This is a genomic window from Kitasatospora sp. CB01950, from assembly GCF_001905465.1.
Classification (GTDB): Bacteria; Actinomycetota; Actinomycetes; order Streptomycetales; family Streptomycetaceae; genus Kitasatospora.
Genome location: NZ_LISX01000001.1, coordinates 115,344 through 228,978, shown reverse-complemented (window position 1 = coordinate 228,978; position 113,635 = coordinate 115,344). Strand labels below are relative to the sequence as shown.

The window sequence follows — 113,635 nt, the reverse complement described above, 5'->3', positions numbered from 1 at the left end:
AGCTCCGTCGCCGTCCGCATCACGAACTGCACCTGCTCGACCGTCTCCGGGAACACCAGCACCGCCGGCGCCCCCGCCTCGCAGAACCCCGCCATGTCCCGCGCGTACGAGCCCGTGACGTCCGGATCCACCGCGACGGCGCCGTCCGGCAGGCCCGCCCGCAACCGCTCGACCAACTCACCCACGACAACCTCCACTCGTCCCGCCCGCACTCTCCTCCCCCACCCATGCCCGGGCAAGCGGCCTCCGCCCCCACTGTCGCGTTGTCGGTCCGCTCGGGCACTCTGGTGCGCATGCGCGCACCCCGTGTCCAGTGCCCCGCCTGCGGCCGCCCGGTCGCCCTGATGCCCACCCGCCGCACCGGCTACGGCGTCATCCACGACCACAAACGCGACCGCCGCTCGCTCGTCCTCTGCGACGGCAGCATGCGTCAACTCCCCCTCACCGACGCCACCCTGTGGCAGGACACACTCCCCGGCCTACCCGCCCAGGACGGGCCGCCGACGCTGTTCTGACTCAACCAGCGCCACCAACAGGCAGATTGGATGCCGAAAATCGCTATCCGATTCTGATGGTCAGTTTGTATGCTCGGATCTGCCGGCAACTGGTGCTGGCTATCCTCATGTTGGAGCAGACATGACCGAGCCTCAGCACACCCCCTGGCACCTCAAGCCGGGCGACAGCATCGAACGCAAGCAGCTCCACGCCACCTTCGGCGGACGTACGCAGGGAGGCATCGGGCCGTCCGCGAAGACCCCGAACGTCATGGTCTTCACCGACCCGATCGCAGGCGAGAAGCACGGCTACTACGACGGCTGGATGCACGACGGGTACTTCCACTACAGCGGTGAAGGCCAGTACGGCGACCAGCGGATGATCTCCGGCAACGCCAGCATCCTCCACCACAAGGCCGAAGGCCGGGCCCTACGGGTGTTCCAGGGTGCCCGTGGGCTGGTCACCTACATCGGCAAGTTCGAAATAGCTGCCGAGCAGCCGTACTACGAGGCGGACGCTCCCGAGACGAACGGCGGTCCGGTTCGGAAGGTCATCGTCTTTCGGCTTCGCCCGGTCGACGCCCAGCCTCAGGACCCGACGACACGCCTCGGGCGGTTGCTCGAAGCCACCGACAACTCCAACCCCGTCCAGAGCCTTCCGCTGGAACAGCACCTGACGGAGAAGATGTTCGTCGAGCCCAACCGCGAAGCGTACGAAGCCGAACGGAAGGAATCCAAGCTGGTCGCTGCGCTGGCCGACTACCTGCGCGCCAGGAACCTCCACGCGGAGCGCCACCAGATCCTGCCCGCCGGCGAGACCCGCCCGCTCTACACGGATGTGTATGTGGGGCCTCTGAACCTGCTTGTCGAGGCCAAGGGAAGCGTCACCCGGGAGCACATCCGGATGGCCATCGGTCAGCTCGCCGACTATTCCCGGTACTTGCCGAACCCCACCAAGGCCATTCTGGTCCCGAGCGAGCCCCGCGCCGATCTGCTCGACCTGGCTGGCAGCCAGGACTGCGTCGTGATCTGGCCGGAGGGTAAGGGCTACCACACCACGCCGAGCATCGGCCTCTGAACCCACCGGGCCGGTGCGTCAGCGCACCGGCCCGGTTTCCAGGGACGAAGCGATTCAGCCGCGCCAGCGTTCGCGGTGGCTACGCACCCGGGCAAGGTCGATGACGTGCTGCGGGTGGGTCCGCAAGGTCCCTACCTTTGCACCGTGCCTGACGATGTCCAACTCGTCCGTGAGGACTATCGCGCCACCGTCGAACATCACATGGCACGTTGGGCAAAGACAGAGCACGTTGTCTGTGGTGTCCGGCCCGTTGTACGGGTCTCCAAGCGCCTGAATGTGAGCGCCTTCGCTGTACACGCCACCAGGAAGCACCACCGCCAGGCCGCACAGCTGGCAGACGCCCCCGTGCCAGGACTTGACCTGTCGAATCACCCTGCTGTTCCGGACGGTCCGCTGGATCTCCCGCCGTACCCGAGCGGGCGAGGCCACTCCGATCGGCGCCTCAACCAACAGGCCCTGCAACGGCAACTGCGCTTCCTGCGCCGAATGTTCGGGGATATCTCCCCGCTGATCGGCCTCCAGGCGGAACTGCCAGATCCGGTGTCCGTCCGCGCCCACCGTGCTGCCGTAGCTCGTCACCCGGTAGAGGCCGTCGTAGCGGTACCCACTGCGTGGCGCGTACTGCGAGTTGCGGTGGGCGCCGCGGATCACCCGGACGAGTTGACCTTCGAGATAGCTGGTGACCAGTGCCGCGTTGCCGGGATCGTCCAGGCTCTGGTCGCTGATCTGGTTCTTCGCCCCGTCCTGCCCGCCGTGGCCGGTGTAGACGATGACATCGCCATGGTCCTGATCGTCCTTGTAACCACCGGAGACCACGATCGACTCGGCACCGTCCCGCTTGGTCCCACAGATGCCAGCCTGCGGTGGACGATGTACACCCGCTTCATGTGCCTCGCGGCGTGTTCTGAACTCCTGACCGACCTCGACGCCAGGGACCTCACCGATCATGCGCAGTGTCCGTCGCTCTCATCCATGACAGTTCGTCTCTTCACCTGCTGTTCCAGTGAGTTGGAAACGGTGGAAGGTGGCCCATGGTGTCGTACGGGCACAAAGGTTTCAAGGGAGCGGTGAAGGACCGGTGCAGACCGGGCAGAGCAACGGCCCCCGGCCGGGTGTGGGTCGGGGGCCGTTCTCAGGTGCGGAGGGTGTGGGATTTGAACCCACGGTGGCGCGAGGCCACGACAGTTTTCAAGACTGGTCCCTTAGGCCGCTCGGGCAACCCTCCTTGGCGGAGGCCAGCCTAACGGGTTGGGGCGGGGTCGGTGCACACCGTGTTGGTGGGGTGGGTCAGTTGTCGCCCTTGCGTTCGCCGAGGGTGACGGTGGTCTTGGCGGCCTTGCCGTCGCGGGTGTATTCGACCTCGACCTTTTCGCCGGGCTTGTGGGTCCAGATCTCGCTGACGAGGGTGGGGCCGCTGTCGATGGAGATGCCGCCGAGCTTGGTGATGACGTCGCCGGCCTTGAGGCCGGCCTGGTCGGCGGGGCCGCCGGGAGTGACGGCGGGGGTGTCGCGGACGGGGGCGGTGGCGATCTGGGCGCCGTCGCCGCGGTAGTCGTCGTTGCGGAGGACGCCGAGGATCGCGTAGACGGGGGTGCCGTCCTTGATCAGGGTCTGGGCGACCCACTTGGCCTGGTTGATCGGGATGGCGAAGCCGAGGCCGATGGAGCCGGCCCGGCCGGAGCCGCTGGTGTTGGACTGGATCGCCGAGTTGATGCCGATGACCGAGCCGGAGCCGTCGAGCAGCGGGCCGCCGGAGTTGCCGGGGTTGATGGAGGCGTCGGTCTGCAGGGCGTTCATGTACGAGGCCTGGGCGCCGGTCTCGTCGCCGGAGGCGACGGGGCGGTCCTTGGCGGAGATGATGCCGGTGGTGACGGTGCCTTCGAGGCCGTAGGGCGCGCCGATGGCGATGGTGGCGTCGCCGATGGCGACCTTGTCGGAGTCGCCGAGCGGCAGCGGGACGAGCTTGTCCTTGGGCGGGTTGTCGAGGCGGATGACCGCGACGTCGTAGCCGTCGGCGTGGCCGACCACGGAGGCGCTGTAGGAGGAGCCGTCGGAGAACTTGACGCTGAGCTTGCCGCCCTTGGCGGCCGGCGCGACCACGTGGTTGTTGGTCAGGATGTGGCCCTCGGTGTCGAAGACGAATCCGGTGCCGGTGCCGGACTCGCTGGAGCCCGAGGCCTTGATGGTGACGGTGGACGGCAGCGCCTTGGCGGCGATCCCGGCGACCGACTCGGGCGCCCGGTCGAGGTTCTGGTGGGTGTTGCCGACGGTGACGGTGGTGCTGTTGCGGCTGGCGCCGGCGCTGTGGCCGGAGTCCTTGCCGGAGACGGACGCGCCGATCGCGCCGCCGGCCAGGCCGGCCACCAGGGCGACCGCCGCGACCAGCGCGACCAGGCCGCCGCGCTTGCCCTTGCCGGAGCCGCCGCCCGGGGCGGACTGCGGGCCGCCCCACGGCGAGCCCGGTTCACCCGGCCCGCCGACACCGCCCGGTCCGCCGGACGGGTGGCCCCAGCCGCCGACCGGGTGACCGGCCCCGAACGGGTGCTGCGAGGAGTCGCCGGGGACGCCGGGGACGCCGGGCGCGGGCGGCCCGTTCTGGGCGAGCGTCGGCACGGTCGGGACGGTGGCGGTCGGCGCGTAGGGCGAGGCCTGCTCGGCGACGTTGCCGTACGGGTTCTGGAACGGCGGCGGGGTGTCCGCAGGAACCGGGGCGGGAGCGGCGACGCTGCCGTACGGGTTCTGGAACGACGCCGGCTGGTCCGCCGGAACCGGGGCGGCGGCCGGCGGCGCCGGGACCTTCCCCAGCTGCATGGTCCCGTCGCTCACCGGCGGAGCCGCCAGAGCCGGAGCCGCGGCGGCAGGAGCCGGGGCCGGGGCGGCCGGTGCCGCCGGCAGCACCGGCGGCGGCGCGGCGAGGTAGGCGGGAGCGGACGCGGGCGTCCCGGAGGTGGCGGCAGCCGCCTCGGTGCCGGGGCCTTCGGGGGCCTTCTCCGGCGGGGTGGTACCACTCGCGTGCTCGGTGCTCACGGACGACCTCCATCGCTGACAGAACCTTGGGCGGTGGTCGTCGCGCGGTCGGCGCGGCCACAGCCTCGGGGCACAGTTTTTCCTATGCCGGATTCGGACACCGTAAGCGGGCCCCTGAAGAAATCATGAGAAGCCTTAGGCCTCGCTGACATGGACATCAGTGGTCCCGCGATGCGGACGCCGTTCCCCCCGGCCTTGGCGTTCCCCAGCTCGGAGGCTAGCCTGTCGCTCCTGTAAACCGAAGAGAGTCGCGGGAGCTTGGACCAGCCAGGCTGAGAGTGCGCCGGAACGACCGTAGGGCATGGCGGGGACGCCGCCCGGGTCGAGGGGGCGCAGACCGCCGGAACCTGTCCGGGTAATGCCGGCGTAGGGAGTATCGGCCATGACGGCTGTTCCGTCTGCCCCAATTTCCGATCTTGAGACGGCCGCGCGGGCCGAGGCCCCGCTGACCCTCGACACGGCGCCGCCGCGCACCCTGGACTTCCGGGCGCTGTTCGCGCTGTGGGCGAACCTCGGGGTGAGCCTGATCGGCTTCACCAGCGCCGCGACGGTGCTGGGCAAGCAGGGCCACGAACTCGGCTTCACCGCGGCGGTGACGGCGATCGTCGCGGGCACCGCGATCGGCACCGCGATGCTGGCGGTGGCGGCGCTGGTGGGCGCGCGCACGGGCGCCCCGGCGATGGCGGTGCTGCGCGGCCTGTTCGGCACCAGGCTGTCGTACGTCCCGACGGTGCTGAACATCCTGCAGTGCGTCGGCTGGGGCGTGTACGAGCTGACGGTGATCGCCTGGGGCGCCCAGACGGTGGCCGGCACCGAGGGCTGGCGCTGGCTGTTCGTGCTGCTGGCGGGCGTGCTGACGACGGTGCTGACGATCTGGCCGCTGGGCGCGATCGCGGTGCTGCGCAAGTACGTGGCCGTCGCGGTCGGCGTGGCGATGGTCTACTTCACGGTGCAGTTCGCCCGGCAGGGGTTCCCGGACCCGGGCGCGGGCAACTGGGACGGTTTCCTGTCGGCGACGGACGCGGTGATCGCGGTGTCGATCTCGTTCGTCCCGCTGGCCGCCGACTACACCCGGCACGCGCGCACCTCGGCGAGCGCGTTCTGGGGGACGTTCTCCGGCTACACGGTCGCCCAGGTGTGGTGCTACGTGCTGGGCGTGGTGGCGCTGCTGCAGTCCGGCGGCGACCCGGACAAGATCCTCGACTCGTTCACCGGCGTGGCCGCGGGCTGGGCGTTCCTGCTGGTGCTGGTGCTGCGCGAGTCCGACCAGTCGTTCGCGAACGTGTACTCGACCGCGATGTCGATCCACAACCTGTGGCCGAAGGTGGACCGGCGGGTGCTGACCGGCGGCATCGGCGTGCTGGTGACGGTGCTGGCGCTGCAGATCAAGGAGTTCACCGAGTCGTACTACGCGTTCCTCGGCCTGATCGGGTCGGTGTTCGTGCCGCTGTTCGCGGTGCTCGCGGTGGACTACTTCCTCGGCGCGGGCCGGCGCGGCTGGAACCTGACCCAGGACGCCCCCGCCCGCTGGGTGATGCTGCTGCCGTGGGCGCTGGGCTTCGCGGTCTACCAGTTCCTGGCGCCGACCGCGGTGGCCGGCTGGTGGACCGACCTGTGGGCGAAGGCCCAGGAAGCGGTGCACTTCACCCCGCAGGCGTGGAGCTCGGCCTCGCTGTTCTCGTTCCTGGTGGCGGCGCTGGCGACCGGCGCGGTGGCGACCGTGGAACGCCGCCGGGCCTGACCCGCGCCGCGGAGCACCGCCGGGCCCGACCCGAGCGCCACGGACCCGACCCGAGCGCCACGGGCCTGACCCGGCGTCAACCCGGAGCTGTTCACCGGAGCGTTGCCGTGCCGGAAGCAACCCGCCGTCCGGTGCCGCGTAGGGTGGTTGACGTGAACATCCAGCACAGCAGCTCGGCTCCGCTCCCCGGGCCGATCGACCGCTCGGCAGTCAAGGTGATCGCCCACCGCGGGTCCTCCGCGGCCCTCCCGGAGCACACCGAGGAGGCGTACCGGCGGGCGCTGGAGGAGGGCGCGGACGGGCTTGAGTGCGACGTCCGGGTCACCGCCGACGGGCAGTTGGTGTGCGTCCACGACCGCACGGTGCGCCGCACCTCGAACGGGCAGGGCGTGGTGTCGACGATGACGCTGGCCCAGCTGTCCGAGCTGGACTTCGGCTCCTGGAAGCACCCGGAGCGGCCGCAGCGCAGCTCGGTGCTGACCCTGGAGCGGCTGCTGGAGCTGGTCGCGGACTCCGGGCGCCGGGTCGAGCTGGCCATCGAGACCAAGCACCCGGTGCGGTACGCGGGCCGGGTGGAGTCCGAACTGCTGCGGATGCTGGACCGGTTCGGCCTGCTGCCGGCCACGCCGGAGGAGTCGACGGTGCGGGTGATGAGCTTCTCGGAGCTGGCCCTGCACCGGGTCCGCAAGGCCGCCCCGACGCTGCCCCTGGTGTACCTGTGGGAGCGCCCGGTGCCGATACTGGGCCGGATCGAGGCGCTGCCGGGCGGCGCGTCGATCGCCGGCCCGGGCATCTCGCTGGTGCGCCGCGACCCGGACCGGATCCGGGCGCTGCGCCGGGCCGGCCACCGGGTGCACGTGTGGACGGTGGACCGCCCCGAGGACGTCGAACTCTGCCTGGAACTGGGCGTGGAGGCGCTGATCACCAACCGACCGGCCGACGTCCTGGCCCAGTTGGGCCGCTGAGGCGCAGCCGCCGGGACTCCGCACGTGCGGCCATTGACATGACGGGAAATACCGAACGGGGTATTTCCCGTTGGCCTTTCGGACAACCCGCCGGACGCGACAGAAGGTGAGACGCACCTCACCTTTTGCCCGGCTGCCGTGCGGATCTCGTTAATACCGCGATCGGATCGTCGAACGCCCGTTTCCGAGGCATTAACGGCGGGCATCCATCCCTCGGCAGAAGCTGAAGGAGGTCCGGGGGTGGCGTTGATGGTGGCGCGCGCTGTGCCAGTTCAGGCCGGGTCGACCTCATCGGCCATGGCCGTTCCGCACGGTCCGGCCAGTGTCTCGACCGCGCGGCGGAGGCTGCGCAGCGATCTCGGTGATCGCTCGATACCGGATGCGGTGATTGACGACGCGGTGTTGATCCTCTCCGAACTGCTCAGCAATTCCTGTCGTCATGCCAGACCGCTGCCGGCCGATGATCCGGCCGCGGCCGACAGTTCCGCCGGCCGCCGCCCGCGCCCCGATGAGGACGCGGAGATCGGTACGGTGCTGGTGAGTTGGCGGATGCGCGGGGACGGTCTGCTGACCCTGGAGGTGACGGACGGCGGGGCGACCACCCGGCCGGTGCCGGCCAGCCCGTCGGTGTCGGCGCACGGCGGCCGGGGGCTGAGCATCGTCGGCAAGCTGGCGAAGGACTGGGGGGTGCGGCACGCGCCAGGTCAGGTGACGGTGTGGGCGGAGCTGCCCGCGTTCGAGCAGGCGGTGGGCGGCGGCGAGCGGCGCAGCGCCTGAACGGGGGGCCGCGGGCGAAGTAGGCTGCCCGGTGCAAAGTCCGACGTCCCCGGGAGAGCCGCACCATGGCCAAGAAGGCCGCGAAGAAGCAGCCCAGCCAGTCCACCGTCGTCGAGGGCGAGATCCCGGTCGTCGGAGCGCGCGAGGCGTGCCCGTGCGGCTCGGGCCGCCGGTACAAGGCCTGCCACGGCCGTACCGCGGCGCACGCGGTCCAGGAGCTGGTGCACCGGCCGTTCGAGGGCCTGCCGGGCGAGGCGGACTGGGTGGCGCTGCGCGAGCTGGTGCCGGCCGCCACCGTGCCGCTGACGCTGGCCGCCGGAGTGGCCGAGGAGGCCGTCGGCGACGTCCCGTCGGTGACGCTGGCGACGGTGCTGCCGCTGGCCTGGCCGGCACTGCGCCGGGCGGACGGCTCGATCCTGCTGGGCCTGCAGACCCAGTCGTCCTCGGGCGACCTGAGCCGTGACCTGGCGGACGCGCTGGAGCTGGCGCTGGCCACCGAGCCGGGCACCCCGGTGCCGGCCCGCCGGACCGACCCGGGCGCCCGCCGTCTGCAGGAACTGCTGGACACCACGGCCGAGTTCACGCCCGCCGTGCACACCGGCTTCGAATTCTGGCTGGAGGACGCCGAGTCGGCGACCGGCGAGGTCGCGGCCTCGCTGGAGCGGGCCAACGCCTCGGCCATCCCGACCGAGAAGCTCACCGGCGTGGACTCCGCGTACTGGTGCGGCACCCCGGACAAGAACCACCTGCGCTGGGTGATGACCGTCCCGGAGGAGCAGCTGCTCGACGCGCTGGCCCGGCTGACCGCCGCCGGCGAGAGCTCGCTCGGCGAGGGCACCAAGCTGGTGGGCTCGTTCCGCGCGCACGGCCTGACCGTGCCGGTGTGGGACCTGCCGGTGGAGATGACCGCCGCCGAGGTGGAGAAGCCCGCCGTGGAGTTCGCCGCGAAGCTGGCCGAGGTGCTGGCCGCGCCCGCGCCGCTGACCGCCGAGGAGCGCCGCTCCCGCGCCAACCTGGTGAACCGTCAGATCACCCTCAACTAGGAGAGGGTGACCGGCGTCACATTCCCGTCCGGCCGCCGAAAGTGTCAAGGACCTTTCGGCGTGGACAAATTGGCGCGGAGCCGGATCTTTGTTACTGTTTGAACAGTCCGACCGCTGGTGCATCCCCCGTCGCCAGCGGTCGGGCCTTTTTTGTCTCCGAGTCTGCGGCACAAAGATCTTGACGATCAGTCAGCAGACCGCGCTGGCGGTGATCAGCCCGCCCAGCAGGGTGCCGACCTCGGGCAGCCAGGGCCGGCCCGGCCCCGGGCCGCGCACCCAGCGCACCGGCCCGGCGCCCGTCCGCGAGGGCGGCAGCACCAGGTAGCCGCCCGGCCCGTGGTAGCGCAACACGCCCGGCACCCAAGGCCGTTCGGACAGCAGCGCGCCGAGCTCCGGCAGCGTGTACGGCGCGGTCAGCAGCACGAACCGGCCCGGCGTGCCGAGCACCGGGCCGTACGGGACGCCGATCTCCTCCAGGTGCCGCAGCAGCCACGGGCCGGCCGGGCGGGGCAGGCTCACCGCGCACAGCGACCGGCCGGTCGCCGCCACCACCGGCGCGCCCGGGGCCCGCTGCTCCCACCAGTGGCGGACCATCCGCGGATCGGTGGTGGCCGCCTCCAGCGGCGGATCGGACGGGTGCGCGCCGGGCGTCGGGCAGAGCCGGTCCGGGCACGAGCAGGCCGATCCGCGCAGCGCCCGCGCCCCGGGCACCACCGGCCAGCCGCAGCCGACGGCGGCCTGCAACGCGGCGGTCAGGGCCAATGTCCGGCCGCGGCGGCCCGGCCACCACTGGCCCACCCGCTCGGTCAGCTGCTCTCGGCGGTGTCGGCGCATGGCGGCTCGTTCCTCTCCGCGTCGGTCGGCCTGGGCCGGGGGGTGCGGGCGGTGCGTGTGCGCGTCGAACGGGCCCACGCTGTGCCACTGGAACGAGAATCCCCCATACGTCCGGATGGACGCGGGCAGGCCGACACCGGTTCCACCGTACGAGTGAGTGCCCGGCGCCTCGGGTGGCACCTGCGGGGCCTCGCCGTACGATCCCTGGCACGTTCTGCCCGCCGCACTCCTGGACATGCCCCGATCGGCCTGTGTACAAGTGGGGGAATCGTGCCGAGTAGTGAGTAAAGACATCGTTTTCGGTCGGTCTCGGGGGTCCTGCGTGACACGTTCCGGATTGTGGGGAGTTGTGACATGACCGACGTCCAGCCGCTGGCGGCCGAGGCCCTGAGGTCCGACCCGGTGCTGCTGCCGGATCTCGGCGAGGTGCCCTCGGCGGACCTGCAGGACCGTTTGGCCGGATGGCTGTCCGATTTCACCAGCCTCCAGGAGCACCTGGAGCTGCTGGCCCGGGCCGACGGCCTGTCCGGCACCCTCGACGCGCTGCTGGACTCCGGCGCGGCGCTGCTCGGCGCCCGCCGCGGCCTGGTGGTCACCCTGCGGCCCGGCCCGGCCCGCACCCTGGCCCGGCCGGTCGGCCTCGGCCTGGACCCGGCGACGCTCGGCTCGCTGGAGACCATCCCCGCCGAGCACGGCCCGTTCGCCGACCTCCTCAGCATGCCCGGCGCCACCGACCGGCTGCTGATCTCCGACCTGGCCACCGACCCGACGGTCGGCCCCCGGTTCCGCGAGATCGCCGCCCAGCTCGGCCTCGGCGCCTGCTACGCGCTGCCGCTGGCCACCGAACGCGAGGGCGCGCTCGGCGCCGCCGTCTGGTTCTACGACGAGCCGGGCCGCCCCGACGAGCGCCGCGAGCACCTGGTGCACCGCTACTGCGAGTTCGCCGCACCGCTGCTGGCCCGCCAGCTGGAGGCCGACCGGGCGGTGCGCGCCACCGCCGCCCTGCGCCGCTCGCTGCTGCCCGACCACCTGCCCGTCCGGCCCGGCCTGCGGATCGCCGCCCGCTGCGTGCCCGCCGCCCTCGAACACGCCGCGGGCAGCGACTGGTACGACGCCGTCCCGCTGCCCGACGACACCCTGGCGCTGACCGTGGGCAGCGTGCTCGGCGGCGGCCCCGGCGCCGGACCGGGCGCGGGCGCCTGCGCGGCCGCCGCGATGGGCCGGGTGCGGGCCGCGCTGCGCGCCTACGCCGTGCTGGAGGGCGAGGACCCGGTCTCCGTGCTCGGCGACCTCGAACTGCTGCTGAAGACCACCGAGCCGACCCGCTCCGCCACCGCCGTGTACGCCACCGTCGACCCGGCCGAACGCCGGATCGCGCTGGCCGGCGCGGCGAACTGCCCGCCGGTGCTGCTCACCCGGTACGGCGCGAACTTCGTGGAGACCTCGCTGTCCGCGCCGCTCGGCATGCTCAGCTGCTGGGAGGCCCCCGGCGTGGAGCTCACCGCGGAGCGCGGCGACGTGCTGGTGCTGTACACCGAGGGCCTGGCCCGCCGCTTCGGGGCCAATCTGCACGCCGGGCAGAGCGCGCTGCGCCGGGTCGCCGCCGACGCCCCCCGGGACGTCCGGCTGGACCCGGAGCGGCTCTGCGATCACCTGCTGGCCGAGGCCGGCAGCGAAGGCCCGGGCGAGGACGACCTGGTGCTGCTGGCCGCCCGCTTCGAGTGAGGCCCGCTTCGAGTAAGGCCCGTCGCTGCTCGAAGGGGCTTTCTTCACTCGAACGGCCCTACGTACCATGGGTGCGACGTCCGCCCACGCGCCCCGCGACCCGGGGAGTACAGGGCGGTACCACGCGCAAGGAGGCGACGTAGTGACCGAGGACCGCAGCCCGTCGGTGTCCGAGAACCCCGAAGGGACCGCCGACGGCGAGGAGGACGAGCCGATCAAGAGCCGCAAGAACGGCCTGCACGGCGAGATCTCCGAGGAGCTCGCCGCGTCCATGCGCTCCGGCTGGGCCGACACCGAGCTGCACGGCCTGCAGCCCGTCGCCCAGGCCCCGTACGCGGCCGAGCGCCGCGCCAAGCTGTCCGCCGCCTTCCCCGGCGAGCGGCTGATCGTTCCCGCGGGCAACCTGCGCACCCGCTCCAACGACACCGAGTACGCGTTCCGCGCCGCCAGCGAGTACGTGCACCTGACCGGCAACCAGACCGAGGACGCGATCCTGGTCGGCGAGCCCGTCGAGGGCGGCCACGAGTTCGCGCTCTACCTGCTGCCGCGCTCCGACCGCGAGAACGGCGAGTTCTGGCTCAGCGGCCAGGGCGAGCTGTGGGTCGGCCGCCGCAACTCCCTCACCGAGTCCTCCCGGCTGTACGGCCTGCCGACCCGCGACGTCCGCAAGGCCGCCGAGGAGCTCGCCGCCGTCACCGTCCCGACCCGCCTGGTGCGCGGCTACGACGCCGGCCTGGAGGCCGCCCTCGCCGCGCAGCTCGACGCCGACAAGGACGACGAGCTGAAGGTGTTCCTGTCCACGCAGCGCCTGGTCAAGGACGCGTGGGAGATCGGCGAGATGCGCGCCGCCTGCAACGCCACCGTCAACGGCTTCACCGACGTGGTGCGCGAGCTCGGCCAGGCCGTCGCCACCTCCGAGCGCTGGATCGAGGGCACCTTCTGGCGCCGCGCCCGGGTCGAGGGCAACGACGTCGGCTACGGCACCATCGCCGCCGCCGGCCCGCACGCCACCACCCTGCACTGGGTGCGCAACGACGGCGACGTCCGCCCCGGCGAACTGCTGCTGCTGGACGCCGGCGTGGAGACCCACACCCTCTACACCGCCGACGTCACCCGCACCCTGCCGATCAACGGCGCCTTCACGCCGCTGCAGCGCAAGATCTACGACGCGGTGTACGACGCCCAGGAGGCGGGCATCGCCGCGGTCAGGCCCGGCGGGAAGTTCCGCGACTTCCACAACGCCGCACAGCGGGTGCTCGCCGAGCGCCTGCTGGAGTGGGGCCTGATCGACTCCTCGGTCTACGACGTGGAGAAGGTCCTGGAGCTCGACCTGCAGCGCCGCTGGACCCTGCACGGCACCGGCCACATGCTCGGCCTGGACGTCCACGACTGCGCGCACGCCCGCCGCGAGGAGTACGTGGACGCGGTGCTGGAGCCCGGCGTGGTGCTGACCGTCGAGCCCGGCCTGTACTTCCAGGCCGACGACCTGACCGTCCCCGAGGAGTACCGCGGCATCGGCGTCCGGATCGAGGACGACATCCTGGTCACCGCCGACGGCAACGAGAACCTCTCGGCCGCCCTGCCCCGGCAGGCCGACGAGGTCGAGGCCTGGATGGCCTCGCTGAACGGCTGACGCAGCATCACCGAAGCCCCCGTCCGGTCCGCCGGCGGGGGCTTCGGTGCGCTCAGTGCCGTCGGCCCCAGCCGGAGGCCGCGACGACGACATTCTTCTCGAAACGGGCATAACCGGACGTGAACATGGCGCTCTCCGGAAAAGGGGTGTGGTGAGGTCCGCGGAAGGCGCCGCCGCCGCCCCGCGAGTTGACTCCCCCATCCTCGCGGGCAGTCCCGGCTCAGTTCCAAAGGTTTTCCGGCACGGGCCGCTACACTCGCCGCGAACCCCCCACCGGCCGCACCTGGAGCACCACATGGCCGAGCCCGTCCCCGTCACCATCGGAAAGCGCCCGGCGCCCGTGCACACCGTCGCCGTGTACGCCTTCGCGGGCATGGCCCCGTTCGAACTCGGCGTGGTGGTCGAGGTGTTCGCCCTCGCCCGCCCCGAACTCGCCGGGCTGCTGGCCGCCCCCTGGTACGACGTCCGGGTGTGCGCGGAACGGCCCGGCCACCCGCTGGAGGCGGTCGGCGGCTTCACCCTCACCCCCCGGCACGGCCTGGAGGAACTCGCCGCCGCGGACACCGCCGTCGTCGTCGGGGTGCCCGACCCGTACGGCGAGGTCCCGCCCGCCGTGGTCGCCGCGCTGCGCACCGCGCACGCCCGCGGCGCCCGGGTGGTGTCGATCTGCTCCGGCGCCTTCGCGCTGGCCGCCGCCGGCCTGCTCGACGGCCTGCCCGCCACCACGCACTGGCGGTGGGCCGAAGAACTGCGCCGCCGCCACCCGGACGTCCGGGTCGACCCGGACGTGCTGTACGTGGACAACGGCCAGGTGCTGACCAGCGCCGGCAGCGCCGCCGGCATCGACCTGTGCCTGCACCTGGTCCGGCAGGACCACGGCGCCAAGGTCGCCAACACCGTCGCCCGCCGCTTCGTCGCCCCGCCGCACCGCGACGGCGGGCAGGCGCAGTACGTCGAGGCGACGGTACGGCCGGTGGACGAGCCCGAGGACGGGGTGGCCCGGTCGATGCGCTGGGCGCTCGACCAGCTCGCCCGGCCGCTGACCGTGCCGCTGCTGGCCCGCGCCGCCGGCATGTCCGACCGCTCGTACCTGCGGCACTTCACCGCCCGCAACGGGGTCAGCCCGATGCGGTGGGTGGCGATCCAGCGGATCGCGGCCAGCCTGCCGCTGCTGGAGTCGCCGGAAGGCAGCGTCGAGGAGATCGCCGCGGCGGTGGGCTTCGAGTCGGCGGCGACCTTCCGCCACCACTTCGGCCGCACCATGCGCACCTCCCCGACCGCCTACCGGCGCACCTTCGGACCGGCCGCCTGAGCTGCCGTCAGGACTGCTCCAGCCGGTCCGCGTTGGCGTGGATCGCGTCCCGCAGCCACCCGGCGAGGCCCGGGGCGAGCTGCTCGTAGGCGGCGGTGAACCGCTCGTCGGCGACGTACATGTCGCCGAGGCAGCGGTGCATCTGCGGAGCGCACTCGTAGAAGTGCAGGCCGATGTGCGCCCGGTGCTGCTCGGCGGCGTCCGTCGCCGCCGGGCTGTCGGGGGCCGCGCCGGCCGTGAACGCCGCCACCAGCGCCTCGTTGACGGCGTCCGTCTCCTGCTTGATCCGTTCCCAGTCCGCCTTGGTGTACTTCGAGGTCTTCTGCTGGGACTGCTTCCAGGCGTCGGTGTCGCCCCAGCGCTGCTCGGCCTCGTCCTCCCAGTTCTCCTGGTAGTCCTTGCCGAACACCTCGAACTTCTCCTCCGGGGTCAGCTGAATTCCCAACGTCCTTGCCTCCATCGCTCGTTCGACCGCCGCGGCGAGGTCCTCCAACTTCCTGATCCGGTCGCCGATCAGCTCGCGCTGCCGGCGCAGGTGCTCGGTCGGGCCGACCGAGCGGTCGTCCAGGATCGCCGCGATCTCCTCCAGCGGGAAGCCGAGTTCGCGATAGAACAGGATCTGCTGCAGCCGGTCCAACTCGGCCTCGGCGTAACGCCGGTAGCCGGCCGGGGTGCGGCCGCCGGGCGACAGCAGCCCGATCTCGTCGTAGTGGTGCAGGGTGCGCACCGTCACTCCGGCGAGCCGGGCGAGCTGCCCGACCGTGTATCCGCTCATCGCGTCCCTCCCTCCCGCTGCGCACCAGCCTCCGGCCTCACGCCGCGTGAGGGTCAAGGCCGATCCGCTACTCGGTCTCGCCGTAGCGGACCAGGTAGCCGGCGAACCGGTCGAGGTCCTCGTCGCCCCAGGAGGTGAAGCGGTCGGTGAAGGCCCGCCGCCGCTGCTCGTACGCCTCCGCCAGCAGGTGCTCGCCGGCGTCCGTCAGGTGCAGCAGCTGCCCGCGCTGGTCGTCCGGGTCGGCCTGCCGGCCCAGCAGCCCGAGCCGCTCCAGCGAGCCGACCTGGCGGCTGACGGTGGACTTGTCGAGCATGAAGTGCGCTGCCAGGTCCGCCGCCCGGCAGGAGCCGCGTTCCTTGACCAGGTCGAGCATGCTGTACGTGACCAGCGACAGCTCGGGGTGCAGCTGGGCTGCCTTGTGGCGGGCCCGGCGGGCGAACGCGGTGAGCTCGCGCTGAATGGTCTCCAGCGCGGCGTCGCGGTCGGGCATGGCGGTGGCTCCTTCGTCGTGCGGTGTTGCGACCCACGGTAGGCCCTCACCCGCACGGCGACCTGCGCGGCTACAGCAGATCGTCCAACTCGCGCAGCAGGCGGGCCTTGGCGCGGGCGCCGACCATCGAGCGGATCGGCTCGCCGGAACGGAAGACCATCAGCGTCGGCATCGACAGGACGCCGTACGCGGCCTGGGTCTCCGGGTTCCGGTCCACGTCCAGGGCGACGATCTTCAGCCTGCCCGCCTGCTCCTCGGCCACCTCGGCCAGCACCGGGGCCAGCTGGCGGCACGGCGGGCACCAGTCGGCGGTGAACTCCACCAGCACCGGGCCCTCGGCGGCCAGCACCTCGCTCGCGAAGTCCTGGTCGGTCACGGTCTGCACACTGCTCATCGGGTCTCCTCCCCTTGCCCGCGCGCGAGTTCGCAGCGCGGTTCCTCGTCCACCGCGGCCAGCGCGTCGCGGGCCGCCTCGGCCTGCACCAGCTGGGCCGCCACCTGCTCCCGGACCTCGCTCAACCGGGCCACCATGGCGTCCAGTTCGGCCAGCTTCGCCCGGTACACCTCCAGCGAGGCCGGGCAGGAGTCGCCGGCCGGGTGCCCGGCCCGCAGGCACTCCACGAACGGGCGGGTCTCCTCCAGCTCGAAGCCGAAGTCCTGCAGCACCCGGATCTGCCGCAGCAGCCGCAGGTCGTCCTCGTCGTACGCCCGGTACCCGTTGCCGCCGCGGCGCGCGGGCAGCAGCCCCCGCGACTCGTAGTACCGCAGCGCCCTCGTGGTGGTGCCGGCCCGCTCTGCCAGCTCGCCGATCCGCATGGCCACGACGCTAGACCTTCACCTCGGCGTCAACGCCACCGCCGGTCGGAAGAATTGGCCGGAAAGCACTTACCAAGATCCTCTACCCTCGCCTGATGACCGACCTGACCACGGCCCTGCTCGCGGCCTACGACGAGCACCTGCGCGGCCTCGGCCCCGCCCGCGACGGCGAGATCCAACAGGCCGACGGCCCGCTGCTGCGCAAGTCCGGCGGCTTCCGCGGCTTCGTCACCTCGCCCACCGCCGACCTCGGCCTGCGCGGCCAGGAACTCGACGAACTGATCGCCCGGCAGCGCGACTTCTTCGCCGCCCGCGGCGAAGCCGTCGAGTGGAAGACCCGCGGCCACGACCTGCCCGCCGACCTGCCGCAGCGGCTGACCGCGGCCGGGTTCGTCGCCGAGGCGCCGGAGACCGTCCTGATCGGCCTGGCCGCCGAACTCGCCACCCCGACCCCCGCGCCCGAGGGCATCACGCTGCGCCGGGTCACCGCCCGCACCGACATGCGGCGGATCGCCGCCCTGCAGAGCGAGGTGTGGGGCGAGGACTGGTCCTTCCTGGTCGGCGACCTGACCGAGAACGCCGCCGCCGATCCCGACGGCTTCCTGGTGGTCGTCGCCGAGACCGACGCCCCCGCCCCCGAGGTGGTCTCCGCCGCCTGGCTGACCCGCGCCCCCGGCACCGAGTTCGCCGGCCTGTGGGGCGGGTCCACCCTCGCCGCCTGGCGCGGGCGCGGCATCTACCGCTCACTGGTCGCGCACCGCGCCCGCTGGGCCCTGGAACACGGCATCCGCTACCTCCAGGTGGACGCCTCGCCCGACAGCACCCCGATCCTGGGCCGCCTCGGCATGCACGCCGTCACCACCACCACGCCCTACGTGTGGACCCCGCCCGCGTCCTGAAAGATTTCCCCGCAGGCGTGTAGAGGAGCCGCTCCCCGCTCCGACCACCGGACGACAGCACCCGACGAGCACGAAGGACGTGGTCCCCGTGAAGTACCTGCTGATGACGTACGGCAACCAGGAGAAGTGGGCGTCCGTCTCCGCCGAGGAGTGGCCGGAGGCGATCGCCCAGCAGGACGCGTTCAACGCCCGCTACCGGGAGACCGGCGAACTGATCGGCGCGTACGGCCTCGGCGACGCGGCCGCCAGCCGGCTGGTGCGCCGCCAGGAGGGGCTGCCCGCGGTCAGCGACGGCCCCTACCTGGAGACCAAGGAGTACATGGCGAGCTTCTACCTGCTGGACTGCGAGAGCGAGCAGCGGGCGCTGGAGATCGCCGCCGACATGCCGTGGGCGGACCGGGAGCCGGTGGAGCTGTGGCCGATCCTGCACGAGACGCCGATGGACAGCTGAGCCGCGTGGACGACCGTACGGCCACCGACCAGGACCTGCTGCGCGCCCTCGCACCGCGGGTCCTGGCGGCGCTGCTGCGCCGCCACCCCGGCGCGTTCGACAGCTGCGAGGACGCGGTGCAGGAGGCGCTGCTCGCGGCCGCCACGCAGTGGCCGCAGCAGGGCCGGCCGGAGAACCCGCGCGGCTGGCTGGTCACGGTGGCCGCCCGCCGGCTGGTGGACCTGGTGCGCGCCGACCGGGCCCGGCGCGAACGCGAGGAGCGGATGTTCCTGGCCACGCCGCAGTCGGAGCTGCTCGGCCGGGCCGCCGACGCCGACCCCGCCGCGGACCGGGACGACTCGCTGGCGCTGCTGTTCCTGTGCTGCCACCCGGCGCTGACCGCGCCCAGCCGGATCGCGTTGACCCTGCGCGCGGTCGGCGGCCTGAGCACCGCGCAGATCGCGGCGGCGTTCCTGGTGCCGGAGGCGACGATGGCGCAGCGGATCAGCCGGGCCAAGCAGACCATCCGCGGCTCGGGGCTGCGGTTCGTCCTGCCGGAGCCGGGCGAGACGGCGGAGCGGCTGCGCGAGGTGCTGCAGGTGCTGTACCTGGTGTTCAACGAGGGCTACACGGCCACCTCCGGCGAGGACCTGACGATCCCCCGGCTGTCCGACGAGGCGATCCGGCTGACCCGGCTGCTGCACCGGCTGCTGCCCGCGGACACCGAGGTGATGGGCCTGCTGGCGCTGATGCTGCTCACCGACGCCCGGCGGCCGTCCCGCACCGGCCCGGGCGGCGAGCTGGTGCCGCTGGCCGAGCAGGACCGGACGCGCTGGGACGCGGCGGCGATCGCCGAGGGCGTGGCGCTGGTGGAGCGGGCGCTGCCGCACGGCCGGGTGGGGCCGTACCAGTTGCAGGCGGCGATCGCGGCGCTGCACGACGAGGCGCCGGACGTGGCGGCCACGGACTGGCCGCAGATCCTGGCGCTGTACGACCTGCTGGTGCGGGTGGCGCCCGGTCCGATGCCGGAGCTGGGCCGGGTGGTGGCGCTCGCGGAGGTGCACGGCGCGGAGCTCGCACTGAAGGAACTCGACGCGCTGGAAAGGGCGTTGGGCCGCCACCACCGCTTCCTGGCGGTACGGGCCGAGCTGCTGGCCCGCACCGGCGCGACGGAGGCCGCGGCGGAGGCGTTCCGCCGGGCGTCCGCGCTGGCGCCGAGCCTGCCGGAGCGCCGTTTCCTCGCCGAGCGCGCCCGTCAGCCCGGTTGAGCGGCGGTGGCGATCGCGGCGTCGATCGCTCCGTACAGCTCCGAGCGCAGGCCGAGCCGGCTGGCCCGGATCTCGACGGCCTCGGCGACCGCGGGCTGCGCGTGGCGGTCCACGGACTCGCGGATGCCGTTGATCAACGGCTGTCCGGCCAGGCCGAGTTCGCCGCCGATCACGATGGCGGCGGGGTTCAGGCAGTTGACCAGGTCGGCGAGGACGCGGCCGATGGTACGGCCGGCCTCGCCGATGACGCGGGCGGCGGCGGGGGTGTCGGCGAGCTCGCCGAGCGGCGGCAGGTCGACGGCCTCGCCGGGGCGGGCGCCGGGGGCGAGGACGTGGGCGAGGCGGCGGCGGACCTCGACGATGGACGCGACGGACTCCAGGCAGCCGCGGTTGCCGCAGCGGCACCAGGTGCCGGTGTCGGGGAGCTGGATGTGGCCGATCTCGCCGGAGATGCCGCTCGCGCCCCGGTAGATCCGGCCGTCGAGCAGCAGGCCCGCGCCGATGCCGGTGGAGGCCTTGACGTAGATCAGGTCGTTGACGACGCGCCCGCCGCTGTGGGCGCGTTCGCCGCGGGCGCCCATCTCGGCGTCGTTGCCGACGGTGACGGGGCGGCCGAAGAGCCGGCCGAGTTCGGCGGCCGGGTCCATGCCGATCCACTGGGAGAGGGTGGAGGGGGCGCGGACCACGTTGGTGCGGGTGTCGAGGGCGCCGGGGATGCCGGCGGCGACGGCGGTGATCGCGTCCAGGGTGTGGCCGGCGTCGGCGAGCGCCCGGTCGGCGAGGGCGCGGGCGGCGTCCAGGACTTCGCGGGGGTGGTTGTCCACGTCGAGGCCGGCGGTGGCCTCGCCGAGCACCGCGCCGGTGGTGTCGGCGACGGCGGCGGTGACGTGGGTGTGCCCGAAGTCGAGGGCGAGGACCAGGGCGTGGGCCCGGCGCAGGGTGACGGCGGCGGCGCGGCGGCCGCGTCCCGAGGTGGCGACGGCGGTGGTCTCGTCGGCCAGGCCCTCGCCGATCAGGTCGGTGACGGCGCTGCTGACGGCGGACCGGGAGAGCCCGGTGAGCCGGCTGATCTCGGCGCGGCTGAGGGTGCCGTGTTCGCCGAGGACGGCGAGCAGGGCGGCGCGGGTGCGCAGGCGGCGGGCCGAGGGTGCCGGGTGGGCGGGGGCGGTCATGCGCGGAACGGTAGCGGACAGCGACCGGACATACACCGTTGAACGGATTATTTGATTGGGGACTTGTCCTCTTGACGGAGGAATTGGCCTATACCTATGGTCGGAGACAGCTCCCTGTCGCCCAGGAGAGCAGCATCTCGCACGCCGGGAGAGGAAGGCCCATGGACATCGCCCGGAGCCGCCACCGCTGGTGCGTCGAGATCCCGCACGCCAACGAACTCCGCGCCGGCAGCCAGCTGTTCATCGTGGACGCCCCCGCCGAGGACGACGCCCGGCGCACCGCCATCGAACGCGCCGAGTCCGTCGACGCCCGCCGCCACCGCCGCGGCGCCGCCCTGGACCTCGCCCGGGCCACCGTCGTCCACCTCGCCCTGCTGCACACGCACTGATCCCCCGCCCGGGGCACCGCCCCGGCACGAACTCCGCGCCCGGTGTGACTTCACCCGGGCGCATTTGTATGCTTCGCTGAACCTCTACAGCACTGTAGAAGTTCGGACCGGCATCCCGCCGACCCCGACGGCGAAGGGTGCGTCATGTCTGCACGCAGGGCGGAGGCCCGCTCCACCGGATCCGGGCGCGGCCGCAAGGTCCGCCGGATCGCGCTGTGGACCACCGCGGGCGTCGCCGCACTCGCCGTCACCGCCGGCGGCCTGGTCTACTACCGGCTCAACGGCAACCTGAGCACCTTCGACAGCGCCGGCATCGCCAAGGACCGCCCCGACGCCGCCAGCGCCGACGCCCAGGGACGCGTCCCGATCAACCTGCTGCTGATCGGCTCCGACTCCCGCTCCGGCAGCAACAAGGACCTCGGCGGCGGCCAGGAGGGCGGCGCCCGCTCGGACACCGCGATCCTGCTGCACGTCTACGCCGACCACAAGCACGCGGTCGGCGTCTCCATCCCGCGCGACTCCCTGGTGGCCATCCCGTCCTGCCTGCTGCCGAACAAGAACTGGACCAAAGCGCAGACCAGCGCCATGTTCAACAGCGCCTTCTCGGTCGGCGACACCGAACAGGGCAACCCCGCCTGCACCCAGAACACCGTGGAGAAGCTCACCGGGCTGCGCATCGACCACACCATGGTGATCAACTTCCAGGGCTTCGCCGACATGACCAGCGCCGTCGGCGGCGTCGACGTCTGCCTGCCCAAGGCCGTCTACGAGGGCGACCTCGACCCGAACCTCGGCCACCGCGGCAAGCTCCTGTTCAACCAGGGCCACCAGAAGATCTCCGGCCAGGCCGCCCTCGACTACGTCCGGATCCGGCACGGCCTCGGCGACGGCTCCGACATCGGCCGCACCAAGCGCCAACAGGCCTTCCTCTCCTCGCTGATCAAGCAGGTCAAGTCGGAGGGCATGAACCCCGTCGCACTGCTGCCGCTGGCCGACGCCGCCACCAAGTCGCTCACCGTCGACGAGGGCCTCGGCTCGGCGCAGAAACTCGTCGACTTCGCGATGTCCCTCAAGGACATCGACCTGCACGACATCAAGTTCCTCACCGTGCCCTGGCGTTACCAGGGCGAACGGGTCGCCCTGGTGCACCCCGACGCCGACCAGCTGTGGGCGGCGCTCAAGGCCGACCGCACCCTCGACGGGCAGGACGCCTCCGCCGGCCCCTCGCCCGCCGACAGCCCCAGCCCCAGCCCGACCGCCGCGCCGACCAAGGTCGACGGGGCCGGCATCCGGGTCGCCGTCTACAACGGCACCTCCACCACCGGGCTCAGCACCAAGGCCGCCGAGGCACTGGAGGGCTCCGGCTTCACCGTCACCGGCCGGGCCAACGCCGCCTCCCGCACCCACACCACCACCCTCGTCGAGTACGGGCCCGGCGAGAAGGCCCAGGCCGAGAAGGTCGCCGAGCTGTTCCCCGGCGCCTCCCTGCAACCCGGCACCCACGCCGGCCTCTCCGTCACCCTCGGATCGGACTACGCGGCCGGCGGCGGCACCACCGCCGCCCCGCCGCTGCCCACCGGCCCGCTTCCCACCAGCGTCAGCCAGGCCCGCTCTGCCGACGACGACGCCTGCTCCGACCTCACCTTCGGCTGACACCGCGGCCGACCGGCACCCGACCACCACAGGGGACAGCAGCGATGGACCCGCTCTCCGGACACGGCCCCACCCAGCAGGACCGCGCCGACTTCGAGTACGCCCTCGGCCGGGCCCTCGCCGACCCCGCCGTGCGCGCCGCACTGGCCGGCGACCGCGCCCAGGACGCCCGGCTGCGGGCCCTCGCCCGGCAGCGCACCGCCGAGATCCTGGCCACCGCCGAACCCGAGTACCTGACGTACCGCCGGCTCCGCGACGCCGCACCCGACGCACCCGGCACCGCCCCCGAGCCCGGCGAACGGCTCTCCGGCTGGTTCGGCGCGCTCGCGCTGGTGGTGCCGATCGTCACCGGCAGCGCCGCCGCCGTGTTCTTCCTGCTCGCCGCCCTCATCGGCCTGTCCGGCCCGCACGCCGCCTCCGCCGACGTGCTGCGCACCGTCGCCTGGAGCACCGTCGCCGCCGCCGTCGCGAGCGCCGTGATCGGCCTGCTCGGCCTGCTGTTCAGCGCCGCCCGCCAGCGCGCCGTGCCCCCCGAGGACCCGCACCGCACCGAGGAGCTGTCCGACGCCCGCACCGCCTGGCGCACCGCCCTGCTGCACCGCGGCCTGGTGCCCTTCCTGCTGGCCGGGCTGCGCCCCGCCGACTGAGCGATATCGGGCCGATATCGGGGTGATGACGTGCCCTTCTATCGTCGGTCGGGCAGGCGGCCCCGGAGCGCGGGCCGCCCCGGGCACGGGGAGGGCGACGCCATGGAGTTCCGGATTCTCGGTCCGGTCCACCTGCTGGCCGACGGCCGGGAGGACACACTCAGCGGCACCAAGCAGCGGACGATGTTCGCCGCACTGGTCCTGGCCGAGGGCCGGGTGGTGTCGGACGAGCACCTCGGGCGGATGCTCTGGGACGACCGCCCGCCCGGCACGGCCGCCGCGCAGATCCACACCTACGCCTCGCGGATCCGGCGACGGGTCGGCCCCGACGTCCCGCTGGTGCGGATCCGGTCCGGCTACCGACTGCTCGCCCCGCACGTGCCCTGCGACCTCACCGCCTTCGGCGACCTCTCCGACCACGGCTTCCGGGCGCTGCGCGCACAGCGCTTCGAGGACGCCGCCGAACACCTGCGGGCCGCCCTGGAGTGCTGGAACGGCGAGGCACTGGCCGATGTGACGGACCACCTGGCCGCCACCGAACGCCCGCGCCTGGAGGAGACCCGACTCGCGGCCCTGGAGGCCCGCATCGAGGCCGACCTGATCACCGGCCGACACCGCCGGCTGATCTCCGAACTGACCGGCCTGGTCGCCCGCCACCCGATGCGCGAACGCTTCCGGGCGCTGCTCATGACGGCGCTGTTCCGCTCCGAACGGCAGGCCGAGGCAGTGTCGCTCTACCTGGCCGGGCGACGCCTGCTCGTCGACGAACTCGGCGTCGAACCCGGGAAGTTGCTGGCCCGGACGTACCAGGAGATCCTGAACGGCGAGGTGCGGACCGTCATGCCACACCGGCCTGCGCACTGACCTCCGGGCCGGTGCAGAAGGTGAGCAGCCGGGCCCCCGCGCCGAACGCCACGGCGAGCAACTCCTCGGCCGGATAAGGGTCGAGGACCGGCGGCGGCTCCAGCAGCAGCCGGTGCAGGCGGACCAGCAGCGCCCGCAGCGCCGTGCGCAGCCACAGCGGCCCGACCGCCACGCCGGCCGACCAGAGCGCGAGGCAGGCCGCCGCGGCGTACAACGTCTCGTAGGCGGCGGCCAGTTCACAGCCCGTCGGACTGCCCTCCGGCTCGGTCGGCAGCTCGGCCATCCGCCGGTGCAGCTCGTCGCCCGCCGCCAGCAAGGACTTCGCCAGGCTCTGCACCTCCGCCCCGGCGGCCTCCAGCGCCGGACCGCCGACCAGCCCGGGCAGCGCCTGGACGGGGCTGCACCCGCCCCGGGGCCGCGCCTCCGACCCGGACCCGGACCCGGCCCCGCCCTTGTCCACATCCTCGTCCTCGTCCTCGTCCTCGTTCGCGACGGGCAGCGGGGCGCCCAGCCGAAGGGCCTCGGCCAGGCCCGGACCGTCCACCGCCTCGGACGCGAACCCGTGGACCAGCCACGGGAATTGGGCGACCACCGTGCCGCGCAGCCGCTCCGCCCCGGCCGCCCGGACGGCCGCCGGGCGGGCCAGCGCGGACGTCGCCTCGACGACCAGCGCCGGCACCAGCGCCGACACCACCGGCAGGGTGAGCTCCGCCTCGGCGGGCAGCACGTGCGCACTGCGGGCCGCCAGCCGGGTGGCCGCCTCGGCGGCCCCGATCAGCGCCGCGGCCCGGCCCAGCGCGTGCGCGTCGGCCGCCCCGACCGGGCCGTCGCGCAGCGCCTCCCGCAGAGCCCGCTCACCGGCGTCCAGGTTCCACGCCCAGCCCACCACGTGCAGCGCCAACGGGCCCGCGCCGGCAGCGGCCGGGTCGTGGTTCACCAGCGCCCGCAGGGTGCTCGCGGTACGGGCCGCGAACGGCGTGAGAGCGTCGGCGGGGTGCGGCTCGGCACCACTGGTCATCGCCGGCTCCTTCGGGCAGCGGGGCAGCTGCCCCCACCCTGCCCCGGCGGTCTATACACCGCCGATACCGCCGCGCCGACCGGCCCTCACAGCACCGCCAACTCCTGTTCCACCAGCCCGAGATCGCGATCCGCGCCACTGGCCCGGAACAACCCGGCGGCCCACTCCAGCCGCTCCCGGGCCTCCTCGACCCGGCCCAGCGCGACGGCGGCCCGCCCGAGCGCCGCACCCACCCGGCCCTCGACCACGACGGTCCCGGTCCGGCCGGCCAGCTCCAGGGCGCCCAGCAGCTCGGCATGCGCCTCGCCCGCCCGTCCGCGCCGCAGCATCGTCTCGCCCAGGCCGAGCCGGGCATGGACGGAGCCCAACAGGTCGCGCCTGGCCGTCACCACCCGGAGCACCACCTGGAGTGCGCGCTCCGCCTCCTCGAACCGTTCCAGCGCCAACAGGGCCCGGGCGTACCGGAAGTGGACCTGCGCGGTGACCCCGGTCTCCCCGATCCGCCGGGCGACCGCCACCGCCTGCTCGGCGTACCCCAGCGCCGCCCCGGGCCGCCCGAGGTCCAGCTCACCCTGCGCCAGGAAGCCGAGCACGTGCGCCTCGCAGGACAGGTCGCCCACCGCCCGGAACAGCCCGACGGCCTCGGTGAGCCGCGCCCGCGCCGAGACCAGATCACCCTGGACGCGGTCCAGCACGGCCAGCGATCGCACCGCCAGGGCCCGCCCGTGCTCCTCCCCGATCTGCTCGAACAGGGCCTGCGCCCGGAGCAGCGGTTCGGCGGCCGAGAGGTGCCGGATGCCGATCCAGCGTTCGCCCAGCGACTCCAGCACCGCGGCCTCGCCACGCAGATTCCCGGCCGCCCGGGTCGCGGCCAGCGCGCGGTCGCAGCAGAACTGCCAGTCGTCCAGGTACTCCCTGGTCTCGAACAGCACGACGGTGCAGCTCAGCAGGTCCCAGGCCAGCTCGTCCCGCCCCAGCCGGGCGGCCTGGTCGATCGCCGCGATCAGCGACAGCCGCTCCGCCTCGAACCACTCCAGCGGATCCGCCGTCAACTCCTCCAGCAGCTGCGCGTCCAGCTCCAGCCGCGGGGTGGAGCCGTGGATCAGCGCGAAGTCGCCGCCGTACTCCGCCCGGTGGGCGTGCTCGGCGACGGTCAGCCAGCCGCGCAGCGCCCGGTCCAGGCTCCGCGCCCGCTCGTCCTCGCTCTCCTCCGCCCGGAGCCGCTCGCGGGCGAACAGGCCCAGCAGGTTATGCATTCGGAAGCGCAGCTGGCCGGTGCCGTCGGTGCCGGTGACCTCCAGCAGCTGGACGTCCACCAGGTGCTCCAGCAGCCGTTCCGCCTCGAACGGGTGGACGTCGAGCAGTGCGGCGGCCGTCCAGACCGTCACGTCGGGCGCCTCGAGCAGCGCGAGGCGGCGGTACAGCCGGGCCGCGTCCGGCGCCAACTGCCGGTAGCTGACCGCGAATCCGGCCCGGACCTGGGCCTCGCCCCGGCTCAGCTCGTCCAGTCGGCGGCGCTCGTCGGCCAGCCGGGCCACCAGGTGACGCACGCTCCAGTGCGGCTTCGACGCCAGCCGGGCGGCGGCGATCCGCAGCGCCAGCGGCAGCCGGTCGCACAGCTCGGCCAGCCGTTCGGCCTGCTCCGGGTCGGCCGCGATCCGGTCCTCGGGGACGATCCGGCCCAGCAGCTCGACCGCCTCCGCCGGTGGCAGCACGCCGAGTTGGACGCGCACCGCGCCGTAGCGGAGCATCAGCTGTTCCATCGGCTCGCGGCCGGTGACGACCACGCAGCACTGCCCGGTGCCGGGCAGCAGCGGGCCGATCTGCGCCGCCGAACGGGCGTTGTCCAGCACCACCAGGACCCGGCGACCGGCCAGCAGGCTGCGGTACAGCTCGGTGCGTTCGCCGGTGTCGGCGGGGATCTGCTCGCTCGGTACGCCGAGGGCGCGCAGGAAGCGGCTCAGCACGTCGGCGGCCGTGGTCGGCTCGCGGGTCTCGTCGTGGCCGCACAGGTCGACGTACAGCCGGCCGTCCGGGAAGCGGGCGGCGACCCGGTGCGCCCAGTGCACGGCGAGGCCGGTCTTGCCGACGCCCGCGACGCCGGTGATCAGGCCGATGCCGGGCGGCTGCTCCTCCGAGCGGCCCTCGGCCAGCCGGTCGAGCGTCGCGGTCTCGGCGGCCCGGCCAGTGAAGGCCGGCACGTTCGGCGGCAGGAAGGACGGCGTCGGCTGTGCGACGGCGAGCGGAGTCGGGGCCGGTTGCGGGGCCGGTGCGGGTGCGGGTGCGGGTGCCGGTTGCGCGCCGTCGTCGGGCCGGCCGAGCGCGGGGTCGTCGCGCAGGATCGCGTCGTGCAGACGGCCCAGGTCGGGGCCGGGCTCCAGACCGAGTTCCTCGACGGACCGCCGGCGGCCCTCGCGGAAGGTCTCCAGTGCCTCCGCCCGCCGCCCGGCCCGGTACTGGGCCCGCATCAGAACGTGCCGGGCACGCTCGCGCAGCGGGTGCTCGCGGACCACCGGCGTCAGTCCCCCGATCACCTCCAACTGCCGTCCGAGGGCGAGGTCGATCTCGGCGAGCGCCTCCAGGCAGGACACCCGCGTCTCCTCCAGGCGGCCCGCCTCGTCCTCGACCTGCCGCCCGGCGACGCCCTCCGCCACCGACCCGCGCCACAGGCCGAGCGCACGCGCGTACAGCACGCCGGCCTCGGCGGTGCGCCGGCCGGCGGCCGCCTGCTCGGCCTGCCGGACCAGTTCCTGGAAGACCAGCAGGTCGATCCGGTGGCCGGCCGAGTTGAGCTGGTACCCGGGGTGGACGGTGGAGATCAGGGCGTCGCCGCAGCCCTGCGCGCGGAAGACCTTGCGCAGGCCCGCGACGCAGATCGCCACCTGGGTGCGGGCGGTGGCCGGCGGGTCCCCCTGCCAGACCGCCTCGACCATCGCGTCCACCGACACCACGGTGTCCGGGGACAGCAACAGCAGGGCCAGGATGGCGCGTTGGCGCGGACCTCCGACGGCCGTGCGCCGGCCGTCCGTGACGACGGACAGCGGGCCCAGCAGGCCGAATTCGATCCGCGCGGCCACCCGATCCCCCCGTTCGCCGGACGTCCCTCCCCGATGCGTGCGCCCCGCGCGGGAGGAAGTTGCACGCCTCTTCCCGCAGTCGATCACAGTACCGGCGCTCCTCGGGCCGTTACGACCGGCTGCTCGCCAGGTCCGGCGGGCGGATCCGCAGCCCCGCCGAGGCCGGGAGCAGCGCCGCGACCAGCGCGAGCACCAGGCCCAGGCCGGTGGAGTCCGGCCGGCGCACCCCACGGCCGGTGGAGTCCGGCCGGCGCACCCACGGCAGGCGGAACGCCGCGGACTGCGCGGTGCGGGCTGCGCGGTGCGGACTGCGCGGTGTCGAGGATCCGGTTCCGACCGGGTCGTGCGCGAGCGTGCCGGGCAGATCGTGATCGATTGGGCTATCGGCCGTCTACACGCGCCCTATATCGGGTCGGGGACCGCCCGATCGGGGACCGCCCGGTCGGGGACGCGGGTCAGCCTACGGATCGGGCGGGCCAGCAGCAGCGCGGCGGCGCAGAGGACGGAGACGGCGAGGCCGGCCAGCAGCACGGGCGTGGTGCCGAAGGCATGGGTGGCGGGCCCGGCCAGCGCGGAGCCGATCGGATAGAGGCCCACGGACCCGGCCACCTCGTAGGCGTGAACCCGGTTGAGGACCTCGCCGGGCACCTGGGTCTGCACGCTGGTCGCCCACATGACGCCCCAGACGCCGATGCCCGCACCGACGCAGACCTGGGCGGCGGCGAGCAGCCAGACCGGCGCGTCGAGGGCCAGCGCCAGCGGATAGAGCGGGTAGGCGAACATCGCGACGGCGCCCGCCGCCAGCGGACGGGCCGGCTTCCAGCGGATCGCGATCAGGCCGCCCACCACCGTCCCCGCCCCGAGCGCGCAGTTGACCAGGCCGAACGCCGTCGCGCCGTACCGCGGGACGATCAGCCCGGCGGCCAGGGAGAGTTGCGGGCCCCAGGCGAGGACCGCGTAGAACATCCAGATCAGGATCACGCCCCACAGCCAGCTCCGGGCCCGGAACTCCCGCCAGCCGACCACCAGGTTGCGCCACAGCCCGTCCCCGGCCGGCGGCGCGGGCACCTTGCCGAGGCGCAGCGCGAACAGGCAGCTCGCGCTGGTCGCGTAGGCGAGCGCGGAGATCGCCATCACCCAGCCCGTCGAGCCGAACCCGACCAGCACACCGGCCAGCGCGGGCCCACCCAGACCGGTGATCGCCTCGGACATCCGCAGCACCCCGTTGGCGCCCTGCACGTCCCGGGCGATCAGCGGCACGGTCGACGAAGCGCCGGGCTGGAACAGGGCGTTGGCGGTGCCGGCCACCACCAGCAGCGCGTACAGCTGCCACAGGTGGTCGATGCCGTGCAGGAAGAGCACGGCGAGCAGGACGTGCGCGGCGAGGTTGGCCAGATCCGCGACGATCATCATCCGGCGGGCCGTGAACCGGTCGGCGAGCACCCCGCCGAACAGCACCAGCCCGGCGAACGGGCCGACCAGGAACGCCATCGCGTACCCGGCGGTGTCCAGGCCGCGGCCGCTGCCGACCAGACCGGCCGAGACGGCGACCGGCAGCATCGCCCAGCTGAGCAGGCCCGCGCTGCGGGCGGTGAACCAGTAGCGGAAGTTGCGGGACCAGATCGCCGGCTCGGCGGCGGCGACGGCCCGGGCGGCGGGTGCCCGGGCGGGGGCGGGAGTGTCGGTGGCGGTTGCGGGCGTGTCGGTGGCGGTTGCGGGCGTGTCGGTGTCGGTGTCGGCGAGGCAGTCGGACACGGGCGGTTCAGTCCTTCAAGTCCGTTGGGACAGCGGCGAGTTGTGCACGGAGGGCGGCGTTCTCGGCCTCCAGCCGGGCGAGGCGCTCCTGGACCGGTGCGAGGGCGTGGTCGAGTTCGGCCGCGGTGAAGCGCGGGGTGATGTGGTTGGGGCAGTTCCAGGCGAACGCCTCCACCCGGACGGTGACGACCTGTTCGACCCGGCCGTCGGTGCGCGGCGACGCGAGGCGCGCGACCAGCTCCGGGTGCCGGTCGGCGGGGACGGCGGTGGCCCGGCCGAACAGCTTGAGCCGGGCCTGCCGGGCCTGGTCGAGGAAGAACAGCGACACCCGGTCGTCGGCCCGCAGGTTGCCGGTGGTCAGGTACTGCCGGTTGCCGCGGACGTCCAGGTAGCCGAGGGTGTGCCCGTCCAGCACGTGCACGAAGCCGGGCGGGCCGCCCCGGTACTGCAGGTAGGGCCAGCCGTTCTCGTTGACCGTGCCGACCAGGAACCCGTCGAGCCCGCGGATGAACGCGGCGGCGCTGTCGGTGAGCGGCTCCGGCTCCGCGGCGGATTCCCGCACTCGGCGGCCGGCCGCGGCGGCGCTGCCGAACTCCTGCTGGACGCGGCGCACCGACGGCGTGGATGCCAGCAGGTCGTAGCGGCTCATGCGGCGGAGTCCGGGCGTGAAGGCAGCAGCGGCACGGTGTCACCTCGGGGTGTCGGCGCGGTCGGTGCGCCCACCGTACGGAGGCGGACTGTACGCCGCCCTGCAGCCGGGCCAGAGGCTCCCGCACCCACGCCGACCTGCCGATACGGCCTCTCGGCGGCCCGAACCGGCAGTACGGCGGAAGGACCGGAACTGCCGCTCAGCGCAGCCGGGTGACCCCCATCGCCCGGGACAGCCGCAGCGCCTCCCGCCAGTGCCCGACCGCGAGGCCCGGCGCGCCGAGTGCGGACTGTGCGCGGCCGAGCGCCAGCAGGGCCCGCGCCTCGCCCGGCAGGTGGCCGGTCTCGCGGTGCACGGCGAGTGCCTCGCGGCCGCTGTCGAGTGCCGCCCGCGGCTGGTCCAGCCTGGTCCGGACGCAGGTCAGAGCGGTCAGCGCGTTGCCTTCGAGCATGCGGAAACCGGCCGAACGGGTGAGTCGGAGAGCGCTTTCCACGTGCTGGAGGGCGGCCTCGGGGTCGGTGTCGGCGCGGGTGGTGGCCAGGCCGATCAGCGCGACGGCCTGCGGATGGCGGTCGTCGGCGGCCTCGGCCAGCCGCAGCGCCTCCCGGTACCCGGCGACCGCGTCGGCCCGCCGGTGTCCGCGCTCCTGTGCGGCGGCCAGCGCGAGCCGGGCGTTCGCCTCCAGGGCGGGGTGCCGCACGGCGCGGGCGGCGGTGAGTGCGGCCCGGGCGAGCAGCCGGCCGGCGGCGGGGTCCCCGAGGTCGGTGCGCGCGCCGGACAGGACGGTCAGCGCCACCGCCTCGCTGAACGTGTTGCCGGTGCTGCGGTGCACGGGCAGCGTCGCGTCGAGCAGCCGGACGGCGTCGGCGGGGCGGCCCAGGGCCCGGCGGACGGCGGCCAGGTTGGTGCGGGCGACGGCCTCCTCGGTGACGGCACCGCGCTCGCGGTGCAGCCGGGCGGCCCGGGTGAAGTGCTCGGCGGCCTGCTGGAGCCGGCCGAGCTTCCCGCAGATCAGCCCCAGGACGGTCAGGTCGTCCGGATGCCCGACCCCGGCCGGGGTGAACTGCGGTACGGCGCGCGGGCGTTCGGCCAGTCGGCGGGCGGCGGCGGGGAACCCGGTCGCGCAGGCCTGCCGGACGACGGCGGCCACGTCCCCGTCCGGCTCGGCCTCCGCCAGGTACCAGTCGTACAGCCGCTGCCGCGCGGCGTCCGCCTCCTGAGGCTCATTCAACTCCCGGGCGTGGGCGCGCAGCAGGCCGGGGAGCGCGTACCGGCCGGCGGGGTGCTCGCGCAGCAGGTGCGCGTCGGCGAGGGTGCGCAGCAGCGCGGCGGCCCCGGCAGGGTCGGTGTCGGCGAGCGCGGCGGCCCCGTCCGCGGTGGTGTCCGGTCCGGGGAGCAGCCCGAGCAGCCGGTACAGCCGCCGCGCGGGCTCGGGCAGCGCCCGGTACGAGAGGTCGAACGCGGCCCGGACGGTCTCCCAGGCGTCGCCCTCGATGTGCGGCAGCGCGTCGCCGGCCGACCCGACGCAGTACTCGGCGAGCGTGCCGTCGCGGGCGACCAACTCGGCCCCGACGGCGCGGACGGCCAGCGGCAGGCCGCCGCACAGCTCGACCAGGCGGCGGGCGGCGTCCGGTTCGGCGGCGGTCCGGCACCCGCCGACGACGCTGCCGAGCAGCTCGCACGCCTCCTCCGGGCCGAGCGGGTCCAGGGTGACGCGGCGGGCCCCGTCCCCGGCGACCAGCCCGGTCAGCCGGTCCCGGCCGGTGACCACGACGGCGCTGCCGCGCGCGCCCGGCAGCAGCGGCCGGACCTGCTCCGGATCGCGGGCGTTGTCCAGCACGATCAGCGCGCGCCGGTCGGCGAGCAGTGTCCGGTAGAGCGCGGCGGCCTCGTCCGGGTCGGCGGGCAGCCGGTCGGGCGGGGTGCCGAGGGCGCGCAGGAACCGGGCGAGCACCTCGGCGGGCCGCAGCGCGGGCCGCACGGAGTGGCCGCGCAGGTCGACGTACAGCTGCCCGTCGGGGAAGTGCTCGCGGCGGGTGTGCGCCCAGTGCACGGCGAGCGCGGTCTTGCCGACGCCCGGCGGGCCGACCACCGTCACCAGCCGTGGCCGTGGGCCGGGGGCGATCAGCGTGTCGAGGGCCCGGAGTTCGGCGCGGCGGCCCAGCAGCGGGCCGGCCTCGGCGGGCAGCTGCTTGGGGCTCTCCGTCCTTACCGGAGGCGGGAGTTGGCGTCGCAGCACGCGCAGCTGGGCGTCCTCGACCTCCGGGCCCGGGGCGATGCCGAGCTCCTCGTCGAGGCGTTCGCGCAGACGGTGGAACACGTCGAGGGCAGCGGCCTGTTCGCCGTCGCCGGCCAGCGCCAGGATCAGCCGGGCGTGCAGCCCTTCGTGCAGCGGCTCGGCGTGCGCCAGCTCCCACAGTTGCGGGACGGCGTCGGCGGGCCGGTGCAGCAGCAGCGCGGTGTCGGCGTACAGCAGGGCGGCGCGGATCCGCCGCTCACCCGCCGCGACGGCGGCCGGGTGGCGGCGCAGCGCCGGATCGCCGTCGGCCAGCACCGGGCCGCGCCACCAGCGCAGCGCCCGGGCCAACGTCTCGTGCAGGGCGCCCGGGTCGGGCGCGTGGTGGGTGCAGACAGTACGGGCCAGCAGGGCGTCGAAGCGCCCGAGGTCGGTGTCCTGCGGCCCGGCCGCCAGCCGGTAGCCGACCGGGGTACGGACGACGGCGTCGCCGCCGAGCAGGCGGCGGGCCTGGCTCACGTACGTGTGGACCAGACTCTGCTGCGACTCCGGCGGCCCGTCCGGCCACAGCGTGTCGACGATCTCCCGCAGGGTGGCGGGCTCGGGATGCTTGAGCGCCAGCAGGCCGAGCAGCCTCCGCAGCATCGGGCCGGTGACGGGGACGGACCCGCCGCCGCGCCGCAGCTCCAGCGGCCCGAGGAGCAGCAGGAGCGGCCCGGAATCCGCCGACTCGCCCGCCGGCTCGGCGAGTTCGGCCAACTCCTGCGGGGTCAGCGCGAGCGCCTCGGCCAGCTGCCGGAGGGTGCCCGGCCGGGGCTGCCGCACCCGGCCCTGTTCGAGGTCGCGCAGCGCCCGGGCACTCAGCCCGGCCCGCTCGGCAACGGCCAGCTGGCTGAGCCCGGCCCGACGGCGCAGCGCCCGCAGGCGGGGGCCGAACGGCGTCCCGGCGTCCGGTGTCGCCACTGCCACGGCTTCCCCCTCCTCCGACCCGAGGCACAGTGTGGCCGGGCCGTCCGCGCCGGGCAAGGGAGCCCGACGCGGGGGCGGGCGGGCCGGTCAGCCGGTCGGCCGGTCAGCCGAGCGAGGAACTGGCTCCACCGCCCGGGCTTCCCGGCGGGCGCCTCCCGCGGCTGCTGGAACAGATCGTCCGGCGCGGTCACGGCGATGTGCAGCGCCAGGCCCTTCCCCGGCCGACCGACATCCCATCAGGACGAGTCGGGTAGAACTTCACGCGCAGTACGGTAGCTCTCACACTGCCCTCGTACTGCACGGGCGTCGAAACACCAGGAGCCGCGACCATGGCCACCCCCGTCGTCAAGGCGCTCCCCGAACCGCCCGGCCTGCTCCACCTTCCCGCCCTGCTCGGCCTTCCCGACCTGCTCGACCTCGTCGCCGCCCGGACCCCGCAGCCATGACCGACGCGCCCGTGATCCGCAGTGACGTCCCCGGCTCGTTCCCCTGGGCCGTGTTCCACGAGCGCCACCCGAAGCTCGTCCGGCAACTCCTCGACGCCCTGCCGTACGGCCCCGCGGAGCGCGCCGGAATCGAACGGCTGCTGGCCGAGAGCACCACCGGCGTCCTCGAACCGCTGCCGGAGCACGCCCACGACCACGCCCAGTGGCTGGAGTGGGGACGAGGCCTGTGGGGCCGGCCCTGGGGCGAGGCGCCGTTCCTGTGGGCGGAGAGCTACTTCTACCGCCGACTCCTGGAAGCCACCGGCTACTTCCGCCCCGGCACCTGGCAGGGCATCGACCCCTTCGCCCCGTTCAAGAACGCCGAACTGGCCGGGCCGGCCGTGGACGAGGAACTGGCCGCCCTCAGCGCACTCGACGCCCTGCCGGGCCCCCGCCGCTCCGCCGCCCTGCTGTCCTCCGCCCTGTGGGGCAACCGCGCCGACCTGAGCTTCCAACTCACCGCCGGACGCCCGACCGCCCCGTCCGACCTGGTCGCCGACGACAGCGCCCTCCTGTGGTCCGCCCTGGAACACACCCCCGGCGGCCGGGTCTGCCTGGTCGCCGACAACGCCGCCCGGGAACTGCTCCCCGACCTGGTGCTGATCGACCACCTCCTGCACACCGGCCTGGCGTCCCAGGTCGTCCTCTACGTGAAACCGCAGCCGTACTACGTCTCCGACGCCACGACGGCCGACACCCTCGCCGCCCTCGAACGCCTCCGCACCGCCCCCACGGACGCCGCCGCGACGATCGGCCGCCGACTCTGGCAGGCCATGACCGACGACACCCTCGCCGTCCGCACCCACCCCTTCTTCTGCGCCCCGCTCCCGTTCCGCGACCTGCCCACCGACCTCCGCACCGAGCTCACCGGCGCCACCATGACGATCCTCAAGGGCGACCTCAACTACCGCCGCCTGGTGGACGACCGCCTCCACCCACCCACCACCCCCTTCCCCGAAACGGTCACCCACTTCCCGTCCCCCGTCGCCACCCTGCGCACCCTGAAGTCGGACGTCCTCGTCGGCATCGGCGCCACCACCCTGACCCGGCTGGACAGTTCAGGCCGCACCTGGCGGACCGACGGCCGCCACGCCCTGATCCAGTGCCGCCCGACCGCCGCCCCGGCCCGAGGAAATCCCGCGAAATGACAGAAAGCCCCAGGTCATTGACCTGGGGCTTTCCTTGTGGAGCGGGCGACGAGAATCGAACTCGCGCTCTAAGCTTGGGAAGCTCATGTTCTACCATTAAACTACGCCCGCATATGACGAACCGTCAGGAACGGATCGATCAAGCACCACTGTACCCCATGCGACAGGGTGGTCGTGCCGGGTTTCGGGTGGCGGCGAGCCTGGTGGGTGGTGTCCGGTTGGTCCCCTAATGTGGCGCTGTCGGCGGAACTGTGGGAAGGGGACCGATGGAGCAGCGCACCCTGGTTCGTTGTGCGGAGGGGCATCTGTTCGGTACGGCGGCGTTTCCGATGCAGCAGTTGCAGGCGGGGCGGTTGGGGCCGGGGCGGCTGTTGCGGTGCCCGCGGTGCGGGCGGTTGCGGAATTCGGTGCCGGCGGACGTGTCGGAGCTCTCGGCGTCCCAACTGGGGCGCTCCGCGCGGCGGTAGGCGGTCCGGCAGGGGGTCCGGCGGCGATCGGAGCAGGTCCGCCGGGCGGATGCTTTTGGGCGGCCCGCCCCGTGGCACGTACCCTCGGTGGCGTGCTGCTCTCTGACAACGACATCCGTAGCGAGATCGACAAGGGGCGGGTCGCGATCGACCCGTTCGACCCGTCGATGGTCCAGCCGTCGAGCATCGACGTCCGCCTCGACCGGTTCTTCCGGGTCTTCGAGAATCACCGCTACCCGCACATCGACCCCTCCGAGGAGCAGCCGGACCTGACCCGGCTGGTCGAGCCGGACGGCGATGACGCGTTCGTCCTGCACCCGGGCGAGTTCGTGCTGGCGTCCACCTACGAGGTGATCACGCTGCCGAACGACGTGGCCTCGCGCCTGGAGGGCAAGTCCAGCCTGGGCCGGCTCGGCCTGCTGACGCACTCGACCGCGGGCTTCATCGACCCGGGTTTCAGCGGCCACGTGACGCTGGAGCTGTCGAACGTGGCGACGCTGCCGATCAAGCTGTACCCGGGGATGAAGATCGGCCAGCTGTGCCTGTTCCGGCTCTCCTCGCCGGCCGAGCACCCGTACGGCTCGGCGCGCTACGGCTCGCGGTACCAGGGCCAGCGCGGCCCGACGCCGTCCCGCTCGTTCCAGAACTTCCACCGCACCGAGGTCTGAGCCTCGTCGGCAGAGCAGTCGGACCAGGAGAAGGGCCGGCCCCGCAGTCGCGGGGCCGGCCCTTCTCGTACCAGGTCAGGCGCGCTTGGGGCTGGTCCGGGCGACCAGCTCGGTGCCGTCCGCGGAGAGCGTCAACTCCGTTCGCAGCTCGGCGAGTTCGCCGAGGTGGTGGAGGTGGGTGCCGCCGCAGGGGATCTCTGCGGCGCCGTCCGGGAGGTCGGCGTGCCAGCGGCGGCGGGCGGTGAGCTCGGGGCCGGGGACGTCGATCCGGACGGCCGCGTCGGCGGCGACCCAGGCGGCCAGCCGGGCGTTGACGTCCTCGGTGAGGGCGGGCAGCGCGTCGGCGAGGGCGGGGAGCTCCTCGGTGGCGTCGACGGTGAAGCCCTTCTTCTTCAGCGACTTGCCGATCCGGTAGGTGTCGGTGCTGGCCTCGGTGTCCATCGCCGAGGTGTCCATGGCGAGGCTGTCGAAGTCCGGGTGGCCGAAGGCGTCGGAGCGGCCCGGGTCCTTGCGCCAGCGCGGCGCGAGCGCGGCGTTCAGGGCGAGCGCCAGCAGGTGGCAGCCGGTGTGCGCGGCGGACAGCAGCGCGCGGCGCTCGGCGTCCACGGCGAGTTCGGCGGTGCGGCCGACGGCCTCCGGGCCGAGCGCGCCGGCCGGCAGCACGTGCAGCACCAGCCAGGACCACTCCTCGTCGCCGCGCCGGACCGGGATGTCGGCGCCGGCCGCGAACTCGCCGGCCGGGCCGTGGCCGCCGGTGAGGCAGTCGACGACGGGGTGCGCGGTGCCGTCGACGGTGAGGGTGCCGAGGTCGGCGGGCTGGTCGGGCCAGGTGTGGTCGACCGGGTGGAACGGGGTGGCCTCGGTGACCACGGCGGTGCGCCCGTCCGGCAGGGTGTGCACGGCGAGGATCGGCGAGGCGCCGGTCACCGCCCCGGCCGGGAAGCTGACGTGGGTGGTGGGCAGGCTCATGCGCGGGCTCCGGACGGGATCTGAGGGTGGGCCGAACACCCCACCCTACAAAAATCCCACCATCCGGACGGCCGCGGTCCCGGGCCGGTCGGGCCTCAGCCCAGCGTGGGCAGCTTGATCAGCACCAGCAGCGCGATCAGCTGCACCGCCGCCGCCCCGGCCGCCTTGCCCCAGGGCAGGTCGTGGATCCGCCGCACCAGGATGGTCAGCAGCGCCGCGCAGCCCACCCAGGTCGCCCAGCCGACCGCCTGCACCACCATGTTGCGCTCGGGCAGGAACAGCGCCAGCAGCAGCCGCGGCGCGTCGGTGGTCCAGCTGACCAGCACGGACAGGCCGACCGTCGACTGCCACGGGCCGTCGCCGCCGACCTGCCGGGCCAGCGCGTAGGTGACGGCGCTCAGGATGCCGCCGGCCACGGTGAAGCCGACCGCGGCGCCGCCGATCGCCCACAGCGCGACCGCGAAGGTGGAGTGCACCACCTGGTCGTAGGTGCTGTCGAGGGCGAACACCGCGAGCGCGCCGTACAGCAGCGACACCGTCAGCGCGGGCAGCCACACCTGGTGGTCGCGCATCCGGTCGAAGGTGGCGCTCGGACGGCGGTAGATCCCGGCGAGCAGCTCCCGCCAGGGCAGTCGCGGCCCGCCGAGGTGCGGCGCGGCCTGCCCGCCGGCCCGGTACACGGCGACGTTGTCCTCGACCGGGTAGCCGCCCTGGTCGTACTGCTGCTGCCCGTACGGCTCGCCGTACCCCGCGTCGTACGGCTCGTACGGTCCGTCGTACGGCTGCTCGCCGACCGCGAAGGCCCTGGTGTGACCGGGCTGGTCGCCCCCGTAGCCGTCGCCGGGGTACCCGGGGGTCGGGGCGGTGAAGTACTCGGGGCCGCCGGTGGGCGCGCCGCGGTACGGGTCGCCCTGCGGGGTGCCCGGTTGGGGTTCCGTCCAGCCGTGCCGGGGGTCGGCGCCCCGTCCGTCGTCGTGTCGATTGCCAGCCACGGCACGACGGTACCCGCAAGGGCTGACCCGCCGTCGGGTGATCATGACGGCGGGGCCGGATTGCAGCCGTCCTGTGACGCGGCCCGCCCGGCACCGCAGGGAGAGCACGGAGCGACCGCCCGGCACCGCCGAAAGCACAAGCGCGGCCGCGCAGCAGGCGTCCGGAACGCCCTGCGCGGCCGCGCGGGAGAGGGTGGGTCAGCCGACGACGCGGCTGCCGGGCGCGTGCACCGCGGCGGCGTTGCTCAGGCCGGCCTCGCAGCCGCCGGGGCCGGCGGACAGGCGCACGGCGCCGATCGGCAGGCGGGTGCCGCAGGCGATCCGCAGGCCGTTGGAGAGCTCGTTCTCGGCCTCCAGGGTGGCGCCGTCGCCGATCACCACGCCGTCCAGCGAGCAGCGCTCACCGATCTCGGCGAAGGCGCCGACGATGGAGTCCTTGACGTACGCGCCGGCCTTGATCCGGGCGCCCTGGAGCACCACGCTGCCCTCGACGATGGCGCCGGCGGCGATCTCGGCGCCTGCGGAGACCACGGTGCCGGAGCTCAGCACGGCGGCCGGGTCGACCTGCGAGCCGGCCAGCAGCAGGGCCTCGCCGGTCGGGCCGGGGACGGCCGGGGAGTCGACCTTGCCGAGCACCAGGTCGGCGGAGCCGCGGACGAACGCGGCCGGGGTGCCGAGGTCCAGCCAGTACGAGGTGTCGACGACGCCGCGCAGCAGCGCGCCGGTGGCGAGCAGCTCGGGGAAGGTCTCGCGCTCGACGGAGACCTCGCGGCCGGTCGGGATGCGGTCGATCACCGAACGGGTGAAGACGTAGCAGCCGGCGTTGATCTGGTCGGTGACGATCTGCTCGGGGGTCTCGGGCTTCTCCAGGAAGGCGAGCACCCGGCCGTCCTCGTCGGTCGGGACCAGACCGAAGGCGCGCGGGTCGGCCACCCGGGTGAGGTGCAGGGTGACGTCGGCGCCGGAGGCGGTGTGCGCGTCGCGCAGGCCGGCGATGTCCAGGCCGGACAGGATGTCGCCGTTGAAGATCAGCACCGGCTCGTCGGGGCCGCAGGTCAGGCCGGCCGCGGCGTTGCGGATGGCGCCGCCGGTGCCCAGCGGCTCGTCCTCGGTGAGGTAGACCAGTTCGAGGCCGTACGGGCTGCCGTCCTTGAAGTGGTCGACGAAGACGTCGGCCAGGTAGGAGGTGGCGAGCACCACGCGGGTGACACCGGCGGCGGCAGCGCGGGCCAGCTGGTGGGCGATGAACGGGACACCGGCCACGGGCAGCATGGGCTTCGGCGTGTGCGTGGTCAACGGGCGCAGCCGCGTGCCCTTGCCGCCGACCAACATGATCGCCTCGGTCATGTCCTATCTCCCCTGGTCAGATTCCGGCGGCCCGGCTCGACAGGGTCCGGTGCGCTCGCTCGGTGACTGTGTCGGGCCAGCATCAGGTGGCCTTCGACGGAACCGGCTATTTCCCGGTCCCGCCGCATACTCTATTTGCTCGAACAGCGTGTCAAACCCACTGCCCCCGTCGGGCAGGTGTGCGGGCGGGCTGTTGCCCGGACAGGCCCTAGGGCAACAACCAGGAGCGTTTGGCGGCCGTTCCGGCGTCGGCGCCGCCGGATCCGTTCAGTCGGGCGACGGCGGTGGCGGGCAGGGCCTGGTCCCAGACCTGCACGGTGGAGATGGCGCCGTCCCAGAAGTCGCTCCAGGTGTTCTTGTAGCGCACCCGGCCGAGCTGGAGGCCTCCGGTGGTCTGCCAGACGCCCTTGACCGCGGTGGTCTGCTGGAGCACGCCGTTGACGTACAGCGTGATCTTCTTGCTGTCCGCGTCGTAGACGCCGGTGAGCATCGTCCACCGGCCGGTCGTGGCGGCGCCCGCGGCGGTGGAGAAGGCCTGGTAGGTGGTGCTGTCCTGGGCTCCGGCCGCGGTCTGCACCTTGAACACCCACTGGTTGTGGGTGCCCCAGTCGTCGCGGCCCAGGTAGAAGGAGTAGTAGCTGTCGTTGCCCTGGGTGACGACGGCCCGGCCGCCGGTCGGGGCGTTGTTGCGGACCACCGCGGAGACGGTGAAGGACCGCGAGGTGTCGACCACGGGGCTGCCGCTGTCCGCCCAGCCGTCGCTGTTGCCGTGCAGGGTCAAGGTGGGCCCGCTGTGGCCGGCGGTGGTGTCGACCGCGGCGGCGCCGCCGAGGTCCATCCCGGGCAGCGTCGCGGCGTTCGCCCTGCCGCCGGCGCTCGGCTTGGCGGTGCTGCGGGCGGACGCCGAGCCGGAGGGCTGCGCGGAGCCGGACGCCGAGGCCGAGGCCGAGGCGGACGCGGAGGCCGACTCGGACGGGCCCGGGCTCGGCTCCCCGGTGGGCGCGTCGGGGGCGGGGCCGTCGGGCTGCGCGGTGGGCACGGGCACGGCCGTCGTGCCGGACGGATCCGACGGGCCGGACAGCGCGACGGCGGTGGCGACGGCGCCGCCGATCAGGGCCACCCCGAGCGCTCCGGCACCGATCCGCAGCCGCAGCCGGCGACGCCGGTGCTCGCGCTCGTTGGCCTCGGCGAGCGCCGCCCAGTCGGGGGCCGCACTGGTCACCGCAGGCAGTTGGTACGGCCCGCCGCCGAAGCCGCCGGGCCCCGGTATTCCCCCGTCAGCAGTCATGCGGCAGATGCTAGGTCATCGGTGATCACCCGAAAACGCCCGGACCCCGGAGCCGCAACGGGCGTCCGGGGTCCGGGTGACGGGGCAGGTCAGGCCTCGACCGGCTCCGCCTCCGCGGTGGGCAGGGACTTGACCGACTCCAGCAGCAGCTGGGCAACGTCCACGACCTTCAGGTGCTCCTTGGCGGCGCCCTCGTTCTTCTTGCCGTTGACCGAGTCGGAGAGCATCACCAGGCAGAACGGGCAGGCGGTGGAGACGATGTCCGGGTTGAGGGACAGCGCCTCGTCCACGCGCTCGGTGTTGATCCGCTTGCCGATCCGCTCCTCCATCCACATCCGCGCGCCGCCGGCGCCGCAGCAGAAGCCGCGCTCCTTGTGGCGGTGCATCTCCTCGTTGCGCAGGCCGGGCACCTTGCCGATGATCTCGCGCGGCGGGGTGTAGACCTTGTTGTGCCGACCGAGGTAGCACGGGTCGTGGTAGGTGATCAGGCCTTCCACCGGGTTGACCGGCAGCAGCTTGCCCTCGTCGATCAGGTGCTGCAGCAGCTGGGTGTGGTGGATGACCTCGAAGTGCCCGCCGAGCTGCGGGTACTCGTTGGCGATGGTGTTGAAGCAGTGCGGGCAGGTGGCGACGATCCGCTTGGTCGGCGCGTCCTCCAGTGCGGCGTTCAGGGTCTCGACGTTCTGCGCGCCGAGCATCTGGAACAGGAACTCGTTGCCGAGGCGGCGCGGGGAGTCACCGGTACAGGTCTCCTCCTTGCCGAGGATCGCGAACTTGACGCCCGCGGTGTGCAGCAGCTCGGCGAAGGCCTTGGTGGTCTTCTTCGCCCGGTCCTCCAGGGCGCCGGCGCAGCCGACCCAGTACAGGTACTCGACCTCGGCGGGGTCGATGTCCTCGCCGATCACCGGCACCTCGATGCCGGTCTCCTTCTTCAGCTCCTTGACCCAGTCCAGGCGCGCCTTGGTGGCCAGGCCCCACGGGTTGCCCTTGTTCTCCAGGTTCTTGAGCATCGTCCCGGCCTCGGTCGGGAAGCTGCTCTCGATCATCACCTGGTAGCGGCGCATGTCGACGATGTGGTCGATGTGCTCGATGTCGACCGGGCACTGCTCGACGCAGGCGCCGCAGGTGGTGCAGGACCACAGCACGTCCGGGTCGATGATGCCGCCCTCTTCGGCGGTGCCGATCAGCGGGCGCTCGGCCTCGGCCAGGGCCGCGGCGGGGACGTCCTTCAGCTGCTCGCTGGTGGCCTGCTCCTCGCCTTCCATGTCCTTGCCGCCACCGGCGAGCAGGTACGGGGCCTTGGCGTAGGCGTGCTCGCGCAGGCTCATGATCAGCAGCTTGGGCGACAGCGGCTTGCCGGTGTTCCAGGCGGGGCACTGCGACTGGCAGCGGCCGCACTCGGTGCAGGTCGAGAAGTCGAGGATGCCCTTCCAGGAGAAGTGCTCGACCTGCGAGACGCCGAACACCGCGTCGTCGGCCGGGTCCTCGAAGTCGATCGGGGCACCGCTGCTGGTCATCGGGCGCAGTGCGCCCAGCGCGGTGCCGCCGTCCTCCTCGCGCTTGAAGTAGATGTTGAAGAAGCCCAGGAAGCGGTGCCAGGCGACGCCCATCGACGGGTTGATGCCGATGGTGATGGCCCACGCGAAGGAGATGCAGATCTTCAGCATCGCGAAGACGTAGATCAGGTTGACCAGGGTGCCGTGGGCGGTGCCCTCGAACGCGGCGACGATCGGGTACGAGATCAGGTACGTCGGGTCGTAGGAGGTGACGCCCTCCAGGGCGCCCTCCAGGCCGCGCAGCATCATGATGCAGATGCCGATGCCGAGGATCGTGTACTCGACGTAGAACGCCTGCCAGGCGATCGAGCCGGCGAACCGGGACTTGCGGCCGGCCCGGGAGGGCAGGCTGAGCAGCCGGATCACGATCAGCACGGCGATGCCCAGGGTGGTCAGGGTGCCGATCAGCTCGACGAAGACGTTCCAGACCAGCCAGTGCCCGATGATCGGCAGCGCGAACTCGGCGTCGAAGAGCTGACCGAACGCGTTGACCAGGGTGAGGATCAGCGAGAAGAAGCCCACCGCGACGAACCAGTGGGCGACGCCGACCACGCCCCAGCGGTTCATCCGGGTGTGGCCGAGGAACTCCTTGGCCACGGTGGCCACGCGCTGCGCGGGCTGCCCGAATCGGGTGCTGTCGGCAGAGCCGGTGCGCACCACCTTGTAGATGTACAACGCCGCCCGGGCGGCGAGCGCGGTGCCGATCACAAAGGTGACCAGCGAGATGACGATCGCTGCTAGCTGCATCGGCTCTCCGTCTCCAGCGGCTGTGGTCCGAATCCTGCCCAGAGTGTACTGGTGGGTAACTTTCCGGGTCGACGCGCCGGACATTACCGGTCGTTAACACTCACTCAGAAGATGTTCAAGGTATGGCGGCAGTCACTATGCCCGTACTCACCCGTCCGGAGCAGCCCCGAGCCCTGCTCGGAGGGGTTCGCGACATAAGCGCTCAGTAAAGTTGAGCGACAGCGACTCAAAGCTGTTGACGCTTCTCGATTCCTCATGCATCCTTGAGCCCGTACTGCTCAACTTCTCCCCGGAGGTATTCACGATGGCACGCGCGGTCGGCATCGACCTCGGTACGACGAACTCCGTCGTCAGTGTTCTTGAGGGCGGTGAGCCCACGGTCATCACCAACGCCGAGGGCGCTCGGACCACGCCGTCCGTCGTCGCTTTCGCCAAGAACGGCGAGGTGCTCGTCGGCGAGGTCGCCAAGCGCCAGGCGGTCACCAACGTCGACCGGACCATCCGTTCGGTGAAGCGCCACATGGGCACCGACTGGAAGATCGGCATCGACGGCAAGGACTTCACGCCGCAGCAGATCTCCGCCTTCGTCCTGCAGAAGCTCAAGCGGGACGCCGAGTCCTACCTGGGCGAGACGGTCACCGACGCCGTCATCACCGTCCCGGCGTACTTCAACGACTCCGAGCGGCAGGCCACCAAGGAGGCCGGCGAGATCGCGGGCCTGAACGTCCTGCGCATCGTCAACGAGCCGACCGCCGCCGCCCTGGCCTACGGCCTGGACAAGGACGACCAGACCATCCTGGTCTTCGACCTCGGTGGCGGTACCTTCGACGTCTCCCTGCTGGAGATCGGCGACGGCGTGGTCGAGGTCAAGGCCACCAACGGTGACAACCACCTCGGCGGCGACGACTGGGACCAGCGCGTCGTCGACCACCTGGTGAAGGTCTTCCAAGCCGGCCACGGCGTCGACCTGTCCAAGGACAAGATGGCCGTCCAGCGTCTGCGCGAGGCCTCCGAGAAGGCCAAGATCGAGCTGTCCTCCTCCTCGGAGACCTCGATCAACCTGCCCTACATCACGGCCTCCGCCGAGGGCCCGCTGCACCTGGACGAGAAGCTCAGCCGCTCCCAGTTCCAGCAGCTCACCTCTGACCTGCTGGACCGCTGCAAGGTCCCGTTCCACAACGTCATCAAGGACGCCGGCATCCAGCTGTCCGAGATCGACCACGTGGTCCTGGTCGGCGGCTCGACCCGTATGCCGGCCGTCGCCGAGCTCGTAAAGGAGCTGACCGGCGGCAAGGACGCCAACAAGGGCGTCAACCCGGACGAGGTCGTCGCCATCGGCGCGTCCCTGCAGGCCGGTGTGCTGAAGGGCGAGGTCAAGGACGTCCTGCTGCTCGACGTCACCCCGCTGTCCCTGGGCATTGAGACCAAGGGCGGCATCATGACGAAGCTGATCGAGCGCAACACCACGATCCCGACCAAGCGCTCCGAGATCTTCACCACCGCCGAGGACAACCAGCCCTCCGTGCAGATCCAGGTCTACCAGGGCGAGCGCGAGATCGCGGCGTACAACAAGAAGCTCGGTATGTTCGAGCTGACCGGCCTGCCGCCGGCGCCCCGCGGCCTGCCGCAGATCGAGGTCACCTTCGACATCGACGCCAACGGCATCATGCACGTGGCCGCGAAGGACCTCGGCACCGGCAAGGAGCAGAAGATGACCGTCACCGGCGGCTCCTCGCTGCCGAAGGACGAGGTCAACCGCATGCGTGAGGAGGCGGAGCGCTACGCGGAGGAGGACACCAAGCGTCGCGAGGCCGTCGAGACCCGCAACCAGGGCGAGCAGCTCGTCTACTCGACCGAGAAGTTCATCGCCGACAACGCGGACAAGCTCCCGGCCGACGTCAAGACCGAGGTCGAGACCGCCATCGGCGAGCTCAAGGAAACCCTCAAGGGCGACGACATCGCGGCCATCCGCACCGCCACCGAGAAGGTCTCCACCACCGCCCAGAAGCTCGGCGCGGCGCTGTACGCCCAGGCCGACGGCGCGGGCGCGGCCACCGGTGCGGCCGGTGCCGGCGAAGCCCCCAAGGACGACGACGTGGTCGACGCCGAGATCGTCGACGACGAGAAGCCCAAGGGTGGTGCGGCATGACGGAGAAGCCGCAGGGCGACCAGCCCGGCGACGACTCCGCCGCCGAGGAAGCCGTGCTGAAGGCCGCCGAAGAAGCGGTCTCCGGCGCGGGCACCGACGAGCTGGCCGCCGCCAAGCGCGAGGCAGGCGAGCGCACCGCCGACCTGCAGCGCCTCCAGGCGGAGTACCAGAACTACCGCAAGCGCGTCGAGCGCGACCGGGCCACCGTCCGGGAGATCGCGGTCTCCAACATCGTGGAGTCGCTGATCCCGGTGCTGGACGACATCGGCCGCGCCCGTGAGCACGGCGAGGTGACGGGCGGCTTCAAGTCCGTCGCCGAGTCGCTGGAGACGGTCGTCGCCAAGCTCGGGCTGCAGCAGTTCGGCAAGGAGGGCGAGCCCTTCGACCCGACCATCCACGAGGCGCTGATGCACAGCTACTCGTCGGACGTCACGGAGGACACCTGCGTGCAGATCCTCCAGCCCGGATACCGGATCGGCGAGCGGATCATCCGCCCGGCGATGGTCGCGGTCGCGGAGCCCCAGCCGGGCACCCAGACCACCGGCGAACCTGACGGAGACACGGCTGACGGCTCGTCCGACAGCTGAGTAGAGTCCCCGCGCGCTGCGGAGTCGTACGTCGTCCAGTACGACGGCCGGCTCCGCAGCGCCGTATCCCGGGCTCTTCACAACAGCACGCTTCACCAACAGACTTCAGTACTACGGGAGGTGGCGGTCAAAGGCCATGAGCGCTAAGGACTACGTGGAGAAGGACTACTACAAGGTCCTCGGCGTGCCCAAGGACGCCACCGCCGCCGAGATCAAGAAGACGTACCGGAAGCTGGCACGCGAGTTCCACCCGGACGCCAACAAGGGCGACGCCAAGGCCGAGGAGCGGTTCAAGGACATCTCCGAGGCGTACGACGTCCTCTCGGACGAGAAGCGCCGCAAGGAGTACGACGAGGCACGCTCGCTGTTCGCCGGCGGCGGCTTCCGGCCCGGTGGGGCGGGCGGCGCCGGGGGCTTCGACTTCGGCGACCTGTTCAGCGGCGGCGGCGCGACGAGCGGCGGCGGACTCGGCGACGTGTTCGGCGGCCTGTTCAACCGCGGCGGCCGGCAGACCGCGCAGCCGCGCCGCGGCGCGGACGTCGAGACCGAGGTCACCCTGAACTTCGAGGAGGCCGTGGACGGCGCGACGGTGCCGCTGCGGATGACCTCCCAGGCCGCCTGCCGGGTCTGCGCCGGCACCGGCGCCAAGGCCGGCACCACCCCCCGGGTCTGCCCGACCTGCGTCGGCGCGGGCACCGTCAGCCGCGGCCAGGGCGCGTTCGCGCTCTCCGAGCCGTGCCGGGACTGCAAGGGCCGCGGCATGATCGTCGACGACCCGTGCACCGTCTGCCACGGCAGCGGCCGGGCCTCCTCGGCCCGCACCATGCAGGTCCGCATCCCGGCCGGCGTGCAGGACAGCCAGCGCATCCGGCTCAAGGGCGAGGGCGCCCAGGGCGAGCGCGGCGGCCAGCCCGGAGACCTGTACGTCACCGTGCACGTCGATACGCACCCGGTGTTCGGACGCAAGGGTGACAATCTCACCGTGACGGTGCCGGTCAGCTTCCCCGAGGCCGCGCTCGGCGGCACCATCGAGGTGCCGACCCTGAACGGCCCGGCCGTGAAGCTCAAGCTGCCCCCGGGCAGCGCCAACGGCCTGACCATGCGGGCCCGCGGCAAGGGCGCCACCCGCAAGGACGGCACCCGTGGCGACCTGCTGGTCACCGTCGAGGTCGCCGTGCCCAAAGTCGTCAGCGGCGACGCCCTGAGCGCACTGGAGCAGTATCGCGAGGCCACCGCCTCGGACGACCCGCGAGCCGCCCTGTTCAAGGCGGCGGAGGGAGCGTGAGACCCAGATGAGTGCCCATCCCGACAGCCCGCACGGCAACGACGGCCGGATCGGCGCCGGCATCGGCGAGGGCCTGCCCGGCGCCGGCCGCCCCCGCTCCGCCGGACCGCCGACGTACGTCCTCACCGAGGACACCCCGGTCTACGTGATCTCGGTCGCCGCCGAACTCTCCGGCCTGCACCCGCAGACCCTGCGCCAGTACGACCGCCTCGGCCTGGTCTGCCCCGACCGCACCGCCGGGCGCGGCCGCCGCTACTCGGCGCGGGACATCCAGCAGCTGCGCGAGGTCCAGCGGCTGTCCCAGGACGAGGGCATCAACCTGGCCGGCATCAAGCGGATCATCGAACTGGAGAACCAGGTCGCCGCCCTGCAGTCCCGGATCTCCGAACTGGTCGACGCCCTGGAGGGCGCCGCCGCCACCCTCCAGCAGCGGGAGGCCGCCGTGCACGCCTCCTACCGCCGCGACCTGGTGCCGTACCAGCAGGTCCAGCAGTCCAGCGCACTGGTGGTCTGGCGCCCCAAGCGCTGAACCCGGCATTCCGGTCTCCGGCCGCCGACATCGCCTGTTCGCAAGGGGTGTCGGCGGCTCTCCCTTTCATGAGAGAGTGCGGCGGCACAAGCGATTGGCATAACGGGTCGGTTGGAGAATAATTCCGGTTCCGGAGACCGGCTCCGGTCTAGACTCAGCCGAGCGGCCCGGGCCCGATGAGCGGCCGTCAGGCCGACGGACGAGGGGTAAGGATGAACGCGCGTGAGCTCCCGGGAGCGGCTGACCGTTCGAGCAACCTCTCGGCCGCTGCCCGTGCGCTCTATCTTCGAATAACCGAAGACCTGGACGGAACGGTCGAAGTCGAATCCGAGCATTCCGCCGCTGCGCTCGATGAACTGCTCTCTCTCGGGTTGCTGGTCCGTGACGCCGACCAGACCGGAACCCTCGTCGCCGTCGATCCTTCGCAGCTTGCATCGACCCTCAGTATCCGCTGGCAACAGCAGGCTCTCGATCTCCTGTCACGCGCCGTTTCCATTCCCTCCGAATTGACCGAACTCGCCGATGCGTTCCATTCTCCGAAGCAGAGCGGCGGGGCAATCGAGTACGTCCGCGGACAGGCCCTGATAAATCAGCGACTCCAGCAGCTCACTGCGGCCAGGATCACCGAGGCAGTTTCGATGCAGCCCGGGGGTCCACGCCCCTCGGAATATCTCGCAATCACCATGGAGACCGACCTCAAGTCGCTGCGCCAGGGCACGGCCATGCGAACGATCTACCATGCCAGCACCCGCTACCATCAGCCGACCCGCGACTACGTGGCGGCACTGTCCGCACAGGGCCAACAGTTCCGCACCCTTGACGAGCCCTATACCCGACTCATCATCATCGATCGCAAGGTGGCAATTCTTCCGTCGAGCGAAGACATCAACAACTCCGCCACTTTCATCCACGACCAATCAGTGGTGAATTTCCTCATGGAGGAAGTGTTCGAGCGGAACTGGGCACGAGCCCTGGATTTCGACGGTGAACGGACCGTCCCGCACCAGGTCGTGTCAAGACTTCGCCAGACGATCGTGGAACTGCTTCTCGCGGGCACAAATCACCGCGTCATCGCCCGCCGCCTGGGGATCAGTGAGCGAACCCTCGCAAGACATCTGGCGGAGATGCGGGAGGACTACAACGTCGACTCCCTCTTCCAGCTCGGATACGCGCTGGGAAGCGGCTCGGTCAGCTCGGCCCGCGACGAGACGGATCCCCCGGCGCACAGCGTGTGAGCCCGGCGCTCTCCCCGCTCGCACAGAGAAAACGTCCCTCGTCCGGGCATAACACTCGCAGCCGGGGCAGCTTCCGTCAGGCCCAAACAAAGTCCAGTGCAGTCACAGTGGTCACCTTTACGGCCTGCTCCGTCGCAGTTCCGTGATCCGTCGCTGCCACAGCGAACACCAGCGCTGCGGTGCCACAGGCCACCGGAAGTGCAACCTTCAGGACAATACGACGCAAGCGCGACATTGTGCTCACCCCAAATCCGTCTCGATGGAAAACCGCCAGTTGTCATCAGACTCCTGTGCGAAGGTACCGCAGGCAGTTGCACCGTGTCACCCCTGCATCACAGCGGCCGGCGGGCTGGCGGTGTCATCTCTCTGCCAGGCGTCCGAATGACACCTCTCGAACCTGGACGGAGGGTTGTTCCGCGATGGACGATCAGTTCGCTCTCGATTGGGCGGGGCAAGCTCACCACACTTGCCGATGCTCATTCAAATATGCCGATCAACGCATCAAACATCCCGCTGAGCAGCCATTGTCCGATCAGCCCGCCGACCACGTCCCTTCGGCAGGCAGTCCCCCCGGAGTCGACATGAGTGAGTCCCACCTGCAGTACCAGGCTTCTGAGGGGCGGCGTGCACGGGTCTTCCTCGCCGCTCCCCTGATGCGGCTGACCGGGCCGGCGGACAGCGTGGTGACGCTGGCCAGCCGGACCAGGCTGACCACGCTGCGGAGCACGCTGCTGCGCAGCGGGGCCGCGGTGTACAGCGCCCACCACAGCGACGCGTGGACGGTGGCCGGGAAGGCGCCGGAGCAGCGGGTGCCCTCCGACTTCCGGGCGATGCAGAACGCCGACCTGGTGTTCGCGTACGTCGGCGCCCCGCTGTCGGCCGGGGTCAGCCTGGAACTGGGCTGGGCGTCGGCGCTGCGCAAGCCGATCGTGATGCTGGTGGACGAGGCGATCACCCACAACCCGCTGATCGCCACCATCGAGCAGGTCTCCCCCGTACTGCCGCTGGTCTTCGACGACACCTGGTCGCCGGAGGCGCTGCACCACACCGTGGAGACCGCGCTGGACTGGGCCGGCATGGCGCTGTCCCTGCGCAGCGGCTTCTGGACCGCGCCGGGCGAGCAGTTCCCGCGCCCGCGCCGCGAGCCCGCCGGCCCGTACGGCTTCTGGTCCCCCGAGATCGCCACCGGCTGACGTCAGGCCCGCCCGGCGGGTTCGTCGCCGGCCCGCATCTGCCAACCCAGTTGGAACAGCGTCTCCGCGTCGTGCAGTTCGCGCAGTCGGGAGATGTGACCTGCCACGGTCCGTTCCGACAGGCCGAGGCGCGAGGCGATGGAACGCTGCGTCAGGCCCTGGGCGAGCAGCCGGCCGACCTGCTCGTGCACCGGGACGACGCTCTCGCCCTCGCGGTCGGCCGAACGCCAGCGGACCCGTTCGGCCCGCTCCCAGTCCCGTTCGAAGGCGGCGACCAGGAACGAGACCACCGCCGGATCCTCGACCACCGCGGCGCTGGAGTTGTCCGTCGAGGCCGGAACGACGGCGATCCGGCGGTCGAAGATCGTCATCCGACTGAACGGCTCGCTCAGCGTGCGGAACCGGCCGCCCCAGCCGGTGACGGCCTCCGCCCAGCGCACCGTGGCCTCGTCGAGCAGCGCGGCCGGCTCGTGGACCGTGCGCACCGCCGCGCCGCCGGTGAGGAAGCAGCGGACGCGTTCCAACGAGTCGGGCTGGAGGTCGCCGACGGACACCCCGCCCGGCTGCAGGGCGAGTACCTCCTCGGTCGCCTCGTTCTCCAACTGCCGCACCCGCTCCAGGATCCGGTCGATGCGGTCGATGTGCTGCACGACGCTGGAGCGGTCGGCGCGGCGCGGGGTGGCGTCGTAGGCGTGGGTGAGGTCCTCCAGCAGGACGGGCATCTCCTCGGCGCGCAGCAGCATCCGGGTGCCCTCGGCGCGGAGTTCGGCGCTGATCCGGTCGCCGACCAGGCGCGGGTTGACCGCCGTCAGCGACTGGTCGCCCGCGTCGTGCACCAGCAGTCCGAGTTCCAGCAGCCGCAGCACCCCCGTCGGGTCCTGTTCGACAGCCTCGCGGAAGACCACGCGTCCGCCCTGGTCCAGGATCTGCTGGTACAGCCGCCGTTCGGGCTCGGTCGGCAGCGCGGCTCCGTTCGACTCACTCACAGGTCCCACTCCTTCCGGGCCGCGCCGGGACGGCGCCCGGGCGGCCGGTTCCGATCGGTCATTCCGGCGCTCCGCGCAGCTGCCAGCCGAGCTGGAACAGGGTCTCCGCATCGTAGAGGTCTCGCAGCCGGGCGATGTGGGCGGCCACCGTCCGCTCCGACAGGCCGAGCCGGGAGGCGATGGCGCGCTGGGTGAGGCCCTGGGCGAGCAGCGCGCCGACCTCCTTGGGGACGCCGGTGCCGCGCGGACGGCCGGCCAGGGCGTGCCAGTCGATCCGGGCGGCCCGCGCCCAGTCCCGTTCGAACAGGTCGACCAGGGTGGCCAGCACGGCCGGGTCCTCGACGAACGCGGCCTGGTTGTCGTCCGGCGAGGCGCTGATGATCGCGATCCGCCGGTCGAAGATCAGCATCTTCCGGAACGGCTCGTCCAGGACCCGGATCCGCTCGCCGCCGGACGCGACCGTGGCCGCGTAGTCGACGGTGGGCGGGTCGGCGAGCGCGCCCGGCTGGTAGAGGGTGCGCATGCCGATGCCGCGGTCCAGGAAGGCCAGCGAGCGGGCCAGGGCCTGCCGCATCTGCCCGATCGGGCGGGCGCCGCCGGGCTGGGCGGCGAGCGTCTCCTCGTGCATCTCGGACTCGATCTGGAAGATCCGGTGCCGGATCTGCTGACGGTCGTTCACCCGCTCCACCGCGTGCGCCCGGTCGGGGCGGCGCGGGGCCTGGTCGTAGGCGTGCGCCAGGTCCTCCAACTGGGCCGGGGTCCGCTGCGAGCTCGCCAGCTTGCGGATCGCCGCCTCCCGCAGATCGACACTCAGCCGGTCGGCCACCGACCGCGGGTTGACGGCGCTCAGCGACTCGTCGACGACATGGTGGATCAGCAGCCCGAGCTCGACCAGCCGCAGCGTCGCGGCGGCATTCTGCTGCATCGCCTCACGGAACATCACCCGCCCGCCCTGCTCCAGCACATGGCGGTACAGCGCCCGCTCACTCTCGTCCGGGAGCCGGTCAGCCACGGGCACCGTCCCGCATCATCCGCCCCAGCTGGAACAGCGTCCGCGCGCCGTACCGCTCGCGCAGCCGCGCGAGGTGGGCAGCCACCGTCCGCTCGCCGACCCCGAGCCGGGACGCGATCGCCCGCTGGGTCAGCCCCTCCGACAGCAGCTCGGCCACCCGGCGCAGCACCTCGGGGAGTTCGGCGCCGTCCAACATCTGCCAGGGGACGCGTTCGGCACGCTCGAAGTCGCGCCGGAAGACGTCGGCCAGGTGCGCGACCACGGCCCGGTCCTCGATGAAGGCGGCGGTGCGGTTGTCCGCGGAGGAGGAGATGATCGCGACCTTGCGGTCGAAGATCATCATTCGGGCGAACGGCTCGTCCAGGACGCGCAGGCGCACGCCCCAGCCGATGGCGACGGCCGCGTAGGCGACGGTGTGGGGAGTTCGACGGGAGATCGGCTGGTAGAGGATGTCGGCCAGCACGCCGCGTTCCATGGCCTGGCGCATCCGGATGTTGCCGAGCGCTTCGGGCGGCCGGAAGCCGGGCTGGGCAACCAGCACCTGCTCTCTGAAGTCGGCCTCGAAGGCGAGCAGACGATGCTGGATCTGCTCCAGGCCGTGGACGTGAGTGATCTGCGGGTCCGGCCCGGAGCGGCGCTGGGCGGTGTCGTAGGAGTCGGCGAGGTCCTCGACGGCGAGCGCGGCCCGTTCGGCGCGGGCCAGCAGGTCGGCGGCGGCGGCACGCTGGGCCGCACTGAGCCGGGCCGAGACCGCGCGCGGGTCGACGGCGGCGACCCAGCCCTGGTCGACGTACTGGACGAGCAGGCCGAGGTCGAGGAGCCGGGCGGTCGCAGCGGGGTCCTGCTCGGTCAGTTCCCGCATCGAGACCCGGCCGGCCCGGAGGACGTCCAGGTAGAGGGCCTTCTCGACGACAGTGGGAAGCGCGGTCATGTCCGTCATCGGGTGCCGTCCCGCATCAGCCGGCCGAGCTGGAAGAGCGTCTCGGCGTCGTAGTGCTCGCGCAGCCGGGCGATGTGGGCGGCGACGGTGCGTTCGGAGCGGCCCAGGCGGCTGGCGACGGCGCGCCGGGTGAGGCCGGTGGCGAGCAACTCGGCGATACGGCAAGGGGTTTCGGGCAGCTTCCGGCCGGCCAGGTCGCGCCAGGGGACGCGGACGGCGCGGGCGAAGTCGCGTTGGAGGACGCCGACCAGGTGGTCGATCACGACGGGGTCCTCGATGAAGGCGGCGGCGCCGTTGTCGGCGGACGCCGAGATGACCGCGACCCGGCGGTCGAAGATCATCATCCGGGCGAACGGCTCGTCCAGGACCCGCACGCGCACGCCCCGGCCGGTGGCCGCGGCGCAGTGGGCGACGGTGTGCGGGGTTCGCCGGGAGACCGGCCGGTAGAGGACGTCGGCGGTGACCCCGCGGGCCAGCGCCCTGCGCATCCGGGAGTCGTCGTCCAGGAACTCCGGCGGGCGAACCCCGGGTTGGGCGGCCAGGCCCTCTTCCCGGTACTCGGCCTCGACCGCCGGCAGACGGTTCTGGATCTGCTCACGGCTGGTCAGGTAGAGGATCCCGCCGTCGGGTTCGCCGCGCCGCTGCGCGCCGTCGTAGGACTCGGCCAGCGCGTCGAAGCCCGTCGTCACCCGGTCGGCCCGGGCCGGCAGGCCGGTGGCGTGCTCCCGCAGGGTGTCACCGAGCCGCCGCCCGATCGTGCGTGGATCGACGGCCCCCACCCGGCCGCCCACCTGGTAGTGCTCCGGCCGCCCGAGCTCCAGCAACCGGGTGGCCGCCGCCGCGTCCTGCTCCACCACCTCACGCATCGAGACCCGGCCTGCCGCCGGCACGGCCAGGTAGAGCGCCTTCTCGCGTTCGGTCGGGGGAACGGCGCCCGGCTCAGTCACGGCCGCCGCCTTCCCGCATCAGCCAGCCGAGCTGGAACAGCGTCTCGGCCTCGTACTGCTCGCGCAGGCGGGCGATGTGGGCGGCGACGGTGCGTTCGGAGAGGCCCAGGCGGGTGGCGACGGCGCGCTGGGTGAGGCCGGTGGCGAGGAGGCGGGCGATCTGGTCGGCGGCGGTGCGGGTGGGAGCGGTGCCGAGCAGCAGGTCCCAGCGGACGCGTTCGGCGCGGGCCCAGTCGCGTTCGAAGCCGGCCACGATCGTCGCGACGGTGGCGGGGTCGAGGATCAGCGCGGCCCGGCTGTGGTCCTCGACGGCGGGGACGACGGCGGTGCACCGGTCGAAGACCATGGCGCGCTGGAACGGTTCGTCGAGCAGCCGGATCTCGCCGCCGGCCTCGGTGAAGGCGGCGGCGTAGCGGATCGCGGAGGGGTCGGCGAGCAGCCGGGGCCGGTACAGGGTGCGGATCCGGCAGCCGCGCCGCAGCACCGGGAGCTCCTGGTGGAACGAGGCCTCCAGGACGCCGGGGAGGAGCTCCCCGGGCTGGGCGGTGAGGGCCTCCTCCCGGCAGTCGGCGACGAGTTGGGCGATCCGCCGGCGGATCTGTTCGCGGCCGATCACCTGGACGTCGCAGCTGGCGGGTTCGATCGGCCGGGCGTGGCTCTCGTAGGCGGCGATCAGCGGGTCGAGGCGGCCGGGCAGGCGTTCGGCCCGGTTGAGCAGGCGGGCGGCCTCGGTGTTCATCTCGGTGCCGAGGGTCTCGGCCACCAGGCGCGGGTCGACGGCCAGGTAGCTGCCCCCCAGGCCGTCGGGGATCAGCAGGCCGGCGCGGAGCAGTTCGTCGAGCGCGGGCCGCTGCGGGTCGGCGATCCGGTCGACGGCGATCCGGCCGCCGGCTTCGAGGATCTCCAGGTAGAGGCACCGGGCACGGTCGTCGACCGGGGCGGGCAGGGGGGCGGGGTCAGCCACGTCCACCGCCTCTCATCAGCCAGCCGAGCTGGAACAGGGTCTGGGCGTTGTGCAGGTCCCGCAGCCGGGAGATGTGGCCGGCCACGGTGCGTTCGGAGAGGCCGAGGCGGGTGGCGACGGCACGCTGGGTGAGGCCCTGGGCGAGCAGCCGGCCGACCCGGTGGGTGACGGCGCGGGTGAGGGTGCGGCCGTCGAGGCTGTGCCAGTGGACCTGGTCGGCGCGGGCCCAGTCGCGTTCGAAGCCGGCCACCAGGTAGGCGATGGCGGCGGGGTCCTCGACGAAGGCGGCGCGGCTGTGGTCGTCGGCGGCGGGGATCACCGCGATCCGCCGGTCGATGACGATCATCCGCAGGAACGACTCGTCCAGGACGCGCAGTTGGGCGCCCTGCTCGGCCATCGCGGTGGCATGCCGGACGGCGCTGTCCTCGGTGAGCGCGACCGGCTGGTAGAGGGTGCGCATGGTGCCGCCCCGGCGGAGCATCAACTGGTCCTGGGTGTGGGCGAGTTCGAGGACGGCGGGCGGGCGCAGGCCGGGCTGGGCGCTGAGCAGTTCGAGCCGGCAGTCGGAGACCAGCTGGGCGATCCGCACCCGGATGCTCTCCTGGCCGTCCACGTAGACCGCCTGCCGGGCCCGGTCGGCGGGCCGGGGGACGGCGTCGTAGGCGCGGGCGAGCGGGTCGAGGGCGGCGGGCAGCCGGTCGGCGTCGAGCAGCAGCCGGGTGGCCTGGGCGCGCAGGTCGGCGCCGAGGCGTTCGGCGACGGCGCGCGGGCTGACCGCGACGTAGCAGTCGTCGATCCGGTTGGGCATCACCAGTCCGACCGTCACCAGCTGTTCCAGCAGCGCCCGTTGGCGTTCCGGGGCGAAGTCGGAGCCGGGCAGCGCCGGGTCGTCCAGCGGGATACGGCCGCCGGCGGCCAGGATGGCCAGGTACAGCCTGGCGGCGTCGTCCTCCGGCAGTGTGTCGTCCGGGTCGGACTTCGGGTGGTCCGCAGCCACGTCGAGCTCTCCTGCCGTCTTCCTCCGTTGCGGACGATGATCTCAGCAGGGCCGTCCGGCTCGACGGCGGGAGTCCCCGCGTACGGGCGTGTCCTCCGGGGCGGGTGCCGGGCACCCGGATCCCGGAGGACCCGCTCGTGTTACGCCAAGCGTCAAGGCGCTTTCGGCGAGGCGGAGCAGCAACGCCTCACCGATCGCGGTCCTTCCGCCATCACCACACATGGCGTCCGGACCGGTGCTCTTCCCCCCGTTGCGCAGATACGAACGCACCTGTCGCCCCCACGCGAAGAGCAAGTCGCCGACTCGGGCTGCGGCGGCCCGGGACGACTTGACGTGACTACACCCTCACAGCGCACGGAACATCGAACAAGTGGTCTCCGGCTGCAGGTTTCCGCAAGTGCAGGAACCTGCAGCAAACCGCCCGCCCACAGGACCGGAATCCTGGATTTCACCGCAATGCCCCCCTCTCCGACCAGGCATTCGTCCGATTCCGGCGGGGCGCTCGGGCGGTAGCGTCGCGAGGCACCGGAATGTCACTGGTCGATCCGAGAATTCGACAACTCTTTGCCAAATCCACCGATCCGGAATGGCCGACGCCGAATCCCCCGCTCCGATTCCCCACCCGACCGCCCCGGCTCACAGCAGCCGGCCGGCCCGCAACCCGGCGAACGTGCGCGCCGAGGCCACCGCCCAGGCCGTGCACAGCAGCAGCCAGAGCGCGACGGCGAGCGCGGTGAACCCGTCGAACCCGGTGTGCCGGGCCAGCGCCGACGTGCCGGTGACGAGCGTGCCGACCGGGAAGGTGAACGCCCACCAGGTCATGGCGAACGGCATCCCGGCGCGCAGCGCCCGCAGATTGGCGACCAGCGCCACCGCCAGCCAGAGCAGCGCGAACCCGATCACCGCGACGCCGTACACCTCGGCCAGGCCGCGGGCCACCGCCACCCCCTGCGGCCCGGTGCCGGGCAGCGCCAGCGGCAGCGCGTCCGCGAACTGGTGGACGGCGGTGGTGGACTGGCCGAGCGGGCCCAGCACCAGGAACAGCGACGGGGTGAGCACCACCGCGGGCAGCTTGCTGTGCACCAGACCGCCGAACACCACCGGCAGCAGCACCAGGGTGGCCAGCAGGCTCGCCCCGAACATCGCCACGCAGCCGTACAGCAGCGCCTGCCGGGCCGCACCCTCCGGCAGGTGGGGCACCAGCGCGGGGCCGAGTGCGGCGGCCACCATCGGGGCGACCACCGGCAGCAGCCAGGTCGGGTTGGCCTCCAGCGCGGACAACCGGTGCCTGGTGATCATCAGGTAGGGCAGCCCGGCGGCGACCGCCAGCGCGTACAGCGTCCCGGCGCTCCACAGCAGCACGTCCAGCGCCAGCCCGGCCCGGGCCCCGAGCACCGGCCCGCCGACCGCGAGCGCGCCGTAGCCGACCGCCAGCAGCGCCATCGGCGGGCAGCCGTAGAACACCGCGGCGGACGGGTCCTCCAGCAGGGTGCGGCGGGCCTGCTCGCGGTGGCGCACCAGGTGCACGCCCCGGGCCGCCAGCAGCACGACCAGCAGCAGCAGCGACAGCGTCCACACCGCCTCGGCGAGGGCGAGCCGGCCCGGCAGGTCGATCGGCAGCGCGGCGGCGCCGTTGCCGGTGATCGCGGTGCCCATCACGGCGGCGTACCAGTTGGGCCCGAGCCGGGACAGGTCGAGGGTGCTCAGGCGGGTACGCCCGGCGGTGAGTGTTGCCATACCGACCACCCTCGTCGGGCGGCCGGGACGGCGGTAGCGAGGCGTCCGCTATGAGGACATAGCCTGGGCCTATGGCTCTCTCCCCGCACGTCCCGGAACTCGGCGCCCTGGAGCTGCTGCTCGCGGTGGCCCGGCTGGGCAGCGTCGGCCGGGCCGCGGCCGAACTGGGCGTCAGTCAGCCCGCCGCCAGCGCCCGGATCAAGGGCATGGAGCGGCAGATCGGCGTCGCCCTGCTGGAGCGCTCGCCGCGCGGCTCCCGGCCCACCGAGGCGGGGCGGCTGGTGGTCGAGTGGGCCCGGCAGGTGGTCGAGGCCGCGCAGGCGCTGGACGCCGGCATCGACGCGCTGCGCGAACGCCGCGACGCCCGGCTGCGGGTGCTGGCCAGCCTGACCGTCGCCGAGTACCTGATGCCCGGCTGGCTGCTCGCCCTGAACGAGGCCAGCCCGGGCACCGCCGTCACCCTGCGCACCGCGAACTCGGCGGACGTCGCCGCCCGGGTGCTGGCCGGCGAGGCCGACCTCGGCTTCGTCGAGGGCACCTCCACCCCGCCCGGCCTGTCCGGCGCGGTGGTGGCCGCGGACCGGCTGGTGGTGGTGGTCTCCCCCGACCACCGCTGGGCCCGCCGCCGCACCCCCGTCACCGGCGCCGAACTGGCCGCCACCCCGCTGGTGCTGCGCGAGGTCGGCTCCGGCACCCGGGAGGTGCTGGAAGAAGCGCTCGCCCCGTACGGCGGGGCGGCCGCGCCCCGGTTGGAGCTGGCCTCCTCGACGGCGCTGAAGGCCGCCGCGATGACCGGCGCGGACCCGGTCTGCCTGAGCGAGCTGGCCGTCACCGAGGAACTCGCCACCCGGCGGCTGGTCGCCGTCCCGCTGACCGGCCTGGAGCTCCAGCGCCCGCTGCGCGCGGTCTGGCCGGCGGGCCAGCGCCCGGCCGGACCGGCCCGGCTGCTGCTCGGGCTGACCCGCGGGCCGACGTCCGGGCGACCGTTCGGACGACCGTCCGGGAGGCCGTCCGGGAGACCGTCCAAAAAAAGTTGAGCGGAATAGACTCAACTTAGTGCATGCTGTAGTCAGCAGGTTCGAGTTGTCCCGAAGACGAGAGGGGTTTGCCCGCAGTGGACGCCAGTAAGTTCACCAGCAAGACGCAGGAGGCCCTGTCCTCCGCCATCCGCCAGGCCGGCGCCGCGGGGAACCCCGACGTCAAGCCGGTGCACATCCTGCTGGCGCTGCTGGAGCAGCCGGAGGGCCTGGCCCGCCCGCTGCTCAAGGCCGTCGGGGCGGACGCCGCGCCGATCGCCGTCGAGGCCCGCCGGCAGGCCGCCGCGCTGCCCGCCGCCCAGGGCTCCACGGTCGCCGCCCCCCAGCTCGCCCGCGACACCCTCGCGGTGCTGGAGGAGGCCGGCAAGCGTGCCGCCGACCTCGACGACCAGTACGTCTCCACCGAGCACCTGCTGGTCGGCCTGGCCGCCGAGGGCGGCCCGGTGGCCGATCTGCTGACCAGGCACGGCGCCACCCCGAAGGCCCTGCTCGCCGCGTTCAAGGACGTCCGGGGCAGCGCCCGGGTCACCTCGCCGGACCCGGAGGGCAGCTACAAGGCCCTGGAGAAGTACGGCTCCGACCTCACCCAGGCCGCGCGGGACGGCAAGCTCGACCCGGTGATCGGCCGCGACCAGGAGATCCGCCGGGTCGTGCAGGTGCTCTCCCGCCGCACCAAGAACAACCCGGTGCTGATCGGCGAGCCCGGCGTCGGCAAGACCGCCGTGGTCGAGGGCCTGGCCCAGCGCATCGTCGCCGGAGACGTGCCGGAGTCGCTGCGCGGCAAGCGCCTGGTCGCGCTCGACCTGGCGGCGATGGTCGCCGGCGCGAAGTTCCGCGGCGAGTTCGAGGAGCGCCTGAAGGCCGTCCTGAACGACATCAAGGACTCCGACGGCCAGGTGATCACCTTCATCGACGAGCTGCACACCATGGTCGGCGCGGGCGCCGGCGGCGACTCCTCGATGGACGCGGGCAACATGCTCAAGCCGATGCTGGCCCGCGGCGAACTGCGCATGGTCGGCGCCACCACGCTGGACGAGTACCGCGAGCGGATCGAGAAGGACCCGGCCCTGGAGCGGCGCTTCCAGCAGGTGCTGGTCGGCGAGCCCACCGTCGAGGACACCATCGCGATCCTGCGCGGCCTCAAGGGCCGCTACGAGGCGCACCACAAGGTGGAGATCACCGACGCCGCGCTGGTCGCCGCCGCCACGCTGTCCAACCGGTACATCACCTCCCGCTTCCTGCCCGACAAGGCGATCGACCTGGTCGACGAGTCGGCGTCCCGACTGCGGATGGAGATCGACTCCTCCCCGGTCGAGATCGACGAACTCCAGCGCGCCGTCGACCGGTTGCGGATGGAGGAGCTGGCGCTCGACAAGGAGTCCGACCCGGCCTCGGTCGAGCGCCTCGGCCGCCTGCGCCGAGACCTCGCCGACAAGCAGGAGCAGCTGAGCACCCTCAACGCCCGCTGGGAGCAGGAGAAGAAGTCGCTGAACCGGGTCGGCGAACTCAAGGAGCGCCTCGACGACCTGCGCGGTGCCCTCGACCGCGCCCAGCGCGACGGCGACTTCGAGCGCGCCTCCAAGCTGATGTACGCCGAAATCCCGTCCGCAGAGCGCGAGTTGACGGAGGCCCAGGACCGCGCGGCGGACGAGCCGAACACCACCATGGTCAAGGAGCAGGTCGGCCCGGACGACATCGCCGACGTGGTCTCCTCCTGGACGGGCATCCCGGCCGGCCGGCTGCTGGAGGGCGAGAGCGCCAAACTCCTGCGCATGGAGGACGAGTTGGGCAGGCGCCTGATCGGCCAGCGAGAGGCCGTCCAGGCGGTGTCCGACGCGGTGCGCCGCACCCGTTCCGGCATCGCCGACCCGGACCGCCCGACCGGCTCGTTCCTGTTCCTCGGCCCGACCGGCGTCGGCAAGACCGAACTCGCCAAGGCCCTCGCCGACTTCCTGTTCGACGACGAGCGGGCGATGGTCCGGATCGACATGAGCGAGTACGGCGAGAAGCACTCCGTCTCCCGCCTGGTCGGCGCCCCGCCCGGGTACGTCGGCTACGAGGAGGGCGGCCAGCTCACCGAGGCGGTCCGCCGCCGCCCGTACAGCGTGGTGCTGCTCGACGAGGTCGAGAAGGCCCACCCCGAGGTGTTCGACGTGCTGCTCCAGGTGCTGGACGACGGCCGCCTCACCGACGGCCAGGGCCGCACGGTCGACTTCCGCAACACCATCCTGATCCTCACCTCCAACCTGGGCTCCGCCTTCCTGGTCGACCCGACCACCCCGGAGGAGCGCAAGAAGGAGCTGGTGCTGGAGACCGTCCGGCAGGCCTTCAAGCCGGAGTTCCTCAACCGGCTCGACGACATCGTGGTCTTTGACCCGCTGGGCACCGCCGAGCTCAGCCGGATCGTCGACCTCCAGATCGACGCCCTGGCCCGCCGCCTGCACGAGCGCCGACTCACCCTGGACGTCACCCCCGCCGCCCGGGACTGGCTGTCGCTGACCGGCTACGACCCGGCGTACGGCGCCCGCCCGCTGCGCCGCCTGGTGCAGTCCGCGATCGGCGACCAGCTCGCCAAGGAGATCCTCTCCGGCCGCGTCCACGACGGCGACACCGTGCTCGTCGACCGGGACGAGGCGAACGACCGGCTCAGCGTCGGCCCGAAGCCCTCGCTGGTCAAGTGACGTCCGCCGACGGGCGGAGCCTCCCTCCGAGGCTCCGCCCGCCGGCGTGTGCACACCCTGCGGGACCAGGCGGGAACACCCCGATGTCACTCTGTGCCGCAGGCCCCGAATGAGGCAGGATGGGGGCATGAGAAGGCGGCCCCCCATCGGCAGCCGACCTTGTGCACCGTGAAAGGGACATCCCCGTGAGCATCGACCCGTCGTCCATCCCGTCCTTCGGCCTGCCGCAGCCGCCGCAGGGCGGGCAGCCCGGTGGCGGTCCGGCCGGGCCGCCGCCGGTGATCGTCCCGGACCAGAACCTGGTCGCCCAGCTGCTCGACCAGATGCAGCTCAAGCACGTCGTGGACGAGGAGGGCGACCTCACCGCCCCCTGGGAGAACTTCCGCGTCTACTACATGTTCCGCGGTGAGCACAAGGAGCTGTTCGCGGTCCGCGCCTTCTACGACCGCTCCTTCCCGCTCGAGAAGAAGGGCGAGATCCTCGACCTGATCGACGAGTGGAACCGCGAGACCCTGTGGCCCAAGGTCTACACCCACACCCACGAGGACGGCGTGGTCCGCCTGATCGGCGAGTCCCAGATGATCGTCGGCAACGGCGTCAGCCTGGAGTACTTCGTCGGCACCACCGCCAACTGGACGCAGGCCGCGGTCGGCTTCGAGCAGTGGATGGTCGAGCGCCTGGGCCTGCAGGAGCAGGTCGAGGACGGCGAGGACGGCCCGGCCGACGAGGCCTGATCCTCCGCACGGACACCAGAAGGGCCCGCCCACCGGATCGGTGGGCGGGCCCTTCCGCATGGCCTAGGGCCTGTCGGGCGAGGGCGCGCGCAGCAGCAGGACGCCCTCGTCCTCCCGGACCGTCCGGAAGCCGTCCGCGCGCAGCCGGGCTATCTCCGTGGTCTCCTGCGCGCCGTTCAGCGGCCAGCCCATCGGATTGCGGGTGTCCACCACCACCCACTCCGCGGTGCGCCAGTCGTTCGGCCAGCCGAACTCGAACACCGTGCAGCGGCCGGTCAGTTGGGGCACCAGCCGGTTGCCGGCCGCCACCCGCGCGCCGGACGGTATGTCGGCCAGCACCGACTGCACCGTCCGCACGTGCGCCGAACTGCGCCAGAAACCGGCGTCGGTCGCCGACGCCATCGGGAAGAGCGGGAACAGCACCGCCGTCACCGCCACACTGCCGCACAGGAACGGCGCCGTCGCCCACCGGCCCCAGTGCGGCTTCGCGGCACGCAGCCGGATCAGCACGTCGACGAAGGCGGCGAACACGATCGGCATCAGCACCACGCTGTAGTGGTAGTTGGTGCCCCAGTACGCCGGGTTCTTGCTGAGCAGCCGCCAGGCCAGCGTCGGAACGGCCACCAGGAGCAGCGGCGAGCGCACCGCCAGCAGCAGCGTCGGCACCAGCAGGAAGAACAGCAGCCGCCCCTCGACGGTGGCCGTCAGCAGGTGCCCCGGCACCGACAACAGCCGTTCCAGCAAGCCGGGTTGGGCACCCGGCGCGCTCTCCATGTTGTCCCAGTAGTTGTAGGCGTGGCTGGGGCTCATCGCCGGCAGCAGCACCAGCAGCTCCAGCGCGGTGGCCAGCAGGCCGAACAGCGCCGTCGCCGCCCCGATCCGCCGTGCCCCGCGCCAGGCGATGCAGCCGCCGATCACGGCGACGGTGATCCCGAGGTCCTCCTTCACCAGGCAGAGCGGCGCCGCCCAGGCCGCCGCCGCCACCCAGCGCCGCTCCGCCAGCGCCACCACCGAGAAGGACAGCAGCGGCGCCGCGAACGCCACCTCGTGGAAGTCGAAGCCGATCGTCGACCCGACGCCCCAGGAGAACCCGTACCCGACCGCCACCGCGACGGCCGCCGCCGGGCCCAACTCCCGTTGCGCCCAACGGGAGATCGGCACCACCGCCAGCGCCAGCAGGGCGGCCTGCGCCAGCAGCAGCGTCTCGGCGGCCGGCCACACCAGGTAGAACGGCACCAGCGCCAGCAGGATCGGCGAGAAGTGGTCGCCGAGCAGGTTGAAGCCGTCCCCCTTCAGCGGGGTGACGGGCATCCCGACGTGGGCGTAGCCGCGCACCGCCTGCTCGAATATCCCCAGGTCGTACCCGGTGGTCAGCAGCAGGCCGTGGCGGCGCAGGCAGAACAGCGCGTAGAACACGAAGAACCCGGCGGCCAGGCCCCACGGCAGCAGCCGCGGCCAGTTGACCCCGCGCCACCCGGCCGGCGGGCCGTCGTCGCCCCCGCGCAGCCGGACGGAAGACGACGACACGACAGTTCCGGACGCCATTGCTTCACTTCCGATAGCCCCACACGGGCCCGGTTCCCCCCGGCCCGCGGATCCCCGAACGAGGATCACCCCTGTGGCCGCAGACTATGTCAGCCGCCGCGACCCGACGATCCGTTTGGACAAGGAGCGAAGCCGAGGGCCACGGCCCTCGGCTCCGCCTCGCCTCCCCGAACCGTCAACGGCGGCTCCGGCGGCGGTACCTGAGGAACAGCAGACTCCCGGCGGCGAGACCGACCGCGGACAGCCCGCCGACCACCGACGTGGGCAGGCTTTCCGGCTCGGCGGCCGACGCGGTGACCGCCTGCCCGGTGCCGCCGGGAGCCGCCGGGAAGGTGACGGTGGCGTCCGCGGCGTGCTCCACCAGGCCGCTGCGGAGCGTGAGCCGCACCGTCCACGGGCCGTCCGGCAGCCGCGGGTCCAGCGGGACGACCGCCTCCCCGCGCTCGCCCGGGGCCAGCGTGGTGCCGGTCTTCGCCGAGAACGGCCCGGCCCGCAGCCCGCCCGGCCCGTCCAGGAGCGCGAGCGCCCCGCCGACGTCCAGGGCCCGTCCGCCCGTGTTGTGGACCCGGGCGTGCAGCTCCGCCCGCCCGTCCCGGCCCCGCGCCGGGGTGACCTGCTCGATCTCGAAGTTCGACGCCGGCTCACCGCCCGGGCCGACGTCGACGTACATCCGCACGCCCACCCGGCCCAGGAGCTTCAGGTTGTGCGCACGGTCGGGGGACGGACCGGTCTGCGCCCAGATCACGCCGTACCGCTCGCCGGCCGCGGCGTCCCCGGGCACTCGGATCACGGCGCGCACCTGCGCCGACTCGTGGGCGGCCAGGTCGAGTCCCGAGGCGTCGAGCGAGGTCCAGCCGGTCAGCTCGTTCGGGGTGCGGTCCGGCGCGAACGCGAACTGCCCCTTCGTGATCCCGGCCGCCGCCGCGTAGACGTCGACGTGCATCGGCTCGGACGACCGGTTGCTGACCTCCACCCGCCGCTCGATGGTCGCGCCGGGCGCGAGGTGGTCGACGATGTACGCCTGCGCCCGGGGGTCGGCCCGGCGGTCCTCCGGGGCGTCGAGCAGCTTGATGCCGACGGTCCGCGTCCCCGGGCTCGCCTCTGCGGACGGTGCGGGCGCGGGCTCCATCGGCTCCATCGGCTCCACCGGCTCGACCGGCTCCACCGGACCGGGCACCGGCGTGGGCATCCCGTCCGCCGCCGCCGGCAGCACCCCGACCGCCTGGACGGCGGCCAGCGCCAGCAGCGGCACCACGTAGCGGCGCATCACCTTCATCGCCTCCCCTTCATCGCGTCAGGCAACGGACTGGGTCAGCGTTCCGGTGTAGAGCCCGCTGACCGCACTGGGCGGCACGTGCACGGTGACGGTCGGGTCCCAGGTCGCGGTGCTGTCGCCGACCCCCTCCGTCCCGGTGAGCACCGTCTGCGGGGAGTTGGACAGCGTCACGTTGGTCGGGGTGACGGTGATGACGCCGGTGGTGGTCACCGACCCGACCGAGTAGTCCGCGTCGGTGGCGGGAATCGTCGACGCCCCGTTCGCGAAGTCCGTCTCCGACGCGGTCACCGTCCAGGACGCCGACAGCAGCGCCCGGTCGTCGACGACGGTGCACGGCCCGATCGGCGCGCTGACGGTGGTGCCGGGCGCCCCCGAGCCGAGATCGGCGGCCACCGGCACCGACAGCGACAGGGCGCCCGAGGTGACGACGAACGTGACGGTGGTCGAGGGATCGTCCTCACCGGTGGCGAGGCCCGGCTGAACCAGGACGAGAGCGGCGGACACGGCCGCGACGGACAGGATGCGCACACGCACGATGACTCCTGAAGTAGCCCCCCAACGACGGACAAGCCGAATGACGCATCGTCAGACAATCGAGTGCGGCCCGCGCCCGCAACCCGGCCCACGACCTGCTCCGCCATCGGGACCACCGCACTGCGGCCGGATCGGATCGCTTGTCCGCGACCGGCGCCCGTCGCAGGATTGGCCGAACACAACTCGCGAGGAGCCGCAATGGGTGCAAGGCCGCTGCTGAACCGCCGACTGGCGGGCATGGGGACGACGATCTTCGCGGAGATGTCCGCCCTGGCCACCGCCACCGGCTCGATCAATCTCGGACAGGGGTTCCCGGACACCGACGGGCCGGAGGAGGTCCGGGAGGCGGCGGTGCGGGCGCTGCGGGACGGGCGCGGCAACCAGTACCCGCCCGGGCCGGGCATTCCGGAGCTGCGGGCCGCCGTCGCCGAGCACCAGCAGCGCTTCTACGGGCTGAGCTACGACCCGGACCGCGAGGTCCTCGTCACCGCGGGCGCCACCGAGGCCATCGCCGCCGCGCTGCTCGCGCTGCTGGAGCCCGGCGACGAGGTGATCGCCTTCGAGCCGTTCTACGACTCCTACGCGGCCTGCATCGCGATGGCCGGCGCGGTCCGCGTCCCGCTGACGCTCCGCCAGCCCGCGTTCCGGCCCGACCTGGACGAGCTGCGTTCGCTGATCACCCCGCGCACCCGGCTGCTGCTGATCAACACCCCGCACAACCCGACCGGCACCGTGCTGACCGCCGAGGAACTCGCCGCAATCGCCGAACTCGCCGTCGAGCACGACCTGTTGGTGATCACCGACGAGGTCTACGAGCACCTGGTGTTCACCGGCGCCCACCACCCCCTCGCTGCCCTCCCCGGGATGCGCGAGCGCACCGTCGCGATCTCCTCGGCCGGCAAGACCTTCTCGTTCACCGGCTGGAAGGTCGGCTGGGTCACCGGCTCCCCCGAGCTGGTCGCCGCCGTCCGCACCGCCAAGCAGTACCTGACGTACGTCTCGGCCGGTCCGTTCCAGTACGCGGTCGCCGAGGCACTGCGCCTGCCCGACGCGTACTACGACGACTTCCGCGCCGAACTGCGCCGCAAGCGCGACCTGTTGGCCACCGGACTGGCCGACGCCGGCTTCCGGGTGTTCGAACCGCAGGGCACGTACTTCATCACCACCGACATCACCCCGCTCGGTGAGAAGGACGGCATCGAGTTCTGCCGCGAACTCCCCGCCCGCTGCGGGGTGGTGGCGATTCCCAACGCGGTGTTCTACGACAACACCGACATCGGGCGCAGCCAGGTCCGCTTCGCCTTCTGCAAGCGGGAGTCCGTGCTGCGGGAGGCCGTCGAGCGGCTGCGCGGCCGGTAACCGTCGCAGCGGACGGGGCGCCCGGCGGCCGGAGGGACGCCGCCGGGCGTCCTGGCGTGTCAGGACGCCGGTGGCTTCGAGTGCGCTCCAGGAGTGCACGGCGCGCAAGACCGGCGTAGGGGCGCTCACCGGACAGAGTCCAACCCGGGACCGATCACACCCAGTCGGGCACAGGCCTCAGAACGGTGAATGAGTGCCAAACATGGGTAAATCCCTGACGGACCCGGAGAATTCGTGCTTCTCTGCTGCTGAATCTCCAGCCGGAATCCTTCCTTCCACGGTCGGCCGCGCCCCGGATCGGACAGTCTCGAACAGCCTCACGCACTGAGGGATGGACTCCGGCCGTTGGGGCGCGTACGGAGCTGAAACGCGGAGCCGAGCATGCTCACCACCTTGCAGACCTCCTACACGGACACCCGCGCCGGCGACCTGGCCTGGCAACTGGGCGGCGACCCCCTGCCCGCGCTGGCCGTCCGTGACCTGAAACTCGACGACGGCGCCGGCCGGACCGATGCCCTCGGCGGCACCCTGCAGCTGCGCCTGCTGGGCGCCTCCCACCAGGTCGTCCTGGCGGGAGGCGCCCAGGGCGACTGTCTGGAGACGGTGGCCTGTCTGCCCGGTCGCCGCACCCCGCTGCCCGCCCGGGTCGCCGAGCAGGTGGCCGGCTGGGAGTACGAGTTCGCCGCCCGGATCGAGGAGCTGCCGCCGCACGTGTTCGCGGCCCGTGCCCAGGAGCTGCTGGCCCTGGTCGAGGGGCACCCGCGGGCGCTCGCCGGGATCTTCCCCGGCGACCCGAGCGCCTTCACCGCCCTGGTCGCCCACTGCGGGGAGCGCCGGGTGCACTGGCGCACCTGGCACGCCTACCCGCAGGAGGGCCGCCTGGTCTGCACCCGCTCCTCGCTCTCGCTGCGCCGCACCGTGGAGGCCGTCGGCGGCCGCCCCGGGCGGGGCGGCCGGAGCGCCCATCTCGGCCCGGCCGCCCGGCACGGGGACGGCGGCCCGGAACCGCAGTCCGGGTGGTGACCACCGTCAACCGGAGACCGCCCGCAGTCCCCCGATTGGGCGCAGCCACTCACCCGGGCTCTCGCCTAGCGTTCATTTCATGATCAACCATCCGGTCGGACGGTCCGCGCAGCCCGCTCCGGACGCCCCCGCTCTCCCGCCGACGGCCGCACTCCGGCCCACCGCCCCCCGCACCGCGGGCCTCGGCGGCGCGGTCCGGGCCGGCGGCGCCATACCGCTCGCCCTGCCCGCCCGTCCGGCCCGGATCCTGGTACTGCTGGCCGCGTTCGTCTGCGCGGCCTGCGGCCTGGTGTACGAACTCGAACTGGTCGCGCTCGGCGGCTACCTGCTCGGCGACTCCGTCACCCAGACCTCCGTGGTGCTCTCCGTGATGGTCTTCGCGATGGGCATCGGCTCGCTGCTCGCCAAGGGCCTCACCCGCCGCCCCGCCACCTCCTTCGCCCTGGTCGAGTTCGCGCTGTCGCTGACCGGCGGCCTGTCCGCACTCGCCCTGTACTGCGGCTGGGCCTGGCTGCGCCAACCGCACGCCACGCTGATCGCGCTGATCGCCGCCACCGTGCTGATCGGACTGCTGATCGGCGCCGAGATCCCGCTGCTGATGACGCTGATCCAGCGGATCCGCCGGGAGCACGCCGGCCGGGCCGTCGCCGACCTGTTCGCCGCCGACTACGTGGGCGCGCTGATCGGCGGCCTGGCCTTCCCGTTCGTCCTGCTGCCCGCACTCGGGCAGGCCGCCGGCGCGCTGGTCACCGGTGCCGTGAACGCCGTCGCCGGGGCGGTGGTGGTGCTCTGGCTGTTCCGCGCCGAACCCACCCCGCGCGCCCGCCTGCTGCTGTGGACCGGCTGCGGCCTGGTGCTCGCCGCCCTCGGGCTGGCCGCCGCCTGCACCGGCGCCCTGGAGCGCGCAGCCCGGCACGCCCTGTACGGCGGGCCGATCCGGCTGGTCGCGCAGAGCCGCTACCAGGAGATCGTCCTCACCGGCGGCCCGCCCGACACCGGGTCCCGCACCCCGCTGAAGCTCTTCCTGGACGGCCGGCTCGCCGTCTGCGGCCCCGACGAGTACCGCGAGCACGAGGCACTGGTCCGTCCCGCGCTGGCCGGCGGCCCCAGCGCCCGGGTCCTGGTCCTCGGCGGCGACGGCCTGGCGCTGCGCGAGGTGCTGCGGCACCCGGCGGTACGCAACGTCCTGGTGGTCGAGCGCGACCCGGAGCTCTCCGCGCTGGCCCACCGGGACGGCGCCTACGACGCGCTGACCGAGCACGCCTGGGACGACCCCCGGGTACGGCTGGTGACCGCCGAGCCGATGGGCTGGCTGCGCAGCACCCCCGACCAGTTCGACGTGATCGTCTCCGACCTGGACGACGAGGCCGCGCACGGCAAGTACCGCTCGCGCGAGTTCTACGGCCTGGCCGCCCGGCGGCTCGGCCCGAACGGCCGGCTGGCGGTGCGCGGCGGCGCCCCGGACGGCGTGCTGTGGAGCTCCGCGGCGGGGCTGGCCGCCGCCGGGCTGGACGCCGTCCCGTACCAGGGCGTCGCCCCGGATGCCGAGGACTGCGGGCAGGCCGGGCCCGCCCCGGCGTTCCTGCTGGCCGGCCACGCCGCGCCCGCGCTGGCACTGGCCCCGGACGCGCCCGCGCCGCGCTCGTTCACCGTCGACGTGCTGCGCGGCACGGCGGCCCGGCTGTCCGCCCACCGGCCGTCGCCGCTGCCCCCGCCGCACTCGCTGATCGGCCCCTGAACCGACCGGGCGCACAGCGAACGACCGTCCGCCGTGCGCCCGTTCGCGGCACTCCCGGCCCCGCTTCGGGTGCGGGGCTCGGCACGACGGCGGCCGGTCGGTAGGCTCGCCGGTATGGAGCATGAGGTTGTCGTCCCGGTGCCCGCCGAGGTGGTCCGGGAAGCGCTGCTGGACCGCGAACTGGTGGCCCGCTGCGTACCGGGGCTGAGCGCGGTCGCGTCCACGTCCGCCCCCTCGGCGGCGGACAGCCGGCTCCGGGTCCGGATCGCGGGCTCCACCATCACCTTCGCCGGCCGGATGTCCGTGGACGACTGGCAGGACGGCGCGCTGCGCCTGCGGCTGACCGGCGAGGAGATCCGCGGCGCGGCACCCGTCACCGCCGAGCTGCGGATCACCCTGCGGGAGCAGCCGGGCGAGACCGTGATGTGCTTCACGACCGCGCTGACCGCCTCCGGCCGGCTCGCGGGCTTCGATGCACCGGCGCTGGAGACGGCCGGCCGCCGACTGATCGACCGGGCGGCGGCGGCCCTGGTCGCCGAGCTGTCCGACCCCGGCGAGGACGCCGAGGACGACCCGGCGGACGGCGCCACCGTGGTCTTCCTGGACGAGCGCGCGCAGGGCCCCGACCTGGACGACGACCTCTCCGACCTGATCGCCTTCAGCGAGGACGACCTGCCCGAGCCGGTGCCGGTGCCGCGCCCGGAGGCGGCGTTCGAGCAGGAGAGCGCCCCGGTACGGCGCAGCATCGTCGGCCGCTCCGCCGAGGAGGTGGACCACGCCCCGCCGCACGGCCGGTACGCGCCCGCCCCGCCCGCGCACAGCGCGCGGGCCCGCGCGGCCACCCGCTGGGGCGGCGTGGAGCCGGCCCTGCTGCCCGGCGGAGGCGGCGAGCGCAGCGCGCTGCCGTGGGTGATCGGCGGCGGGGTGGCGCTGCTCGGCGGCGCGGTGGTGCTGGTCAGGGCCCTGCGGCGGCGCTGAGCCGGGGGGCCCAACTAAGCTTGCTGCCCATGAGCAACGACCGCGACGCCCTGCTGGCGCAGATCAAGGACAAGGCCGTCGTGCACGGCAAGGTCACCCTCTCCTCCGGCCGCGAGGCCGACTACTACGTCGACCTGCGCCGGATCACCCTGGACGCCGAGGCGGCCCCGCTGGTCGGCAAGGTGATGCTGGACGCCGCCGCCGACCTGGAATTCGACGCGGTGGGCGGCCTGACCCTGGGCGCCGACCCGGTCGCCGCGGCGATGCTGCACGCGGCGGCTGCCCGCGGCCGCAAGCTGGACGCCTTCGTGGTCCGCAAGGCGGGCAAGGCGCACGGCCTGCAGCGCCGCATCGAGGGCCCGGACGTGAAGGGCCGCCGGGTGCTGGCGGTGGAGGACACCTCGACCACCGGCGGCTCGGTGCTGACCGCGGTGGAGGCGCTGCGCGAGGCGGGCGCCGAGGTGGTCGGCGTCGCGGTGATCGTGGAGCGCGGCGCGGCCCCGGCGATCGCCGAGACCGGCCTGCCGTACATCACCGCGTACACCCTGGACGACCTGGGTCTGTGACCCCCGGTTCCACGTGGAACAACGCGAGAGGCCCCGGCCACCTTCGGGTGGTCGGGGCCTCTCGCACTGTCTGCGGGGCGCGGGGCGCGGGGCGGAGTCGGCACGCGCGGGGCGCGCTCAGCCCTCGCGGGGCGCGCTCAGTGCTTGCGGTGGCGGCCGCCGGCGACGGTCTCCGCGGTCCGGTCCTCGGCGGTGGCGCCGCCGGCCTTCTTCTTCTTCCGCTCGCGCACCACCTCGACGATGATCGGCGAGATCGAGACCAGGATGATCAGCGCCATCGCGGGCAGCAGGTACTTGTCGATCACCGGGGCGAGCTGGTCGCCGGTGAAGTAGCCGATCAGCAGCATGGACTCGGTCCACAGCACGCCGCCGACCACGTTCCAGGCCAGGAAGGTCTTGGCGGGCATCTGCAGGGTGCCGGCCACCGGGTTGAGGAAGGTCCGCACGATCGGGATGAAGCGGGCCAGGATCACGGCCTTGGCCGGGCCGAACTTCTCGAAGTACTCCTCGGCCTTCTCCACGTACTCGGGCCGGAAGATCTTCGAGTTCGGCTTGTCGAACATCTTCGGGCCGACCTTGCGGCCGAGCAGGTGACCGAGCTGGGCTCCGGCGATCGCGCAGAGCGGCGCGCCGACCAGCAGCACCCCGATGTTCATCTGGGCGCCGTCGCCGAGCACCGCGGGGGCGGCACTGGAGGCGGCGACACCGGCCAGGATGAGCATCGAGTCACCGGGGAAGAAGAACCCGACCAGCAGGCCGGTCTCGGCGAAGATGATCGCCAGGATCCCGATGGCGCCGACGGAGGCGACGAGCGATTTGGCGTCAAGGACGTTGACGGCGAGCTGGATGTGTTCCACGCGCGCAGGATAGCCCGTACTGCTTTGCGAATGCCTTACTCGGCGGCCCGCGGACCCCGCTCCGGACGGCCCGCCCGGACGGCCGTCCCAAGTGGCGGGCCGCTGGGTGTGTCTGCGGGGCGAGTCTGGGAAGATGACCGAGGTGTCCGGCCCGCGGTCGAGCAACCACCCTCAGCTCGTACCGCATCCGTCGTGAACCACAGGCGTACCGAGCCTTCGGACAGCGTCGTCCGATCGCCCCACACCGACAGGAGCGGATTCGCATGCCCATCGCAACTCCCGAGGCCTACAACGAGATGCTCGACCGGGCCAAGGCGGGCAAGTTCGCCTACCCGGCCATCAATGTCACCTCGTCGCAGACTCTGCACGCCGCCCTGCGCGGTTTCGCCGAGGCCGAGAGCGACGGCATCATCCAGATCTCCACCGGTGGTGCGGAGTTCCTGGGTGGCCAGCACAGCAAGGACATGGTGACCGGCGCCGTCGCGCTGGCCGAGTTCGCGCACATCGTCGCGGCCAAGTACGACGTCACCGTCGCCCTGCACACCGACCACTGCCCGAAGGACAAGCTGGACGGCTACGTCCGCCCGCTGCTGGCGGTCTCCGCCGAGCGCGTCGCCCGCGGCGAGAACCCGCTGTTCCAGTCGCACATGTGGGACGGCTCGGCCGAGACCCTGGCCGACAACCTGGCCATCGCGCAGGAGCTGCTGGCCCAGGCCGCCGCCGCCAAGATCATCCTTGAGGTCGAGATCACCCCGACCGGCGGCGAGGAGGACGGCGTCACCCACGAGATCAACGACGAGCTGTACACCACCGTGAACGACGCGGTCCGCACCGCCGAGGCGCTCGGCCTGGGCGAGAAGGGCCGCTACCTGCTGGCCGCCTCGTTCGGCAACGTGCACGGCGTGTACAAGCCCGGCAACGTGGTGCTCCGCCCGGAGCTGCTCGCCGACCTGCAGGCCGAGATCGGCAAGCAGTACGGCAAGCAGGACCCGTTCGACTTCGTCTTCCACGGCGGCTCCGGCTCCACGGCGGAGGAGATCGGCATCGCGCTGGAGAACGGCGTGGTCAAGATGAACCTCGACACCGACACCCAGTACGCCTTCACCCGCCCCGTCGTGGACCACATGTTCCGCAACTACGACGGCGTGCTGAAGGTCGACGGCGAGGTCGGCAAGAAGAACACCTACGACCCGCGCACCTGGGGCAAGCTGGCCGAGGCCGGCATGGCCGCCCGCGTGCTGGAGGCCGCGCAGCAGCTGCGCTCGGCCGGCAAGCGCATGAAGTAACCGCAGCACCGACGGTGCCCCGTACCCGCCCGGGTCCGGGGCACCGTCGTTTCCGGAAGCGACGACCATCGGCCGTCCGAGTGGCAGACTGGCACACCATGGAGATGCACAAGAACCTGCTCGACGGACCGGAGCCGACCCTCCTGCCCGAGGAGGAGCAGCCTTACCGGATGCTGGCCGAGGAGTCCGCCTCCCCGACCCAGGTGGCGGCCGAGTACCCGACGTTCTGCCTGGCCTGGGCGATGCTCGCGGACGACTCCTTCGCGTCCGGCCGGACCGTCGAGTCCTACGCCTACGCCCGCACCGGCTACCACCGCGGCCTGGACCAGCTGCGCCGCAACGGCTGGCACGGACACGGCCCGGTCCCGTGGGAGCACCGCGGCAACCGCGGCTTCCTGCGCTGCCTGGCCGCGCTCGCCCGGGCCGCCGGCTCGATCGGCGAGACCGAGGAGGAGGCCCGCTGCTGGCAGTTCCTGAAGGACAGCAGCGCCGAGGCGTACGCCGAACTCAAGCAGTAGCGGCAACGCCGCACCTCGGACGGGCCGCCCCCATCGTGGGGGCGGCCCGTTCCCGTCAGTCCCGCAGGTCGAGGGCGAGCGGGCCCTCGTCGAGGCCCACCAGCAGGACGTCGCCGACCAGCGACAGCCCGCCGGCCGGGGAGCCGAGGCGGAGGTCGAGCACGCTGTCGGGCCGCTCCGGGCGCCGGACCCGGATCAGCCCGTCGGACCAGGCGGTGGCCAGCAGCAGCCCGGACGGCCCGCTGCCGAGAGCGAGCGCGGTGACGGGGCACCGGCGGCGGTCGGCGGGTTCGGGCATCGGCTCGGAGCCGGGCCCCCAGAGCCGGACGGCACCGTCCAGGCCACCGCTGGCCAGCAGCGGGACGCCGGGAGCGGCCGCGTCGGCGGCCAGCGCGGTGACCGGGCCGGTGTGCAGCTTCTCGCTCAGCACTGCGCCGCCCCGGTACCAGTGCACGCCGCCGCCGCTGTCGCCGAGGGCCGGGGCCGCGTCCGGCAGGCCGGGGGCGGCGGCCAGCACGAGCGGTTCGCCGTCGGCGGCGGCGCGCAACCGGGCCAGCGCCTCGTCCAGGGCGTACGGATCGAGGCCGGGCGCGGTCGGGTCGAGGCCGGGCGCGGTCGGGCCGGGCGCGACCAGGTCGAGACCGCCCCAGGCGTCCAGCAGGACCAGGCTGCCGCCGGGGGTGGCGGCAAGGTCGCGCAGCGGTTTCGGGCCGGGGACGGCGATCCGGCCGACGACCGTGCCGTCGGCCGGGGAGAGCGCGTGCACCGCGCCGCCCGCGTCGGCGAGCAGCCACTGGCCGCGGTACGGACCGGCGCCGGGGGCGGTGGCGGCCGCGCCGGGGTGACGGCGGACCCAGCGGGCGGCCCAGCGGCCGGGGGCGGTGCCGAGCCGGTCGGCGGCGAAAGCCGCGGCGGCGGCCACGGCCGGGTCCGTGGGGTCGGTGCCGAGCAGCCGGGCGCGGAGTTGGTGGGCCCGGACGCCGGGCTGGGGGGTGTCGATCAGCGCGGGGCCGGCGGCCTGCCAGGCGGCGTCCAGCGCGGCGGGGGCGGTGCCCGGGGCCGCGCCCTCCAGGGCGACGGTGACGGCGACCGGTTCGGCGAGCGCGTACAGCAGCGGGTCGGCGGCCAGCGGGCCGAGGTCGCCGGTGCGGGCCGCCGCCGCCCACAGGGCGGTGAGCAGCTCCGTCCCGGCGGCGGGGAGGTCGGGCCCGCCGTCAGGGCGGAGCGGGACGCGGGCCAGCAGGTCGGCGAAGGCGGGCGGCCGGGGCGGCTCGGCGCCCAGGGCCCGCCCGGGGTTCGGGTACCCGGCCGGGTCGAGGCCCTCGCGCTCGCACCAGGCGTCCCAGCGTTCGCGGTCGGTCCAGCGGGGGTCGTCCAGGTCGAGTTCGGCGGGCCCGGTGACCGCGGTGAACACGAGGTCCGAGGTGGCCTCGACCGCCAGCCGGATGTGCCGCAACTCCAGGAGCGGGTCGAGGAGTTCGGCCACCAGCCGGGCCGGGTCGAGGGCCAGGTCGAGCTCGGGGACGCAGATCACGGTGCGCCGCGGGTCGGCGGCCAGCCGGTCGAGCAGTTCCCCGGGGGTGCGGGCCGGCACGTCCAGCTGCTGCCCGAGCTGCCAGACCGCGGCCCGGACGCCGTACCCGTCGGCGGGCAGGAAGGCGTTGATCCGCCGTTCCACCGGGGTGTCGGGGGCGGTGCCGCCGGCGATCAGCCAGGCCAGCAGGTGGGTCCGGCCGCTGCCCGGCGACCCGGAGATCCGGCACAGGCGCGGCGCCCGCTGGTCCCCCAGCCAGCCGAGCAGGGCCGCTCCGGCGGCTCTGCGGCCGGCGCGCAGCGGTGGTATCCGGTGCTCGTCCATTCCCTGGCCCCGTTCCGTTCGGTTCTCGTCACTTCGGTTCCCGGCACTGTCCCGGTCGGAGCGTACCGATCGGGAATCCGTCCGGGGCAAGGGAGTTGACCGGGTCTCGGTGCAGACTGAATAGTCGTTCCGGACGACGGGGGAAGGGAAGCGCATGGGTGTCGTACTGCCGGGTGAACTCGCCTGGGTGCTCGACCTGATCGGCGTGAACTGGCCCAACGTGGACGAGGACGAGTACCGCGAGATGGCGGACGAGCTCCGTGAGCTCGCCTCCTCGCTCGCCGAGGACCGGGACGTTCTGTCCAGCGCGGTCGGCAGCCTGATGGGGATGAACCAGGGACCGGCCGCGGAGGCGTTCCAGGCGAAGTTCGACAAGGTGGTCGGCACCCATCTGCCGCAGGTGAGCAAGGCACTGGACCTGTTCGCCACCGGGCTGGACGGCGCCGCGCTGGTGATCACCGGCGCGAAGCTCGCCGCGATCGCCCAACTCGTCATCATGGCCGCCGAGTTGATCGCCGCGCAGGCAGCCGCGCCGTTCACCTTCGGGCTGTCCGAGGCGGGCGCGGTGGGCGCCACCCAGGCCACCCGGATCATCGTCAAACGCCTGCTCAAGGAGGCCGAGCAGCAGCTGCTGTCGCAGCTGATGTCGCTGGTCGAGGGCCCGGTGTTCGCCGCCCTCGGGGGCATGGCGCAGGACTTGGTGGTGCAGCTGACGATGAACGCGGTCGGCGCCCAGCACGGGATCGACCTGGGCCGCACGGCGCGGGCCGGCGAGCAGGGCTTCAAGGACGGTGTGCAGCAGTCCGTCGACCAGGTGAAGGGCTACGCCGCCGACCCGCTGGGCTCCGCCGAGCAGTTCGGCCAGAACGTGGTCACCGGCGCCGTCAACAACGGCGGCGCGGCCCCGTCCGGCAACGCCCCGCACCCGCGCGGACGCTGACCCGGAACACCGGACGTCCCGTCAGGAGCCGTACCGGATCTCGTCGAGCAGCAGCCGCCAGACGCCCTCCGGTTCGGCCATGGCGCGCGGTTCCAGGGCGGTCAGCTCGGCGGTGAGCCGTTCGACCGAGTCGCGCAGCTCCGCCGCCCCGCTGCCCTCGTCGTAGTGCGGCAGTTCGCGCTGGAAGGCCAGCAGGAAGGCGGCCAGCGAGGACAGGTCGGCGTGGTACGGGCGGTCCAGGCCGTCCTCGGCGATGTCCAGCGGGACGGCGTGGACGCCGCCGGTGGCGCCGTTCAACGCCAGCGTGCCGGTGGCGAGTTCGCCGAGGACCAGCCAGGAGCCGACGCCGGGGCCGAACAGGTCCAGGTACTCGTCCTCCGCCGAGGCCCAGTCCCCGACGTGCTCGCGCAGCGGCACCGGCCCGGTGGCCAGGTGCTCCTCCGCCTCGAACACCGCTGTGCGGCCGGCCGGCAGCCCGACGGTGGTCAGGAACTCGCGCGCGCCGGGGTCGGCCACCGCCTCCGCGATCCGCTCCGCGGGGGGCCGGACCAGCCCGTCCGGCCCGAACTCCCGCTCCATCTCCGCGCGTGTCACTGCCACCCCGGGGCCTCCCGCCGTGCGCCACGGCCCCGCCCGGCCCGGTGGTGCGGGCAGGCGCGGCTCAGCCGTAGATCTGCTGGTGTCTGCGCTTCAGGTTTATCAGATAGCGGTTGTGCTGGACGTTGCCGTCCGAGGAGGCCTGGCCGTTGTAGTCGAAGCTGTGGGTGACGTCGGTGGTCTTCGGGAAGTACTGCTTGAGCCAGGCCCCGCAGGTGCTGCCGGTCGGGCAGGGCTGGCGCTCGGTGTAGACCGCGTCGACGTTGTCCTGCAGGCCTTTGCGCAGGAAGGGCAGGCCGAGCACGATCTCGGAGTGGGAGCTGCGGGGGATGCTCTGGGCCACCACGATGACCGGGTTCCCGGTGCCGTTGTCGTAGTGGAAGGCCGCGTAGTTGGCGCTCGGGTTCTCCTCGACGCCGCCGCCGTACTGGTTGGTCGCCCGCCGGGCGCGCTGGGTGGCGCGGGCCAACTCGGAGCTGCCGGGGTCGATCTTGGTCGACGGAACCTGCGGGCGGCCCTCCTTGGGGCGCCGCTTGGGCGTGAACGGGAACTTCGTGCGGTCGTTGGGCGGGCCGACGGTGGTCAGGTTGCCCGGCCCGTTCGGGTCGGGCGACAGCAGGTCCCGGATGCCCGGTTCGTGGCCGGTGATCGGCTTCGGGGCGCTCCCGTCGCTGTGCAGCCGCTGGATCCTGCCGTCGGCGCCGAGCAGGTAGACCGGGGTGGTGTCGTGCTTGGCGACGATCCGCTGGAACTCCTGGCCGAGGCGCTCCTCGTTCTCGCGGTGGTTCTTGTTCATCTTCAGCAGGCCCTTGGAGGCCTTGTCGGCGTGGTCCGCCAGGGAGTCCAGGGCCTTCTCGATGCTCTGCAGGGCGGTGGAGGCGGCCTTGGCCACCACCTCGCCCAGACCGTCCCCGCGACCGGTCGAACTCGCCTTCGCATGGCCGTTGTTGACCTTGTGCTTCTTGGCGCTCAGCTTCGCGTGCAGCTTGTCGAACTCGGCCGCGGCCCGTTCCACGTTGTCGTAGTCGTGCGCGATGTCGTTCACATCAACCCCCGTCCCGCCCACCGCAGTTGGCACACCCGCTCGGGGTGCTCGCCGTATCATCGCACCCATCCGCCGGCCGCGACCGGTCCGGCGCCGACCGAACGCCCCGCGCATAGACTGCTGCCATGACCGCAGAACTCGCCCAGCGCCTGCTCGACCGCTTCGGCCCCGCCGGCCTCCGCCGCCCGGACGCTGCCGAGTTCGCCCGGGTGACCGTTCCCGCCGCAGCCGCCGAGCTGCTGGCCGCCACCGGTCTGCCCGTCCAGGTCGGCCCCTACTTCCGCACCTCCGCCGGGGACGCGCTCGCCCTCGGCGACCTCACGGCCGGCCAGGACCGGCCCGGCCCGCGCAACGGCGAGGAGCAGTGGGCCCGGCTCGGCACCGACCGGGGCTCCGAACTCTGCCTGGACCCGCAGGGCCGGGTCTGGTCGGTCTTCGTCGACTTCGAGGAGCCGTCCGTGCTGGTGAACACCAGCCTGGAGGCGTTCCTCTCCTCGCTCGCCGAACTCGACCGCAGCCTGGCCGCACTGGCCGCCGCCGAGCAGCCCGACCAGGTCTTCGCCGAGTTCACCGCCGTGGAGAGCCGGCTGCGCGCCACCGACCTGCGCGCCTTCGAGGACGACGAACTGTGGTGGCCCCGGGTCCTGGAGGACGTCCGGCACACCCGGGGCGTGCCGAGCTACGCCTCCTTCAAGTACCTGGACGCCAAGGGCGAGCCGCAGATCATCACGGCCGGCGGCTCGCTCGCCCTGCACGCCGAGGAGGCGCTCTGGCACCGCGCCCTGGCCCTCGGCGTCCAGCCCGAACAGGTCGTGGAGATCTACACCGAGCTTCAGGCCTGCTTCCTGCCCGGCCACTACTGCTCGGTGTGGATGGCCGACACCTTCCCGGAGGCGGCGTTCACCCACAGCTACGACTACGGCGACACCGCCGCCGAGCGCGAGGCCGGCATCCGCGAACTCGCTGAGGCGCTCACCGAACGAGGCTGACTCGGCCTCAACTTCCGTGTGCGGCAAGGGCATAGCCTGGGCCGGTGACCGCTGACCGCATATCCGGCCCGGGCGCCCGTCGGCTGCTCGCCCTGCCTGCCGCTGCGGCCGTCGCCCTCGGGGCGGCCGCCTGCTCGGACGACAGTTCCGGCGCCGGCCTCTCCTACGCCAAGGTGCGCTCCACCGCCGAGCAGATCCGCCAACAGCCGTCCACCGCCTGCCCGTTCGGCCTGGACGGGCTGGCCACCGCGCTCCAGGCCGCCGGGATCGACCGGCCCGTCACCCCGGGCGCCGAGGACGCGAAGGCGGTCGAGGGCGAGCTCGGCGACGGCACCCCGCCCTACCGGTGGCCGTCCGGCATCAGCCCGTCGCCGAGCACCGCCTCCGCGCCCGGCCTCCCGCCGCACGCCTGGGTGACCTGCACCTGGACGGCCGGCACCGCCACCGTCCGGCTCGACCTGGAGGCCGTACCGCTGAGCGACGTCGGGGTGAGCGTGCTGCTGCCGACCCTCCAGCGCACCGGGCAGCTGACCGTCGACCAGCTCGGCGCGGTGGTCACCGGCCGGCCGAAGCCCGGCGGCAAGCCGGTGCTGCTGCCCGGCGGCGGGCTCGCCGCGATCGCCCGGGTGCCGCTCAAGGGCGACGGCGACCTGGTGCTGCTGCTCTCCCAGGGCGACGCGGGCCCGGCCGACCCGGCCCTGACCGGGGAGCCGATGGCCAAGGCGCTGGAGCACCTCCAGGGCCGAATCCACGGCTGAGACCCCGTTCGAGGGAACCAACCGCGGCCATACTGCGTATGTTCACGATGCAGCACAAGCGTGCGAAACGGGCCACCGGACCGCACACCCGCAACTGTCGTCGCTCCAAGGGAAACCAGATGCCCGCAGCCCGCAGGTCACCCGGCAGGTCCGCCCGTCGCCGCGCCCGTTCGCGCCGCCGCCGGCTGGCCCTGGCGCTGGGCGGCACTGCGGCGCTGATCGTGCTCGGCGTGGCCGGATTCTCCCGGTTCGGCCCGGCCGGCGGGCAGCCGCAGGACACCGGATCCACCGCCCAGGCCCGGCCCGTCCCCCCGGTCAGCGACTCCCCCGAGCCCGCCAAGTCCGCGGAGAGCAGCGCCCCGCCGCAGACCGAGGCCCCGAAGAGCGACCCGCCCAAGAACGACACGCAGATCGTCCAGCACGGCAGCGGCAGTCTCAGCACCGCCGCCGCCACCGGCGGCACGGTGGGCACCGGCGGCACCGTGCGCCGCTACCAGGTCCAGGTCGAGGACGGCATCAACATCGATCCGAAGGCCGCCGCCGACGAGATCCACAAGGTGCTGGGCGACAAGCGCAGTTGGATCTCCGACAAGCGCAACAGCTTCAAGCTGGTCTCCTCCGGCACCTACGACTTCACCGTCATCATCGCCTCGCCCGACACCACCGACAAGCTCTGCGGCGCGGGCGGACTGGACACCAGGGGCGAGGTGAACTGCGACGTCGGCAAGCAGGTGGTGGTCAACTCCAAGCGCTGGCTGACGGGTTCGCCCCAGTTCGACGGCAGCCTGGACGACTACCGGGCGCTGATCGTCAACCACGAGGTCGGCCACCGGATCGGCCACGGCCACGAGGGCTGCCCCGGCCCGGGCAAACCCGCCCCCGCGATGATGCAGCAGATCTACGGCCTGAACGGCTGCACCGCCAACGCCTGGCCCTACGACGCCAACGGCAGCTATCTCAAGGGCCCTTCGGTGCCCTGATGACCCGGCCGCCCGTACGCCCCCGCACCTCCGTCGGACTGCCCGACGCGCCGGACGCCGCGCTCAGCCCAGCACCGGCAGGTAGCCGGACAGGTCGCTGCGCTCGCCGCTCGCGCTGAGCGTGGCGTCCAGCGCGTCGGCCCAGGCGAGGCGGCCGGTGGCCAGCCGGATCCAGCTCAGCGGGTCGGTCTCGACCACGTTCGGCGGGGTGCCGCGGGTGTGCCGGGGGCCCTCGACGGCCTGCACCACGGCGTGCGGAGGGATGCGCAACTCGACCGAACCGCCCGGCACTTGGACGGCGAAGGCGTCGGCGAGCAGCCGGGTCGCGGAGGCCAGCGCGAAGCGGTCGTGCGGGAAGGCCGCCAGGCCCAGCGCGTCCGCCAGGTCGTCGGCGTGCACCACCGTCTCCACCAGCCGGGTCACCAGGAAGTCGGCCAGCAGGATCGGGCCGAAGCGCATCAGGATGACCCGACCGGGCTCGCGGCCCTCCTCGCTGTCCAGGGCCTTCCACAACTCGCCGAACTGCCGGTCGAGTTCACCGGACACCTGGGCGGCGTCCCCGGCGAACTGCTCGGCCACCAGCTCCACCGCCGTGGAGCTGATCGCGGCCGCCGCGGTGCGGGTCCGCGACGCCCAGTACAGCGGCGTGATCGGGGCCTGCGGCGGCAGCGGGTCGTGCAGGTGCAGCGGCACCCAGCTGGCCACCATCCCGAGGTGGGCGACGAGTTCACGCACCCGCCAGCCCTCCAGTCGGGTCGGCAGGGCGAGCTGCTCGTCGTCCAACTCCCGGACGGCGGCGGCGATCGCGTCGAGCTGCCCGGTGAGCGCGGCGCGCACCTTCACCGGGTCGTAGGTTCGGGGCTTCACAGTCGGCATGCCCGCAGCGTACAAAAAGGCGGGCGGCCGGTCCGGAGAATTCCGAACCGGCCGCCCGTCGAAACGGTGCCGCGTCAGGCGAGCAGCGCCTCGATGACGCCGGTGTGGGCGTCACGCAGCTCGGCCAGGGTGACGGTGAACTGACCCTGGACCTCCAGGGCGTCGCCGTCGACCACGCCGATCCGGGCCGCGGGCAGGCCGCGGGCGCCGCACATGTCGTTGAACCGGAGCTCCTCGCTGCGCGGGACGGCCACCACGGCGCGCCCGGCGGACTCGGAGAACAGGAACACGAACGGGTCGATGCCCTCGGGCACGACGACCCGGGCGCCGTTGCCGCCCTTGAGGCAGCTCTCCACCAGGGCCTGCGCGAGGCCGCCGTCGGAGAGGTCGTGGGCGGCGTCGATCATGCCGTCGCGGGAGGCGGCGATCAGGATGTCGCCCAGCAGGCGCTCGCGCTCCAGGTCCACCTTGGGCGGCAGGCCGCCGAGGTGGTTGTGCACGACCTGCGACCAGGCGGAGCCGCCCAGCTCGTCGGCGGTGTCGCCGAGCAGGTAGAGCAGCTGGCCCTCTTCGGCGAAGCCGACCGGGGTGCGCCGGGTGACGTCGTCGATGACGCCGAGCACCGCGACCACGGGGGTCGGGTGGATGGCGACGTCGCCGGTCTGGTTGTACAGCGAGACGTTGCCGCCGGTGACCGGAGTGCCGAGCACCTGGCAGGCATCGGCCAGGCCGCGGGTGGCCTCGGCGAACTGCCACATCACGTCCGGGTCCTCGGGGGAGCCGAAGTTGAGGCAGTCGGAGACCGCGAGCGGCTTGGCGCCGCCGGCCGCGACGTTCCGGTAGGCCTCGGCCAGGGCCAGCTGGGCGCCGGTGTACGGGTCCAGCTTGGCGTAGCGGCCGTTGCCGTCGGTGGCGACCGAGACGCCGAGGTTGGTCTCCTCGTCGATCCGGATCATGCCGGAGTCCTCGGGGGTGGCGAGCACCGTGTTGCCCAGCACGTAGCGGTCGTACTGGTCGGTGATCCACGCCTTGGAGGCCTGGTTCGGCGAGCCGGCGACCTTCAGCAGCGCGTCCTTCAGCTCGGCGCCGTCGGCCGGGCGGGCGAGCCGCTCGGCGGTCGGGGCGTCGGCCTGCAGGGCGTCCTGCCAGGACGGGCGGGCGTACGGGCGCTGGTACGTCGGGCCCTCGTGGGCGACGGTGCGCGGCGGCACGTCCACGACCAGCTCACCGTGCCAGAAGATCTCCAGGCGCTCGCCGTCGGTCACCTCGCCGATGACGGTGGCGATGACGTCCCACTTCTCGCAGATCTCCAGGAAGCGGTCGACCTTGCCGGGCTCGACGATCGCGCACATGCGCTCCTGCGACTCGCTCATGAGGATTTCCTCGGGCGAGAGCGTGTGGTCGCGCAGCGGCACGGTGTCCAGCTCGATCCGCATGCCGCCGGTGCCGGCCGAGGCCAGCTCCGAGGTGGCGCAGGACAGGCCGGCGCCGCCGAGGTCCTGGATGCCCGCGACGAGGTCTTCCTTGAAGATCTCCAGGGTGCACTCGATGAGGAGCTTCTCCTGGAACGGGTCGCCGACCTGGACGGCGGGGCGCTTGGCCGGGCCGGTCGCGTCGAAGGTCTCCGAGGCGAGCACCGAGACGCCGCCGATGCCGTCGCCGCCGGTGCGGGCTCCGTACAGGATGACCTTGTTGCCGGGGCCGGAGGCCTTCGCGAGGTGGATGTCCTCGTGCTTCATCACGCCGACGCACAGCGCGTTGACCAGCGGGTTGCCCTGGTAGCAGGAGTCGAAGACGACCTCGCCGCCGATGTTCGGCAGGCCCAGGCAGTTGCCGTAGCCGCCGATGCCCGCGACGATCCCGGGCAGCACGCGCCGGGTGTCCGGGTGGTCGGCCGCACCGAAGCGCAGCGGGTCCATCACGGCGACCGGGCGGGCGCCCATCGCCAGGATGTCGCGCACGATGCCGCCGATGCCGGTGGCCGCGCCCTGGTAGGGCTCGATGTACGACGGGTGGTTGTGCGACTCGACCTTGAAGGTGACCGCGTAGCCCTGGCCGACGTCGACCACACCGGCGTTCTCGCCGATGCCGACGAGCATCGCGTCGTTCTTCGGGGCCTTGTCGCCGAACTGCTTGAGGTGGACCTTGGAGCTCTTGTACGAGCAGTGCTCCGACCACATCACCGAGTACATGGCCAGCTCGGCGCCGGTCGGACGGCGGCCCAGGATCTCGCGGATCCGGGCGTACTCGTCCTTCTTGAGGCCGAGCTCGGCCCAGGGCTGGGCGTCGTCCGGGGTCTGCTCGGCGTTCTTGACGGTGTCGAGGCTCATCAGGCGTTCACCAGCTGCTTCAGGACGGAAGTGAAGAAGCCCAGGCCCTCGGTGGTCGGACCGGTGAGCGGCTCCACGGCGTGCTCCGGGTGCGGCATCAGGCCGACGACATTGCCGGCGGCGTTGGTGATGCCGGCGATGTCGCGGTACGAACCGTTCGGGTTCACATCGAGGTACCGGGCCACGATGCGGCCCTCCGCCTCGAGTTCGTCGAGGACGTGCGCGTCGGCGACGAACCGGCCTTCGCCGTTCTTCAGCGGAACGACGATTTCCTGGCCGGCCGAGTAATCCCGGGTCCAGGCGGTGTCGGCGTTCTCGATGCGGAGCTTCTGGTCGCGGCAGATGAAGTGCAGCGAGTCGTTCCGGGTGAGCGCGCCGGGCAGCAGGTGCGATTCGCACAGCACCTGGAAGCCGTTGCAGATACCGAGGACCGGCATTCCGAGCTTCGCCTGCTCGATGATGGTGTCCATCACCGGCGAGAAGCGGGAGATGGCGCCGCAGCGCAGATAGTCGCCGTAAGAGAATCCGCCGGGCAGGACGACGGCGTCGACCTGGTGGAGATCCTTGTCACGGTGCCAGAGGGCGACCGGCTCGGCGCCGGCCAGGCGGACCGCACGCTGGGCGTCACGGTCGTCGAGCGAGCCGGGGAAAGTGACGACGCCGATGCGGGTGGTCACTTGCCCTCCTCCTCGACGCGGACGGTGAAGTCCTCGATCACGGTGTTGGCGAGGAAGGTTTCGGCAGCCTCACGGATGCGGGCGAGCGCGGCGTCGTCGACCGGCCCCTCCAGCTCCAGTTCGAAACGCTTGCCCTGGCGGACATCGGCGATCCCGGCGAATCCCAGACGGGGCAGTGCACGCTGCACCGCCTGTCCCTGCGGGTCGAGGATCTCCGGCTTGAGCATGACGTCGACTACGACGCGTGCCACTGGCACTCCCGGTGGTGATTGCGTTCAGGCGGGGGACCTTCAGCCTACCTGTGCCGGGCGGCCATCTTGCGGCCCACCAGCGGCAACGCGCGTAGACCCACGCCCCTTACGAGGCAAGGCTTCCGAGCCTCTCCGAACCCCGGTCGGCATCCCATTTCGTCGGTTTAATCCCGTCTGTAACGAGGCGGTATCGGCATCCGAGGGAACCCCGTGAATATCCGGAAAAAAGGAATCCCGAACTCTTCGATTTCAGCAGCTTCCGGGTGCAGAATAGGGCGACCGGCAGCCGAACGCGCCGCATCTCGGCGTGGGCTCCCCTGCCCGCCGACGGATGCCGTGATCCCGGCCCAACGGACCGGCGGGGCATCCGAGACCACCGTCGGCCGAATTGCCCGAGAGGATTGACACCCATGGCTCAGCGTGTAGTCGTCACGCTCTCCGACGACCTGGACGGCGGCGCCGCCGCGGAAACCGTCCACTTCGGCGTGGACGGGAAGTCGTACGAGATCGACCTGTCCGCCGACAACGCGGAAAAGCTTCGGGAGGCCCTCGCCCCGTTCGTCGCCGCGGGCCGCCGGCAGAGCCGCAGCGGAAAGTCCTTCCGCCGCACCGCGCTCACCCCGGACCCGGCCGCCGTACGCGCCTGGGCGCAGTCGAACGGCATGGAGCTGCCCGCCCGCGGGCGCATCCCGAAGCACGTCTACGAGGCGTTCTCCGAGAACAACTGACCCTGTCCGACGGCCCGTTGAGGGCCGCCGGCCCTTCCCCGGCCACGCCGCCGGGGAAGGGTGGGGCGAGCACGGCGATTGATGTTGTAGAGTATTTCTCGTCGCCGCAAACGGGGGAACACCCGAGCGGGGCGGCCGGTGCCCAGGCACCGTGCGGACGTGGCTCAGTTGGTAGAGCATCACCTTGCCAAGGTGAGGGTCGCGAGTTCGAATCTCGTCGTCCGCTCGCAGTTAGCACGACAAGCTGTACAACTCAATATCATGCGGACGTGGCTCAGTTGGTAGAGCATCACCTTGCCAAGGTGAGGGTCGCGAGTTCGAATCTCGTCGTCCGCTCCAGTTTCGAAGGCCCCCTCGATCGAGGGGGCCTTCGGCGTTCCCGGGCACACTTCCGCGGCACCCGATGACATTTGTCACCGCCGACCCGTGGAACTCCACCGGCACCCGGTGACGGCCCGCACTACTGGACGGCCCGGCCCGGCGGAAGGCTGGAGCCATGACCGACACCAGCCGTCCCCGCCCCGCCGTCGAGGCCCGCGGCCTGCACCGCCGCTACGGACCGTCCGGTGCCGCCGGCTTCGAGGCCGTCCGCGGCCTGGACCTCACCGTCGCCCCCGGTGAGCTGTTCGCGCTGCTCGGCACCAACGGCGCCGGCAAGACCTCCACCATGGAGGTGCTGGAGGGCCTGGCCGCGCCGACCGCCGGCGAGGTCCGGGTGCTCGGTCTGGACCCCGCCCGCGACCGGGCCGCGCTCCGGCCCCGGATCGGCATCATGCTCCAGGAGGGCGGCTTCCCCGGCGAACTGACCGTCGCCGAGACCGGCCGCTGCTGGTCCGGGCTGACCACCGACAGCCGCACCGTGGACGAGGCGCTCGACCTGGTCGGCCTGCTCCCCCGCCGCTCGGTGCGCGTCAAGCAGCTGTCCGGCGGCGAACGCCGCCGCCTCGACCTGGCGATGGCCCTGCTCGGCCGCCCCGAGGTGCTGTTCCTGGACGAGCCCTCCACCGGCCTGGACCCGGAGGCCCGCGCCTCCGTGTGGCGGCTGATCCGGGAGCTGCGCGCGGCCGGCACCACCGTGCTGCTCACCACGCACTACCTGGAAGAGGCCGAGGAACTCGCCGACCGGCTGGCCATCATGCACGGCGGCCGGGTGGTGGCCGGCGGCACCGTCGACGAGGTGCTGGCCGACCACCCCGCCCGGATCGGCTTCGAACTGCCCGAGCGCTCCGGCCCGCACGCCGCGCTCGATCTGCCGTCCCTGCCCGGCGCCGAGCCGACCATCGACGGCCGCCGGATCACGCTGCGCACCACCGACCTCCAGGGCACCCTGACCGAACTCCTCGGCTGGGCCGCCCGCCACCGGGTCCCGCTGGGACGGCTGGACGCCCGCAGCGCCTCGCTCGAAGAGGCCTTCCTCGCCATCGCCGCGTCCGACGCGGCCACCACGCCGCAGATCGGACGTGCCGCATGACCGCCGCGACCACCCCCGCCGGACGCCTGCTCGCCCTCGGCCGCGCCGAGGCCACCCTGCTGCGCCGCAACCGCACCGCGATGTTCATGGCCCTGGCGCTGCCGCTGGTGCTGGTCGGCACGCTCCGCTCGGTCCTGAACGCCGCCGCCGAACACACCCCCGGCCTGGACGTGAACGCCAACATGGTGGTCGGCGCGATGGGCGTGGTGCTGCTGATCGTCGTCTACTGCAACCTGACCTCGGCCTACACCGCCCGGCGCAGCGACCTGGTGCTGAAGCGGCTGCGCACCGGCGAGGCCACCGACACCGAGATCCTGCTCGGCACCGCCGTCCCGTCGATCGGGCTGGCGCTCACCCAGTGCCTGCTGCTGGGCGTCGGCGGCGCCCTGCTGCTCGACCTGCCCGCCCCGATGAACCCGCTGCTGCTGCTGGCCGGGCTGGCGCTCACGGCGGCCCTGCTGACCGCGCTGGCCGCGGTGTCCAGCGCCGTCACCAAGACCGTGGAGACCGCCGGCATCACCACGCTGCCGCTGCTGCTGGTGGCGCAGCTCGGCTCCGGCCTGATGGTCCCGCTGGAGTCGCTGCCGGACTCGGTGGCGAACGTCTGCCGCCTGCTGCCGACCACCCCGGCCCTGCAACTGCTGCGGATCGGCTGGTTCGGCACCGACGGCTCCGGCCCCGCCGAGAACTTCGCCGGGACATGGGGCCAGGCCGCGACCCCGCTGCTGCTGGCCGTGGCGTGGACGGCCGTGGCGGCCTGGGCGGCCCGCCGCTGGTTCCGCTGGGAGCCGCGCCGATAGATTCGGCCGAGTCGTCGAAGATCCGGGAACGAGGAATCACGCCGTGCGGTTGAGCAGGCCACGACCGATCCGCCACTGGCGGGCGATGTCCAAGCCGCAGCGCATCGAGCTGTACGTGCGGTGGTCGCTGTACCTCGTGGCGGTGGCGCAGCCGCTGCTGGCGCTCGGCTCGGTGGCCGCCGCCGCGGGGGTGGACGAACTGCCCGCCGGCTTCCGGCTGGTGGTGCTCGGCATGGTGCCGGCGGGGGCGCTGAACATCGTCCTGTTCCGCACCGGACTGGCCGCGTACCTCGGCCGCCGCCCGCACCCGTACGGCTGGGCGGCGCTGTCCGCGGCGGTGTCGGCCGGCCTGGCGCTGGCGGCCCTGCTGATGGGCTCCCCGGGAGTGCCGGACGCCTCGGCCGCCTCGGCCGCTCCCGGCGTGATGGCCACCATGGCGGCGACCTGCTGGACCACCGCCGCGGCGGTCGCCCTGCCGACCCGCCGGACGCTGCTGGGCGGGGTCGCCCTGGTCGCCGTGCTGACGGTGCCGCCGGCCCTGGCCGGGGCCCGGCCGGGCACCGTGTTCGGCGTCGCCTTCGGCAGCCTGCTCGGCGCGACGACGGCCGCGGCCGCCGCCCGCTGCTCGGCCTGGATGGCCAAGGTGGTCTGGGAGTTGGACGGGGCCCGGGAGGCCCAGGCCCGGCTCGCGGTCGCCGAGGAGCGGCTGCGGTTCTCCCGCGACCTGCACGACGTGCTGGGCCGCAACCTCGCCACCATCGCGCTGAAGAGCGAACTGGCCGTGCAGCTGGCCCGCCGTCAACGACCCGAGGCGGTCGACCAGATGACCGAGGTGCAGCGGATCGCCCAGGACTCGCAGCGCGAGGTCCGCGAGGTGGTGCGCGGCTACCGCACCGTCGAACTGCACACCGAACTGATCGGCGCGGCCTCGGTGCTGCGCGCCGCCGACGTCGACTGCCGGACCGAACTCGCGGGCGCGGACGCGCTGCCGACCGAGGCCCAGTCGGTGCTCGGCTGGGTGGTGCGGGAGACCGCGACCAACGTGCTGCGGCACTCCGAGGCCGCCAACTGCACGTTCCGGCTGCGGGTCTCCGGCGGCCTCGCGGTGCTGGAGGTGGAGAACGACGGCGTGCCCGCCGTACCGCCGGCCCGCACCGAGGGTTCCGGCAGCGGCCTGCGCGGCCTGCGCGAACGCCTGGCCGCCCACGGCGGCACCCTGACGGTGGCCGGTCCCGGCCCCGGGCGGTTCCTGGTGACCGCCGAACTACCGATGGCAGCAAGGGAGTCCGTGGCGTGACCGACCGGGTGCGGGTACTGCTCGCCGACGACGAACACCTGATCCGGGGAGCGCTGGCCGCGCTGCTCGCCCTGGAGGACGACCTGACGGTCGTCGCCGAGGCCGCGTCCGGCCCGGAGGCCCTGGCGATGGCCACCGCGCACCGCCCCGACGTGGCGGTGCTGGACCTGCAGATGCCGGGCCTGGACGGCCTGGAGGTGGCCGCCGAACTGCGCCACCGGCTGCCGGACTGCCGGGTGATGATCGTGACCGGGCACGGCCGCCCGGGCTACCTGAAGCGGGCCCTGGAGGTCGGGGTGCGCGGCTTCCTGCCGAAGACCGTCTCCGCCTCCGACCTGGCCGGCATCATCCGCACCGTCCGGGCGGGCGGCCGCTACGTGGACCCGGAGCTGGCCGCGGAGGCGATCAGCGCGGGCGACTCCCCGCTGACGCCGCGCGAGACCGACGTGCTGGAACTGGCCGCGGACGGCTCCTCGATCGCCGAGATAGCCGACCGGGCGTCGCTGTCGCAGGGCACCGTGCGCAACTACCTGTCCTCGGCGGCCGGCAAGCTCGGCGCGGAGAACCGGCACGCGGCGGTGCGGATCGCCCGCGAGCACGGCTGGCTCTGACCGGGCCTTCGAGCCGTCACAGCCGGCCGCGCGGCGGCGTCACTTCCAGTCGAGACCGGTGAGCTTCTCGTACGCGTCGATGTAGCGCTGCCGGGTGTGCTCGACGATCTCGGCGGGCAGCGGCGGCGGCGGGTTCTCGCTCTTGCGGTCCCAGCCGGAGGCCGGCGAGGTCAGCCAGTCGCGGATGATCTGCTTGTCGAAGGACGGCTGGTCGCGGCCCGGCTCCCACTCGTCGGCCGGCCAGTAGCGGGACGAGTCCGGGGTCAGCACCTCGTCGCCGATGACCAGTTCGCCGTCCAGCAGACCGAACTCGAACTTGGTGTCGGCGAGGATCAGGCCGCGGTCGCGGGCGATCGCGCGGGCCCGCGCGTACACGGCGAGAGTGGTCTGCCGCAGGGTCGCGGCGAGGTCCGCGCCGATCCGGCGGGCGGTCTCCTCGTAGGAGACGTTCTCGTCGTGCTCGCCGACCTCGGCCTTCAGCGCCGGGGTGTAGATCGGGGCGGGCAGCTCGGAGCCGTTGTCCAGGCCCTCGGGCAGCGCGATGCCGCACACCGTGCGGGAGACCCGGTACTCCTCCAGGCCGGAGCCCGCCAGGTAGCCGCGGGCCACGCACTCCACCGGCGCCATCTCCAGGCTGCGGCAGATCAGGGTGCGGCCGGCCCAGTCGGCCGGGGCGCCCTCGGGCAGCTCGGTCGAGATGACGTGGTTGGGCACCAGGTCGGCGATCCGCTCGAACCACCACAGCGACAGCTGGGTGAGGATGCGGCCCTTGTCCGGGATCTCGTTCGGCAGCACCCAGTCGTAGGCGGAGGTACGGTCGCTGGCCACCATCACCAGGTTGCCGTTGCCGTCCCGGTACAGGTCGCGCACCTTGCCGGTGTGCAGGTGGACCAGGCCGGGCACCTGGACCGGCTCGGGCTTGGTGACGAATCCGCTCACGGTCGTAACGTCCTCACAGCTGGGGGGCTCTGCTGCCGGGAGTCTTTCATGCACGCCCGATCGGGGGCGGGTGCGGCCCCCGCCCTCAGCAGCCGGTCAGAGCCCGGTGCGCCCCTCCTTGCAGAGCTGGTCGAGCAGGTTGGCGGTGGCCCGCTGGATCCGCTCGTCGGTGTGCCCGGGCCGGTCCAGCGCCGGCGACCAGGCGAACGTCCCGGCCGCGAACACGTACGCCCCGCTGGGCGCCCGGTACAGCGAGGTCTCCTGGTGGGTGAGCCGCCCCGCCGCGTCCCGGTACGGGGAGTGCGCCAGCAGGGTGCGCTCGGTGCAGACCGGCAGCGACACCTTCGGGTAGTAGCGGTCGGCCTCCCCCGCGACCATGCCGGGCAGTTCCTCGCCCTCGGCGAGGCCGGTGCCCTGCCACAGCCAGTGCGCGGTGTTCCGGGCCACCAGCGGCACCGGCGTGGGCACACTGCCCGCGTACTGGATGCCCAGCAGGTGCTGCTCCGGCTCCCCCGCGTCCCGCCACAGCGCGCTCGCCGCGCCCGGCGCACCGCCCGCCGGATGGTCGGCGGCGACCTTCTGCCGTTTGCGGCAGTTCAGCAGCCGGGACGGCTCGCCGTTCGCGCCGGCCGTCAACTCGACCCGCCAGTACAGCGAGTTGGCGGACAGGAAGACCAGCGAGGTGCCGCCGTCCCGGGCCCGCTCGACGGCCCGCCGCATCGGCTCCGACCAGTACTCGTCGTGCCCGGGGAACACCAGCGCCTTGTACCGGTCGGCGTCCACCAGCCCCGCGTGCAGGTCGGTGGCGGTGGCGTAGGCCAGGTCGTAGCCGTACCGCTCGGCCCACCGGATGAAGTCGTACGCGTGCCCGACGTGCAGGGGCAGGCCCGCCCCGGCGTGCGGCCGGTCGAAGGAGACGGTGACCGCCGCCTGCTCCTCGTACACCAGCCGCCCCGCGCCGTCCCACGCGTGGTAAAGGCTCGCCCCGAGGTGCCCGTCCTCCGGGAACAGGTTGTACGCCTGCCAGGTCACGTCCGGCAGCACCAGCAGCAGGTCCGCCGCGTTGAAGTCCCGGACGGTGAACGGGATGTGGCTGCGGTGGCCGCCGTCGGCGGTGGTCAGCACCGCCACGTACGCGCCCGGCCGCCAGTCGGTGGGGACCTGCAGCCGCCAGGACTGCCACCAGTGGTGGCAGGAGACGGTACGGTCGGCGACCATCGGCGCGGGCTGGGCGAGGCCGGAGATCAACGGGCTGGAGGAGACCTGCCGGGCGCCGTCGCCGGCGTCGTGGCCGATCCGGTAGACGTCGACCTGGAACTCCTGCGGCGGATTGACCGTCACCCGGAAGTCCACCGAACCGCCGGGCCGGGCCACGCCCGACGAGGCGAACCCCTTGATCTGCTGCCGGACGTCGTCCGCGTTGCGCGGGCCGCTCACCGCGGGCCGCGGCGGCCGGGCCGCCCCTTCGAGCGGCCGCTGCCCCGGCGCGTCCACGCTCACGTACCAGGGCACCGCGCCCTCGCCGTCCGCCAGGTAGTGGTCGGGGCTGCGCAGCCACGGCAGCGGGCCCTGGCCGAACGGATCGGACACCCCGTGCGCCAGCGTGCCGGACTCCCACCGGCGGTTGGATTCCGTCCCCACACGCCCTCCCCACCCGTTGCGCATCCGCCGAGGGTGGCAATTGCCATGCGGATGTGCGTGCGAACCAGCACACCACTTCTGCTGGCGCAGTGTCACTCCACCGTAGCAATTAGTGTCGGCGAAACCGGGTTTTCCGGGATCTTTCGGAAATTCAGCCGGAAAGCCGCACCGGGCGTTCCAGCCGCACCCCGGCCTGCTCCAGCCAGGCCCGCAGCGGACCGTCCTGCCCGGCCTCCGCGGCGGCCGCCACCACCGGGGCCAGCGTGGCCCGGGGAGCCGCGCGGGACAGCAGCACCGGGCCGTCCAGCCAGTCCAGGCCGGGGCTCGCGGTGCCCGCGTCCACCGCCGCGCAGCAGACCGTGGCGGTGAGGTGCTCGACCAGCAGATCGCGTCCGCTGCGCACGGGAGGCAAGGGGGGCGCGACCTCGGCGGCGCGCGCCACCCTGCCCGCCAGTGCGGCCGCCAGGGTCTCGGCCTCCCCGGCCGCCAGCCGGGCCAGCAGCTTGTCCAGCGCCGGGCCGGTGTGCGGGCGGTCGTCGTCGCCGAGGACGGCCTGCAGCGCGGCGGCGCTCTCCCGCCAGCCGTGGTCCACCACCTGCTCCGGGTAGTCCTCCCAGTCCAGCGGCTGCCAGCCGCCCGGCGGCTCCTCGTGCAGCAGCTCGGCGGCCAGCAGGGACACCCGGGCGTCCACCGCGCCGGGCTCCTCCAGCAGGTCGCAGGCGGGACGGTCGCCGAGCCGGTCCCCGTAGCTGTCGGCCAGCCGGTCGCGGCGGGACAGCTCGGTGAGCGCGGCGACCACGCCCGCGTTCAGGTGCGAGGGGTGCCGGCCGAGCCGCCAGGCGGGCAGCGCGACCCGGGTGAGCAGCCGGTCCCAACCCGCGTACGCCAGGCCGACCTGCTCCTGGGCGGCCACCCGCAGCCCGTAGTCCACGGCCTTGGCCTGCTCGGACGCCCACGCGGCGACGGCGTGCTCCAGCTCGGCGGAGTGCTCGCGGCAGGCCCCGAGCAGCCGCCGGTCGACCCGCTCGGCCAGCGCGGCGGGGCCCCGGCGCCGCTCGCCGAGCGCGGCGTCCAGGGTGCGCAGCCAGCGGCGGGCCGCCGCGATGTCCGGGTCGGCGGCGGCCGCGGTGCCCGCCACCACCGGGGCCAGCAGGGCGCGCAGCTCACCGGCCCGCATCCACCACAGGAACGGGGAGCCGATCACCAGCACCGGCGCACCGGGCACGGACCGCCGGCCCGGTGGGTGCGGCTCCTCCAGCCAGCTGTCGCAGTCCGGGGTGAGCGCGATCGCGGCGGGCGCCGGAACGTCCAACCGCCCGGCGAGCTCCTCGATCAGGCGGTACAGCTCGGGCGCTTCCGCCCTGGTCAGCGGCACCGCAGGGGTGACCGGGGGGACGGCCCGGCGGTGCGCGCGGGCCACCAGGGCAGCCAGCAGCAGCGTCAGCGCGGCGACCGCCCCGACCGCCCAGCGGATGCCGTCCCACAGCGGGGCGTCCGGCGAACCGGCCGCGCCTATCCGTCCGGTGAACCGCCCGACCAGCAGCACCACCGCGCAGGCGGTGGGCAGCGCGGCGGCGGCCACGGCCCGTCCGCGAAGACGCAGGACGGCCCGGGCTCGTGCGCGTGCGGTGTCCGATGCAGCCATCGCCGCGGCACCCCCTTCGCAGCCGACTCGACTCGATCAATTCCGGTACGGGAAGCGGCGGGTGCCGAACCCGGTGGTGCGACTCGCGTGGCGCTTTCCTGCCAGTCTCGACGCCCCGGTACGGGCGGGTGTTCCGGAACCCCGGGGAGACCACCCGTCCTGGTGACACCACGGCGGGACGCGCCACCGCTCTCAGCATCCCCCGGGCGCACCCCGCCGACGAGCCGCGCCCGCGCCGGTCACCCCGCCCCTGCGCGATGCAGCGCACCCTACGGCGCGGGCTCGCACCCCGTCAGCAGGATGACCAACAGATCACCCGAAGGACTGCTTTTTCGAGCTGCGGCCCGCTCCGCCGCGACCTCGGGAAACGCCGCGGGGCGCTGCGTCCGGACGGGTCGGTCCGGTCGCAGCGCCCCGCGAGGGCACCAGGGCCTGCCTAACTACTGCGCGGCCTTCGCCGCGATGTCGGTGCGGTGCTGGGCGCCCTTGAAGGAGATCTTCGCCAGGCCCGCGTACGCCTTGGCCCGGGCCTCGGCGAGGTCCGCGCCGGTGGCGGTGACGGACAGCACCCGGCCGCCCGCGGTCAGCACCTCGCCCGCAGCGCCCGACGTGGTGCCGGCGTGCAGCACGAACGCGGTGCCGTCGGCCTCCGCCTCGTCCAGGCCCTCGATCGGGTCGCCGGTGCGCGGGTTCGCCGGGTAGCCCTCGGAGGCCAGCACCACGGTGACCGCGGCGTCCTCGTCCCAGCGCAGCGGCTCCAGCCCGGCCAGCGTGCCGTTGGCGGCGGCGAGCAGCACGCCGGCCAGCGGGGTGCGCAGCCGGGCCAGCACCACCTGGGTCTCCGGGTCGCCGAAGCGGGCGTTGAACTCGATCACCCGGGTGCCGCGCGAGGTCAGCGCCAGGCCCGCGTACAGCAGGCCGGAGAACGGGGTGCCGCGGCGGCGCAGCTCGTCGACGGTCGGCTGGAGAACGGTGGCCAGCACCTCTTCGACCAGGCCCTCGGGGGCCCACGGCAGCGGCGTGTAGGCGCCCATGCCACCGGTGTTGGGGCCCTGGTCGCCGTCCAGTGCGCGCTTGAAGTCCTGCGCGGGCACCAGCGGCAGCACCGTGGTGCCGTCGGTGATCGCGAACAGCGACACCTCCGGACCGTCCAGGTACTCCTCGATCACCACACGGTCGCAGCCCTTGGCGTGCTCCAGCGCGACGGCGCGGTCCTCGGTGACCACGACGCCCTTGCCGGCCGCCAGGCCGTCGTCCTTCACCACGTACGGGGCGCCGAACGCGTCCAGCGCCTCGGCGGCCTCCTGCTCGGTGGTGCACACGTACGACCGCGCGGTCGGGACGCCGGCCCCGGCCATCACGTCCTTGGCGAAGGCCTTGGAGCCCTCCAGCTGGGCCGCCTCCGCGCTCGGGCCGAACACCGGGATGCCGGCCGCCCGCAGCGGGTCGGCGACACCGGCCACCAGCGGAGCCTCCGGGCCGACCACCACCAGGTCCGCACCCAGCTCACGGGCCAGCGCGGTGACCGCGGCGCCGTCCGACTGGTCGACCGGATGCAGGGCGGCCACCCGCGCGATCCCGGCGTTGCCCGGGGCGCAGTGCAGCTCGGTGACAGCGGGATCTTGGGACAGGGAGCGGCACAGGGCGTGTTCGCGGGCGCCGCCGCCGATGACGAGGACCTTCACGCCTCGCAGCCTAGTCGGTGGCCCGTTCCGCACCGTCGGCGGCTCCGTACGAAGCTCCAACGACCGACGAATCCGACCCACCCCGTTCACGCGAAAGCACAGTCACCGCTCGAACGGCTGCACCGTCACACCGACGGCCCCGGTTCACCTCGCTCGGACGGGTGAAATCCGGCCGGGCAGCACAACCCTCCGACCTCGGCTTCCGGAGGTGAAATCACATAACGATCACTCCGGAAGCGCCCCCACGGTCAGCCATTTGGCGGTAAGAAGTGCTGTTGGACAAGGACCCGGCCGCATGCCGGGCACGGCACCATGGGCGGCTCCGCCACGCCCGTACCGAATCGATTGTCCGCACCGCACCGCCAGTCCCGGTACCCGCCGGGCCTCCGCAGTCACCCCGCCACAGGGAGCGCCACAGGTGAGCCAGCCGGAAATGCAGCCCGAGGAGAGTCCTTGGGGCAAAGAGGTCGCCGATGACGACCAGCCCGTCCCGGGCTCCGGCGGACGGACCCACACCCGCCGCCGCTCCGACCTGAGCGCCCGTCAATTCCCGCTGGGCGACTGGGGAGAGCCCGCCGAACGCCTCGAAGAGCTCTACCGCTGGTCCGAGGAACGGGCCGTCGAGGCCATCGAGTGGTACCGCCGCGACCGCGTCTGGAAGCGCCGCTGGGCCCGGCTGCTCCGCTTCGCCGCCGGCGTCTTCACCGTCGGCGGCATCACCGCCCCGATCGTCTCCCTCACCGGCGTCCTCCCGCACACCCTCGAATGGGGCTACGCCGGCCTCGCCCTCGCCGCCGCCGCCCTGCTCGCCGACCGCGCCTTCGGCCTCACCTCCGGCTGGATGCGCGACGTCTCCACCTCGCAGGCCCTCCAACGCCGCCTGGAAGCCTTCCAGTTCGACTGGGCCTCGGAGTGCGTGCGGGAAGTCCTCGGCCCCACCGAAGGCACCGCCGGCGAGGCCGCCGAACGCTGCCTCGGCGTGCTGCGCCGCTTCTGCGAGGACGTCTCCGACCTGGTCCGCAGCGAGACCTCGGAGTGGATGCTCGAATTCCGCGCCGGCATGAGCCGGCTCCCCACCCAGGCCCCGGGCCCGTGGAGCAACCGCACCGAGGTCGGAACCGGCGCGCAGGTCCGCGTCCTCCCCCCACCGGGCACCCGCCCCACCATGCCCCGCCAACGTCCCCCGGAGGGGCCCCTCCGCTGAAGGGATGCCGGGGGCAAGCGCGGGCGGGCGCGAAAACAGGGACGCGTGGAGGTACCTCCCGGCGCCCCTGGTGGTGCTCTCCCTGCTTCCCCGCCCGCTCAGGCGAAGACGATCATCGAGCCCTGGGTGACGCTGCGGGTCGCGGCCGAGTAGAGGCCGGCCCAGGCGTGGCGTTCACGGGCGAAGGGGTGCTGGAAGTCGTCGATCGGCGGCCCGAAGGGCTGTTCCAGCTGGGTGGGGCCGAGCGGCCGGGTGGGGGCCGGGGGGTTGAGCGGGTCGATCCCCAACAGCGGTGCCACCGCCAGGAGTTCGCGGAGCAGCCCCTGCGAGGACCCCAACGGCCCGCCCGCGGCGAGGAGTTCGTCGGCGACCAGCGGAACGGCGAAGTCCACCGGAATGTACGCGCCGGCGTGGTCGAAGTGCCAGACCAGGTGCGACTGTTCGGCGGTGGCCTCGAACATCTCCAGGAGCTGTTCGTAGTCGCTGCCGAGCGCGTCCACCGGCGCCACCTCGAAGCCGGTGAGCCCCAACAGGTAGGCGCGGCGCAGGAAGTGGAGCGAGTCGTAGTCGAACGCGGCTATCGTCTCGACGTCGCCGGAGAAGCCGGGAACGTAGGGGTTGACCGGGACGGGCGGCAGCCCGTACTGGGCGAGTACCCCGTTGTAGCGGTTGAGGTCGTCCCGGAACGGGTTCTCGGGGCTGTGGGTGAGCACGTCCACGAGCGGGACGAGCCAGAGGTCGCAGGCCATGGGCCGGCTCATCCTCTCGATCGGGCGGGGCAACGGTCCCCAACCCTACCGGCCCGTGGCGGGCTCTCCGCGCCCCGGCCGGAACGACCGGGTGAAGCGTCCGGGCGGCACGAATCTGGGCAGCGGGACGCGCCCCAACCCGACGGCGTCGTGCGGTGGTTGGGCGGCGGCCGGGCCGTCGACCCGGTCGGCTGACGGGGTGTCGGGCGGGTCCGTCCCGCGCAGCAGCCGCAGGACGGCGAACCCTTCGAGGGAGTGCCCGAGCAGCCCGGCGAGCAGTTCGATGGTGAACAGGTTGTAGTGGGCGACCATCCGCCGGGCGCCGTCGTGGTCGCGGGCCTCGATCCGGTCGACGAGTTCGCCGTGCCGGTCCCAGCAGACGCCGGCCAGGTCGTCGGCGGCCCGCAGGTGCGGGGCGGCGAACATCCAGGACTGGACGCGCAGCCAGCCGAGGTAGTCGGAGATCCGCTCGTTGCAGAGGATCGCCGCGGCCTCCTGCCAGAACCGCAGGTCGCAGCCGACCAGCACGTCGAGGTGGCCGGCCCGGGCGGCGCGGGTGGCGGCGACGGCGCGGCGGCGCAGCGAGACCGTCCGCGACCAGTCGTAGGGGTGCTCCCGGCGGCCGAGGTGGCGCAGCGCGTTGTCGGTGAGCAGGGCCCGGGCCTCGAAGATCTCCAGGTAGTCGGCCCAGGTGAACTCGGGGACGGTGAAGCCGCGGTGGGGTTCGCTGACCAGCAGGCCCTGGGCGGCGAGATCGACCAGGGCCTCGCGGGCGGGGGTGGCGGAGACGCCGTAGATCTCGGCGATCTCCTTGACGGTGAAGTTGCGGCCGGCGGGCAGCCGGCCGGCCATCATCTCGTCCCGCAGGGCGTCGGAGATCTGCTCGCGGAGGCTGTTGCGCCGGATCAGGGCGCGGCCGCTCCCGGCTCCCGCAGCGTTCATGGCCCACCCCCTCTCCGGGTCGTGCCGACCGCGGCCGGACCCAGCTCCCAAAACGGGCACAGATTACCCCGGAATGGTCAATCCGGACCAAGGTACGGCGATTTGCGGCCAGATATCAGCGTTGTACCGGTGCCGGAATACCGAGCAGCCTGTCCCGGTGGACCGGGAATTCGGCGCGGCACTCGGCGACCTCGGCGGGGTCGAACTCGACGGTGAGCACCTGCTCGTCCGGCCCGGCCTCGGCGAGCACCCGGCCCCACGGGTCGACGACCAGGCTGCGGCCGGCCTGTTCGACGCCGCCGTGCGTGCCCGCGGTGTTGCAGGCCAGCACGTAGGCCTGCTCCTCGACGGCGCGGGCGCGGGCCAGCAGGTTCCAGTGCTCGGCGCGCCGGGCGGGCCAGGCGGCGGGGACCACCAGCAGCTCGGCGTCGGCGTCCAACAGCGCCCGGAAGAGTTCGGGGAAGCGCAGGTCGTAGCAGGTGGCGAGGCCCAGGGTGGCGAAGCCGGCGTCCACCGTGACGATCTCCTGGCCGGCGCCCATCACCACGGCCTCGCCGGTGTCGAAGCCGAAGCGATGGATCTTGCGGTAGGTGCGGACCAGTTCGCCGTCGGGGGCGAACAGCAGCGAGGTGTTGTAGATCGGCCCGTCGGGATCGCGTTCGACGATCGAACCGGCGTGCAGCCAGCAGCCGACCGCCCGCGCGGCGGCCGACATCGTCTCGGCGGTGGGCCCGTCGAGCGGTTCCGCGCCGTCCGACCACGCGTCGTACGCGAAGCCGCCGACCGGCCACAGCTCGGGCAGCACCACCAGGTCGGCGCCGTCCTGGGCACGGACCAGCGCCGCGGCCCTGGCCCGCCGTTCGGCGGCCGGCTCGGTGTCCGAGACCGCGAGTTGGATCAATGAAGCGCGCACAGTACCACCGTCCACGACAAGAGTCCTACGATCGTCACCCGAAAGCGCTGCCCTGCTCTCACCCGGCAGCGTAACGTGCCGTATGCGCGTCCGTGCGAAGGTCTCGGCAGCCCGGGCGACGTGGGACGACGCAAGCCGACGGAGGGGCCGGAGATACCAGTGACGGACAACCAGACTGTGCAGGCGTACACCGATGCGTGGACGCAGTCGATCGAGTCCATATCCGAGCTGCTCGCCCCGTTGCCGACCGACGCCTGGAACCGCGCCACCGAGTGCCCGGGCTGGTCGGTTCGCGACGTGGTGTCGCACATCATCGGCGTCGAGTCGGAGCTGCTCGGCGACCCGCGCCCGATCCACGCGCTGCCCCGAGACCTGCCGCACGTCCGCAACGATTTCACCCGGTACGTGGAGCTGCCGGTCGACAAGCGCCGCTGCTGGACCTCCGTGGAGATCACCAGCGAGCTGGAGTACACGGTGATCCGCCGCTCGCGGGCGATCCGCAACTCCCGCCACTCGGCGGAGGACATGGTGCGCTGGCCGGCCGGCCCGCTGTCCCGGGAGGTCTCGTACGCGACGCTGCTACGGCTGCGCGCCTTCGACGTCTGGGTGCACGAGCAGGACCTGCGCCGGGCGCTGCGCGAGCCGGGCAACCTGGACTCCCCGGCCGCCCTGGTCACCCGCGACCTGCTGATCGACTCGCTGCCGAAGCAGGTGGCCAAGGAGGCGGGCGTCCCGATCGGCAGCACGGTGCTGTTCGACGTGGCCGGCGCGGTGCCGTTCCAGCGCACCGTCCGGGTCGGCGCGCACGGCCGGGGCAGCGTGGACGAGTCGGTGGACGCGGCCCCGGACGTGCAGCTGTCGATGGACTGGCAGACCTTCGTGCGGCTGTGCTGCGGCCGGGTGAACCCCGAGACCGCGCTGGTCAACGTGGTCGGCGACCAGGAACTGGGCAACCGGGTGCTCGCCCACCTGACGAGCACCCCCTGACCTCCGGTCAGTCTCGCCCGGCTGCGGCCAGCTTGCGCCGCAGCCGCAGGATCATCGCCGTCCCGAGCAGCAGCGGCAGCAGCTGGAAGCAGAACGCCAGCTGGTAGGCGTGCGCGCCGTAGCTGTCGCTGCCCGGGTCGGCGAGGGCGTCCAGCAGCACGCCGATGCCCAGCAGGGTGATCACCGAGCCGATGAAGCCGCCCATGTTGGCGATGCCGGACGCGGTGCCCATCCGCTCCGGCGGGTTGTGGGCGCGGGCGTAGTCGAGGCCGATCAGCGAGGCCGGGCCGTTGCTGCCCATCACCAGGATCAGCACCACCAGCAGCCACAGCGGCGGCCGGCCGTGCGGCCAGGCCAGGGTGACGGTCCAGCAGAGCGCGGTGGCGCCCAGCACGATGAAGGCGACCGGCAGCCGCAGCCCGGCGGAGCGGGAGAGCAGCCGGCCGAACAGCAGGCCGAACGCCATCCCGCTGAGCACCAGCAGGCTGAGCAGCCCGCTCGCGCCGGCCCGGGACATGCCCTGGCCCTCGACCAGGTAGGGCAGCCCCCACAGCAGACCGAACGCGGACGCCGGGAACGCCGTGGTGAAGTGCACCCACAGGCCGAGCCTGGTCCCGGGCTCGGCCCAGGCGGCCCGGATCAGCCCGCCGACCGGCACCCGGCCGCCGCTCTGCTGCGGCAGCACGGGGGCGACCGCGCCGGGCGGGGCGTCCCGCAGCAGGGCCAGCACGGCGACGAAGATCGGCACGCCGGTGAGCGCGATCACGCCGAAGGTGCTGGTCCAGCCGGCCGTGTGCAGGGCCTGCGCCAGCACCACGGTGGTGACGAGGTTGCCGCCCATCCCGACCAGCCCGGTGAGCTGGGCGACGAACGGGTTGCGGGCGGCCGGGAACCAGCGGGCGGCGATCCGCAGCACGCTGATGAAGGTCATCGCGTCGCCGCAGCCGATCACCGCGCGGGACGCCAGCGCGGGCGCGAACGCGGTGGAGAACGCGAACGCCAGCTGGCCGGCGCTCATCAGGGCCACCCCGAGCAGCAGCACCCGGCGCGGGCCGCTCCGGTCGACCAGCAGGCCGACCGGGATCTGCATCCCGGCGTACACCAGGACCTGCACTATCGAGAAGGTGGACAGGGCGGAGGCGCCGATGCCGAACCGTGCGGCGGCGTCCAGGCCGGCCACGCCGAGGCTGGTGCGGTGCACCACGGCGAGGACGTAGACGCTGACGCCGACCGACCAGGCGAACCAGGCGGCCCGCCCACCGGGCGGGTGCAGGACGGCGGCGGGGAATCCGGCGGCGCGGGGGGCCGCTTGGAGGTCGTCGGCGCGACGGGGAGCGGGTACGGACAGGGACGGTGCAGTGGGGACGGGGTCCACGCTCATAGTGCAATCAGGCTAGTCATCCCATCACCTGACATTTCGGCCAGGGTGCGAAGTCGGCCCGAAATCGCCGCGCGCCCCGCTCAGTCGGAGAGTGTCCAGCTCACCGTGCGGGTCATGTACTGCGCGCGGAACGCCTCGTCGCGCACCCAGTCGGTGGTGTCCTGGACGGTCGCGGTGACGGTGTGCCGGTGTCCGGGCGCCAGCCCCAGCGCGGCGGTGTCCAGCCAGGTGCCGTCCGCGGTGCCGGCGTCCACCGGCCGACCGTCCACCGTCCAGCCGATCCGCAGCTGGCGCGGGCCGATCAGGGCCAGCGGCCGCACGTGCAGCTTGGGCCGCCCGTCCACCTGCCCGGGAGCGGGCTCGGGGGCGTCGGCGGGCTTCACCCGGCGGTACAGCTGCTCGACGATCGCCTCCCGGGACGGCAGGTTGTACACCCCGCCGAGGCTGCGCATCACCGAGTCCTCGGTCGGCCGGAACAGCCCGTTGGCGCTGCGGTACGCGCCCACCGGGCCGCCGCCGTCCGGCGAGACCGCGCCCAGCCAGCGCCACCACTTGACCTTCTCGTGCGCCATCTCCTCGGCGTCCGCCGGCGAGAGGTTCGGGTAGTCCGGGTCGCTCGGGGCGCTGTCGTACTCGTCGCCCAGCAGGCCGACGGTGTGGCCGATCTCGTGCTGGATGATCCGCCCGGCGTCCGGGCTGCCGCCGGCCAGCGTGGTCACCCCGGTGCCGCCGGCCCCGCCGTACTCGGTCGAGTTGGCCAGCGCGATCAGGTACTGCGGGCCCTCGCCCTGCCCGGCCCAGCGGGCGGTGGCGGCCTCGTCCGCGCACAGCAGGCGTGCGGTGCCCTCGCACCAGAAGTGCATGCCCAGCGGGGTCGCGGGGGACTTCCCGGCGCTCTCGCTCTCGGCGATCCCGGCCGCCGGGGAGACCACGTCCACCCGCCGTATGTTGAAGAACTCCTGGTAGGTGCGGAACGGCTCGATGTCCAGCAGCGCGTGCCAGGCCCGGTCCGCCTGCTCGTGGAACAGCTGCTGCTGGGCCGCCGTGTAGCCGTCGCCCAGCAGCACCAGGGTGATCCGGTTGGCCGGGTCGCCGGACAGCCGCAGGTCCACGGCGGGCGCGCCGGGGGCCCGCAGGTCGGGACGGGCGGCGGGCGGCGCGGCCCGGTCCGGCCCCGGCAGCGGCGGGCCTATCGCCGTGGACGGCGAGGGCGAGGCCAGTTCCACCACGACGGGCAGCGCGGCGGCGGCGGCGAGCAGCAGGGCGGCCGCGGAACGCATCACGGGACCGGGAGCACCGGACGGCATACGGGGACATCCTCGCTCGACGACACCCGGCCCGACTGCGCGGGTGGCTGGTCGCACAGACGTACCCGTCCCGGCCCCGGGCCCGGACGGCCCGCCGCGAAACTCCCTCGGGCGGCGCAATGCACGATCCGCCCCGACGGCCTGCCGCAATCACCGCACGGAAACGATCGGAGCAAGCAATTCCGAATGCCCGCAACGGAGTTGTAAAGGTCGAACGGGCCGCCCCGGAGCGGGGTACTCTGCCGGTCGGAATCATCCGGGGGGAAAGGCGGCGGAGATGGAGAACGGGCCGGAAACGGACCCGCGCAGGGCATTCGGACGGGCCCTGCGGGCCCTGCGGCAGGGGGCCCGGCTGACCCAGCAGGAACTGGCCGTCAAGGCGGGCCTGGGCATCCGCACCCTGTCCGACCTGGAACGCGGCACGGCCGGCCCGCGCCCGGCCACCGCCACGCTGCTGGCCGCCGCGCTCGGCCTGGACCGGGTCGGCAGCCACGCCTTCCACACCCTGGCGCACGCAGCCTGGCGCACCGCCCGGGGCTGAGGAACGCGTCGGGCCCCGCTCCGCGAACGGAGCGGGGCCCGACGGCCGGGGCGGATCAGCCCCAGGTGATCAGGCGCTTCGGGTACTCCAGGATCGCGGCGCAGTCCGCCAGCACCTTGGAGCCGAGCTCGCCGTCCACCAGGCGGTGGTCGAAGGACAGCGCCAGCGTGGTGACCTGGCGGGGCACCACCTTGCCCTTGTGCACCCAGGGCAGCTCCCGCACCGCGCCGAAGGCCAGGATGGCGGCCTCGCCGGGGTTGAGGATCGGGGTGCCGGTGTCCACGCCGAACACGCCGACGTTGGTGATGGTGACGCTGCCGCCGGACATGTCCGCCGGGGAGGTCTTGCCCTGCCGCGCGGTCTCCACCAGCTCGCCGAGCGAGACGGCCAGCTGGGAGAGGGTCTTGGAACCAGCGTCCTTGATGTTCGGGACGATCAGCCCGCGCGGGGTGGCCGCGGCGATGCCGAGGTTCACCGCACCCTTGATCACGATCTCCTGGGCGGCCTCGTCCCAGCTGGCGTTGATCTCCGGGTGCCGCTTGATCGCGGTGAGCAGCGCCTTGGCGACCAGCAGCAGCGGGCTGACCCGCACCCCGGCGCCCAGTTCGCCGCTCTCCTTGAGCTTGCGCACCAGCTTCATCGTCCGGGTCACGTCGACCTGGACGAACTCGGTGACGTGCGGTGCGGTGAACGCCGAGGCCACCATCGCCTGCGCGGTGGCCTTGCGGACGCCCTTGACCGGCACCCGGACGTCCCCGACCGCGGTCGGCACCGGCAGCACGGGCTGCTCCGCCACCGGAGCGGACACCGGCTCGGCCACCGGCGCGGCGGCCGGCTCGACGACCGTCCCGGCCGCGGTGGCGGCCGCGGCGTGCACGTCCTCGCGGGTGACCACGCCGTTCGGGCCGGTCGGCCGCACGGTGCGCAGGTCGATGCCGAGGTCCTTGGCGAGCTTGCGCACCGGCGGCTTGGCCAGCGGGCGCTCGCCCTCCGCGACCACGGCCACCGGAACGGCCGGGGCGACGGGAGCGGCCGGGGCGACGGGAGCGGCCGGGGCGACGGGCACGACCGGCGCTGCGGGAGCGGCCGGCGCCGCCGGGGCGGTGGCCGGAGCACCGTTGGTGCGGCGGGCCCGGCGCTGCGCCGAGCCGGTGCGCGGGCCGTAGCCGACCAGCACCTCGCGGCGCTCGGGCTCGGGCTCGGCCTCCGCCTCCGCCGGGGCGGCGACCGGAGCCGCGGCGGGCGCGGCCGGTGCCGGGGCGGCCCCGGCGACGGCCACCGCGATGATCGCGGTGCCGACGTCGACGGTGGTGCCCGCCGGGAAGTGCAGCGCCTCGACCACGCCGGTGAACGGGATCGGCAGCTCGACCGCGGCCTTGGCGGTCTCCACCTCGCAGACCACCTGCCCGTCAGTGACGGTGTCGCCCGGCTTGACGTACCAGGTGAGGATCTCCGCCTCGGTGAGGCCCTCGCCCACGTCGGGCATCTTGAACTCGCGGAGCCCAGTGGTTCCGTTGGTCATCTTCGCTCCCCGCTCAGTACGCGAGCGCGCGGTCGACGGCGTCGAGCACACGGTCGAGGTCGGGCAGGTAGGTCTCCTCGACCCGCGACGGCGGGTACGGGGCGTGGTAGCCGCCGACCCGCAGGATCGGCGCCTCCAGGTGGTAGAAGCAGCGCTCGGTGAGCCGGGCGGCGAGTTCCGCGCCCAGGCCGAGGAAGACCGGGGCCTCGTGCACCACGATGCCGCGGCCGGTGCGCTTGAGGGACTCCTCCAGGGTCGGGAAGTCGATCGGCGACAGCGAGCGCAGGTCGACCACCTCCAGGTGGCGGCCGTCCTCCTCGGCGGCCTGCGCGGCCTCCTGGCAGACCTTCACCATCGGCCCGTAGGCGATCAGCGTGGCGTCGGTGCCGGGCCGGACGATGCGCGCCGAGTGCAGCGGCAGCATCGGGTCCTCGCCGACCTCGCCCTTGTCCCAGTAGCGGCGCTTGGGCTCCAGGAAGATCACCGGGTCGTCCGACTCGATGGCCTGGCGCAGCATCCAGTGCGCGTCGTGCGCGTTGGACGGGCTGACCACCCGCAGACCGGCGGTGTGCGCGAAGTACGCCTCGTGCGACTCGCTGTGGTGCTCCACCGCGCCGATGCCGCCGCCGAACGGGATGCGGACGGTGACCGGCATCTTGACGTGGCCGAGCGCGCGGGCGTGCATCTTGGCGAGCTGGGAGACGATCTGGTCGAAGGCCGGGTACACGAAGCCGTCGAACTGGATCTCCACCACCGGGCGGTAGCCGCGCAGCGCGAGGCCGATGGCGGTGCCCATGATGCCGGACTCGGCGAGCGGGGTGTCCATCACCCGGTCGTCGCCGAAGTCCTTCTGCAGGCCGTCGGTGATGCGGAAGACGCCGCCGAGCTTGCCGATGTCCTCGCCCATCAGGACGGTCTTCGGATCGTTCTCCAGCGACTTTCGGAGCGCTCCGTTGAGCGCCTTGGCGATGCTGAGCTGGCCGGCCATCAGTGCTGCTCCCCCTCGAAGGAGGCGGCGTACGCCTCGTACTCGGCGCGTTCCTCGTCCACCAGCGGGTGCTGCTCGGTGTAGACGTGGTCGAAGATCAGGGTCGGGTCCGGGTCCGGCATCGAACGGACGCCCTCACGGACGCGCAGGCCCAGCTTCTCGCTCTCGGCCTCGACCTCGGCGAAGAACGCCTCGTCGCCGAGGCCCTCCTTCTCCAGGTGCGCCTTCAGCCGCAGGATCGGGTCCTTGGCCTTCCAGGCCTCGGTCTCCTCGGACTGCCGGTAGCGGGTCGGGTCGTCGGAGGTGGTGTGCGCGCCCATCCGGTAGGTGAACGCCTCGACCAGCACCGGGCCCTGGCCGGTGCGGGCGCGGTCCAGCGCCCAGCGGGTGACCGCGAGGCAGGCCAGCACGTCGTTGCCGTCGACCCGGACGCCGGGGAAGCCGAAGCCGGAGGCGCGGCGGTACAGCGGGATGCGGGTCTGCACGGTGGTGGGCTCGGAGATCGCCCACTGGTTGTTCTGGCAGAAGAACACCACCGGCGAGTTGTAGACCGAGGCGAAGGTGAAGGCCTCGTTGACGTCGCCCTGGCTGGAGGCGCCGTCGCCGAAGTAGGCGATCACCGCGTCGTCCGTGCCGTCCTTGGTGATGCCCATCGCGTAACCGGTGGCGTGCAGGGTCTGCGCGCCGATCACGATGGTGTAGAGGTGGAAGTTCTTCTCGTTCGGGTCCCAGCCGCCGTTGTTCACGCCGCGGAACATGCCGAGCAGGTTCAGCGGGTCGACGTCGCGACACCAGGCCACGCCGTGCTCACGGTAGGTGGGGAAGGCGTAGTCGCCGGGGCGCATCGCCCGGCCGGAGCCGACCTGCGCCGCCTCCTGGCCCAACAGCGAGGCCCACAGGCCGAGTTCGCCCTGCCGCTGGAGCGAGGTGGCCTCGGCGTCGAAGCGCCGCACCAGTACCAGGTCCCGGTAGAGCGCGCGGAGCTCCTCCGGCGTCACGGTGAGCGGATAGTCCGGGTGCTCGACCCGCTCGCCCTCCGGGGTCAGCAGCTGGACGAGTTCCGGCGCGGCAGAGCCTGCACTGGCTTTGTCAGGAACGCCGGGGGCGGCCTTCTTGCGCGCCCTCGTCGTGCTTTTGACGGTCACGTTCACTCCCTCGGTCTGTCCGGCCGCCCGGGGTCGCCGGTGGCCGGTCCGGTCGCCCTCCCGACCCGCGCGCGTGGGTGTGCGCGCCAGCACGGGCAGGCGGTGTTCCCTTTCCGACGGCGTCCCTCACGAGAACGTTACCCAGCGGCACCCCTTGGCGCTCTTGCGCTAGGACGTCCTAGTTGTTCTCCGGTCGGGGAAACCGCCGATGTGACGGGGCTTACCTTCCGGTCAGGACACCAGCGCACGGTATCCGGGCACGGCCCGCTGCGAAAGGGGGTAACGCCCATCGATTTGTGCGACGCTTTGCAAATGACAGATAACGGACATATCAGGGTGTTTCTCCTCGATGATCACGAAGTGGTCCGAAGAGGCGTGCACGACCTGCTCTCGATGGACGGCGACATCGAGGTCGTCGGCGAGGCCGGCACGGCCGCCGAGGCGCTGAACCGGATTCCGGTGGTCCACCCCGACGTGGCGGTGCTGGACGTCCGACTCCCCGACGGGAACGGCGTCGAGGTGTGCCGGGAGATCCGCTCGCAGCACCCGTCGGTGAAATGCCTGATGCTCACCTCGTTCTCCGACGACGAGGCGCTGTTCGACTCGATCATGGCGGGCGCCTCGGGATATGTCCTGAAAGCGATCCGCGGCACCGACCTGCTCTCCGCGGTGCGCGATGTCGCGGCCGGCAAATCCCTGCTCGACCCGGTCGCCACCAGCAGGGTGCTGGCCCGGCTCCGCGACGGTGGCGAGAAGGAGGACGAACGAATCGCGCAGTTGACGAAACAGGAGCGCCGCATCCTGGATCTGATCGGCGAGGGGATGACGAATCGGCAGATCGGCAATGAACTGCACCTGGCCGAGAAAACCGTAAAAAACTACGTCAGCAGCCTGCTGGCGAAGATGGGCATGGAGCGCCGGACCCAGGTCGCCGCGTACGTCGCGCGCCGCCGGACGGACCAGCAGCACTGAGATCACACCGAACACTCTCTGTCAAGTCGCTATCACGCCGAGTAATACGCTCTGCTCCGTGACGTACGGTCAGACCCTCTCCCTCGCGCCGGCCCGCCCGGACGCCACCGCTCCTCCCATCGGCACCCTCAGCCCCCCGGTCGCGCACGCCGCGGTGTCCGGGGTCCTGCGCGCCTACCGCACCGCACCGCCCGAGACGGTGGCGCCGGTGGCGGAAGGACTGCTCAACCGCGGCTACCGGATCTCGGCCACCGACGGCGCGACGTACTTCCTGAAGTGCTACGTCGACCGCGCCACGGCCAACCGGACGACCGTCCTCCGCCAGCACCGCGCCACCGCCGCACTCGCCGCCCTCGGCCTTCCGGTACCGCCGCCGCTCCCCAGCGCGGACAACCGGACCGTCACCGCGTACGGCGGCCGGCTGTTCGCGCTCTACCCGTGGGTGCCCGGAAGCCACCGCCACGGCACCGAACTCGACCCCGCCCGGTGCGGCGAACTCGGCGGCCTCCTGGGAGCACTGCACGGCGCACTCCGCGACATCTGCGCCCCGCTGCGCCAGCCCGAAGCGGTGCTCAGCGCCGAGGTCGAGGAGACCGAGCGGATCGTCCTCGAACTGCGCGGGCTGGCCCGGACGCACCGCCCCTACGGACCGTTCGACCGGCTCGCCGAGGACCGCCTGACCGAACGGCTGGACCTGCTCGCCACGCACCGGCGCCGCCGCCCCGGACCGACCGACGCGCCGCCCACCGGCTGGACCCACGGCGACTTCCACGGCCTGAACGTGCTCTACCGGGGCGACACCGTCAGCGCCGTCCTGGACTGGGACAAGCTCGCCCCGCACCCGGTCGCCGAGGAGGCCGTGCGGGCCGCCACGCTGCTGTTCAACGACCGCGCCACCGGCGTCCTCGACCTGGTCCGGGTCCGGCACTGGGCGCGCGCCTACCGGGCCACCGGGGCCGCCAGCGCCGAACAGGTCGCCGCCGCGGTCCACCGGGTGTGGTGGGAGCGGCTGAACGACCTGTGGATGCTGCAGTGGCGCTACCAGCGCCGCGACCACCGGGCAGACCCGCTGTTCCCGGCCGCCGCCGGGCAGCTCACCTGGTGGTGCCAGGACTACGAGCAGGTCATGGACGCGTTCGCGAACTGACCTGCCCGCGGCCCCCGGTCAGCCGGTCAGCGGCTGGGTCACCCCGCCGGGCAGGCTGGTGGTCGGCTTGGGCGACACCCCGGTGCCCTCGCTCGGGCTGGCCGGCGGCGAGCTCTTGTCGCCGGACGCGCTCGCCGACGGCGAGGGCTTCGTCGAGTGCGAGGGGCTGGCCGAGGCGGACGCCGACGGGCTGGCCGAGGCGGAGGCGCTGGCGGACGGAGACCAGCTCGGCGCATCCGTCTGGCGGCCGGTGCCCTGGCCCTTCGTCGGTGGGACGGTGGTGGGGTGCTCGGTCTGCTCGCCGGAGGACGGGCTGCCGGTGGAGGTCGCCGGCAGCTTCGGATCCTGGTCGTTGGACGGGTCGCCGTGGTTGGCGGTCAGCGCCAGCGCCACCCCGATGGTGGCGGCCAGCACCAGGGCGACCGCGCCCAGCACCCAGCCCCACGGGTTGCGGCGCGGCCGCTCGTCCGGGCCGTCGCCTTCGCCGTCGTGGCTGCCGCCGTTGCCGCCGCCCACGCCCGGGTACGGGTGCGCGGGCGTCTGGTAGCCCGAGGCCATCGGGTACGGCAGGGCCTCGGTCCGGGCGGTCGGGGAGCCGACCGCACCGAACGCCTCGGTCGGCGCGGCGGAGCCGGCCGGCGGGGTGCTGTCCCAGCCGTTGGCCGCCAGGCCCGCCGCATCGGCCGCGTACCCCGCGGCGACCGCGCCGTGCAGCTGCCGCAGCGCGTGCTGCACGTGCGCCCGGAACTCGTCGGCGCTCTGGAAGCGGTCGTCCGGGTTCTTCTCCAGCGCCCGCAGCACCAGCGCGTCCAGCTGCGGCGGCACCCGGTCGTTCACCCGGGACGGCGGCACCGGCGCGTCCTGGACGTGCTGGTACACCACCGCGAGCGGGGTCTCGCCGACGAACGGCGGCCGCAGGGTGAGCAGTTCGTACAGCATGCAGCCGGCCGCGTACAGGTCGGAGCGGTGGTCGACGGCCTTGCCGAGGGCCTGCTCCGGCGACAGGTACTGCGGGGTGCCCATCACCATGCCGGTCTGCGTCATGGTGGTGGCCGCGCCGGTCAGCGCCCGGGCGATGCCGAAGTCCATCACCTTGACCGCGCCGCCGTTGGTGATGATCACGTTGGCGGGCTTGATGTCCCGGTGCACGATGCCGTGCTGGTGGCTGTAGGCCAGCGCCTCCAGCACCCCGGCGGTGATGATCAGCGCCTGGTCGACCGGCGGCGCCTCCTCGGCCACCAGCAGCTCGCGGACGGTGCGGCCCTCGACCAGCTCCATCACGATGTACGGGGTCGACTCCTCGGCCTGCTGCTCCTCGCCGGTGTCGTAGACCGCCACGATCGCGTGGTGGTTGAGCGCGGCGACCGAGTGTGCCTCGCGGGTGAAGCGCAGCCGGGCGGTGTCGTCCTCGGCGAGTTCGGAGCGCAGCAGCTTGACGGCCACCGTGCGGCCCAGTCGAAGATCCTGCGCGGCGAACACCTCGGCCATGCCACCGCGGCCCAGCCGCCCGGTCAGCCGGTAGCGGCCGTCCCCGACGGTGGAGAAGGGAACCGCGTTGCCCCGACCGGGAGTTGCCGACCCGACCGGGAGCACCTCGGTGGGGCCGGTGACCTCGCGGGCCCGGCCGTCGCCCTCGTCCCGCCCGTACTGCGCAGGGACGTCCCGGTGGTCCGCCCGGCCGTCGTCCGGTCGTTCGCTCTGACCCATCGCTCCTCGCCCCGGGCATTCGCTCGGCACGCGTTCGCCCTGTCGGTTCCGTCCTCAGAACGCTACCGCCTCGCGCCCGTCGACGTGGCACGGGACGGCGTGTGCGGGGCTCACAGCGGGCGCTGCGAGCCTGCTCCGGGGCCGAGTTCGGGCCGGCGGACTCAGAAGGTCGAGTTGCCCGAGGAGGCGCTGGCCACCGCGATCGCCACGATGATGATCGCAAGAACGATCACACCGACGATCACACCGACCACGATCAGTGCGGTCGAACAGCCATTGCTGTTGTTCGGCGGCGGCGGGTACGGCATCGGCGGGCCCGGCATCGGCTGCGGCGGGAACGGCTGCTGCGGGAACGGCGGCGGCGTGGCCTGCGGGAAGCCCTTCTGGAACTGCGGCGGCGGCTGCGGGAACGGCTGCGGCGTCTGCGGAGCCTGCGGGAACGGCTGCGGCGTCTGCGCGTACGGCGGCGGGGTGTGCGGCGGCGGCGTGTGCGGCCCGGGCGCCGGCGGGTACGGCTGCGGCGGCATGTGCGGCGGCGGGGTGCCCAGGGTGCCGCTCACCGGCGGGAAGTTGGTCAGCGACGGCGCGGCGTGCACCGACCGCGGGCCCTCGCCGATCACCAGCGGGGTGGACGCCTGCAGCGGCGTGTTGCCCTGCTCCCCCGCCGCGACCCGCTCGACCTCCTCGCGCATCGCCTCCGCCGTCGGGAACCGGTGCGCCGGGTCCTTGCGCAGCGCCTGCGCCACCAGCGCGTCCACTGCGGGCGTGACCGTCCCGTTCAGCGTGGACGGGGCCGGCGGGGTCTCCTGCACGTGCTTGTACGCGATCGAGAACGCCGAGTCGCCGTCGAACGGCAGCTGCCCGCTGAGCAGCTCGAACAGCATGCAGCCCACCGAGTACAGGTCGGACCGGGCGTCCACGCTCTTGCCGAGGGCCTGCTCCGGCGACAGGTACTGCGGGGTGCCGACCACCATGCCGGTCTGCGTCATCGACGTCACCCCGGACTGCAGGGCGCGCGCGATGCCGAAGTCCATCACCTTGACGACGCCCTTGGTGGACACCATCACGTTCGCCGGCTTGATGTCGCGGTGCACCAGCCCCTGGTCGTGCGAGGCCTCCAGCGCCGACAGCACCGCCGCGGTGATCTTCAGCGCCTGCTCGGTCGGCATCGCGCCGCGGGTGGTCACCTGCTCGTCCAGCACGTCCTTCAGCGAACGGCCCTCGACGAACTCCATGACGATGTACGGCGTCGCCGTCCCGTCCGGCCCGACGTCCTCACCGGAGTCGAACACCGAGACGATGTTGGTGTGCTGGAGCCGGGCCACCGCCTGCGCCTCACGCCGGAACCGCTCCTTGAACGAGGCCTCCCGGCCCAGTTCGGTGTGCAGCGTCTTCACCGCGACCTGACGGTCCAGCACCGTGTCGTACGCGAGGTGGACGGCCGCCATGCCGCCCTGTCCGAGCAACCGCTGCAGCACGTACCGGCCGTGGCCGAGCGAGTGGCCCTCGGTGGTGCCCTCAGTCATGTCCCAGCTCCCCCTCGGCGCCCGGTACTTCCGAACAGGGGCCAGGGTAGCGGTTCGGGGCCGCGCCGCAGCGCGGCCCCTGAGAGCCGCTAGAGGTACGGACCGGACCGCATGCCGCGGCCCGGGCCCGGCTCGTCCAAGTCGCCCTCCGCACCGTGCAGTCCGGGCGGCAGCGCCCGCCGCATCTGCTCCAACTGCGCCCGCGCCGCCATCTGCTGGGCGAACAGCGCGGTCTGGATGCCGTGGAACAGGCCCTCCAGCCAGCCCACCAACTGCGCCTGCGCGATCCGCAGTTCGGCCTCGGTGGGGATCTTGTCCTCGGCGAACGGCAGCGACAGCCGCTCCAACTCCTCGACCAGCTCCGGCGCCAGGCCCAGCTCCAGCTCCTTG

100 protein-coding genes, 4 tRNA genes and 2 pseudogenes (2 of these 106 only partly in view) are annotated in these 113,635 nt (G+C 73.1%); 51 read left to right on the top strand and 55 right to left on the bottom strand.

Annotated features, from left to right (window positions below; translation table 11 throughout):
• Positions 1-185 carry the beginning of an FAD-binding oxidoreductase gene (locus tag AMK19_RS01030; RefSeq protein ID WP_073807274.1) on the bottom strand. 1,180 nt of this gene lie to the left of the window's left edge, so 185 of the gene's 1,365 nt are visible here — the first part of the coding sequence; the start codon lies at positions 183-185; the stop codon falls past the left edge of the window.
• A gap of 108 nt (positions 186-293) precedes the next feature.
• Here AMK19_RS01030 and AMK19_RS01025 point away from each other — a divergent pair, with 108 nt between their 5' ends.
• Entirely contained in the window at positions 294-515 is a 222-nt protein-coding gene (locus tag AMK19_RS01025) for a hypothetical protein (protein ID WP_073807273.1), read from the top strand.
• Between the two features lie 121 nt (positions 516-636).
• The gene (locus AMK19_RS01020; RefSeq protein WP_073807271.1) at positions 637-1,572 is read left to right on the top strand and encodes a restriction endonuclease; all 936 of its coding nucleotides are present in this window, start codon (positions 637-639) and stop codon (positions 1,570-1,572) included.
• A gap of 54 nt (positions 1,573-1,626) precedes the next feature.
• On the opposite strand, the gene AMK19_RS01015 is transcribed toward AMK19_RS01020, so the two are convergent.
• From AMK19_RS01015 to AMK19_RS01005, 3 genes are all read right to left on the bottom strand, one after another.
• Positions 1,627-2,520, bottom strand: coding sequence for a YDG/SRA domain-containing protein (locus AMK19_RS01015; RefSeq protein WP_073807270.1), 894 nt, complete (start codon positions 2,518-2,520; stop codon positions 1,627-1,629).
• A 191-nt stretch (positions 2,521-2,711) separates the two neighbouring features.
• A tRNA-Ser gene (locus AMK19_RS01010) sits at positions 2,712-2,797 on the bottom strand.
• Between the two features lie 62 nt (positions 2,798-2,859).
• Positions 2,860-4,599 carry a S1C family serine protease gene (locus AMK19_RS01005; RefSeq protein ID WP_073807268.1) on the bottom strand — a complete coding sequence of 580 codons (1,740 nt, stop codon included), beginning with the start codon at positions 4,597-4,599 and terminating at the stop codon, positions 2,860-2,862.
• Positions 4,600-4,981: 382 nt separating this feature from the next.
• On the opposite strand from AMK19_RS01005, the gene AMK19_RS01000 reads away from it, so the two are divergent.
• From AMK19_RS01000 to AMK19_RS00985, 4 genes are all read left to right on the top strand, one after another.
• Positions 4,982-6,340: a purine-cytosine permease family protein gene (locus tag AMK19_RS01000; protein ID WP_073807267.1), complete on the top strand. Its 1,359-nt coding sequence runs from the start codon at positions 4,982-4,984 to the stop codon at positions 6,338-6,340.
• Positions 6,341-6,498: 158 nt separating this feature from the next.
• A complete protein-coding gene (locus AMK19_RS00995; protein WP_241844224.1) occupies positions 6,499-7,305 on the top strand; it encodes a glycerophosphodiester phosphodiesterase in 807 nt (268 codons plus the stop codon).
• 249 nt (positions 7,306-7,554) lie between these two features.
• The gene (locus tag AMK19_RS00990) at positions 7,555-8,082 is read left to right on the top strand and encodes an ATP-binding protein (protein ID WP_198953171.1); all 528 of its coding nucleotides are present in this window, start codon (positions 7,555-7,557) and stop codon (positions 8,080-8,082) included.
• Positions 8,083-8,147: 65 nt separating this feature from the next.
• On the top strand, positions 8,148-9,125 hold the full coding sequence (locus AMK19_RS00985) for a DUF5926 family protein (RefSeq protein ID WP_073807265.1): 978 nt from the start codon (positions 8,148-8,150) through the stop codon (positions 9,123-9,125).
• 189 nt (positions 9,126-9,314) lie between these two features.
• Here the strand turns inward: AMK19_RS00985 and AMK19_RS00980 are convergent, their stop codons facing one another.
• Complete coding sequence (locus AMK19_RS00980) at positions 9,315-9,959, bottom strand: bifunctional DNA primase/polymerase (RefSeq protein WP_083646419.1); 645 nt, start codon at positions 9,957-9,959, stop codon at positions 9,315-9,317.
• Between the two features lie 354 nt (positions 9,960-10,313).
• On the opposite strand from AMK19_RS00980, the gene AMK19_RS00975 reads away from it, so the two are divergent.
• The 3 genes from AMK19_RS00975 to AMK19_RS00965 all read left to right on the top strand — a co-directional run bounded on the left by AMK19_RS00975 (position 10,314) and on the right by AMK19_RS00965 (position 14,629).
• Entirely contained in the window at positions 10,314-11,684 is a 1,371-nt protein-coding gene (locus tag AMK19_RS00975; RefSeq protein WP_083646418.1) for a PP2C family protein-serine/threonine phosphatase, read from the top strand.
• Positions 11,685-11,826: 142 nt separating this feature from the next.
• Positions 11,827-13,317 (top strand): aminopeptidase P family protein, encoded by a 1,491-nt coding sequence (locus AMK19_RS00970; protein WP_241844188.1) that lies wholly within the window; start codon positions 11,827-11,829, stop codon positions 13,315-13,317.
• A 295-nt stretch (positions 13,318-13,612) separates the two neighbouring features.
• Positions 13,613-14,629 (top strand): helix-turn-helix domain-containing protein, encoded by a 1,017-nt coding sequence (locus tag AMK19_RS00965; protein ID WP_073807264.1) that lies wholly within the window; start codon positions 13,613-13,615, stop codon positions 14,627-14,629.
• A 7-nt stretch (positions 14,630-14,636) separates the two neighbouring features.
• On the opposite strand, the gene AMK19_RS00960 is transcribed toward AMK19_RS00965, so the two are convergent.
• The 4 genes from AMK19_RS00960 to AMK19_RS00945 all read right to left on the bottom strand — a co-directional run bounded on the left by AMK19_RS00960 (position 14,637) and on the right by AMK19_RS00945 (position 16,710).
• Positions 14,637-15,404: a MerR family transcriptional regulator gene (locus AMK19_RS00960; protein ID WP_073807262.1), complete on the bottom strand. Its 768-nt coding sequence runs from the start codon at positions 15,402-15,404 to the stop codon at positions 14,637-14,639.
• 67 nt (positions 15,405-15,471) lie between these two features.
• Entirely contained in the window at positions 15,472-15,894 is a 423-nt protein-coding gene (locus AMK19_RS00955; protein ID WP_073807261.1) for a MarR family winged helix-turn-helix transcriptional regulator, read from the bottom strand.
• 70 nt (positions 15,895-15,964) lie between these two features.
• Positions 15,965-16,288, bottom strand: a complete 324-nt coding sequence (gene trxA / locus AMK19_RS00950; protein WP_073807259.1) for a thioredoxin — start codon at positions 16,286-16,288, stop codon at positions 15,965-15,967.
• Entirely contained in the window at positions 16,285-16,710 is a 426-nt protein-coding gene (locus AMK19_RS00945; protein ID WP_073808267.1) for a MerR family transcriptional regulator, read from the bottom strand. Before AMK19_RS00945 ends, trxA begins: the two co-directional genes overlap by 4 nt.
• Before the next feature lie 95 nt (positions 16,711-16,805).
• Here AMK19_RS00945 and AMK19_RS00940 point away from each other — a divergent pair, with 95 nt between their 5' ends.
• The 3 genes from AMK19_RS00940 to AMK19_RS00930 all read left to right on the top strand — a co-directional run bounded on the left by AMK19_RS00940 (position 16,806) and on the right by AMK19_RS00930 (position 19,307).
• The gene (locus AMK19_RS00940; RefSeq protein WP_073807258.1) at positions 16,806-17,609 is read left to right on the top strand and encodes a GNAT family N-acetyltransferase; all 804 of its coding nucleotides are present in this window, start codon (positions 16,806-16,808) and stop codon (positions 17,607-17,609) included.
• A gap of 88 nt (positions 17,610-17,697) precedes the next feature.
• Positions 17,698-18,060: a YciI family protein gene (locus tag AMK19_RS00935; RefSeq protein WP_073807256.1), complete on the top strand. Its 363-nt coding sequence runs from the start codon at positions 17,698-17,700 to the stop codon at positions 18,058-18,060.
• Positions 18,061-18,065: 5 nt separating this feature from the next.
• Positions 18,066-19,307 carry an RNA polymerase sigma factor gene (locus AMK19_RS00930; protein ID WP_073807255.1) on the top strand — a complete coding sequence of 414 codons (1,242 nt, stop codon included), beginning with the start codon at positions 18,066-18,068 and terminating at the stop codon, positions 19,305-19,307.
• On the opposite strand, the gene AMK19_RS00925 is transcribed toward AMK19_RS00930, so the two are convergent.
• Entirely contained in the window at positions 19,295-20,479 is a 1,185-nt protein-coding gene (locus AMK19_RS00925; protein WP_073807253.1) for an ROK family transcriptional regulator, read from the bottom strand. The two genes, AMK19_RS00930 and AMK19_RS00925, sit on opposite strands and share 13 nt — an antisense overlap.
• Before the next feature lie 161 nt (positions 20,480-20,640).
• Here AMK19_RS00925 and AMK19_RS00920 point away from each other — a divergent pair, with 161 nt between their 5' ends.
• The 4 genes from AMK19_RS00920 (at position 20,641) to AMK19_RS00905 (ending at position 24,032) form a co-directional block, all read left to right on the top strand.
• Positions 20,641-20,868, top strand: coding sequence for a hypothetical protein (locus AMK19_RS00920; protein ID WP_073807252.1), 228 nt, complete (start codon positions 20,641-20,643; stop codon positions 20,866-20,868).
• A 144-nt stretch (positions 20,869-21,012) separates the two neighbouring features.
• Positions 21,013-22,521: an LCP family protein gene (locus AMK19_RS00915; protein WP_073807250.1), complete on the top strand. Its 1,509-nt coding sequence runs from the start codon at positions 21,013-21,015 to the stop codon at positions 22,519-22,521.
• Between the two features lie 44 nt (positions 22,522-22,565).
• A complete protein-coding gene (locus AMK19_RS00910) occupies positions 22,566-23,168 on the top strand; it encodes a hypothetical protein (protein ID WP_073807248.1) in 603 nt (200 codons plus the stop codon).
• A gap of 102 nt (positions 23,169-23,270) precedes the next feature.
• Positions 23,271-24,032 (top strand): AfsR/SARP family transcriptional regulator, encoded by a 762-nt coding sequence (locus tag AMK19_RS00905; RefSeq protein WP_073807247.1) that lies wholly within the window; start codon positions 23,271-23,273, stop codon positions 24,030-24,032.
• Here AMK19_RS00905 and AMK19_RS00900 read toward each other — a convergent pair.
• The 6 genes from AMK19_RS00900 to AMK19_RS00880 all read right to left on the bottom strand — a co-directional run bounded on the left by AMK19_RS00900 (position 24,007) and on the right by AMK19_RS00880 (position 33,736).
• Complete coding sequence (locus tag AMK19_RS00900; protein ID WP_073807245.1) at positions 24,007-25,050, bottom strand: hypothetical protein; 1,044 nt, start codon at positions 25,048-25,050, stop codon at positions 24,007-24,009. The genes AMK19_RS00905 and AMK19_RS00900 overlap by 26 nt on opposite strands.
• 86 nt (positions 25,051-25,136) lie before the next feature.
• A complete protein-coding gene (locus tag AMK19_RS00895; protein WP_143200003.1) occupies positions 25,137-28,127 on the bottom strand; it encodes an AfsR/SARP family transcriptional regulator in 2,991 nt (996 codons plus the stop codon).
• 109 nt (positions 28,128-28,236) lie between these two features.
• The gene (locus tag AMK19_RS35780) at positions 28,237-28,383 is read right to left on the bottom strand and encodes a hypothetical protein (protein ID WP_158071848.1); all 147 of its coding nucleotides are present in this window, start codon (positions 28,381-28,383) and stop codon (positions 28,237-28,239) included.
• Positions 28,384-28,529: 146 nt separating this feature from the next.
• Complete coding sequence (locus tag AMK19_RS00890) at positions 28,530-29,882, bottom strand: MFS transporter (RefSeq protein WP_083646416.1); 1,353 nt, start codon at positions 29,880-29,882, stop codon at positions 28,530-28,532.
• Between the two features lie 7 nt (positions 29,883-29,889).
• Positions 29,890-30,531 carry a pyridoxamine 5'-phosphate oxidase family protein gene (locus AMK19_RS00885; protein WP_073807244.1) on the bottom strand — a complete coding sequence of 214 codons (642 nt, stop codon included), beginning with the start codon at positions 30,529-30,531 and terminating at the stop codon, positions 29,890-29,892.
• A 199-nt stretch (positions 30,532-30,730) separates the two neighbouring features.
• Positions 30,731-33,736 carry a BTAD domain-containing putative transcriptional regulator gene (locus AMK19_RS00880; RefSeq protein ID WP_241844187.1) on the bottom strand — a complete coding sequence of 1,002 codons (3,006 nt, stop codon included), beginning with the start codon at positions 33,734-33,736 and terminating at the stop codon, positions 30,731-30,733.
• A gap of 442 nt (positions 33,737-34,178) precedes the next feature.
• On the opposite strand from AMK19_RS00880, the gene AMK19_RS00875 reads away from it, so the two are divergent.
• Positions 34,179-35,369, top strand: coding sequence for a damage-control phosphatase ARMT1 family protein (locus AMK19_RS00875; RefSeq protein WP_073807241.1), 1,191 nt, complete (start codon positions 34,179-34,181; stop codon positions 35,367-35,369).
• 37 nt (positions 35,370-35,406) lie between these two features.
• Here AMK19_RS00875 and AMK19_RS00870 read toward each other — a convergent pair.
• Positions 35,407-35,480: transfer RNA gene (locus AMK19_RS00870), tRNA-Gly, on the bottom strand.
• Between the two features lie 155 nt (positions 35,481-35,635).
• Here AMK19_RS00870 and AMK19_RS36780 point away from each other — a divergent pair.
• Together AMK19_RS36780 and dcd are read left to right on the top strand one after the other, a co-directional pair.
• A complete protein-coding gene (locus AMK19_RS36780) occupies positions 35,636-35,836 on the top strand; it encodes a hypothetical protein (protein ID WP_073807239.1) in 201 nt (66 codons plus the stop codon).
• A 92-nt stretch (positions 35,837-35,928) separates the two neighbouring features.
• On the top strand, positions 35,929-36,504 hold the full coding sequence (gene dcd / locus AMK19_RS00860) for a dCTP deaminase (RefSeq protein ID WP_073807237.1): 576 nt from the start codon (positions 35,929-35,931) through the stop codon (positions 36,502-36,504).
• Positions 36,505-36,579: 75 nt separating this feature from the next.
• On the opposite strand, the gene AMK19_RS00855 is transcribed toward dcd, so the two are convergent.
• The 5 genes and pseudogenes from AMK19_RS00855 to AMK19_RS00835 all read right to left on the bottom strand — a co-directional run bounded on the left by AMK19_RS00855 (position 36,580) and on the right by AMK19_RS00835 (position 43,403).
• Entirely contained in the window at positions 36,580-37,473 is an 894-nt protein-coding gene (locus AMK19_RS00855) for a metal-dependent hydrolase (protein WP_073807236.1), read from the bottom strand.
• 95 nt (positions 37,474-37,568) lie between these two features.
• On the bottom strand, positions 37,569-38,465 hold the full coding sequence (locus AMK19_RS00850) for a Yip1 family protein (protein ID WP_158071847.1): 897 nt from the start codon (positions 38,463-38,465) through the stop codon (positions 37,569-37,571).
• A 273-nt stretch (positions 38,466-38,738) separates the two neighbouring features.
• Positions 38,739-39,812, bottom strand: a pseudogene (locus AMK19_RS00845) (sugar phosphate nucleotidyltransferase); the annotation flags it as partial.
• A gap of 208 nt (positions 39,813-40,020) precedes the next feature.
• Positions 40,021-41,100: a LamG domain-containing protein gene (locus AMK19_RS00840; RefSeq protein ID WP_143200002.1), complete on the bottom strand. Its 1,080-nt coding sequence runs from the start codon at positions 41,098-41,100 to the stop codon at positions 40,021-40,023.
• Positions 41,101-41,189: 89 nt separating this feature from the next.
• Positions 41,190-43,403 carry a (Fe-S)-binding protein gene (locus tag AMK19_RS00835; RefSeq protein WP_073807231.1) on the bottom strand — a complete coding sequence of 738 codons (2,214 nt, stop codon included), beginning with the start codon at positions 43,401-43,403 and terminating at the stop codon, positions 41,190-41,192.
• Positions 43,404-43,707: 304 nt separating this feature from the next.
• Between AMK19_RS00835 and dnaK the strand changes: the two genes are divergently transcribed.
• The 6 genes from dnaK (at position 43,708) to AMK19_RS00805 (ending at position 50,381) form a co-directional block, all read left to right on the top strand.
• On the top strand, positions 43,708-45,552 hold the full coding sequence (gene dnaK, locus AMK19_RS00830) for a molecular chaperone DnaK (RefSeq protein WP_073807229.1): 1,845 nt from the start codon (positions 43,708-43,710) through the stop codon (positions 45,550-45,552).
• Positions 45,549-46,139 carry a nucleotide exchange factor GrpE gene (gene grpE / locus AMK19_RS00825; RefSeq protein ID WP_073807227.1) on the top strand — a complete coding sequence of 197 codons (591 nt, stop codon included), beginning with the start codon at positions 45,549-45,551 and terminating at the stop codon, positions 46,137-46,139. Before dnaK ends, grpE begins: the two co-directional genes overlap by 4 nt.
• A 136-nt stretch (positions 46,140-46,275) precedes the next feature.
• Positions 46,276-47,424 carry a molecular chaperone DnaJ gene (dnaJ, locus tag AMK19_RS00820; RefSeq protein WP_073807225.1) on the top strand — a complete coding sequence of 383 codons (1,149 nt, stop codon included), beginning with the start codon at positions 46,276-46,278 and terminating at the stop codon, positions 47,422-47,424.
• A 7-nt stretch (positions 47,425-47,431) separates the two neighbouring features.
• The gene (locus AMK19_RS00815; protein ID WP_241844186.1) at positions 47,432-47,953 is read left to right on the top strand and encodes a heat shock protein transcriptional repressor HspR; all 522 of its coding nucleotides are present in this window, start codon (positions 47,432-47,434) and stop codon (positions 47,951-47,953) included.
• Between the two features lie 212 nt (positions 47,954-48,165).
• Positions 48,166-49,188: a helix-turn-helix domain-containing protein gene (locus tag AMK19_RS00810; RefSeq protein ID WP_073807224.1), complete on the top strand. Its 1,023-nt coding sequence runs from the start codon at positions 48,166-48,168 to the stop codon at positions 49,186-49,188.
• A gap of 581 nt (positions 49,189-49,769) precedes the next feature.
• Positions 49,770-50,381, top strand: a complete 612-nt coding sequence (locus tag AMK19_RS00805; protein WP_073807222.1) for a hypothetical protein — start codon at positions 49,770-49,772, stop codon at positions 50,379-50,381.
• A gap of 2 nt (positions 50,382-50,383) precedes the next feature.
• Here AMK19_RS00805 and AMK19_RS00800 read toward each other — a convergent pair whose 3' ends face one another.
• The 7 genes from AMK19_RS00800 to AMK19_RS00770 all read right to left on the bottom strand — a co-directional run bounded on the left by AMK19_RS00800 (position 50,384) and on the right by AMK19_RS00770 (position 57,964).
• Positions 50,384-51,367, bottom strand: a complete 984-nt coding sequence (locus AMK19_RS00800; RefSeq protein ID WP_073807220.1) for a LuxR C-terminal-related transcriptional regulator — start codon at positions 51,365-51,367, stop codon at positions 50,384-50,386.
• Between the two features lie 58 nt (positions 51,368-51,425).
• On the bottom strand, positions 51,426-52,379 hold the full coding sequence (locus AMK19_RS00795) for a LuxR C-terminal-related transcriptional regulator (protein ID WP_241844185.1): 954 nt from the start codon (positions 52,377-52,379) through the stop codon (positions 51,426-51,428).
• Complete coding sequence (locus tag AMK19_RS00790) at positions 52,372-53,319, bottom strand: helix-turn-helix transcriptional regulator (protein WP_241844184.1); 948 nt, start codon at positions 53,317-53,319, stop codon at positions 52,372-52,374. Before AMK19_RS00790 ends, AMK19_RS00795 begins: the two co-directional genes overlap by 8 nt.
• Positions 53,316-54,266, bottom strand: coding sequence for a LuxR C-terminal-related transcriptional regulator (locus AMK19_RS00785; RefSeq protein WP_073807216.1), 951 nt, complete (start codon positions 54,264-54,266; stop codon positions 53,316-53,318). Before AMK19_RS00785 ends, AMK19_RS00790 begins: the two co-directional genes overlap by 4 nt.
• A complete protein-coding gene (locus AMK19_RS00780) occupies positions 54,259-55,230 on the bottom strand; it encodes a LuxR C-terminal-related transcriptional regulator (RefSeq protein ID WP_143200001.1) in 972 nt (323 codons plus the stop codon). Before AMK19_RS00780 ends, AMK19_RS00785 begins: the two co-directional genes overlap by 8 nt.
• Complete coding sequence (locus AMK19_RS00775) at positions 55,223-56,227, bottom strand: hypothetical protein (protein WP_083646414.1); 1,005 nt, start codon at positions 56,225-56,227, stop codon at positions 55,223-55,225. Before AMK19_RS00775 ends, AMK19_RS00780 begins: the two co-directional genes overlap by 8 nt.
• Positions 56,228-56,863: 636 nt before the next feature.
• Positions 56,864-57,964: a TDT family transporter gene (locus tag AMK19_RS00770; protein WP_073807213.1), complete on the bottom strand. Its 1,101-nt coding sequence runs from the start codon at positions 57,962-57,964 to the stop codon at positions 56,864-56,866.
• 71 nt (positions 57,965-58,035) lie between these two features.
• On the opposite strand from AMK19_RS00770, the gene AMK19_RS00765 reads away from it, so the two are divergent.
• The 3 genes from AMK19_RS00765 to AMK19_RS00755 all read left to right on the top strand — a co-directional run bounded on the left by AMK19_RS00765 (position 58,036) and on the right by AMK19_RS00755 (position 62,416).
• Complete coding sequence (locus tag AMK19_RS00765; protein WP_073807211.1) at positions 58,036-59,001, top strand: LysR family transcriptional regulator; 966 nt, start codon at positions 58,036-58,038, stop codon at positions 58,999-59,001.
• A gap of 77 nt (positions 59,002-59,078) precedes the next feature.
• Positions 59,079-61,682: an ATP-dependent chaperone ClpB gene (gene clpB / locus AMK19_RS00760; protein WP_073807209.1), complete on the top strand. Its 2,604-nt coding sequence runs from the start codon at positions 59,079-59,081 to the stop codon at positions 61,680-61,682.
• A 185-nt stretch (positions 61,683-61,867) separates the two neighbouring features.
• Complete coding sequence (locus AMK19_RS00755; protein WP_073807208.1) at positions 61,868-62,416, top strand: YbjN domain-containing protein; 549 nt, start codon at positions 61,868-61,870, stop codon at positions 62,414-62,416.
• A 63-nt stretch (positions 62,417-62,479) separates the two neighbouring features.
• On the opposite strand, the gene AMK19_RS00750 is transcribed toward AMK19_RS00755, so the two are convergent.
• From AMK19_RS00750 to AMK19_RS00740, 3 genes are all read right to left on the bottom strand, one after another.
• Positions 62,480-63,943, bottom strand: a complete 1,464-nt coding sequence (locus AMK19_RS00750) for a DUF2079 domain-containing protein (RefSeq protein ID WP_241844183.1) — start codon at positions 63,941-63,943, stop codon at positions 62,480-62,482.
• Positions 63,944-64,136: 193 nt separating this feature from the next.
• Positions 64,137-65,237, bottom strand: a complete 1,101-nt coding sequence (locus AMK19_RS00745) for a peptidase (RefSeq protein ID WP_198953148.1) — start codon at positions 65,235-65,237, stop codon at positions 64,137-64,139.
• A gap of 18 nt (positions 65,238-65,255) precedes the next feature.
• A complete protein-coding gene (locus AMK19_RS00740; RefSeq protein WP_073807207.1) occupies positions 65,256-65,771 on the bottom strand; it encodes a hypothetical protein in 516 nt (171 codons plus the stop codon).
• Positions 65,772-65,969: 198 nt separating this feature from the next.
• Here AMK19_RS00740 and AMK19_RS00735 point away from each other — a divergent pair, with 198 nt between their 5' ends.
• From AMK19_RS00735 to pyrE, 5 genes are all read left to right on the top strand, one after another.
• Positions 65,970-67,130 carry a pyridoxal phosphate-dependent aminotransferase gene (locus AMK19_RS00735; protein WP_073807205.1) on the top strand — a complete coding sequence of 387 codons (1,161 nt, stop codon included), beginning with the start codon at positions 65,970-65,972 and terminating at the stop codon, positions 67,128-67,130.
• 381 nt (positions 67,131-67,511) lie between these two features.
• A complete protein-coding gene (locus tag AMK19_RS00730; protein WP_073807204.1) occupies positions 67,512-68,153 on the top strand; it encodes a DUF2617 family protein in 642 nt (213 codons plus the stop codon).
• 79 nt (positions 68,154-68,232) lie between these two features.
• Positions 68,233-69,891: a hypothetical protein gene (locus tag AMK19_RS00725; protein ID WP_083646411.1), complete on the top strand. Its 1,659-nt coding sequence runs from the start codon at positions 68,233-68,235 to the stop codon at positions 69,889-69,891.
• Between the two features lie 114 nt (positions 69,892-70,005).
• The gene (locus AMK19_RS00720) at positions 70,006-70,869 is read left to right on the top strand and encodes a CoxG family protein (RefSeq protein ID WP_083646410.1); all 864 of its coding nucleotides are present in this window, start codon (positions 70,006-70,008) and stop codon (positions 70,867-70,869) included.
• Positions 70,870-70,898: 29 nt separating this feature from the next.
• Complete coding sequence (gene pyrE, locus AMK19_RS00715; RefSeq protein WP_043915296.1) at positions 70,899-71,435, top strand: orotate phosphoribosyltransferase; 537 nt, start codon at positions 70,899-70,901, stop codon at positions 71,433-71,435.
• Positions 71,436-71,572: 137 nt separating this feature from the next.
• Here pyrE and AMK19_RS00710 read toward each other — a convergent pair whose 3' ends face one another.
• Positions 71,573-72,292, bottom strand: a complete 720-nt coding sequence (locus AMK19_RS00710; protein ID WP_241844182.1) for a DedA family protein — start codon at positions 72,290-72,292, stop codon at positions 71,573-71,575.
• 263 nt (positions 72,293-72,555) lie between these two features.
• On the opposite strand from AMK19_RS00710, the gene fbaA reads away from it, so the two are divergent.
• Positions 72,556-73,578 carry a class II fructose-bisphosphate aldolase gene (gene fbaA / locus AMK19_RS00705; protein ID WP_073807201.1) on the top strand — a complete coding sequence of 341 codons (1,023 nt, stop codon included), beginning with the start codon at positions 72,556-72,558 and terminating at the stop codon, positions 73,576-73,578.
• A gap of 98 nt (positions 73,579-73,676) precedes the next feature.
• Entirely contained in the window at positions 73,677-74,096 is a 420-nt protein-coding gene (locus AMK19_RS00700) for a DUF3151 domain-containing protein (protein WP_073808251.1), read from the top strand.
• A gap of 55 nt (positions 74,097-74,151) precedes the next feature.
• On the opposite strand, the gene AMK19_RS00695 is transcribed toward AMK19_RS00700, so the two are convergent.
• Positions 74,152-75,954, bottom strand: coding sequence for a hypothetical protein (locus AMK19_RS00695; protein ID WP_073807200.1), 1,803 nt, complete (start codon positions 75,952-75,954; stop codon positions 74,152-74,154).
• Between the two features lie 154 nt (positions 75,955-76,108).
• Here AMK19_RS00695 and AMK19_RS00690 point away from each other — a divergent pair, with 154 nt between their 5' ends.
• The gene (locus AMK19_RS00690) at positions 76,109-76,894 is read left to right on the top strand and encodes a WXG100 family type VII secretion target (protein WP_073807198.1); all 786 of its coding nucleotides are present in this window, start codon (positions 76,109-76,111) and stop codon (positions 76,892-76,894) included.
• Between the two features lie 21 nt (positions 76,895-76,915).
• On the opposite strand, the gene AMK19_RS00685 is transcribed toward AMK19_RS00690, so the two are convergent.
• Together AMK19_RS00685 and AMK19_RS00680 are read right to left on the bottom strand one after the other, a co-directional pair.
• Complete coding sequence (locus tag AMK19_RS00685; protein WP_143200000.1) at positions 76,916-77,494, bottom strand: SUKH-4 family immunity protein; 579 nt, start codon at positions 77,492-77,494, stop codon at positions 76,916-76,918.
• A gap of 61 nt (positions 77,495-77,555) precedes the next feature.
• On the bottom strand, positions 77,556-78,536 hold the full coding sequence (locus AMK19_RS00680) for a nucleic acid/nucleotide deaminase domain-containing protein (protein ID WP_073807195.1): 981 nt from the start codon (positions 78,534-78,536) through the stop codon (positions 77,556-77,558).
• Between the two features lie 125 nt (positions 78,537-78,661).
• Here AMK19_RS00680 and AMK19_RS00675 point away from each other — a divergent pair, with 125 nt between their 5' ends.
• The 3 genes from AMK19_RS00675 (at position 78,662) to AMK19_RS00665 (ending at position 81,263) form a co-directional block, all read left to right on the top strand.
• Positions 78,662-79,525, top strand: coding sequence for a nucleic acid/nucleotide deaminase domain-containing protein (locus tag AMK19_RS00675; protein ID WP_073807193.1), 864 nt, complete (start codon positions 78,662-78,664; stop codon positions 79,523-79,525).
• 44 nt (positions 79,526-79,569) lie between these two features.
• Complete coding sequence (locus tag AMK19_RS00670; protein WP_073807191.1) at positions 79,570-80,283, top strand: hypothetical protein; 714 nt, start codon at positions 79,570-79,572, stop codon at positions 80,281-80,283.
• Positions 80,284-80,402: 119 nt separating this feature from the next.
• Positions 80,403-81,263: a DUF3152 domain-containing protein gene (locus AMK19_RS00665; protein ID WP_073807190.1), complete on the top strand. Its 861-nt coding sequence runs from the start codon at positions 80,403-80,405 to the stop codon at positions 81,261-81,263.
• A gap of 63 nt (positions 81,264-81,326) precedes the next feature.
• Here the strand turns inward: AMK19_RS00665 and AMK19_RS00660 are convergent, their stop codons facing one another.
• From AMK19_RS00660 to purS, 4 genes are all read right to left on the bottom strand, one after another.
• Positions 81,327-82,139, bottom strand: a complete 813-nt coding sequence (locus AMK19_RS00660; protein ID WP_073807188.1) for a maleylpyruvate isomerase family mycothiol-dependent enzyme — start codon at positions 82,137-82,139, stop codon at positions 81,327-81,329.
• 74 nt (positions 82,140-82,213) lie between these two features.
• Positions 82,214-84,469, bottom strand: coding sequence for a phosphoribosylformylglycinamidine synthase subunit PurL (gene purL / locus AMK19_RS00655; RefSeq protein ID WP_073807186.1), 2,256 nt, complete (start codon positions 84,467-84,469; stop codon positions 82,214-82,216).
• Entirely contained in the window at positions 84,469-85,146 is a 678-nt protein-coding gene (purQ, locus tag AMK19_RS00650) for a phosphoribosylformylglycinamidine synthase subunit PurQ (protein WP_073807185.1), read from the bottom strand. Before purQ ends, purL begins: the two co-directional genes overlap by 1 nt.
• Complete coding sequence (gene purS / locus AMK19_RS00645) at positions 85,143-85,397, bottom strand: phosphoribosylformylglycinamidine synthase subunit PurS (RefSeq protein ID WP_033250393.1); 255 nt, start codon at positions 85,395-85,397, stop codon at positions 85,143-85,145. The genes purQ and purS overlap by 4 nt, the downstream gene beginning before the upstream one ends.
• Positions 85,398-85,807: 410 nt before the next feature.
• Between purS and AMK19_RS00640 the strand changes: the two genes are divergently transcribed.
• From AMK19_RS00640 to AMK19_RS00610, 7 genes are all read left to right on the top strand, one after another.
• Positions 85,808-86,125 (top strand): histone-like nucleoid-structuring protein Lsr2, encoded by a 318-nt coding sequence (locus tag AMK19_RS00640; protein ID WP_073807183.1) that lies wholly within the window; start codon positions 85,808-85,810, stop codon positions 86,123-86,125.
• 153 nt (positions 86,126-86,278) lie between these two features.
• Positions 86,279-86,351: transfer RNA gene (locus tag AMK19_RS00635), tRNA-Gly, on the top strand.
• Positions 86,352-86,388: 37 nt separating this feature from the next.
• Positions 86,389-86,464, top strand: a tRNA-Gly gene (locus AMK19_RS00630).
• A gap of 157 nt (positions 86,465-86,621) precedes the next feature.
• Positions 86,622-87,596 carry an ABC transporter ATP-binding protein gene (locus AMK19_RS00625; RefSeq protein WP_073807182.1) on the top strand — a complete coding sequence of 325 codons (975 nt, stop codon included), beginning with the start codon at positions 86,622-86,624 and terminating at the stop codon, positions 87,594-87,596.
• The gene (locus tag AMK19_RS00620) at positions 87,593-88,396 is read left to right on the top strand and encodes an ABC transporter permease (RefSeq protein WP_073807180.1); all 804 of its coding nucleotides are present in this window, start codon (positions 87,593-87,595) and stop codon (positions 88,394-88,396) included. The genes AMK19_RS00625 and AMK19_RS00620 overlap by 4 nt, the downstream gene beginning before the upstream one ends.
• A 49-nt stretch (positions 88,397-88,445) precedes the next feature.
• The gene (locus tag AMK19_RS00615) at positions 88,446-89,693 is read left to right on the top strand and encodes a sensor histidine kinase (protein WP_241844181.1); all 1,248 of its coding nucleotides are present in this window, start codon (positions 88,446-88,448) and stop codon (positions 89,691-89,693) included.
• Complete coding sequence (locus tag AMK19_RS00610) at positions 89,690-90,304, top strand: response regulator transcription factor (RefSeq protein WP_073807177.1); 615 nt, start codon at positions 89,690-89,692, stop codon at positions 90,302-90,304. Before AMK19_RS00615 ends, AMK19_RS00610 begins: the two co-directional genes overlap by 4 nt.
• A gap of 39 nt (positions 90,305-90,343) precedes the next feature.
• Here AMK19_RS00610 and AMK19_RS00605 read toward each other — a convergent pair whose 3' ends face one another.
• From AMK19_RS00605 to purD, 4 genes are all read right to left on the bottom strand, one after another.
• The gene (locus AMK19_RS00605) at positions 90,344-91,243 is read right to left on the bottom strand and encodes a phosphoribosylaminoimidazolesuccinocarboxamide synthase (protein WP_073807175.1); all 900 of its coding nucleotides are present in this window, start codon (positions 91,241-91,243) and stop codon (positions 90,344-90,346) included.
• Between the two features lie 96 nt (positions 91,244-91,339).
• Positions 91,340-92,884 (bottom strand): N,N-dimethylformamidase beta subunit family domain-containing protein, encoded by a 1,545-nt coding sequence (locus AMK19_RS00600; RefSeq protein ID WP_073807174.1) that lies wholly within the window; start codon positions 92,882-92,884, stop codon positions 91,340-91,342.
• A 151-nt stretch (positions 92,885-93,035) separates the two neighbouring features.
• Positions 93,036-94,529 carry a hypothetical protein gene (locus AMK19_RS00595; RefSeq protein WP_073807172.1) on the bottom strand — a complete coding sequence of 498 codons (1,494 nt, stop codon included), beginning with the start codon at positions 94,527-94,529 and terminating at the stop codon, positions 93,036-93,038.
• 440 nt (positions 94,530-94,969) lie between these two features.
• On the bottom strand, positions 94,970-96,214 hold the full coding sequence (gene purD / locus AMK19_RS00590; RefSeq protein WP_073807170.1) for a phosphoribosylamine--glycine ligase: 1,245 nt from the start codon (positions 96,212-96,214) through the stop codon (positions 94,970-94,972).
• A 418-nt stretch (positions 96,215-96,632) separates the two neighbouring features.
• Here purD and AMK19_RS00585 point away from each other — a divergent pair, with 418 nt between their 5' ends.
• The gene (locus AMK19_RS00585; protein ID WP_443134980.1) at positions 96,633-97,418 is read left to right on the top strand and encodes an SLATT domain-containing protein; all 786 of its coding nucleotides are present in this window, start codon (positions 96,633-96,635) and stop codon (positions 97,416-97,418) included.
• Positions 97,419-97,516: 98 nt separating this feature from the next.
• Here AMK19_RS00585 and AMK19_RS00580 read toward each other — a convergent pair whose 3' ends face one another.
• The 3 genes from AMK19_RS00580 to AMK19_RS00570 form a co-directional block, all read right to left on the bottom strand.
• Positions 97,517-98,167 carry a hypothetical protein gene (locus tag AMK19_RS00580; protein ID WP_073807167.1) on the bottom strand — a complete coding sequence of 217 codons (651 nt, stop codon included), beginning with the start codon at positions 98,165-98,167 and terminating at the stop codon, positions 97,517-97,519.
• Between the two features lie 45 nt (positions 98,168-98,212).
• Entirely contained in the window at positions 98,213-99,109 is an 897-nt protein-coding gene (locus AMK19_RS00575) for a GntR family transcriptional regulator (RefSeq protein ID WP_073807166.1), read from the bottom strand.
• A gap of 115 nt (positions 99,110-99,224) precedes the next feature.
• Complete coding sequence (locus tag AMK19_RS00570) at positions 99,225-100,022, bottom strand: carbon-nitrogen family hydrolase (protein WP_073807164.1); 798 nt, start codon at positions 100,020-100,022, stop codon at positions 99,225-99,227.
• A gap of 159 nt (positions 100,023-100,181) precedes the next feature.
• Between AMK19_RS00570 and AMK19_RS00565 the strand changes: the two genes are divergently transcribed.
• Positions 100,182-101,009, top strand: a complete 828-nt coding sequence (locus AMK19_RS00565) for a maleylpyruvate isomerase family mycothiol-dependent enzyme (protein WP_073807163.1) — start codon at positions 100,182-100,184, stop codon at positions 101,007-101,009.
• Between the two features lie 7 nt (positions 101,010-101,016).
• On the opposite strand, the gene AMK19_RS00560 is transcribed toward AMK19_RS00565, so the two are convergent.
• Positions 101,017-102,390, bottom strand: coding sequence for an MFS transporter (locus tag AMK19_RS00560; protein ID WP_083646409.1), 1,374 nt, complete (start codon positions 102,388-102,390; stop codon positions 101,017-101,019).
• A gap of 80 nt (positions 102,391-102,470) precedes the next feature.
• Complete coding sequence (locus AMK19_RS00555) at positions 102,471-103,670, bottom strand: M64 family metallopeptidase (protein WP_158071846.1); 1,200 nt, start codon at positions 103,668-103,670, stop codon at positions 102,471-102,473.
• A gap of 304 nt (positions 103,671-103,974) precedes the next feature.
• On the opposite strand from AMK19_RS00555, the gene AMK19_RS00550 reads away from it, so the two are divergent.
• Positions 103,975-104,238, top strand: coding sequence for a helix-turn-helix domain-containing protein (locus AMK19_RS00550; protein ID WP_073807160.1), 264 nt, complete (start codon positions 103,975-103,977; stop codon positions 104,236-104,238).
• A 55-nt stretch (positions 104,239-104,293) separates the two neighbouring features.
• On the opposite strand, the gene AMK19_RS00545 is transcribed toward AMK19_RS00550, so the two are convergent.
• Genes AMK19_RS00545 through pdhA form a run of 3 tightly spaced genes read right to left on the bottom strand, consistent with a single transcriptional unit; the run spans position 104,294 to position 107,893 of the window.
• On the bottom strand, positions 104,294-105,760 hold the full coding sequence (locus AMK19_RS00545) for a dihydrolipoamide acetyltransferase family protein (protein ID WP_073807158.1): 1,467 nt from the start codon (positions 105,758-105,760) through the stop codon (positions 104,294-104,296).
• A 13-nt stretch (positions 105,761-105,773) separates the two neighbouring features.
• A complete protein-coding gene (locus AMK19_RS00540; RefSeq protein WP_073807156.1) occupies positions 105,774-106,748 on the bottom strand; it encodes an alpha-ketoacid dehydrogenase subunit beta in 975 nt (324 codons plus the stop codon).
• A complete protein-coding gene (gene pdhA, locus AMK19_RS00535) occupies positions 106,748-107,893 on the bottom strand; it encodes a pyruvate dehydrogenase (acetyl-transferring) E1 component subunit alpha (RefSeq protein WP_073808248.1) in 1,146 nt (381 codons plus the stop codon). The genes AMK19_RS00540 and pdhA overlap by 1 nt, the downstream gene beginning before the upstream one ends.
• A gap of 312 nt (positions 107,894-108,205) precedes the next feature.
• On the opposite strand from pdhA, the gene AMK19_RS00530 reads away from it, so the two are divergent.
• The gene (locus AMK19_RS00530; protein ID WP_073807155.1) at positions 108,206-108,865 is read left to right on the top strand and encodes a response regulator; all 660 of its coding nucleotides are present in this window, start codon (positions 108,206-108,208) and stop codon (positions 108,863-108,865) included.
• A gap of 58 nt (positions 108,866-108,923) precedes the next feature.
• On the top strand, positions 108,924-110,012 hold the full coding sequence (locus AMK19_RS00525; RefSeq protein WP_083646408.1) for a phosphotransferase: 1,089 nt from the start codon (positions 108,924-108,926) through the stop codon (positions 110,010-110,012).
• Between the two features lie 18 nt (positions 110,013-110,030).
• On the opposite strand, the gene AMK19_RS00520 is transcribed toward AMK19_RS00525, so the two are convergent.
• The 3 genes and pseudogenes from AMK19_RS00520 to AMK19_RS00510 form a co-directional block, all read right to left on the bottom strand.
• The gene (locus AMK19_RS00520) at positions 110,031-111,719 is read right to left on the bottom strand and encodes a protein kinase domain-containing protein (protein ID WP_073807153.1); all 1,689 of its coding nucleotides are present in this window, start codon (positions 111,717-111,719) and stop codon (positions 110,031-110,033) included.
• 206 nt (positions 111,720-111,925) lie between these two features.
• A pseudogene (locus AMK19_RS37890) lies at positions 111,926-113,245 on the bottom strand (protein kinase domain-containing protein); the annotation flags it as partial.
• A gap of 89 nt (positions 113,246-113,334) precedes the next feature.
• Positions 113,335-113,635, bottom strand: the end of a protein-coding gene (locus AMK19_RS00510; protein ID WP_073807150.1) for a bacterial proteasome activator family protein. It continues 311 nt past the right edge of the window; 301 of the gene's 612 nt are visible here — the last part of the coding sequence; its start codon lies off the right edge, out of view; the stop codon is at positions 113,335-113,337.

What these genes read in the sequence shown, in the direction of transcription:
- AMK19_RS01025 (WP_073807273.1), top strand. Translation starts at nt 294, where the DNA reads ATGCGCGCACCCCGTGTCCAGTGCCCCGCCTGCGGCCGCCCGGTCGCC.
- AMK19_RS01020 (WP_073807271.1), top strand. Translation starts at nt 637, where the DNA reads ATGACCGAGCCTCAGCACACCCCCTGGCACCTCAAGCCGGGCGACAGC.
- AMK19_RS01015 (WP_073807270.1), bottom strand. Translation starts at nt 2,520, where the DNA reads ATGATCGGTGAGGTCCCTGGCGTCGAGGTCGGTCAGGAGTTCAGAACA.
- AMK19_RS01000 (WP_073807267.1), top strand. Translation starts at nt 4,982, where the DNA reads ATGACGGCTGTTCCGTCTGCCCCAATTTCCGATCTTGAGACGGCCGCG.
- AMK19_RS00990 (WP_198953171.1), top strand. Translation starts at nt 7,555, where the DNA reads ATGGTGGCGCGCGCTGTGCCAGTTCAGGCCGGGTCGACCTCATCGGCC.
- AMK19_RS00985 (WP_073807265.1), top strand. Translation starts at nt 8,148, where the DNA reads ATGGCCAAGAAGGCCGCGAAGAAGCAGCCCAGCCAGTCCACCGTCGTC.
- AMK19_RS00980 (WP_083646419.1), bottom strand. Translation starts at nt 9,959, where the DNA reads ATGCGCCGACACCGCCGAGAGCAGCTGACCGAGCGGGTGGGCCAGTGG.
- AMK19_RS00975 (WP_083646418.1), top strand. Translation starts at nt 10,314, where the DNA reads ATGACCGACGTCCAGCCGCTGGCGGCCGAGGCCCTGAGGTCCGACCCG.
- AMK19_RS00965 (WP_073807264.1), top strand. Translation starts at nt 13,613, where the DNA reads ATGGCCGAGCCCGTCCCCGTCACCATCGGAAAGCGCCCGGCGCCCGTG.
- AMK19_RS00960 (WP_073807262.1), bottom strand. Translation starts at nt 15,404, where the DNA reads ATGAGCGGATACACGGTCGGGCAGCTCGCCCGGCTCGCCGGAGTGACG.
- AMK19_RS00955 (WP_073807261.1), bottom strand. Translation starts at nt 15,894, where the DNA reads ATGCCCGACCGCGACGCCGCGCTGGAGACCATTCAGCGCGAGCTCACC.
- trxA (WP_073807259.1), bottom strand. Translation starts at nt 16,288, where the DNA reads ATGAGCAGTGTGCAGACCGTGACCGACCAGGACTTCGCGAGCGAGGTG.
- AMK19_RS00945 (WP_073808267.1), bottom strand. Translation starts at nt 16,710, where the DNA reads ATGCGGATCGGCGAGCTGGCAGAGCGGGCCGGCACCACCACGAGGGCG.
- AMK19_RS00940 (WP_073807258.1), top strand. Translation starts at nt 16,806, where the DNA reads ATGACCGACCTGACCACGGCCCTGCTCGCGGCCTACGACGAGCACCTG.
- AMK19_RS00925 (WP_073807253.1), bottom strand. Translation starts at nt 20,479, where the DNA reads ATGACCGCCCCCGCCCACCCGGCACCCTCGGCCCGCCGCCTGCGCACC.
- AMK19_RS00920 (WP_073807252.1), top strand. Translation starts at nt 20,641, where the DNA reads ATGGACATCGCCCGGAGCCGCCACCGCTGGTGCGTCGAGATCCCGCAC.
- AMK19_RS00915 (WP_073807250.1), top strand. Translation starts at nt 21,013, where the DNA reads ATGTCTGCACGCAGGGCGGAGGCCCGCTCCACCGGATCCGGGCGCGGC.
- AMK19_RS00910 (WP_073807248.1), top strand. Translation starts at nt 22,566, where the DNA reads ATGGACCCGCTCTCCGGACACGGCCCCACCCAGCAGGACCGCGCCGAC.
- AMK19_RS00905 (WP_073807247.1), top strand. Translation starts at nt 23,271, where the DNA reads ATGGAGTTCCGGATTCTCGGTCCGGTCCACCTGCTGGCCGACGGCCGG.
- AMK19_RS00900 (WP_073807245.1), bottom strand. Translation starts at nt 25,050, where the DNA reads ATGACCAGTGGTGCCGAGCCGCACCCCGCCGACGCTCTCACGCCGTTC.
- AMK19_RS00885 (WP_073807244.1), bottom strand. Translation starts at nt 30,531, where the DNA reads ATGAGCCGCTACGACCTGCTGGCATCCACGCCGTCGGTGCGCCGCGTC.
- AMK19_RS00875 (WP_073807241.1), top strand. Translation starts at nt 34,179, where the DNA reads ATGACCGACGCGCCCGTGATCCGCAGTGACGTCCCCGGCTCGTTCCCC.
- AMK19_RS36780 (WP_073807239.1), top strand. Translation starts at nt 35,636, where the DNA reads ATGGAGCAGCGCACCCTGGTTCGTTGTGCGGAGGGGCATCTGTTCGGT.
- AMK19_RS00855 (WP_073807236.1), bottom strand. Translation starts at nt 37,473, where the DNA reads ATGAGCCTGCCCACCACCCACGTCAGCTTCCCGGCCGGGGCGGTGACC.
- AMK19_RS00840 (WP_143200002.1), bottom strand. Translation starts at nt 41,100, where the DNA reads ATGACTGCTGACGGGGGAATACCGGGGCCCGGCGGCTTCGGCGGCGGG.
- AMK19_RS00835 (WP_073807231.1), bottom strand. Translation starts at nt 43,403, where the DNA reads ATGCAGCTAGCAGCGATCGTCATCTCGCTGGTCACCTTTGTGATCGGC.
- dnaK (WP_073807229.1), top strand. Translation starts at nt 43,708, where the DNA reads ATGGCACGCGCGGTCGGCATCGACCTCGGTACGACGAACTCCGTCGTC.
- grpE (WP_073807227.1), top strand. Translation starts at nt 45,549, where the DNA reads ATGACGGAGAAGCCGCAGGGCGACCAGCCCGGCGACGACTCCGCCGCC.
- dnaJ (WP_073807225.1), top strand. Translation starts at nt 46,276, where the DNA reads ATGAGCGCTAAGGACTACGTGGAGAAGGACTACTACAAGGTCCTCGGC.
- AMK19_RS00815 (WP_241844186.1), top strand. Translation starts at nt 47,432, where the DNA reads ATGAGTGCCCATCCCGACAGCCCGCACGGCAACGACGGCCGGATCGGC.
- AMK19_RS00810 (WP_073807224.1), top strand. Translation starts at nt 48,166, where the DNA reads ATGAACGCGCGTGAGCTCCCGGGAGCGGCTGACCGTTCGAGCAACCTC.
- AMK19_RS00805 (WP_073807222.1), top strand. Translation starts at nt 49,770, where the DNA reads ATGAGTGAGTCCCACCTGCAGTACCAGGCTTCTGAGGGGCGGCGTGCA.
- AMK19_RS00790 (WP_241844184.1), bottom strand. Translation starts at nt 53,319, where the DNA reads ATGACGGACATGACCGCGCTTCCCACTGTCGTCGAGAAGGCCCTCTAC.
- AMK19_RS00770 (WP_073807213.1), bottom strand. Translation starts at nt 57,964, where the DNA reads ATGGCAACACTCACCGCCGGGCGTACCCGCCTGAGCACCCTCGACCTG.
- AMK19_RS00765 (WP_073807211.1), top strand. Translation starts at nt 58,036, where the DNA reads ATGGCTCTCTCCCCGCACGTCCCGGAACTCGGCGCCCTGGAGCTGCTG.
- AMK19_RS00745 (WP_198953148.1), bottom strand. Translation starts at nt 65,237, where the DNA reads ATGAAGGTGATGCGCCGCTACGTGGTGCCGCTGCTGGCGCTGGCCGCC.
- AMK19_RS00735 (WP_073807205.1), top strand. Translation starts at nt 65,970, where the DNA reads ATGGGTGCAAGGCCGCTGCTGAACCGCCGACTGGCGGGCATGGGGACG.
- AMK19_RS00730 (WP_073807204.1), top strand. Translation starts at nt 67,512, where the DNA reads ATGCTCACCACCTTGCAGACCTCCTACACGGACACCCGCGCCGGCGAC.
- AMK19_RS00725 (WP_083646411.1), top strand. Translation starts at nt 68,233, where the DNA reads ATGATCAACCATCCGGTCGGACGGTCCGCGCAGCCCGCTCCGGACGCC.
- AMK19_RS00720 (WP_083646410.1), top strand. Translation starts at nt 70,006, where the DNA reads ATGGAGCATGAGGTTGTCGTCCCGGTGCCCGCCGAGGTGGTCCGGGAA.
- pyrE (WP_043915296.1), top strand. Translation starts at nt 70,899, where the DNA reads ATGAGCAACGACCGCGACGCCCTGCTGGCGCAGATCAAGGACAAGGCC.
- fbaA (WP_073807201.1), top strand. Translation starts at nt 72,556, where the DNA reads ATGCCCATCGCAACTCCCGAGGCCTACAACGAGATGCTCGACCGGGCC.
- AMK19_RS00700 (WP_073808251.1), top strand. Translation starts at nt 73,677, where the DNA reads ATGGAGATGCACAAGAACCTGCTCGACGGACCGGAGCCGACCCTCCTG.
- AMK19_RS00695 (WP_073807200.1), bottom strand. Translation starts at nt 75,954, where the DNA reads ATGGACGAGCACCGGATACCACCGCTGCGCGCCGGCCGCAGAGCCGCC.
- AMK19_RS00690 (WP_073807198.1), top strand. Translation starts at nt 76,109, where the DNA reads ATGGGTGTCGTACTGCCGGGTGAACTCGCCTGGGTGCTCGACCTGATC.
- AMK19_RS00675 (WP_073807193.1), top strand. Translation starts at nt 78,662, where the DNA reads ATGACCGCAGAACTCGCCCAGCGCCTGCTCGACCGCTTCGGCCCCGCC.
- AMK19_RS00665 (WP_073807190.1), top strand. Translation starts at nt 80,403, where the DNA reads ATGCCCGCAGCCCGCAGGTCACCCGGCAGGTCCGCCCGTCGCCGCGCC.
- AMK19_RS00660 (WP_073807188.1), bottom strand. Translation starts at nt 82,139, where the DNA reads ATGCCGACTGTGAAGCCCCGAACCTACGACCCGGTGAAGGTGCGCGCC.
- purL (WP_073807186.1), bottom strand. Translation starts at nt 84,469, where the DNA reads ATGAGCCTCGACACCGTCAAGAACGCCGAGCAGACCCCGGACGACGCC.
- AMK19_RS00640 (WP_073807183.1), top strand. Translation starts at nt 85,808, where the DNA reads ATGGCTCAGCGTGTAGTCGTCACGCTCTCCGACGACCTGGACGGCGGC.
- AMK19_RS00625 (WP_073807182.1), top strand. Translation starts at nt 86,622, where the DNA reads ATGACCGACACCAGCCGTCCCCGCCCCGCCGTCGAGGCCCGCGGCCTG.
- AMK19_RS00620 (WP_073807180.1), top strand. Translation starts at nt 87,593, where the DNA reads ATGACCGCCGCGACCACCCCCGCCGGACGCCTGCTCGCCCTCGGCCGC.
- AMK19_RS00595 (WP_073807172.1), bottom strand. Translation starts at nt 94,529, where the DNA reads ATGGCTGCATCGGACACCGCACGCGCACGAGCCCGGGCCGTCCTGCGT.
- AMK19_RS00580 (WP_073807167.1), bottom strand. Translation starts at nt 98,167, where the DNA reads ATGGCCTGCGACCTCTGGCTCGTCCCGCTCGTGGACGTGCTCACCCAC.
- AMK19_RS00575 (WP_073807166.1), bottom strand. Translation starts at nt 99,109, where the DNA reads ATGAACGCTGCGGGAGCCGGGAGCGGCCGCGCCCTGATCCGGCGCAAC.
- AMK19_RS00560 (WP_083646409.1), bottom strand. Translation starts at nt 102,390, where the DNA reads ATGAGCGTGGACCCCGTCCCCACTGCACCGTCCCTGTCCGTACCCGCT.
- AMK19_RS00555 (WP_158071846.1), bottom strand. Translation starts at nt 103,670, where the DNA reads ATGCGTTCCGCGGCCGCCCTGCTGCTCGCCGCCGCCGCCGCGCTGCCC.
- AMK19_RS00550 (WP_073807160.1), top strand. Translation starts at nt 103,975, where the DNA reads ATGGAGAACGGGCCGGAAACGGACCCGCGCAGGGCATTCGGACGGGCC.
- AMK19_RS00545 (WP_073807158.1), bottom strand. Translation starts at nt 105,760, where the DNA reads ATGACCAACGGAACCACTGGGCTCCGCGAGTTCAAGATGCCCGACGTG.
- AMK19_RS00540 (WP_073807156.1), bottom strand. Translation starts at nt 106,748, where the DNA reads ATGGCCGGCCAGCTCAGCATCGCCAAGGCGCTCAACGGAGCGCTCCGA.
- AMK19_RS00530 (WP_073807155.1), top strand. Translation starts at nt 108,206, where the DNA reads ATGACAGATAACGGACATATCAGGGTGTTTCTCCTCGATGATCACGAA.
- AMK19_RS00520 (WP_073807153.1), bottom strand. Translation starts at nt 111,719, where the DNA reads ATGGGTCAGAGCGAACGACCGGACGACGGCCGGGCGGACCACCGGGAC.